Origin of the sequence: Streptomyces sp. NPDC001852, assembly GCF_042891825.1 — a bacterium.
Classification (GTDB): Bacteria; Actinomycetota; Actinomycetes; order Streptomycetales; family Streptomycetaceae; genus Streptomyces.
The window spans coordinates 1-112,528 of the sequence record NZ_JBIATN010000003.1; the positions used below are offsets into that span (position 1 = coordinate 1).

At 71.6% G+C, this 112,528-nt stretch carries 101 protein-coding genes, 2 tRNA genes, 1 pseudogene and 1 riboswitch (1 of these 105 cut by a window edge); of the genes and pseudogenes, 42 read left to right on the forward strand and 62 right to left on the reverse strand.

Features of this window, described 5'->3' with window-relative positions:
- Window positions 1-88: 88 nt before the first annotated feature.
- Entirely contained in the window at window positions 89-649 is a 561-nt protein-coding gene (locus tag ACFYZB_RS05310; protein WP_388754592.1) for an acyl-CoA thioesterase, read from the reverse strand.
- Between the two features lie 119 nt (window positions 650-768).
- Here ACFYZB_RS05310 and ACFYZB_RS05315 point away from each other — a divergent pair, with 119 nt between their 5' ends.
- Window positions 769-2,091 carry an LCP family protein gene (locus ACFYZB_RS05315; protein ID WP_388754595.1) on the forward strand — a complete coding sequence of 441 codons (1,323 nt, stop codon included), beginning with the start codon at window positions 769-771 and terminating at the stop codon, window positions 2,089-2,091.
- A 55-nt stretch (window positions 2,092-2,146) separates the two neighbouring features.
- Here the strand turns inward: ACFYZB_RS05315 and ACFYZB_RS05320 are convergent, their stop codons facing one another.
- On the reverse strand, window positions 2,147-2,509 hold the full coding sequence (locus ACFYZB_RS05320; RefSeq protein WP_388754598.1) for a four-helix bundle copper-binding protein: 363 nt from the start codon (window positions 2,507-2,509) through the stop codon (window positions 2,147-2,149).
- 160 nt (window positions 2,510-2,669) lie between these two features.
- Window positions 2,670-3,827, reverse strand: coding sequence for an acyl-CoA dehydrogenase family protein (locus tag ACFYZB_RS05325; RefSeq protein WP_351205832.1), 1,158 nt, complete (start codon window positions 3,825-3,827; stop codon window positions 2,670-2,672).
- 179 nt (window positions 3,828-4,006) lie between these two features.
- Between ACFYZB_RS05325 and ACFYZB_RS05330 the strand changes: the two genes are divergently transcribed.
- Entirely contained in the window at window positions 4,007-5,350 is a 1,344-nt protein-coding gene (locus ACFYZB_RS05330) for a UDP-glucose dehydrogenase family protein (protein WP_388754602.1), read from the forward strand.
- A gap of 108 nt (window positions 5,351-5,458) precedes the next feature.
- On the opposite strand, the gene ACFYZB_RS05335 is transcribed toward ACFYZB_RS05330, so the two are convergent.
- Window positions 5,459-5,968 carry a CGNR zinc finger domain-containing protein gene (locus ACFYZB_RS05335; protein ID WP_388754604.1) on the reverse strand — a complete coding sequence of 170 codons (510 nt, stop codon included), beginning with the start codon at window positions 5,966-5,968 and terminating at the stop codon, window positions 5,459-5,461.
- A gap of 107 nt (window positions 5,969-6,075) precedes the next feature.
- On the opposite strand from ACFYZB_RS05335, the gene ACFYZB_RS05340 reads away from it, so the two are divergent.
- Together ACFYZB_RS05340 and ACFYZB_RS05345 are read left to right on the forward strand one after the other, a co-directional pair.
- Complete coding sequence (locus ACFYZB_RS05340) at window positions 6,076-6,447, forward strand: VOC family protein (RefSeq protein ID WP_351205838.1); 372 nt, start codon at window positions 6,076-6,078, stop codon at window positions 6,445-6,447.
- A gap of 40 nt (window positions 6,448-6,487) precedes the next feature.
- The gene (locus ACFYZB_RS05345) at window positions 6,488-6,880 is read left to right on the forward strand and encodes a VOC family protein (protein ID WP_388754607.1); all 393 of its coding nucleotides are present in this window, start codon (window positions 6,488-6,490) and stop codon (window positions 6,878-6,880) included.
- A gap of 10 nt (window positions 6,881-6,890) precedes the next feature.
- Here the strand turns inward: ACFYZB_RS05345 and ACFYZB_RS05350 are convergent, their stop codons facing one another.
- The 4 genes from ACFYZB_RS05350 to ACFYZB_RS05365 all read right to left on the reverse strand — a co-directional run bounded on the left by ACFYZB_RS05350 (window position 6,891) and on the right by ACFYZB_RS05365 (window position 11,157).
- Entirely contained in the window at window positions 6,891-7,985 is a 1,095-nt protein-coding gene (locus ACFYZB_RS05350) for a dipeptidase (protein ID WP_388754609.1), read from the reverse strand.
- Between the two features lie 329 nt (window positions 7,986-8,314).
- The gene (locus tag ACFYZB_RS05355; RefSeq protein ID WP_388754611.1) at window positions 8,315-9,493 is read right to left on the reverse strand and encodes a dipeptidase; all 1,179 of its coding nucleotides are present in this window, start codon (window positions 9,491-9,493) and stop codon (window positions 8,315-8,317) included.
- 6 nt (window positions 9,494-9,499) lie between these two features.
- Entirely contained in the window at window positions 9,500-10,021 is a 522-nt protein-coding gene (gene purE, locus ACFYZB_RS05360; RefSeq protein ID WP_079048792.1) for a 5-(carboxyamino)imidazole ribonucleotide mutase, read from the reverse strand.
- The gene (locus ACFYZB_RS05365; RefSeq protein ID WP_388754614.1) at window positions 10,018-11,157 is read right to left on the reverse strand and encodes a 5-(carboxyamino)imidazole ribonucleotide synthase; all 1,140 of its coding nucleotides are present in this window, start codon (window positions 11,155-11,157) and stop codon (window positions 10,018-10,020) included. Before ACFYZB_RS05365 ends, purE begins: the two co-directional genes overlap by 4 nt.
- 182 nt (window positions 11,158-11,339) lie before the next feature.
- Between ACFYZB_RS05365 and ACFYZB_RS05370 the strand changes: the two genes are divergently transcribed.
- A complete protein-coding gene (locus tag ACFYZB_RS05370; protein WP_351205849.1) occupies window positions 11,340-11,840 on the forward strand; it encodes a GtrA family protein in 501 nt (166 codons plus the stop codon).
- A 6-nt stretch (window positions 11,841-11,846) separates the two neighbouring features.
- Here ACFYZB_RS05370 and ACFYZB_RS05375 read toward each other — a convergent pair whose 3' ends face one another.
- On the reverse strand, window positions 11,847-13,118 hold the full coding sequence (locus ACFYZB_RS05375) for an ATP-binding protein (RefSeq protein WP_388754617.1): 1,272 nt from the start codon (window positions 13,116-13,118) through the stop codon (window positions 11,847-11,849).
- 55 nt (window positions 13,119-13,173) lie between these two features.
- A complete protein-coding gene (locus ACFYZB_RS05380) occupies window positions 13,174-13,851 on the reverse strand; it encodes a response regulator transcription factor (protein WP_020940464.1) in 678 nt (225 codons plus the stop codon).
- 507 nt (window positions 13,852-14,358) lie between these two features.
- Here ACFYZB_RS05380 and ACFYZB_RS05385 point away from each other — a divergent pair.
- Window positions 14,359-15,864, forward strand: a complete 1,506-nt coding sequence (locus tag ACFYZB_RS05385) for a peptide MFS transporter (protein WP_388754619.1) — start codon at window positions 14,359-14,361, stop codon at window positions 15,862-15,864.
- Between the two features lie 65 nt (window positions 15,865-15,929).
- Here the strand turns inward: ACFYZB_RS05385 and ACFYZB_RS05390 are convergent, their stop codons facing one another.
- The 7 genes from ACFYZB_RS05390 to ACFYZB_RS05420 all read right to left on the reverse strand — a co-directional run bounded on the left by ACFYZB_RS05390 (window position 15,930) and on the right by ACFYZB_RS05420 (window position 23,133).
- Window positions 15,930-17,210 (reverse strand): hypothetical protein, encoded by a 1,281-nt coding sequence (locus tag ACFYZB_RS05390; RefSeq protein WP_388754621.1) that lies wholly within the window; start codon window positions 17,208-17,210, stop codon window positions 15,930-15,932.
- Window positions 17,207-18,295 carry a hypothetical protein gene (locus ACFYZB_RS05395; RefSeq protein WP_388754623.1) on the reverse strand — a complete coding sequence of 363 codons (1,089 nt, stop codon included), beginning with the start codon at window positions 18,293-18,295 and terminating at the stop codon, window positions 17,207-17,209. The genes ACFYZB_RS05390 and ACFYZB_RS05395 overlap by 4 nt, the downstream gene beginning before the upstream one ends.
- Window positions 18,292-19,296 carry a hypothetical protein gene (locus ACFYZB_RS05400; protein ID WP_388754625.1) on the reverse strand — a complete coding sequence of 335 codons (1,005 nt, stop codon included), beginning with the start codon at window positions 19,294-19,296 and terminating at the stop codon, window positions 18,292-18,294. The genes ACFYZB_RS05395 and ACFYZB_RS05400 overlap by 4 nt, the downstream gene beginning before the upstream one ends.
- Before the next feature lie 117 nt (window positions 19,297-19,413).
- A complete protein-coding gene (locus ACFYZB_RS05405; protein WP_388754627.1) occupies window positions 19,414-20,097 on the reverse strand; it encodes an LPXTG cell wall anchor domain-containing protein in 684 nt (227 codons plus the stop codon).
- Window positions 20,098-20,261: 164 nt separating this feature from the next.
- On the reverse strand, window positions 20,262-21,545 hold the full coding sequence (gene serS / locus ACFYZB_RS05410; protein WP_388754630.1) for a serine--tRNA ligase: 1,284 nt from the start codon (window positions 21,543-21,545) through the stop codon (window positions 20,262-20,264).
- Between the two features lie 332 nt (window positions 21,546-21,877).
- Window positions 21,878-22,447, reverse strand: coding sequence for an ATP-binding protein (locus tag ACFYZB_RS05415; RefSeq protein ID WP_351205866.1), 570 nt, complete (start codon window positions 22,445-22,447; stop codon window positions 21,878-21,880).
- Window positions 22,448-22,755: 308 nt separating this feature from the next.
- Window positions 22,756-23,133 (reverse strand): STAS domain-containing protein, encoded by a 378-nt coding sequence (locus ACFYZB_RS05420; protein WP_225822271.1) that lies wholly within the window; start codon window positions 23,131-23,133, stop codon window positions 22,756-22,758.
- A gap of 246 nt (window positions 23,134-23,379) precedes the next feature.
- On the opposite strand from ACFYZB_RS05420, the gene ACFYZB_RS05425 reads away from it, so the two are divergent.
- Window positions 23,380-24,276: an RNA polymerase sigma factor SigF gene (locus tag ACFYZB_RS05425; protein ID WP_351205869.1), complete on the forward strand. Its 897-nt coding sequence runs from the start codon at window positions 23,380-23,382 to the stop codon at window positions 24,274-24,276.
- Window positions 24,277-24,589: 313 nt separating this feature from the next.
- Window positions 24,590-26,167 carry a ricin-type beta-trefoil lectin domain protein gene (locus ACFYZB_RS05430; protein ID WP_388754634.1) on the forward strand — a complete coding sequence of 526 codons (1,578 nt, stop codon included), beginning with the start codon at window positions 24,590-24,592 and terminating at the stop codon, window positions 26,165-26,167.
- Window positions 26,168-26,178: 11 nt separating this feature from the next.
- Here ACFYZB_RS05430 and ACFYZB_RS05435 read toward each other — a convergent pair whose 3' ends face one another.
- From ACFYZB_RS05435 to ACFYZB_RS05445, 3 genes are all read right to left on the reverse strand, one after another.
- A complete protein-coding gene (locus ACFYZB_RS05435) occupies window positions 26,179-26,550 on the reverse strand; it encodes a hypothetical protein (RefSeq protein WP_388754637.1) in 372 nt (123 codons plus the stop codon).
- The gene (locus tag ACFYZB_RS05440; protein ID WP_388754640.1) at window positions 26,547-26,810 is read right to left on the reverse strand and encodes a hypothetical protein; all 264 of its coding nucleotides are present in this window, start codon (window positions 26,808-26,810) and stop codon (window positions 26,547-26,549) included. Before ACFYZB_RS05440 ends, ACFYZB_RS05435 begins: the two co-directional genes overlap by 4 nt.
- A gap of 171 nt (window positions 26,811-26,981) precedes the next feature.
- Window positions 26,982-27,203: a hypothetical protein gene (locus ACFYZB_RS05445; RefSeq protein WP_388754643.1), complete on the reverse strand. Its 222-nt coding sequence runs from the start codon at window positions 27,201-27,203 to the stop codon at window positions 26,982-26,984.
- Window positions 27,204-27,320: 117 nt separating this feature from the next.
- Between ACFYZB_RS05445 and ACFYZB_RS05450 the strand changes: the two genes are divergently transcribed.
- Complete coding sequence (locus ACFYZB_RS05450; protein ID WP_388754646.1) at window positions 27,321-28,988, forward strand: hypothetical protein; 1,668 nt, start codon at window positions 27,321-27,323, stop codon at window positions 28,986-28,988.
- A 6-nt stretch (window positions 28,989-28,994) separates the two neighbouring features.
- On the opposite strand, the gene hutI is transcribed toward ACFYZB_RS05450, so the two are convergent.
- From hutI to hutU, 4 genes are read right to left on the reverse strand one after another with little or no spacing between them, the layout of a single operon-like run.
- The gene (gene hutI / locus ACFYZB_RS05455; RefSeq protein ID WP_388754649.1) at window positions 28,995-30,170 is read right to left on the reverse strand and encodes an imidazolonepropionase; all 1,176 of its coding nucleotides are present in this window, start codon (window positions 30,168-30,170) and stop codon (window positions 28,995-28,997) included.
- Between the two features lie 20 nt (window positions 30,171-30,190).
- Window positions 30,191-31,534: a formimidoylglutamate deiminase gene (locus tag ACFYZB_RS05460; protein ID WP_351206390.1), complete on the reverse strand. Its 1,344-nt coding sequence runs from the start codon at window positions 31,532-31,534 to the stop codon at window positions 30,191-30,193.
- Window positions 31,525-32,742, reverse strand: coding sequence for an allantoate amidohydrolase (locus ACFYZB_RS05465; RefSeq protein WP_388754652.1), 1,218 nt, complete (start codon window positions 32,740-32,742; stop codon window positions 31,525-31,527). Before ACFYZB_RS05465 ends, ACFYZB_RS05460 begins: the two co-directional genes overlap by 10 nt.
- Window positions 32,739-34,403, reverse strand: coding sequence for a urocanate hydratase (gene hutU / locus ACFYZB_RS05470; RefSeq protein ID WP_351205877.1), 1,665 nt, complete (start codon window positions 34,401-34,403; stop codon window positions 32,739-32,741). The genes ACFYZB_RS05465 and hutU overlap by 4 nt, the downstream gene beginning before the upstream one ends.
- Before the next feature lie 134 nt (window positions 34,404-34,537).
- On the opposite strand from hutU, the gene ACFYZB_RS05475 reads away from it, so the two are divergent.
- From ACFYZB_RS05475 to ACFYZB_RS05495, 5 genes are all read left to right on the forward strand, one after another.
- Complete coding sequence (locus ACFYZB_RS05475; RefSeq protein WP_388754654.1) at window positions 34,538-35,911, forward strand: diaminopimelate decarboxylase; 1,374 nt, start codon at window positions 34,538-34,540, stop codon at window positions 35,909-35,911.
- Window positions 35,912-36,090: 179 nt separating this feature from the next.
- The gene (locus ACFYZB_RS05480) at window positions 36,091-36,474 is read left to right on the forward strand and encodes a hypothetical protein (RefSeq protein ID WP_351205881.1); all 384 of its coding nucleotides are present in this window, start codon (window positions 36,091-36,093) and stop codon (window positions 36,472-36,474) included.
- Window positions 36,471-37,292 (forward strand): transcriptional regulator, encoded by an 822-nt coding sequence (locus tag ACFYZB_RS05485; protein ID WP_388754657.1) that lies wholly within the window; start codon window positions 36,471-36,473, stop codon window positions 37,290-37,292. Before ACFYZB_RS05480 ends, ACFYZB_RS05485 begins: the two co-directional genes overlap by 4 nt.
- 31 nt (window positions 37,293-37,323) lie before the next feature.
- Window positions 37,324-37,872, forward strand: a complete 549-nt coding sequence (locus ACFYZB_RS05490; RefSeq protein WP_388754659.1) for a roadblock/LC7 domain-containing protein — start codon at window positions 37,324-37,326, stop codon at window positions 37,870-37,872.
- Between the two features lie 20 nt (window positions 37,873-37,892).
- The gene (locus ACFYZB_RS05495) at window positions 37,893-38,267 is read left to right on the forward strand and encodes a hypothetical protein (protein WP_388754662.1); all 375 of its coding nucleotides are present in this window, start codon (window positions 37,893-37,895) and stop codon (window positions 38,265-38,267) included.
- Window positions 38,268-38,280: 13 nt separating this feature from the next.
- Here ACFYZB_RS05495 and ACFYZB_RS05500 read toward each other — a convergent pair whose 3' ends face one another.
- The 3 genes from ACFYZB_RS05500 to ACFYZB_RS05510 form a co-directional block, all read right to left on the reverse strand.
- The gene (locus ACFYZB_RS05500; protein ID WP_388754665.1) at window positions 38,281-38,865 is read right to left on the reverse strand and encodes a hypothetical protein; all 585 of its coding nucleotides are present in this window, start codon (window positions 38,863-38,865) and stop codon (window positions 38,281-38,283) included.
- A gap of 91 nt (window positions 38,866-38,956) precedes the next feature.
- Window positions 38,957-39,829, reverse strand: coding sequence for a MurR/RpiR family transcriptional regulator (locus ACFYZB_RS05505; protein WP_388754668.1), 873 nt, complete (start codon window positions 39,827-39,829; stop codon window positions 38,957-38,959).
- Window positions 39,826-41,343 (reverse strand): aromatic amino acid ammonia-lyase, encoded by a 1,518-nt coding sequence (locus ACFYZB_RS05510; RefSeq protein ID WP_388754671.1) that lies wholly within the window; start codon window positions 41,341-41,343, stop codon window positions 39,826-39,828. The genes ACFYZB_RS05505 and ACFYZB_RS05510 overlap by 4 nt, the downstream gene beginning before the upstream one ends.
- 192 nt (window positions 41,344-41,535) lie before the next feature.
- Between ACFYZB_RS05510 and ACFYZB_RS05515 the strand changes: the two genes are divergently transcribed.
- Complete coding sequence (locus ACFYZB_RS05515; RefSeq protein ID WP_388754674.1) at window positions 41,536-41,979, forward strand: hypothetical protein; 444 nt, start codon at window positions 41,536-41,538, stop codon at window positions 41,977-41,979.
- A gap of 7 nt (window positions 41,980-41,986) precedes the next feature.
- On the opposite strand, the gene ACFYZB_RS05520 is transcribed toward ACFYZB_RS05515, so the two are convergent.
- On the reverse strand, window positions 41,987-42,748 hold the full coding sequence (locus ACFYZB_RS05520; protein ID WP_388754677.1) for an SDR family oxidoreductase: 762 nt from the start codon (window positions 42,746-42,748) through the stop codon (window positions 41,987-41,989).
- Between the two features lie 162 nt (window positions 42,749-42,910).
- Here ACFYZB_RS05520 and ACFYZB_RS05525 point away from each other — a divergent pair, with 162 nt between their 5' ends.
- Window positions 42,911-43,747: a helix-turn-helix transcriptional regulator gene (locus tag ACFYZB_RS05525; RefSeq protein ID WP_388755626.1), complete on the forward strand. Its 837-nt coding sequence runs from the start codon at window positions 42,911-42,913 to the stop codon at window positions 43,745-43,747.
- A 327-nt stretch (window positions 43,748-44,074) separates the two neighbouring features.
- Here ACFYZB_RS05525 and ACFYZB_RS05530 read toward each other — a convergent pair whose 3' ends face one another.
- Window positions 44,075-45,466 carry a cystathionine beta-synthase gene (locus ACFYZB_RS05530; RefSeq protein ID WP_388754680.1) on the reverse strand — a complete coding sequence of 464 codons (1,392 nt, stop codon included), beginning with the start codon at window positions 45,464-45,466 and terminating at the stop codon, window positions 44,075-44,077.
- A 159-nt stretch (window positions 45,467-45,625) separates the two neighbouring features.
- On the opposite strand from ACFYZB_RS05530, the gene ACFYZB_RS05535 reads away from it, so the two are divergent.
- The 3 genes from ACFYZB_RS05535 (at window position 45,626) to ACFYZB_RS05545 (ending at window position 49,106) form a co-directional block, all read left to right on the forward strand.
- Window positions 45,626-46,651 carry an SGNH/GDSL hydrolase family protein gene (locus ACFYZB_RS05535; RefSeq protein WP_388754682.1) on the forward strand — a complete coding sequence of 342 codons (1,026 nt, stop codon included), beginning with the start codon at window positions 45,626-45,628 and terminating at the stop codon, window positions 46,649-46,651.
- Between the two features lie 171 nt (window positions 46,652-46,822).
- Window positions 46,823-48,040: an acetyl-CoA C-acetyltransferase gene (locus tag ACFYZB_RS05540; RefSeq protein ID WP_351205903.1), complete on the forward strand. Its 1,218-nt coding sequence runs from the start codon at window positions 46,823-46,825 to the stop codon at window positions 48,038-48,040.
- Window positions 48,041-48,323: 283 nt separating this feature from the next.
- Window positions 48,324-49,106: a hypothetical protein gene (locus tag ACFYZB_RS05545; RefSeq protein WP_351205905.1), complete on the forward strand. Its 783-nt coding sequence runs from the start codon at window positions 48,324-48,326 to the stop codon at window positions 49,104-49,106.
- Between the two features lie 15 nt (window positions 49,107-49,121).
- Here ACFYZB_RS05545 and ACFYZB_RS05550 read toward each other — a convergent pair whose 3' ends face one another.
- The gene (locus ACFYZB_RS05550; RefSeq protein WP_351206394.1) at window positions 49,122-49,403 is read right to left on the reverse strand and encodes a hypothetical protein; all 282 of its coding nucleotides are present in this window, start codon (window positions 49,401-49,403) and stop codon (window positions 49,122-49,124) included.
- A gap of 129 nt (window positions 49,404-49,532) precedes the next feature.
- Between ACFYZB_RS05550 and ACFYZB_RS05555 the strand changes: the two genes are divergently transcribed.
- Complete coding sequence (locus ACFYZB_RS05555) at window positions 49,533-49,763, forward strand: DUF4287 domain-containing protein (RefSeq protein WP_020940491.1); 231 nt, start codon at window positions 49,533-49,535, stop codon at window positions 49,761-49,763.
- A 57-nt stretch (window positions 49,764-49,820) separates the two neighbouring features.
- Here ACFYZB_RS05555 and ACFYZB_RS05560 read toward each other — a convergent pair whose 3' ends face one another.
- The 6 genes from ACFYZB_RS05560 to ACFYZB_RS05585 form a co-directional block, all read right to left on the reverse strand.
- The gene (locus ACFYZB_RS05560; RefSeq protein ID WP_351205908.1) at window positions 49,821-50,681 is read right to left on the reverse strand and encodes a Bax inhibitor-1/YccA family protein; all 861 of its coding nucleotides are present in this window, start codon (window positions 50,679-50,681) and stop codon (window positions 49,821-49,823) included.
- 186 nt (window positions 50,682-50,867) lie between these two features.
- Window positions 50,868-52,043 (reverse strand): 4-hydroxybenzoate 3-monooxygenase, encoded by a 1,176-nt coding sequence (locus tag ACFYZB_RS05565; protein ID WP_388754687.1) that lies wholly within the window; start codon window positions 52,041-52,043, stop codon window positions 50,868-50,870.
- A gap of 145 nt (window positions 52,044-52,188) precedes the next feature.
- Window positions 52,189-52,863, reverse strand: a complete 675-nt coding sequence (locus tag ACFYZB_RS05570) for a hypothetical protein (RefSeq protein WP_388754689.1) — start codon at window positions 52,861-52,863, stop codon at window positions 52,189-52,191.
- 235 nt (window positions 52,864-53,098) lie between these two features.
- Window positions 53,099-55,021, reverse strand: a complete 1,923-nt coding sequence (locus ACFYZB_RS05575; RefSeq protein WP_388754691.1) for a hypothetical protein — start codon at window positions 55,019-55,021, stop codon at window positions 53,099-53,101.
- A 210-nt stretch (window positions 55,022-55,231) separates the two neighbouring features.
- On the reverse strand, window positions 55,232-55,450 hold the full coding sequence (locus ACFYZB_RS05580; RefSeq protein WP_351205916.1) for a hypothetical protein: 219 nt from the start codon (window positions 55,448-55,450) through the stop codon (window positions 55,232-55,234).
- 43 nt (window positions 55,451-55,493) lie between these two features.
- Window positions 55,494-55,709, reverse strand: a complete 216-nt coding sequence (locus tag ACFYZB_RS05585) for a hypothetical protein (protein ID WP_388754694.1) — start codon at window positions 55,707-55,709, stop codon at window positions 55,494-55,496.
- A gap of 232 nt (window positions 55,710-55,941) precedes the next feature.
- On the opposite strand from ACFYZB_RS05585, the gene ACFYZB_RS05590 reads away from it, so the two are divergent.
- Window positions 55,942-56,349 (forward strand): helix-turn-helix transcriptional regulator, encoded by a 408-nt coding sequence (locus ACFYZB_RS05590; RefSeq protein ID WP_351205920.1) that lies wholly within the window; start codon window positions 55,942-55,944, stop codon window positions 56,347-56,349.
- 142 nt (window positions 56,350-56,491) lie between these two features.
- Window positions 56,492-56,743, forward strand: a complete 252-nt coding sequence (locus tag ACFYZB_RS05595) for a hypothetical protein (RefSeq protein WP_388754697.1) — start codon at window positions 56,492-56,494, stop codon at window positions 56,741-56,743.
- Between the two features lie 35 nt (window positions 56,744-56,778).
- Here the strand turns inward: ACFYZB_RS05595 and ACFYZB_RS05600 are convergent.
- Window positions 56,779-56,865: transfer RNA gene (locus tag ACFYZB_RS05600), tRNA-Leu, on the reverse strand.
- 424 nt (window positions 56,866-57,289) lie between these two features.
- Between ACFYZB_RS05600 and ACFYZB_RS05605 the strand changes: the two genes are divergently transcribed.
- Together ACFYZB_RS05605 and ACFYZB_RS05610 are read left to right on the forward strand one after the other, a co-directional pair.
- Complete coding sequence (locus tag ACFYZB_RS05605) at window positions 57,290-58,060, forward strand: ABC transporter ATP-binding protein (RefSeq protein ID WP_351205924.1); 771 nt, start codon at window positions 57,290-57,292, stop codon at window positions 58,058-58,060.
- Entirely contained in the window at window positions 58,060-60,588 is a 2,529-nt protein-coding gene (locus ACFYZB_RS05610; protein WP_388754702.1) for an ABC transporter permease, read from the forward strand. The genes ACFYZB_RS05605 and ACFYZB_RS05610 overlap by 1 nt, the downstream gene beginning before the upstream one ends.
- A gap of 54 nt (window positions 60,589-60,642) precedes the next feature.
- On the opposite strand, the gene ACFYZB_RS05615 is transcribed toward ACFYZB_RS05610, so the two are convergent.
- Window positions 60,643-61,935, reverse strand: a complete 1,293-nt coding sequence (locus ACFYZB_RS05615; protein WP_388754703.1) for a class I SAM-dependent methyltransferase — start codon at window positions 61,933-61,935, stop codon at window positions 60,643-60,645.
- A gap of 254 nt (window positions 61,936-62,189) precedes the next feature.
- Between ACFYZB_RS05615 and ACFYZB_RS05620 the strand changes: the two genes are divergently transcribed.
- The gene (locus ACFYZB_RS05620; protein WP_388754706.1) at window positions 62,190-62,786 is read left to right on the forward strand and encodes a hypothetical protein; all 597 of its coding nucleotides are present in this window, start codon (window positions 62,190-62,192) and stop codon (window positions 62,784-62,786) included.
- Between the two features lie 83 nt (window positions 62,787-62,869).
- On the opposite strand, the gene ACFYZB_RS05625 is transcribed toward ACFYZB_RS05620, so the two are convergent.
- The gene (locus ACFYZB_RS05625; RefSeq protein WP_351205932.1) at window positions 62,870-64,249 is read right to left on the reverse strand and encodes an NAD(P)/FAD-dependent oxidoreductase; all 1,380 of its coding nucleotides are present in this window, start codon (window positions 64,247-64,249) and stop codon (window positions 62,870-62,872) included.
- A 559-nt stretch (window positions 64,250-64,808) separates the two neighbouring features.
- On the opposite strand from ACFYZB_RS05625, the gene ACFYZB_RS05630 reads away from it, so the two are divergent.
- The gene (locus tag ACFYZB_RS05630) at window positions 64,809-65,081 is read left to right on the forward strand and encodes a hypothetical protein (protein WP_351205934.1); all 273 of its coding nucleotides are present in this window, start codon (window positions 64,809-64,811) and stop codon (window positions 65,079-65,081) included.
- A gap of 67 nt (window positions 65,082-65,148) precedes the next feature.
- Here ACFYZB_RS05630 and ACFYZB_RS05635 read toward each other — a convergent pair whose 3' ends face one another.
- From ACFYZB_RS05635 to ACFYZB_RS05660, 6 genes and pseudogenes are all read right to left on the reverse strand, one after another.
- A complete protein-coding gene (locus ACFYZB_RS05635) occupies window positions 65,149-66,144 on the reverse strand; it encodes an exopolyphosphatase (RefSeq protein WP_388755629.1) in 996 nt (331 codons plus the stop codon).
- Window positions 66,145-66,348: 204 nt separating this feature from the next.
- Window positions 66,349-66,846: pseudogene (locus tag ACFYZB_RS05640) on the reverse strand (DUF501 domain-containing protein); the annotation flags it as partial.
- Window positions 66,803-67,282, reverse strand: coding sequence for a septum formation initiator family protein (locus ACFYZB_RS05645; protein ID WP_388754709.1), 480 nt, complete (start codon window positions 67,280-67,282; stop codon window positions 66,803-66,805). The pseudogene ACFYZB_RS05640 and the gene ACFYZB_RS05645, both read right to left, overlap by 44 nt.
- Window positions 67,283-67,387: 105 nt before the next feature.
- The gene (gene eno / locus ACFYZB_RS05650; protein WP_351205938.1) at window positions 67,388-68,674 is read right to left on the reverse strand and encodes a phosphopyruvate hydratase; all 1,287 of its coding nucleotides are present in this window, start codon (window positions 68,672-68,674) and stop codon (window positions 67,388-67,390) included.
- Between the two features lie 354 nt (window positions 68,675-69,028).
- Entirely contained in the window at window positions 69,029-69,715 is a 687-nt protein-coding gene (locus ACFYZB_RS05655; protein ID WP_388754712.1) for a transglycosylase family protein, read from the reverse strand.
- Between the two features lie 4 nt (window positions 69,716-69,719).
- Window positions 69,720-69,892, reverse strand: a riboswitch (cyclic di-AMP (ydaO/yuaA leader).
- A gap of 183 nt (window positions 69,893-70,075) precedes the next feature.
- Entirely contained in the window at window positions 70,076-71,155 is a 1,080-nt protein-coding gene (locus ACFYZB_RS05660; protein ID WP_388754715.1) for a transglycosylase family protein, read from the reverse strand.
- Window positions 71,156-71,446: 291 nt separating this feature from the next.
- Here ACFYZB_RS05660 and ACFYZB_RS05665 point away from each other — a divergent pair, with 291 nt between their 5' ends.
- On the forward strand, window positions 71,447-72,130 hold the full coding sequence (locus ACFYZB_RS05665) for a DUF899 family protein (RefSeq protein WP_388754717.1): 684 nt from the start codon (window positions 71,447-71,449) through the stop codon (window positions 72,128-72,130).
- Here ACFYZB_RS05665 and ACFYZB_RS05670 read toward each other — a convergent pair.
- From ACFYZB_RS05670 to ACFYZB_RS05700, 7 genes are all read right to left on the reverse strand, one after another.
- Window positions 72,124-73,500 (reverse strand): cytochrome P450, encoded by a 1,377-nt coding sequence (locus tag ACFYZB_RS05670; protein ID WP_388754720.1) that lies wholly within the window; start codon window positions 73,498-73,500, stop codon window positions 72,124-72,126. The two genes, ACFYZB_RS05665 and ACFYZB_RS05670, sit on opposite strands and share 7 nt — an antisense overlap.
- 381 nt (window positions 73,501-73,881) lie before the next feature.
- Entirely contained in the window at window positions 73,882-74,946 is a 1,065-nt protein-coding gene (locus ACFYZB_RS05675) for a nucleoside triphosphate pyrophosphohydrolase (protein ID WP_388754722.1), read from the reverse strand.
- A gap of 128 nt (window positions 74,947-75,074) precedes the next feature.
- Window positions 75,075-75,728, reverse strand: a complete 654-nt coding sequence (locus tag ACFYZB_RS05680; RefSeq protein WP_388755632.1) for a SurA N-terminal domain-containing protein — start codon at window positions 75,726-75,728, stop codon at window positions 75,075-75,077.
- Window positions 75,729-75,874: 146 nt separating this feature from the next.
- The gene (locus ACFYZB_RS05685; RefSeq protein WP_388754725.1) at window positions 75,875-76,702 is read right to left on the reverse strand and encodes a glycoside hydrolase domain-containing protein; all 828 of its coding nucleotides are present in this window, start codon (window positions 76,700-76,702) and stop codon (window positions 75,875-75,877) included.
- Window positions 76,703-76,763: 61 nt separating this feature from the next.
- On the reverse strand, window positions 76,764-78,257 hold the full coding sequence (locus ACFYZB_RS05690) for a serine/threonine-protein kinase (protein WP_351206402.1): 1,494 nt from the start codon (window positions 78,255-78,257) through the stop codon (window positions 76,764-76,766).
- A 38-nt stretch (window positions 78,258-78,295) separates the two neighbouring features.
- On the reverse strand, window positions 78,296-78,949 hold the full coding sequence (locus ACFYZB_RS05695; RefSeq protein ID WP_388754727.1) for a hypothetical protein: 654 nt from the start codon (window positions 78,947-78,949) through the stop codon (window positions 78,296-78,298).
- 170 nt (window positions 78,950-79,119) lie between these two features.
- Complete coding sequence (locus tag ACFYZB_RS05700; protein ID WP_388754730.1) at window positions 79,120-81,642, reverse strand: N-6 DNA methylase; 2,523 nt, start codon at window positions 81,640-81,642, stop codon at window positions 79,120-79,122.
- A 184-nt stretch (window positions 81,643-81,826) separates the two neighbouring features.
- Here ACFYZB_RS05700 and ACFYZB_RS05705 point away from each other — a divergent pair, with 184 nt between their 5' ends.
- The gene (locus ACFYZB_RS05705; protein WP_388754732.1) at window positions 81,827-82,495 is read left to right on the forward strand and encodes a hypothetical protein; all 669 of its coding nucleotides are present in this window, start codon (window positions 81,827-81,829) and stop codon (window positions 82,493-82,495) included.
- A 221-nt stretch (window positions 82,496-82,716) separates the two neighbouring features.
- Window positions 82,717-83,436 (forward strand): hypothetical protein, encoded by a 720-nt coding sequence (locus ACFYZB_RS05710; RefSeq protein WP_388754734.1) that lies wholly within the window; start codon window positions 82,717-82,719, stop codon window positions 83,434-83,436.
- A 25-nt stretch (window positions 83,437-83,461) separates the two neighbouring features.
- Here the strand turns inward: ACFYZB_RS05710 and ACFYZB_RS05715 are convergent, their stop codons facing one another.
- The 5 genes from ACFYZB_RS05715 to ACFYZB_RS05735 form a co-directional block, all read right to left on the reverse strand.
- Window positions 83,462-84,205, reverse strand: a complete 744-nt coding sequence (locus ACFYZB_RS05715) for an N-acetyltransferase (protein WP_388754736.1) — start codon at window positions 84,203-84,205, stop codon at window positions 83,462-83,464.
- A gap of 55 nt (window positions 84,206-84,260) precedes the next feature.
- Window positions 84,261-84,977, reverse strand: a complete 717-nt coding sequence (locus ACFYZB_RS05720) for an HNH endonuclease family protein (RefSeq protein WP_388754738.1) — start codon at window positions 84,975-84,977, stop codon at window positions 84,261-84,263.
- A 261-nt stretch (window positions 84,978-85,238) separates the two neighbouring features.
- The gene (gene mfd, locus ACFYZB_RS05725) at window positions 85,239-88,784 is read right to left on the reverse strand and encodes a transcription-repair coupling factor (RefSeq protein WP_388754739.1); all 3,546 of its coding nucleotides are present in this window, start codon (window positions 88,782-88,784) and stop codon (window positions 85,239-85,241) included.
- A gap of 311 nt (window positions 88,785-89,095) precedes the next feature.
- Window positions 89,096-91,678: an ABC transporter permease gene (locus ACFYZB_RS05730; RefSeq protein WP_388754741.1), complete on the reverse strand. Its 2,583-nt coding sequence runs from the start codon at window positions 91,676-91,678 to the stop codon at window positions 89,096-89,098.
- Entirely contained in the window at window positions 91,675-92,463 is a 789-nt protein-coding gene (locus ACFYZB_RS05735) for an ABC transporter ATP-binding protein (RefSeq protein ID WP_351205966.1), read from the reverse strand. Before ACFYZB_RS05735 ends, ACFYZB_RS05730 begins: the two co-directional genes overlap by 4 nt.
- 408 nt (window positions 92,464-92,871) lie before the next feature.
- Between ACFYZB_RS05735 and ACFYZB_RS05740 the strand changes: the two genes are divergently transcribed.
- The 3 genes from ACFYZB_RS05740 to ACFYZB_RS05750 all read left to right on the forward strand — a co-directional run bounded on the left by ACFYZB_RS05740 (window position 92,872) and on the right by ACFYZB_RS05750 (window position 96,729).
- Window positions 92,872-94,386 carry an MFS transporter gene (locus tag ACFYZB_RS05740; RefSeq protein WP_388754744.1) on the forward strand — a complete coding sequence of 505 codons (1,515 nt, stop codon included), beginning with the start codon at window positions 92,872-92,874 and terminating at the stop codon, window positions 94,384-94,386.
- Between the two features lie 235 nt (window positions 94,387-94,621).
- A complete protein-coding gene (locus ACFYZB_RS05745) occupies window positions 94,622-95,089 on the forward strand; it encodes a DUF485 domain-containing protein (RefSeq protein WP_388754747.1) in 468 nt (155 codons plus the stop codon).
- Entirely contained in the window at window positions 95,086-96,729 is a 1,644-nt protein-coding gene (locus ACFYZB_RS05750; RefSeq protein ID WP_388754750.1) for a cation acetate symporter, read from the forward strand. Before ACFYZB_RS05745 ends, ACFYZB_RS05750 begins: the two co-directional genes overlap by 4 nt.
- Before the next feature lie 28 nt (window positions 96,730-96,757).
- Here the strand turns inward: ACFYZB_RS05750 and ACFYZB_RS05755 are convergent, their stop codons facing one another.
- The 3 genes from ACFYZB_RS05755 to ACFYZB_RS05765 form a co-directional block, all read right to left on the reverse strand.
- The gene (locus tag ACFYZB_RS05755) at window positions 96,758-97,630 is read right to left on the reverse strand and encodes a DivIVA domain-containing protein (protein ID WP_388755635.1); all 873 of its coding nucleotides are present in this window, start codon (window positions 97,628-97,630) and stop codon (window positions 96,758-96,760) included.
- Between the two features lie 635 nt (window positions 97,631-98,265).
- Window positions 98,266-101,199: an SUKH-4 family immunity protein gene (locus tag ACFYZB_RS05760; RefSeq protein WP_388754752.1), complete on the reverse strand. Its 2,934-nt coding sequence runs from the start codon at window positions 101,197-101,199 to the stop codon at window positions 98,266-98,268.
- 10 nt (window positions 101,200-101,209) lie between these two features.
- Window positions 101,210-102,205, reverse strand: a complete 996-nt coding sequence (locus tag ACFYZB_RS05765) for an SMI1/KNR4 family protein (RefSeq protein WP_388754755.1) — start codon at window positions 102,203-102,205, stop codon at window positions 101,210-101,212.
- Between the two features lie 298 nt (window positions 102,206-102,503).
- Between ACFYZB_RS05765 and ACFYZB_RS05770 the strand changes: the two genes are divergently transcribed.
- Together ACFYZB_RS05770 and ACFYZB_RS05775 are read left to right on the forward strand one after the other, a co-directional pair.
- Complete coding sequence (locus tag ACFYZB_RS05770) at window positions 102,504-103,019, forward strand: YwqJ-related putative deaminase (RefSeq protein WP_388754758.1); 516 nt, start codon at window positions 102,504-102,506, stop codon at window positions 103,017-103,019.
- A 52-nt stretch (window positions 103,020-103,071) separates the two neighbouring features.
- Window positions 103,072-103,602 (forward strand): SUKH-3 domain-containing protein, encoded by a 531-nt coding sequence (locus ACFYZB_RS05775; protein ID WP_388754761.1) that lies wholly within the window; start codon window positions 103,072-103,074, stop codon window positions 103,600-103,602.
- A 16-nt stretch (window positions 103,603-103,618) separates the two neighbouring features.
- On the opposite strand, the gene ACFYZB_RS05780 is transcribed toward ACFYZB_RS05775, so the two are convergent.
- A complete protein-coding gene (locus ACFYZB_RS05780) occupies window positions 103,619-104,920 on the reverse strand; it encodes a sensor histidine kinase (RefSeq protein ID WP_388754764.1) in 1,302 nt (433 codons plus the stop codon).
- Window positions 104,921-105,080: 160 nt separating this feature from the next.
- On the opposite strand from ACFYZB_RS05780, the gene ACFYZB_RS05785 reads away from it, so the two are divergent.
- From ACFYZB_RS05785 to ACFYZB_RS05820, 8 genes are all read left to right on the forward strand, one after another.
- Window positions 105,081-105,959 (forward strand): hypothetical protein, encoded by an 879-nt coding sequence (locus tag ACFYZB_RS05785; protein ID WP_388754766.1) that lies wholly within the window; start codon window positions 105,081-105,083, stop codon window positions 105,957-105,959.
- A 6-nt stretch (window positions 105,960-105,965) separates the two neighbouring features.
- Window positions 105,966-106,036, forward strand: a tRNA-Gln gene (locus tag ACFYZB_RS05790).
- 124 nt (window positions 106,037-106,160) lie between these two features.
- A complete protein-coding gene (gene glmU, locus ACFYZB_RS05795) occupies window positions 106,161-107,609 on the forward strand; it encodes a bifunctional UDP-N-acetylglucosamine diphosphorylase/glucosamine-1-phosphate N-acetyltransferase GlmU (RefSeq protein ID WP_388754769.1) in 1,449 nt (482 codons plus the stop codon).
- Window positions 107,610-107,764: 155 nt separating this feature from the next.
- Window positions 107,765-108,745: a ribose-phosphate diphosphokinase gene (locus tag ACFYZB_RS05800; RefSeq protein ID WP_388754772.1), complete on the forward strand. Its 981-nt coding sequence runs from the start codon at window positions 107,765-107,767 to the stop codon at window positions 108,743-108,745.
- A gap of 200 nt (window positions 108,746-108,945) precedes the next feature.
- On the forward strand, window positions 108,946-109,542 hold the full coding sequence (locus tag ACFYZB_RS05805) for a 50S ribosomal protein L25/general stress protein Ctc (RefSeq protein ID WP_388754775.1): 597 nt from the start codon (window positions 108,946-108,948) through the stop codon (window positions 109,540-109,542).
- Between the two features lie 75 nt (window positions 109,543-109,617).
- Window positions 109,618-110,223 (forward strand): aminoacyl-tRNA hydrolase, encoded by a 606-nt coding sequence (pth, locus tag ACFYZB_RS05810; protein WP_388754777.1) that lies wholly within the window; start codon window positions 109,618-109,620, stop codon window positions 110,221-110,223.
- 52 nt (window positions 110,224-110,275) lie between these two features.
- Window positions 110,276-110,791 (forward strand): hypothetical protein, encoded by a 516-nt coding sequence (locus ACFYZB_RS05815; protein ID WP_388754780.1) that lies wholly within the window; start codon window positions 110,276-110,278, stop codon window positions 110,789-110,791.
- A gap of 126 nt (window positions 110,792-110,917) precedes the next feature.
- The gene (locus tag ACFYZB_RS05820) at window positions 110,918-111,628 is read left to right on the forward strand and encodes a hypothetical protein (protein WP_388754782.1); all 711 of its coding nucleotides are present in this window, start codon (window positions 110,918-110,920) and stop codon (window positions 111,626-111,628) included.
- A gap of 71 nt (window positions 111,629-111,699) precedes the next feature.
- Here the strand turns inward: ACFYZB_RS05820 and ppc are convergent, their stop codons facing one another.
- A protein-coding gene (gene ppc / locus ACFYZB_RS05825; RefSeq protein WP_388754785.1) for a phosphoenolpyruvate carboxylase crosses the window boundary here: on the reverse strand, window positions 111,700-112,528 show its end. It continues 1,904 nt past the right edge of the window; 829 of the gene's 2,733 nt are visible here — the last part of the coding sequence; the start codon falls outside the window, past its right edge; its stop codon occupies window positions 111,700-111,702.

The following is a 112,528-nucleotide window of genomic DNA, read 5'->3' on the forward strand; positions in this document are numbered from 1 at the left end:
CTCGTACTGGACGTACTTGGGTCTGGGGCCGGTGCGGCGAGAGTGCGTGCATGGCGTCGCGCGGCAGACGGGAATTGTCAGACAGGCCCTAGTCCTCGAAGCCTTCGGCCGCCCTCTTCTCCCGCAGCTCGCGAATGGCCCGGCGGCGCGCCAAGCGGTGGGTACGGCGGATCTGGGCCTCCTGACAGCGGCGCCTGTCGCGCTCGGTCTCCGGTATCACCGGCGGCACCCGGCGCGGCTTGCCGTCGGCGTCGACGGCGGCGAAGACCAGGTAGGCCGAGCCGACCTGGGTGGGCGGGGCCGACTCGTTCCAGCGCTCGGCGAGGACCCGGACGCCGACCTCCATCGAGGTCCGGCCGGTCCAGTTCACCTGTGCCTTCACATGGACCAGGTCACCGACGCGCACCGGCTCCAGGAACGCCATCTCGTCCATCGACGCGGTGACGGCGGGACCGCCGGAGTGCCGGCCCGCCACGGCGCCCGCCGCGTCGTCGACCAGCTTCATGATCACACCGCCGTGCACCGTCCCCAGCAGGTTGGTGTCGTTGTGGGTCATGATGTGGCTGAGGGTGGTGCGCGAGGCGGACGTCGGCTTGCCGGGGATGTCCGGTTCCGTGTCCCGTTCCACGTCCGTGGCCTGGTCTGTCATGCCCTCCACCTTATGCCGAAGTGACATTCGCGGAATTTGTGTCAGCTTCGCAACAGCGCCGCCCTTATTTTCCGACAGCCCTTGTAAGCCTCACACCGACGCCCTGCACACTGGGGCGCATGAATGACTGGCCCGAGGGATGGTCCGACGACAACCGCGGCCCGCGCTACGGACGCGGCAGTGCCGGCGCGCAGCCGGAGAACGCCCGCGTGATGCGTCAGGTGCGGCGCGGCCCGGCGGTACCGCCCGGGCAGCGCTCCTACGGCGACCCCGGCCCGGCGGCGCCGCCGTACGGGGCCGGAGTCCCGCAGCAGCCGTCGTACGTCGACGGCCAGGGATACGACGACGGCGCCGGTTACGACAGCGGCTACAACACCGGGCAGGTGTACGGCGGCGGGCGGGGCGGCGGCGGCTTCGTGCCCAACGACAACGACCCGGACCCGGAGCTCGACCGCTACCGGCCGCGCCCGAACTGGCGGCGCCGGCTGAAGTGGACCGCGCTCACCCTGGTGACCGTGCTGGTCGTCACGTCCGTCGCGACATACTTCTGGGCCGACTCCAAGCTGCGCCGCGAGGTCGACCTGTCCAAGGTCATCGACCGGCCGGCGTCGGGCTCCGGCACCAACTACCTGATCGTCGGCTCGGACAGCCGCGAGGGCATGTCCAAGGCGGACGAGCAGAAGCTGCACACCGGCTCCGCCCAGGGCAAGCGCACCGACTCGATGATGATCCTGCACGTCGGCGACAACGGCGACACGCTGATCTCGCTGCCGCGCGACTCGAACGTGACGATCCCCTCGTTCCAGGGCTCCACGTCCGGCAAGATCCGCCCCGCCATGGGCCAGAACAAGCTGAACGCGGCGTACGCCTACGACGGTCCGACGCTGCTGGTGCGCACGATCGAGTACAACACCGGTCTGCACATCGACCACTACGTGGAGATCGGCTTCGAGGGCTTCGCCAAGATCGTGGACGCGGTCGGCGGTGTCACCATCAACATCGACAAGGGCTTCAAGGACTCCTACTCCGGCGCCGACTTCAAGGCGGGCACGCAGACGCTGAACGGCGCGCAGGCCCTCGCCTTCGTCCGCACCCGGCACGCCTTCGCGGCCTCCGACCTGCAGCGCACCAAGAACCAGCAGAAGTTCCTGTCGGCGCTGGCCCACCAGGTGGCCACTCCGTCCACGGTCCTCAACCCGTTCAAGTTCTACCCGACCATGGGCGCGGGCCTGGACTCCCTGATCGTCGACAAGGACATGTCCCTGTGGGACCTGGCCTCGATGTTCTGGGCGATGAAGGGCGTCCAGGGCGGTGACGGCACGTCCATGAACATGCCGATATCGGGTTCCGTCGGCGGCAACCTCGTCTGGGACAAGGCGAAGGTGAAGACGCTGGTGAACGAACTGAACAACGACCAGAAGGTCACCGTCTCCGGCAACTAGGGAAACCAGGTCGAGGGCACCCGCGCGGGTGCCCTCGACCTGGTTCGGGCGGACCTCACATCTTGGCGCCCGCCATGGCGCGGCACATCTCCGCCGCGCGGCGACACGCCTCCGCACAGCGCATCATCTGCGGGTCGTCCGGCATCGCCATACACGCCTCGGCACACATCTCGCACGCCTTGGCACACATCGAGCACATGTCGCCCGACATGGGCGAGCGGCGCATCATCATGTCGGCGCACATACGCGTCGTCTCGGAGCAGTCCATGAGCGCGCGCATGACCTGCATCTGGGCCTGACCGCCCATCTGCATGCAGGAGCTCATGGTCTCCTCGCACATGGTGTGCGCGGCCATGCAGGCGTTCACGCAGTCCTGCATCTGCTGGGTCATGGGCGTCATCGTTCCGGGCTGCGTCATGGCTCCTCCTCGGAGACGGGGACCCGGGACGGGTCCCGTGTTCTTCCGTCCTACGTCCCCGCGGCCCTCCCCGCATGTGACCGACCGGTCGGCAGGTGTGCCCGGACAGCAGAAAGGCGCCCCGGAGGGCGCCTTCCCGAAGAGCCGAAGGCCCTTGTCCCTACGGCAGGTTGCGGGCCATCACGATCCGCTGGACCTGGTTGGTGCCCTCATAAATCTGCGTGATCTTGGCGTCGCGCATCATGCGCTCCACCGGGTAGTCGCGGGTGTAGCCGTAGCCGCCGAGGAGCTGGACGGCGTCCGTGGTGACCTCCATCGCCACGTCCGAGGCGAAGCACTTGGCGGCGGCACCCAGGTAGGTGAGGTCGGCGTCGCCGCGCTCGGAGGCCGCGGCGGCCTGGTAGGTGAGGGCGCGGGCCGCCGAGATCTTCATCGACATGTCGGCGAGCATGAACTGGATGCCCTGGAAGTCGGCGATCGCCTTGCCGAACTGCTTGCGCTCCTGGACATAGCCCTTGGCGTAGTCGAAGGCGCCCTGCGCGACACCGAGGGCCTGGGCGGCGATGGTGATGCGGGTGTGGTCCAGGGTCTTCATGGCCGTCATGAAGCCCGTGCCCTCCTCGCCGATCATGCGGTCGGCGGGGATGCGGACGTTGTCGAAGTAGACCTCGCGGGTCGGGGAGCCCTTGATGCCGAGCTTCTTCTCCGGGGCGCCGAAGGAGACGCCCTCGTCCGACTTCTCGACGACGAAGGCCGAGATGCCCTTGGAGCGCTTGGCGGGGTCGGTCACGGCCATGACCGTGTAGTACTCGCTCACGCCGGCGTTGGTGATCCAGCGCTTCACGCCGTTGAGGATCCAGTGGTCGCCGTCGCGGACCGCCTTGGTCTTCATGCCGGCCGCGTCCGAGCCCGCCTCCGGCTCGGAGAGGCAGTACGAGAACATCGCGTCGCCCTTGGCGAGCGGGGTCAGGTACTTCTTCTTCAGCTCCTCGCCGCCGGAGAGGATCACCGGGAGCGAGCCGAGCTTGTTCACCGCGGGGATGAGGGAGGAGGAGACGCAGGCGCGGGCGACCTCCTCGATCACGATCACCGTGGCGAGCGCGTCGGCGCCGGCGCCGCCGTACTCCTCGGGGACGTGCACCGCGTGCAGGTCGTTGGCGACGAGGGCGTCGAGGGCCTCCTGCGGGAAGCGGGCCTCCTCGTCCACCGCCGCGGCGTGCGGCGCGATCTTCGCCTCGACCAGGGAGCGGACGGCATCGCGGAGCATGTCGTGCTCCTCGGACGGGCGGTACAGGTCGAAGTCAGCCGATCCGGCCACGGTCTCTCACGCTCCAAAGACGCAGTGATACTGACGCTAATTACCGTTAAGTAACTCAAATTTTAGAGGGCTGCCCGTGGGACGCCTACGTGAGGTACACGACAGCGGGGAAATTGCCCGGTGGACCGCCCGGCTATGCTCGGGCACCGCATCACGAGTCCCCGAGCTGGAGCGCACCCATGAGCCTGAAGATCACCGTGATCGGCACCGGCTATCTCGGCGCCACGCACGCCGCGGCCATGGCCGAGCTCGGCTTCGAGGTGCTGGGGCTCGATGTCGTACCCGAGAAGATCGCCATGCTGGAGCGCGGCGAGACCCCCATGTACGAGCCGGGGCTGGAGGAGCTGCTGCGCAGGCACGTGGCGGGCTTCGAGGGCTCCACCGGTCGGCTCCGGTTCACCACCGACTGGGCCGAGGTCGGCGCCTTCGGCGATGTGCACTTCGTGTGCGTCAACACCCCGCAGCGCCATGGGGAGTACGCGGCCGACATGTCGTACGTCGACTCCGCCATCTCCTCGCTCGCCCCGCATCTGCACGGTCCGGCCCTGGTCGTCGGCAAGTCGACCGTGCCGGTGGGCTCGGCCGACCGGCTGGCCGGCTACCTCGCCGAGCACGCCCCGGCGGGCGGGGACGCGGAGCTGGCCTGGAACCCGGAGTTCCTGCGCGAGGGCTTCGCCGTCCAGGACACCCTGCACCCGGACCGGATCGTGGCGGGTGTGCGCAGCGAGCGGGCCGAGAAGCTGCTGCGGGAGGTGTACGCGACCCCGATCGGCGAGGGCACGCCGTTCGTGGCGACCGACTTCCCGACCGCGGAACTGGTGAAGACGGCCGCGAACTCCTTCCTCGCCACCAAGATCTCCTTCATCAACGCGATGGCGGAGGTGTGCGAGGCCGCGGGCGGTGACGTGGCGAAGCTGGCGGAGGCCATCGGGCACGACGACCGGATCGGGGCGAAGTTCCTGCGCGCCGGGATCGGCTTCGGCGGCGGCTGTCTGCCGAAGGACATCCGCGCGTTCATGGCGCGGGCCGGCGAACTGGGCGCGGACCAGGCGCTGACGTTCCTGCGCGAGATCGACTCCATCAACATGCGCCGGCGCGGTCAGATGGTCGAGATGACCCGGGAGGCGCTCGGCGGCGGTTCCTTCCTCGGCAAGCGGGTCGCGGTGCTCGGCGCCACGTTCAAGCCCGACTCCGACGACGTCCGCGACTCGCCCGCGCTGAACGTGGCGGGCCAGATCCATCTGCAGGGCGGTCAGGTCACCGTGTACGACCCGAAGGGCATGGACAACGCCCGCAAGGTCTTCCCCACCCTGGGCTATGCCGGCTCCGCGCTGGAGGCGGCGCGGTCCGCCGACGTCGTCCTGCACCTCACCGAGTGGCGGGAGTTCCGCGAGCTGGACCCGGCGGCGCTCGGCGAGGTCGCGGCGGCACGGGTGATCCTGGACGGCCGCAACACGCTCGACCCGGAGCTGTGGCGGCGGGCGGGCTGGACGTACCGGGCGATGGGCCGGCCCACCGCATAACCCACGGGACAGGTGACGCCGGTTCGGCCGAGGCTCAGTCGGCCGAACCGGCGTCTTTCGGTATTCTGCACCACCGGACACATACGTGGCCGATGAACTCCCTGTGTGTTACCCCTCTTTGGCCCGGTAGCGGCGCATCTTCGCCCTCGCCCCGCACACCTGCATCGAGCACCAGCGACCGCGTCCGGCCGGGCTGCGGTCGTAGTACGCCCAGTGGCAGTCGGGGGCCTCGCAGGCCTTCAGGCGCATCCAGGTGCCGTCCGCCAGGCCCTCGGCGACGGCGGCGGCGACACGGGAGAGCAGCGGGGCGTCCGGGGCGGGGACGAAGGTCGCGGAGCCGTCGCGCTCGTCCACGGCGACGTACAGCGGCGCGCGGGACAGCAGTTCGCCGAGCGGGGTCACCTCGCGGTGCGGCGGATGCCCGGCGTGCGCGAGCAGCGCGGCCCGCAGCGACTCCCGCAGCTCCCGCGCCTCCTCCACCGCGTCCTCGGCGATCCCGAAGTGCCCCCGGCCCTCCGCCGAGTCCAGCATGTCGGCGCCGGTCTCGATGTCCAGGAGCGTGTTGACCAGGGACTCGACCAGCGCCAGGGATCCGGGAGCGGCCGGTCTCTCATTCATGCTTGCAACGTTACCCCCAATGCGGGAGCATGCAGTAACCGTTACCGGTTGCCCGCCTCTATGGGTAACGCCAGGGGTAACGCCGTCTGTGACACAAGGAGGTAGTCATGGCTCTCGCCAAGCTCGGTGTCGTGGTGCTGGACTGTCCCGATCCCCGTGCGCTGGCCGGCTTCTACGCCGCGGTGCTGGGCGGGACGGTGGAGGCGAACTCCGACGACAGCGGCGAGTGGGTGGACCTGAAGGTGCCCGGGGGGCCGGCGCTGGCCTTCCAGGAGGCGCCGGAGTACGTGCCGCCGAAGTGGCCCGCGCCGGACGCCTCGCAGCAGTTCCATCTGGACCTGGTGGTGGAGGACCTGGACGCGGCGGAGAAGGGGGTGCTGGAGCTGGGGGCGCGGCCACTGGACGCCGAGGACCGCGAGCGGACCTTCCGTGTGTACGCCGACCCTGCTGGGCACCCGTTCTGCCTGTGCGCCTGCTGAAGCGTCCGTGCGCCTGCCGAGCCGCCCGAAGGAGGACATCATGACGTCCGTCGCCCGTTTCCGTTCCGTCGTGCTGGACTGCCCCGATCCGCATGCGCTGGCCGCCTTCTACGCGGCGGTGGCCGGGGGCACCCCGGATCCCGAGGACGACGACTGGGTCGTGCTGAAGGTGCCGGACGGGCCGCGGCTGGCCTTCCAGCGGGCCGAGGGGTACGCCCCGCCGGAGTGGCCGCGTGCGGACCGCAACGGCCAGCAGTTCCACCTCGACTTCGACGCGGGGAGGACCTGGGCGGAGATCGACGCGGCCCATGAACGGGTGCTGGCGCTGGGCGCGCGGCCACTGGACCTTCAGGACCGGGAGAAGAAGGACTTCCAGGTGTACGCCGACCCGGCCGGGCATCCGTTCTGCCTGTGCCGGATCGATCACCCGTGACCCGGGGGGTCTAGGGGACGTCCAGCTCCCCGATCCTCGCGTTCGATGCTTCCCGGCGGTGCTGTGCGGCCCTCGCCGTGAAGTCCGCGCTGCGCAGCACCCGTTGGACGTTGCCCCAGGTCAGCAGGGCCAGTTCGGCCTCGGACCAGCCGCGCCGGAGCAGTTCGGCGATCAGGTGGGGGTAGCGGGAGGCGTCGGCGAGGTCGCGGGGGTGGGCGGCGCCGGAGTCGTAGGTCCCGGACAGCCCGACGCAGTCCGGGCCGGCCACGTCGCGGACGTGGTCGAGGTGGTCGGCGACGTCCTGGACCGTCGGCCCGGTCTGCTCGGCGGCCAGCGGCACCATGCACAGGCCCTTCGCCTCGCCCAGCGAGGTGAGCAGCTCGTCGGGCAGGTTGGCCGGGTGCGGGCGCAGGGCGCGGGCGGCGGAGCGGGTGCACAGCACCGGGGTCTTGGACAGCGCGAGGGCACGTTCGGCGGTGGCCCGGGTGGCGCCGGTGACATCGGCGAGCACGCCGAGCCGGTTCATCTCGCGCACCACCTCCTCGCCGAACCGGGTCAGCCCCCGCTCCCCCGCCCAGACGGTGCCGTCGAGCGTGAGCACGCGCAGGCCGAGGGCGTGCAGGACGCGCAGGATGCCGAGGGAGTCGTCGAGCGCGGCGGCGTGGGCGGGGCCCAGCACCATGGCGATACGGCCGCAGTGGTGGGCGTCGATGATCTGTCCGGCGGTGCGCACCAGGCGCAGCCCCTCCGGGTGGGCGTCGACCACCGAGCGCGCCTGGTCCAGTTGTTCCAGGGTCGCGGCCGTCGCACGGTCGCCGCCGGGGCCCTCGGGCAGGTGCAGTGACCAGAACAGCGCGCCCACGTGCCCCTCGCGCATCCGGGGTATGTCGGTGTCGAGGGCCGCCTCGCCCAGCTCCAGGTCGTACCAGGGCAGATGGCGCAGGGCCCGGGGCAGTCCGCTGTAGCCGTCGGCGACCGGGTGGGCGGCGAGCAGGGCGTGAGCCTGCCGCAGGGACGTGGGCTCCGCGGGGAAGGGGTCGTCCGGCAGGCCGTCGTCCTCGCCGACCTCGGTCGGCATGGGGATGTCGTCCTCGAGGTCGGCCATGGCGGGCTCCGTACGTCGTCGTTGCCTACGTCGGTCGTGAGCTACGTCGGGCTGGGGCGTCATCGCCACGGTCGCACGGAGGGAACGATGCCTTCCTGGTGAGTGGGGCGTTCGGGGGTACGGCCGGTCGGGCCCCGGGCCGTGCGGATGACCTCGTCCAGGGTCTGAGGGCTTCAGTCGGTGTAGTGGTAGCTCCTCACTCGTCCCCCGTGAGCGCCTGCAACTCGTCCAGGGTCTTGGTGAGGTGCGCGGCACCCGCCCCGTCCCTGGCAACCGCCTCCATGAGCCGCCGGGCGTTCGCCGGGGAACGCAGCCACGAGAGGGGCTGCTCAGCCGTCCAGCGACTCGATGGTGGCGTTGGACGGGGCGCGGGTGGCCTGGAGGTCGCGGGCCACGTCCTCCGCCGCGCCGAGGACCCGTACCGCGTTCTGCCAGGTCAGCTTGGCCAGGTCGGAGGTGGACCAGCCGCGGTCCAGCAGCTCGGCGAGCAGGTTCGGGTAGCCGGAGACGTCGCCGAGGCCGTCCGGGGTGAAGGCGGTGCCGTCGTAGTCGCCGCCGATGCCCAGGTGGTCGATGCCGGCGACCTCGCGCATGTGGTCAAGGTGGTCCGCGACCGTCGACACCGTGGCGACAGGGCGCGGGTTGCGCTCCTCGAAGGCGGCGTGGATCTTCATCGCCTCGGGGCCGGCGTCGAGGTGGTGCAGGCCGTGGGCGCGCATGTTGTCGTCGGCCGCCGCGGTCCAGTCGACGGCCGCCTGGAGCACGAACTTCGGCACGAACGTCACCATGGCCACACCGCCGTTGGCCGGCAGGCGCTCCAGGACGTCGTCGGGGATGTTGCGCGGGTGGTCGCACACGGCCCGCGCGGAGGAGTGCGAGAAGATCACCGGCGCGGACGTGGTGTCCAGCGCGGCCCGCATGGTCGTGGGGGCCACGTGGGAGAGGTCGACCAGCATGCCCAGGCGGTTCATCTCGCGGACCACCTCGCGGCCGAACGCGGACAGGCCGCCGACCCTGGGCTCGTCCGTGGCGGAGTCCGCCCAGTCGTTGTTGTCGTTGTGGGTGAGCGTCATGTAGCGCACCCCCAGCTCGTACAGGCCGCGCAGGGTGCCGAGGGAGTTGTCGATCGAGTGACCGCCCTCCGCGCCCATGAGGGAGGCGATACGGCCCTCCGCGCGCGCCGCCTCCATGTCGGCGGCGGTCAGCGCGGCCCGCAGATCGCCGGGGTTCCGGGCGATGAGCTGGCGTACGCAGTCGATCTGTTCGAGGGTCGCCGGCACCGCCCCGGGCAGGTCCGAGCGCACATAGACCGACCAGTACTGCGCCCCGACCCCGCCCGCGCGCAGCCGCGGGATGTCGGTGTGCAGATGGGCGTCCTGCCGTACGGCGATGTCGCGGGCGGCGAGGTCGTAGCGGACCTGTTGGCGCAGCGCCCACGGCAGGTCGTTGTGGCCGTCGACGACCGGGAACTCGCGCAGCAGGGACCGTGCTTCGTCCAGTGAGGTCATTGCCTGTTACTTCCCGAAGCCGAAGCCGCTCGACCCCTCGACCTTGGAGCGCAGCCGCTTGCCCTTCTCGGTGGCCTGGTCGTTCAGGTCCTGCTGGAAGTCGCGCATCTTGTGCAGCAGGTCCTCGTCGTGCGCGGCGAGGATGCGGGCCGCGAGGAGACCGGCGTTGCGGGCACCGGCGACGGAGACCGTGGCGACGGGCACGCCGGCCGGCATCTGCACGATGGACAGCAGCGAGTCCATGCCGTCGAGGTACTTCAGCGGCACCGGTACGCCGATGACCGGCAGCGGGGTGACGGAGGCGAGCATGCCGGGCAGGTGGGCGGCGCCGCCCGCGCCGGCGATGATCACCTTCAGGCCGCGGTCGGCGGCCTGCTCGCCGTAGGTGATCATCTCGCGGGGCATGCGGTGCGCGGAGACCACGTCGACCTCGTAGGCGATCTCGAACTCGTCCAGGGCCTTGGCGGCGGCCTCCATGACGGGCCAGTCGGAGTCCGACCCCATGACGATGCCAACAACAGGGCTCATTCGGTGATCGTGCCTCTCAGGTAGCCGGCTGCGTGACGGGCGCGCTCCAGCACGTCGTCCAGGTCGTCGCCGTAGGTGTTGACGTGCCCGACCTTGCGGCCGGGCTTCACGTCCTTGCCGTACATGTGGATCTTGAGCTTGGGGTCGCGGGCCATGCAGTGCAAGTACGCGGAGTACATGTCGGGGTAGTCGCCGCCCAGGACGTTGACCATCACCGTCCACCGGGCACGCGGGCGGGGGTCGCCGAGCGGGAGGTCGAGGACCGCGCGGACGTGGTTGGCGAACTGCGAGGTGATCGCGCCGTCCTGGGTCCAGTGGCCGGAGTTGTGCGGGCGCATCGCCAGCTCGTTGACGAGGATGCGGCCGTCGCGGGTCTGGAACAGCTCGACCGCGAGGTGACCGACGACGCCGAGTTCCTTGGCGATGGTCAGGGCCATCTGCTCGGCCTTGAGCGCCAGGGCCTCGTCGAGGTCGGGGGCCGGGGCTATGACGGTGTCGCACACGCCGCCCACCTGCTGCGACTCCACCACCGGGTAGGCGACGGCCTGGCCGTGCGGGGAGCGTACGACGTTGGCCGCGAGCTCGCGGACGTAGTCGACCTTCTCCTCGGCGAGCACCGGGACGCCCGCCCGGAACGGGTCCATGGCCTCCTCGGCGGACTCCACGACCCACACGCCCTTGCCGTCGTAGCCGCCGCGCACGGTCTTCAGGACGACCGGGAAGCCGTCCCCCTCCGCCGCGAACCGGACCACGTCCTCCGGATCGGTGACGATCCGGTGCCTCGGGCACGGGATGCCGATCAGATCGAGCTTCGCGCGCATCACACCCTTGTCCTGGGCGTGCACCAGCGCGTCGGGCCCCGGACGCACGGGGATGCCGTCCGCCTCCAGGGCCCTGAGGTGCTCGGTGGGTACATGTTCGTGATCGAAGGTGATCACATCGCAACCGCGCGCGAACTCGCGCAGCGTGTCCAGGTCGCGGTAGTCGCCGATGACGACATCGCTCACGACCTGCGCCGCGGAATCCTGAGGGGTGTCACTGAGAAGCTTGAACCTGATGCCCAACGGGATGCCCGCCTCGTGCGTCATACGCGCGAGCTGCCCCCCGCCGACCATGCCGACTACCGGGAACGTCACACCCCTAGCGTATCGGCCACGCCGGGGCGACCGGATCGCGTCCCTCCCGCGATCTCTTACCAGTCACTTTCCGCCCTCTTTCCGATCTGTTTCCCGGTCTTGGTCTTGTGCACGGGCGTCGGCGGGTTCACCCGGATAGCATGGCGTGGCTGACGAAACCTACCGACGGGAGCTGCACAGCCATGGAACCTCGTTCCTCGGGGCTGCAACGGCTCGTACGCGAGGTGGCCAAGTTCGGCACCGTCGGCGTCGCGGGCATCTTTGTGAACCTCGGCGTCTTCAACCTCGTCCGGCACGTCTCCGACCTGCCGGTGGTACGCGCCAGCATCATCGCGACCGTGGTCGCCATCGCCTTCAACTACGTCGGGTTCCGTTACTGGACGTACCGGGACCGCGACAGGGGCGGCCGCACCAAAGAACTCACGCTCTTCCTCTTCTTCAGCGCGATCGGCCTGGTGATCGAGAACGGCGTGCTCTACGCGGCGACCTACGGGTTCGGCTGGGACAGCCCGCTGCAGAGCAACGTCTTCAAGTTCGTCGGCATCGGCGTCGCGACGCTGTTCCGCTTCTGGTCGTACCGCACCTGGGTGTTCCGCGTGCAGCCGTCCAAGGAGGCGGAGTCGATCCTGGTGGCCGAGTCGAAGCTGCCGCACCCGGAGCCGAAGTCGCAGCGGGTTCCGTAACCCGGTTCAGCGCACCGTCGGCCGGTCCTCCTCCGTCTTGCGGGCCGGCGGCGTGCGCGAGAGGAACAGCCCGAACACCGGCGGCTGGGCCTGGAGCAACTCCAGCCGCCCGCCGTCGGCCTCCGCCAGGTCGCGGGCGACGGCCAGACCGATCCCCGTGGAGTTCCGCCCGCTGATCGTCCGCTCGAAGATCCGCGCGCCGAGGTCGGCGGGCACCCCGGGGCCCTCGTCGGTGACCTCGACCACGGCCTGGTTGCCGGTGACCCGGGTGCGCAGGGCGACCGTGCCGCCACCGTGCATCAGCGAGTTCTCGATCAGCGCCGCCAGCACCTGGGCGACCGCCCCCGGCGTGCCGACGGCCTGCAGATGCCGCTTGCCGGAGCTGACGATGGCCCGGCCGGCGCTGCGGTAGGCGGGCCGCCACTCGGCGAGCTGCTGCTGGATGACCTCGTCCAGGTCGAAGGTGACGGCGGAGCCGGTGCGGGGGTCGCGGGAGTTCGTCAGCAGGCGTTCCACCACGTCCGTCAGCCGCTCCACCTGGGTGAGCGCGACGTTCGCCTCTTCCTTCACGATGTCCGGGTCGTCCGTGAGGGTGATCTCCTCGAGCCGCATGGACAGCGCGGTCAGCGGGGTGCGCAGCTGGTGCGAGGCGTCGGCGGCCAGGCGCCGCTCGGCCGTCAGCATGCGCCCGATCCGCTCGGCGGAGGAGTCCAGCACATCGGCGACCCGGTCCAGCTCGGGGACGCCGTACCGCTTGTGCCGCGGGCGCGGGTCGCCGGAGCCGAGCCGCTCGGCGGTCTCCGCGAGGTCGGTCAGCGGGGAGGCGAGCCGGTTGGCCTGCCGTACGGCGAGCAGTACGGCGGCGACCACCGCGAGCAGCGCCACCAGGCCGATGATCAGCAGGGTCCGGCCGACCTCGCGGGTCACCGCGGAGCGCGGCTCCTGCACCGTGACGGTCTCGCCCTCCTCGCCCTGCTGGGTGGCGTGGATGACATCGCCCCGCGGCTTGGTGCCGATCTCTATCGGCGCCTGCCCGGGCATGCGGATGACCGCGTACTGTTCCTTGCTGACCGGGTTGCGCAGCACGTCCGCGTTGACGTTCTCCGCGGCGAGGATCCTGCTGTCCACGATGCTGGCCAGCCGGATCGCCTCGGAGTCCACCCGCTCCTGGGCGCTGTTGCTGATCGTCCGCGACTCGACGATCACCAGGGAGATGCCGAAGACGGCGATCACCACGAGGACGACGGCGAGGGTGGACTGGATGAGACGTCGACGCATGTTCCGTTACCTGAGGTGATCGCTGGGTCCCGGGGAGGGGTCCCCGGGGAGGGGCTCAGCTCTTCTCGAAGCGGAAGCCCACTCCACGCACCGTGGCGATGTAGCGGGGGTTCGCCGCGTCGTCGCCGAGCTTCTTGCGCAGCCAGGAGATGTGCATGTCGAGGGTCTTGGTGGAGGACCACCACGTGGTGTCCCAGACCTCGCGCATCAGCTGGTCGCGCGTGACGACCCGGCCTGCGTCCCGCACCAGCACCCGCAGCAGGTCGAACTCCTTGGCGGTGAGCTGGAGTTCCTCGTCGCCCATCCACGCCCGGTGCGACTCGACGTCGATCCGTACCCCGTGCGTGGCCGGCGGCTGCTGCGGCTCGGCGGCACCGCGCCGCAGCAGGGCCCGTACCCGGGCGAGCAGTTCGGCGAGCCGGAAGGGCTTGGTGACGTAGTCGTCGGCGCCCGCGTCCAGGCCGACGACGGTGTCCACCTCGTCGGCCCGCGCGGTCAGGATGAGGATCGGCACGGTGTGGCCGTCGGCCCGCAGCCGGCGCGCGACCTCCAGGCCGTCCATACCCGGCAGGCCCAGGTCCAGTACGACCAGGTCGACGCCGCCCTGCATTCCGGCGTCGAGCGCGGTGGGGCCGTCCTCGCGCACCTCGACCTCGTAACCTTCCCGGCGCAGGGCACGGGCCAGCGGCTCCGAGATGGACGCGTCGTCCTCGGCGAGCAGTACACGGGTCATGAGGTGATGGTAGACCGCCCGCGTGCGGTGCTGGGGTGTGATCGCTTCCAGGAACTCTTACCTTGTGACGCCACTGGTACGAACCATGGCTCTGGTGATGCGATCGTAGGAGAGACCTTCGATTCCGGTCCTGTGGTTCCTCCGACACCTGTGATCCGCGTCTCAAGTCCTTCCATATCCGGCACTGTCCTGCCTTACAGTGACCTGAACGCCTGTAGTACACCGGGGACCTTTGGCGGGCAGATGACGCTGAAGGTCTCTTTTGTGTGCGGGTTGACCAAGATCACCCTTGGTCGGCCTTGAAAGGAATGACCTCTGGCCGGGCTCCGCAGCGCATCGACGCGCGACGGGGCGTGGATCCCGGTGGTCGCCGTCCACCGCTGCCGAGACCCGGACGCGGACTCCCCTCGGGCGTTGGGGTCGGACGACCGACCGTGCCGGTGCCGGCCGCACCCCCACCGGGCGCGCAACGCTCGAGAAGCGCGTCCCGACCAGCAAGGAACGACCATGGCGTCCAGCCTGACGAAGGACTCGGTCCGCCCGGGCACCCCCGGGTCCGAGAAGACCTTCTTCGGCCACCCCCGCGGCCTGGCCACTCTCTTCATGACCGAGATGTGGGAGCGTTTCTCCTACTACGGCATGAGGGCTCTGCTCCCGCTGTACCTGGTGGCCCCGGGCGGCCTGCACATGAGCGCGGGCACGGCGACCGCGATCTACTCGGTGTACGTGTCGCTCGTGTACCTGCTCGCCCTGCCCGGCGGCTGGTTCGCCGACCGTGTGCTCGGCCCTCGCAAGACGGTCGCCGTCTCGGGTCTGATCATCATGCTGGGCCACCTGTGCCTCGCGCTGCCCGTGGCCGCGAGCTTCTTCGTCGGCCTGGGTCTCGTCGCCATCGGCTCGGGTCTGCTGAAGGCCAACATCTCCACGATGGTCGGCCACCTCTACAAGGGCCCGGACGACGCGCGCCGCGACGGTGGCTTCACCCTCTTCTACATCGGCATCAACCTCGGTGCCTTCGCCGCCCCGCTGGTCATCGGCACCGTCGGTGAGAACGTCAACTGGCACTTCGGCTTCGCGCTGGCCGCGCTCGGCATGGCGCTGGGTCTCGCCCAGTACCTGCTCGGCGGCCGCCACCTGAGCCCGAAGAGCAGCGAGGTCCCCACCCCGCTCACGCCCGCGGAGAAGTCCGCGACCCTGCGCAAGGGCCTGACCTGGCTGGCCATCGCGGCCGTCTTCTACGGCGTCGTCGGCGGCACCGGTCACTACACCCTGAACTGGGCGCTGATCCCGCTCACGATCATCGGCCTGATCGTGCCGATCCTGGTCATCGCCCGCATGCTGCGCGACAAGGACCTGGACTCGGGCGAGAAGTCGAAGGTGCGCGCGTACATCTGGTTCTTCGCCGCCGCCGCCGTCTTCTGGATGATCTACGACCAGGGTGGTTCGACCCTGTCCCTGTTCGCGGACAGCTCGGCCAAGAACTCGATCGCCGGCTGGACGTTCCCGGTCTCCTGGTACCAGTCGGTCAACCCGGTCATGATCATGGCGCTGGCCCCGGTCTTCGCCTGGGCGTGGCTGTGGCTGAACCGCCGCGGCAAGGAGCCGAGCACGATCGTGAAGTTCGCCTCCGGCCTGGTGCTGATCGGTGCGTCCTTCTTCCTCTTCCTCGCCCCGCTGTCGATCGCCGAGGGCGGTCACAAGGCCGCGGCGATGTGGCTGGTCGCGATCTACTTCGTGCAGACCGTCGGTGAGCTGACGCTGTCGCCGGTGGGCCTGTCGGTGACGACGAAGATGGCGCCGAAGAAGTACGCCTCGCAGATGATGGGCGTCTGGTTCCTCGCGGTCACCGCCGGTGACTCGATCACCGCGCTGATGTCGAACCCGGCCGTCGGCGGGGTCAACCTCGACAAGATGGGCTTCGTCGCCCTGGAGGCCGTGCTCGCCGTGCTCGCCGGTGGCGCGGTGTGGATGTACCGCAGGAAGGTCAACCAGCTCATGGGCGACGTTCACTAGTCGTCCGGACGTGGCCGACGGAGGGCCATCACATCCTCGGGATGTGATGGCCCTCCGTGCATGCGTTACCGGCGTGCCCTGCGGCCCGGCATGAACGTGAACACCGCGCCGCCGAGCAGGATCGCCGTGCCCGCCACCAGGCCCAGGGCCTTGAGGGCACCGTGGTCGTCGGCGCCGGTCTGCGCGAGGCCTCCGGAGCCGGTGCTGCCGGTGCTGCCGCCGCTCGTGGAGCCGCCGGAGGTGGACGTGCCTCCGGACGCGCCGCCCGGCTGCCCGCTGGTGTCCAGGGTCAGCGAGACCTGCGTCTTCGTCGGTGTGCACGTCGTGGTCGTACCGAGCGCCTTGACCGTGAGGACGCCCGGGGACAGCGTCGAGGTGCCGCTCGCGCCGGGCTTGTAGGTGCCGGTGAGGTCGGGGATCTCGATCGGGTCGCCGGACTTGATGTCCTTGGCGTTCACCGGCCCCTCCACATGCACCGTGCCCTTGTCGGCGCCGCCCAGCACCACCTCCATGGACGGCTTCACGGAGCCCTTCGGGATGTCGGCGGGGCTGTTCATCACCGACTTCTTGAACTGCACGGTGAGGTCGAAGTTCCCGCCGTTCTTCTTCGCGTCGATCTGCACCGGCGAGGTCGCGTTCTTGTCACCGATCGGGGTCTTGCAGGCGTAGGGGATCTGCACCTCCTTGCCGGTGAAGTCGGTCTGCCCGCTGCCGCCGGACGAGGTCGCCGTGGGACTGGCCGACCGGGTGGGAGTGCCGGACGGCGTCGGTGTCGTCGACTGCGTCGGCGTGCCGGTGCCCCCGCCGCCCCCACCTGTCACCTGGATGGTCGCCGCCTTCTGCACGGTCTCCTTGGGCGTGCACTTGGTGTCCGTCGACATCGCGTTGACGGTGTACGCGTCGGGCGTCAGCGTCACCTCGCCTGCCGTCGTCAGCTTGATGCTGCCCTTCATGTCGGACAGCACCATGGCGGCGCCCTTGGGAATCGCGGGGTTCGTGCGGGTTCCCTGCATCGCGATGTCGGCGACCTGCGCCCCGGCCGCCGTCAGCACGCCGGACGGCTGGACCGAGTTGGCGGGCAGGTCGATGATGTCGGGGTTCTTGGACGCGGCCTGGACGAACTTCCACACGACGTCCACCGTGTCACCGACCTTCGCCGTCGCCGGCGCGTCGATCTCGACCTTCGTGGTGCCGTCGATCGGGCTGATGCCCGCGGGCGGCACGCAGTGGGTGGCGTACGACACCTCGGCCGCCTGCGCGGGGCTCGCGGCGAGGCCCAGCAGGACGCCCGCACCGGTCAGCGCCAGCGCGGCGCCCGCGGCCGTACCTCTCCTTCGGATGCTCACGTCGGTCCTTTCGTGGTGGGAGTCGTGGGACTCGTCGGGCTGTCGGAGTGCGGTGCGGAGAGCCGGCCGGCCGGGTCGCCCGGGACGGAGTCCGGGGCGAACCACGGCAGGGTCGGGTTCGTGGGGGACGGTTCGGTGCCGCGGCCGGCGGCGCGGAGCAGCCGGGGCAGGCGCAGGGTGCGGGTGAGGCGGGCGGCACCCGGGCGGCGCGGCCGTACCCGGTCCACGACGGCCATGCCGATGCGGAACAGCGCGGCGGGCACCACCAGGCCGAGCAGGATCCAGAACAGCGTCACGCCCCAGGGACGGCCCACGCCCCACGGCTGTTCGGCCAGCACCCTGCCGTCGTACTTCAGGGAGACGGTGTAGTCGCCGTGCGCCCCGGCGGACAGCTCGACCGGCAGCCTGACCTCGGCCTTCCCGCCCGGCGCGAGGGTGCCGTGCCACTGCTGGTCGTCCCACTGCGGGGCGAAGACGCCGTGCGCGCTGCCGACCTGGAAGACGGGGTCCTTGATCGCGCCGGTACCGGTGTTGCCGACGGTGAGGACGAGGGTGCGGCTCGGTGGGGCGCCGAACCAGGTCAGCAGCCCGCCGGCACCGGTCAGCCGGACGTCGGACAGGACGGACAGACGGCCGTCGGACGGTGCGGCGGGCAGGGGGGCGACCGGATGCCCGGCGACCTGGAGGACGGCGTCCGCCTCCGCCTCGGCGCCGGTGACCGTGGCCACGTGCACCACGCAGGGGCAGGGCACGGGTGGTTCGGCGACCGGGAGGTTCCGGCTGAAGCTGCCCCGGGCGTCGGTGGTCACGGCCCGGCCGTCGCCGTTCGCGCAGGAGTTGGTGCCGCCGATGACACCTCGGGCCGGTGTGGCCCGCCCACACACGAGCACCATCAGCAACGTGTGCGACCTCCAGCCGCTGCCCCTGACGGTGACGGAACCGCCGGCACCGGCCTGCGTCGCCGACAACGTCACGACCGGCCCGTCCACCGCGCCCGCCGAGCCGGCGAGCGGCACGAGCAGCAGCGCGAGCACCGCCGCCAACGCCGTCGCCGCCGACCGCAGATTCCGTACCCGTACGCTCACTTCACCGCGCCTTCCGTCAATGCACCGCCCGCACACGGGACTTCGGCACCTACGGCGCCCCGCACCCCGCCGGCCGCCGGGACGCCGGCCGCCCGGCCGCCGTCGGACGTACGGCGTCGGCGCCGGCGTACGACGAGCAGCGCGCCCGTCCCCAGCAGCAGCGCGCCGCCCGTGGCCGCCACCGTCGGCCACGGCACGAACCGGGCCGAGGCGGTCGCCGTGTCATGGGCTCCGCCCGGCGCCGTGACCGTCAGCCGTACGTCGACCGCGTCCAGCGCGGGCCGGTCGGGCCAGGGCTCGGTGAGCCGCACACGGGCGCCGGGGCGCAGCCGGACACCGAGGGTGCGCGGCGCACGGTCCAGGACCCGGCCCAGGACGCCCTCGGCGCGCACCGCGAGCCGCGGCACGAGGACGGTCGTACCGCGGTTGACCAGTTCGTACGTGATGCTGTCGGCGTGCACGGCGAGGTGCTCGACGGTCAGCGCGGCGAGCGCCGGGCCACCGACGCGCAGCCGGATCGGGACGGTCGCCGTACGCCCCCGCGTGTCCCGCGCGACGACGGCACCGGAACGGTCGCCGGGCGCGGCCCCGGCCGGCACGGTCACCGTGAAGGGCACCTCGGCCCGGGTCCGGGCCGGCACGCGTATCCCGTTCCCGGCCTTCTGGGCGAAGACCGTGCGCAGGCCGGTTCCGGACAGCCGTACGAGGACCGGCGCCCGCCCGGGATTGGTGACGGCCACCGTGTCCTGCAGGACCGTCCCCGGCGGACCCTCGGCGTAGAAGGACGGGCGACCACCGCCCGCGGGCGCGACGGACCACTGCACGGGCGCCGCTGAGGCACCGGGCGCGGCGGAGGATCCGGGCGCGGCGGAGGCGCCGGCTGCGGCGCCCAGCACGGCGCACAGGCACAGGGCCGCGGGCAGGGCGGCGCGGGCCGGAAGCGATGCGTGGGTCCGGGGCGGGCACCGACGGCGGGTCAGGGCACGGGCGGCGGACGGCATGGGCGGCTCCGGCGGTTGGCCTGGGGTTCGGCGGGGCTCGGCTTCGGCGGCCGGTCTGGCGGTCGGCTGTGGCACGGTCCGACGGCCGGCCCGGGGTTGGGCCGTCGTCGGCGCGGGTCAGCGGCGGGACGGCTGGTTTCGGCGGGTCAGCCAGAGGGCGCCTGCCGCGCCGGTGAGGACCACCGTGCCGCCGAGGGTGCCGAGGGCGACGACGGAGTCCTCCGGGCCGGTCTGGGGGAGCGCTCCGCCGGAGGAGGAGCCGCCGGAGGACGAGGTCGACGACGAACCGCCCGCCGCGGTCACGTCCAGCGTGAGCCCCGGCTTGGGGCTGTTGGTCGGCGTGCACGTCGTCGTCGTGCCGAGTGCCTTGATGATGAGCGTGCCCGGCGTGAAGGTGACCTTGCCGGTCTTCTTCGGCGTATAGGTGCCGGTCAGGTCGCTGATCTTGATCGGGGTGTTGGCGGGGATCGCGGCCGCGTTGGCGGGTCCGCTGACCGGCAGCGTGCCGCTGTCGGCGCCGCCCAGCTCGATGCTCGCGCTCGGCGTCATCGCGCCCTTGCCCAGTTCGACGGGGCTGGAGGACACCCCCTTCTGCCAGGACATGGTGATCTTGTAGCCGCTGCCGCTCCTGACGCCCGTCATGTCGATGGGCGAGACGGCGCTCTTGACGCCGATCGGGGTCTGACAGCGGTAGTCGACGTCGACCACGTCGGCGTGGGCGGCCGGCGCGGACAGCAGCACCGCCGAGCCGGCCAGGGCCGCGGCGGACGCGAGCGCGGCGGTTCGTTTCGGGTACGACACGATCGGTCCACCCCAATCCCTTGCGACGACATTTCCTGACGACGTATCAGATTCGGCCGTCAAGGTACGCCCGGCGTCGCGAGGAGGGAAGACGCATCACACGCCGGAGTTGTGACGATCCGGCGTGTGCGGCGCGTTGCCGGAGTGGAGGGTGGGCCGCGGTCTCACGGCCTGCGCAGCACCTCCGGCAGGCCCCAGCGCCGGAGCACCTCGGGTACGGCGACCGTGCCGTCGGGCCGCTGGTGCTGTTCCAGGAGGGCCGGCACCAGACGGCTGGTGGCCAGGCCCGAGGCGTTGAGCGTGTGGACGTACGCCGCCCTGCCGCCTCCGGCCGGGCGGTACCGGATGCCGCCACGCCGGGCCTGGTAGTCACGGGCGTTCGACACCGAACTGACCTCGACGTACATGCCGAGGCTGGGCAGCCAGACCTCGACGTCGTAGGTACTGGCCTGGGCGGCGCTGGTGTCCCCGGCGGCGAGCCGGGTGACCCGGTGGTGCAGGCCGAGCCCGGCCACCAGCTCCTCGGCCCGCGCCAGCAGTTCGAGCTGGGCGGCGTCCGAGTCGGCGGGCCGGGTGAGCTGGAACAACTCGACCTTGTTGAACTGGTGGCCGCGCAGGGTACCCCGGTCGGCGGTGCGGTGGCCGCCGGCCTCCTTGCGGTAACAGGGCGTGTACGCCACGTACTTGAGCGGCAGCTCGCTCTCGTCGAGGGTCTCGCCGTGGTGCAGGCCGGCGAGCGCGGTCTCGGCGGTGGGCAGCAGGAACCGCTCGGGGCGGCCGTCGGGGGCGCGGTCCGTGACGAAGACGTCGTCCGCGAACTTCGGGAACTGGCCCGCGGCGTACCCGGCCTGCCAGGTGAGCAGGTGGGGCGGCAGTACGAAGGTGTAGCCCGCCCGGCGGTGGCCGTCCAGGAAGTGGTTGAGCAGCGCCCACTCCAGCGCGGCGCCCTCGCCCCGGTAGATCCAGTGCCCGCTCCCGGCGAGCGCGGCGCCGCGCCGGTGGTCGACCAGTCCGAGGTCCTCGGTGAGCCGCACGTGGTCGCGGGGCGGGAAACCGAACTCCGGGCGGGCGCCCCCGGTGCGGACGACCTCGTTGTGCTCCTTGCCGCCCGCGGGCACGTCCGGATCGGGGAGGTTCGGCAGGCCGTCGAGGAAGGCGCGGTGTTCGCTCTCCAGCCGGCCGTGCGCGGCGGTCGCCTCCGCGACGTCGTCGGCCAGGTGCGCGGCCCGGTCGAGGAGTTCGTCCGCCGGTTCGCCGGTCCGGCGGCGGGCCGCGATGTCCGCCGAGACGCGGCGCCGTTCGCCGCGCAGCCGCTCCAGGGCCGTACGGGCCTTGCGCAGCCGCTCGTCGAGCGCGAGGAAGGCGTCGAGGTCCACCTCCAGGCCGCGTTTGGCGAGGCCTTCGCGGACGCGTCGGGGGTGCTGTCGGATGAGGGTGACGTCAAGCATGGTGCTGCCCAACTGGTCGGCGGGGCGGCACGGTCCGCCCCGGGTCGGTTCCCTCGGGGCGTGGGCGAGAGGGTGCTCGCGGTGCCACCACGCCTTCGCCGTCGTACGACAGTCCGGGTACGACGGCCTCGTGGGGCCCGGTGACGGGGGCCGGCCGGCGGGGCATTTCCTCCCCGCACTCGGGAGGGGATTCACACCGGGGGGCGAGGCCGCCTTCACAGCGGGTGGCGGCTCTCTCGGCTCGCTGGGTCCCGGGCTACTCGTCTCCGTCAGCGCGTTGCGCCCAGCGTAGGCGGTGCCGTACCCGGCGCAAACCGAATTGTCCCGCTGCCCTACGCCGGGGCGCCCAGCTCCGCCCACACCCTCTTGCCCGGCCGGCCCGCGGCGCGGACGACGCCCCAGTCCAGGCACAGCCGCTGCACGATGAACATGCCGTGGCCGCCGGGGCGGCCGGCGCGGTGCGGGGTGCGCGGGGCCGGCTGGCCGGTGCCGCGGTCGGCGACCTCGATCCGGATCACCTTGTTGTCGCAGGCCAGGAGCAGTTCCTCGGGGCCCTCGGCGTGCAGGCAGGCGTTGGTGACCAGTTCGGAGACGACGAGCAGCACGTCCTCGGCGGCGGCCCGCTGGTCCGCGCCGGCCGCGGGCAGCCAGCCCCAGGCGTACAGCGCCTGGCGGGTGAAGTCGCGGGCGAGCGGGACGACCCCGCTCTCACCCTGCAGGCCGATCCTGCGGACCTGCGGCCCGCCGATGCCCTGAGTGCCGTCGGCGGACCCGGGCGGCACGGACGGCGCGGCTGCCCCCGTGGGCGCGCCTGCCGTCGGCGCACCCCCCTCGGACGCCCCGGAAGCGCCGCTGGGCTCCGGGCCGCGGTCGCCCGGCGAGCAAGGCCGGGTGGTGCTCATCAGCGCTTCACCTCACCGATTCACCAGTTCACGATTCAAAGGGCCGGCACTGCTCCGTGCCGGCCGGTCCGTACGTCGTCCGCCCGCTGTCGGCGCGGGGGTGTCCTGCTCGCCCGTCCGTCGCACGTACGTCCCGTCCGGTCGTTGCGCCGGTCCCGGGGCGGTCCGGGCCGGCGGTCGTCAGGGGCTGCCCCGCCTTCTCCTGCCCTCTCCTGCCCGGCCGATCCGGCACAACACCCCTGATTTCGGCGTACCGGCCGCGGGGCGTCCACGGCCGGCGTCGCGCGGGAGGGCGGGGGGCGGCGGACTCAGTCGGCGCCGTCGGCCAGAGCGGCCTCCACGGAGTCGTGCACGGTGAAGACCGCCTCGGCCCCGGTGATCTCGAACACCCGGGCGACCACCGGCTGCATCCCCGCCAGATGGACCCCGCCACCGGCGGCCTCGGCCTTCAGGCGGGCGCCGAGCAGCACGTTCAGGCCCGTGGAGTCGCAGAACTCCAGGCGCGTGCAGTCCACGACGAGGCGCGAGAAGCCCTTGGCCAGGAGGTCGTCGAGGGGCTCACGCAACAGATCGGCGGTGTGGTGATCGAGCTCACCCGCCGGTGTCACAACGGCGCTGGAGCCCTCTTCCCGCACCTCCACCAGAAGCCGGCCCGACTGTGCGCTGCCGACCGTCCCGTGGTCCATGCCGTCTCTCTCCCGAGGTCGTGGACGCTGACTGCTCTCGAACATTACGCCCTCCATGCACACTCCGGCACCCGAAGAACCTCACAGAATCGGACATACCGCAACAGAACGCACTTGCGATCGCCTCGGTGAACCGGGTAGGGCTAGTAAGGACACGTACCCCTACACGTGGCTTTGGAGGCGCCGCACACCGCAGTGCACGCACCGGCTTCGGCAGCCATATGCCGAGAACGATGGAGGACACCCATGTCACCCCGGCTCGACGCATCGCATACCCCGATCGCGACGTCGACACCCCCACCGGAACAACTGGATCATCCCATCGACGCCCTCGACGCCTTCGAGGGACTCCCGGAGATCCCCCCGTACGACGAGATCGGCCCGGTCGACGCGCGGGCCCTGTCCAAGACCCTCTTCGAGCGCCTGGAGTCGCTGGAGGAAGGGACGCACGAGTACTCGTACGTCCGCAACACCCTCGTCGAGCTCAACCTCGCGCTCGTGAAGTTCGCCGCCTCCCGTTTCCGCTCCCGCAGCGAGCCGATGGAGGACATCATCCAGGTCGGCACCATCGGCCTGATCAAGGCGATCGACCGCTTCGAACTCTCCCGCGGGGTGGAATTCCCCACTTTCGCGATGCCGACCATCATCGGCGAGATCAAGCGGTTCTTCCGCGACACCTCGTGGTCCGTGCGCGTTCCGCGCCGGCTGCAGGAGCTGCGCCTGGACCTGGCCAAGGCCGGGGACGAGCTGGCCCAGCGGCTGGACCGGGCACCGACCGTCCCGGAGCTGGCCGAGAAGCTCGGCATCTCCAACGACGAGGTCGTCGAGGGCATGGCCGCCTCGAACGCGTACACCGCCTCGTCGCTGGACGCCCAGCCCGAGGAGGACGAGACCGAGGGCGCGCTCGCGGACCGCATCGGGTACGAGGACCACGGGCTGGAGGGCATCGAGTACGTGGAGTCCCTCAAGCCGCTGATCGCCGAGCTCCCGTCCCGGGACCGGAAGATCCTCTCCCTGCGGTTCGTGGCGAACATGACCCAGTCGGAGATCGGCGAGGAACTCGGCATCTCCCAGATGCACGTGTCCCGCCTGCTGGCGCGCACGCTGGTGCGGCTGCGCAAGGGTCTGACGATCGAGGAGTGACCTCCGCGTCCGCCGCGGTGACGCCTCCGCAGTGGCCCGGCCGCCGGTGCCGGGCCGCTGCGGCGTCTCCGCCGCCGGCCCACCCCTCCGGTTCGCGCGGGTATCCACGAATCCGCCCGTCATTCCCGGTTCTTGACCGTCCTGGCGCCCAACTGGCCCCACGGTCCCAACCGTTATCCGGTTACTCAGGGTAACCCCTTTTCCCGGCCCTTCTCCTCGACCACTATGGCCCCCCGAACCGGCTACTGGCCGGTATGTGAGACCCAGGGGCCGCAACGACGCGGCGCTCCGGTGGTGCGAGGAGGCTGGACACATGGCTGAGGGGGACGGGGCCGGCACGGGCGGAACCGGGGCGGGCGACACCGGGACGGGCGGGGAGTACGAGGACGCACCGGACGCCCGGCTGACCGAACTGCTCCGCTCCCCCACGGCGACGGCGTACCCCGCCCTGCAGGAACTGCGCCGCCGGCACCACCCGGCGGTCCTGGCCTACGCCCGGCTGTGCGCCGCGGGCGAGTCCGCCGCCCGCCGGCTGGCGACGGAGGTGTTCACCGCGGCGGCCCGCGAGACGGCCCGGGGCGTCGACCCGGCCGTCCCGCTGCGCCACCGGCTGCTGCTGCTCACCGCACGGCTGGCGGCCGGCTGGGCGCGCGACGAGCGCTCCGCCGGCGTCGACCCCGGACTGCTGCTCGTCCTGAACGCGTCCGGCCTGCCCGAGGGCCCCACCCCGCCCCTGCTCCCGGCGTTCCGCTCGCTGCCCTCCCGTACCCAGGGCCTGATCTGGTACGGCGTGCTGGAGACAGAGCCGCAGCAGCGCACCGCCGCCTTCCTCGGCCTCAGCGGCGTCGACGTGGCCTACGGCACCCCGCAGGCCCTCAAGGCACTGGCTCAGGCCTGCCTCCGCGACCGGCTCGCCGCCTCGGAGGACCCGCACTGCGCCGACTTCCGCCGGCTGATCGAGGAGGCGGTACGGCCGGACGGCCCGCGCCACAGCGCCGACCTGGACGCCCACATGGCCCGCTGCCCGCACTGCACGGCCGCGTTCGAGGACCTGCGGGCCCTGCGGGACACGCCCCGGCAGACCCTGGCCGAGGGCCTGCTGCCGTGGAGCGGAACGGCGTACCTGCGCGCCGACGATCCTCCGGCCGCCCCCCGCCCTGCCGCCGTACGTCCGTCGTCCTGGCCGCCCGGACGCCGCATCCTGCTGGCCTCGGCGGCCCTGGGCGTGGCCCTGACCCCGCTCCTGGTGTTCGCCCTCACCCCGGCACACCCCGACGACCAGCAGCCGACGGCCGCGACGCCCACGCCCACGCCCCCACCGGTGACGGTGACGGCGACGGTCTCCGTCACCCCGCCCCCCTCGCCCTCCCCCACGAAGTCCCCGTCCCCCGGGCCGACTTCGGCCACGCCGAGCCCGAGCCGCCCGGCCACGCACCCGCCCCGCACCCAGCAGCCGACTCCCGCGCCGACGCCCTCGTTCGCACCGCCCGGCACCTCCTTCGCCCAGGTGGTGAACCTCGCGACCGGCCGCTGCCTGGACATCCGCGACGGCGACCTGTCGCAGGGCAACGACGTCATCACGGCCCCCTGCTCCTCCTCCGACACCCAGCGCTGGAGGTTCGACACCTACCTGGGCGTCCTGCGCTCCGGCGCCGACGACAACTTCTGCCTGGACAGCCGCGGCTCGACCGACCGCGGCGTGGGCATCTGGACGTGCGACTCGGTCTACGGCGACAACGGCGACAACCTCCGCTTCACCATCGACCCCGACGGCACGATCCGCCCGAACATCGCCATCGAGACCGCGGTCACCCCGGACGGCCGCCACGGCGTCTCCCTGCAGCCCCTGGACGGCGGACGGGAGCAGCGGTGGGGGGCGGGGGCGCGTTGAACGCTGCAGTGTCAGGGCTTGCCGATGTCCACGACCCAGACGCCCGTCCCGTCATAGGCCTCGGGTGTCGCGGTCAGCACCTGTCCTTCGACCGTGTCCACCGCGGCCGCGTAGACCGCGTGTCCCAGGGGCCAGTCGAGCCCATCGGACACCAGCTGTTCGACCGCCGCCGCTCCGGCGAAGTCGAGTGGCAGGAACTCAAGCCCGGGCAGAGCACCGACGTGCGCCGCCACTCCCGGACGCTCAAGGCTTGCGGCGACAAGGCACAGCGCCGGCACGTGAGCACGCTGGACCGGATCGTCGACCTCGACCACGGCCAGCCCCGAGAGCAGCCGGTGGCCGCGGCACAGCGCGAGGACCGCCGTGTGGTCCAAAATAATCACCGACGGCTCCCCACTTGCCTGGCGGAGATCGCCGCCCGCCACTGCTGCGCATCTCGCACGTCGTCCTCGGCGAAATCCTCCCGCAGGTGCGCCTTCACATAGGCGACGGCCCGGGCCGTTCGCTCGGCCCGCTCGGCCTCGGTGGGGGTCGCGGCGACCACGCGCTCGACATACGCCCGCGTGCTCATACCGCGCTCTTCCGCCAGCGTGCGCAGACGGTCCCTCGTCGACTCGCTGATCTTGATCGTGGTGTCGGCCATGAAGTGAGAATACAACTGAATACCACGATGCCCGCCTTCACGATCGTCGGCAACCACCTCGCCCAACAACGGCATCGGCGTCCAAATCCAGTTACTGCCGGACAAGACCGAAGCGACCGGCAATGACGGCGAGGCAGGCGAGGGACAGGCGCCCTGAGCGCCCTGCGCCGCTCACTGATTCCGGCTGGCGATGAGCGCTGTGCGGGTCCATGCCGCCAACTGCCGCAGGATCACCGTGGAACGCGCGCTGTGCCTTGGGAGAAACGGAAGAATGACGAGTGCCGGCGTGCACGCGAGGGTCACGACAAGCAGTGGCATGAGGGCGATGAGGACGACGAGAACGCGCTGCAGCCAGCGGCTGCCCGCGGCCACGGCGCCCCAGGACGGTGTCATGGTTCGACGGCTCCATTCCGTGGGAGGGACCTATCGGAACAGCACCGTTCCCGAACCGAGCCGGTTGCGACAGCCGCACCGGTTGCCGGTTCCAGGGCAATACGGAGGGGCACGCCGGTGACCGATGGGACGCCTGCGAACAGGGGCTCTGCAGGGCTGGAACGGGGAGAGGTCCCCGAAGTTGTCGCGCTCGGCAACGCGTTGACGACCCTTTTCAACACCCTGGGGGTGTCTCAGAGCGCCTACGCCGTCCGCGTCTCACTCGACAAGTCGGCGGTGTCGCGTGCGCTGCGCGGCCGACGGGTGGCCACCCAGGACTTCATCGACCGGCTGGTGAGGGAGGTGGAGTCGACCCGAGGCGCGCCGGTGCAGCCGGAAGTACGCTCCAATTTGCGCCAGTTACGCCTGAACGCACTGCACGTGTGTGACCCGGCTGCGTATGAGCTGGAGTCGTTACGGGGTGAGATGGAGCGCACACAGCGCAAGGTCGAGGTCCTGGTCAGACACCAGGAGGCCCTGCACGACTTGCTGGAGAAGAAGGAGCAGCAGGTCGAACAGCTACGTGCCGAGCTGCACCAGGTGCGCCAGGACTGGATCGCCGACCAGGCCGTCGCCACGGACGCGGAAGTGGCGGTGCAGACGGAGCCCGTTGCTGACGAGCACGATCTGGCGGAAGAAGTCGCCCGCCTCCAGGCCGAGCTGGCCGATGTCGCCGCGGCCCGCGCCGAAGCGGAGGCGAGGTGCGCGGAGCTGGAGTCACGGGTGAGGGAGATGGAGGAGGAAGTGGCCGCGCGGTCCGGCGAGGCGGGCAGTGTGATGCTCCCGCTCGGAATCGTGCAGGACCAGCTGACCGCCCACTGGGAATCGGGCCGGACCATCGAAGCCGCCCGCGATCTCACCGAAGCCGCACTGACCCGGCAGGTGGACGAGCTGTCCGACCTGGTCAACTGGCTGGACGAGCGCGGAACCCGGACACACGCCGACCACGTGGTGCGCGAAGTGGCCCGCATCCGTGGCGTCGAGGACGTGGCCGCGTTCGGCAGGCGGACCCTGGATCTGCAGTGGAGGCCGTCGTCCGCTCATCGGGCCGCCGAGCGGGCCGGGCTCCTCGCCGCCGAGGCGTGCCTGGTGATGACCCCACAGGACATCGCGGCACTGCATCTGCTCTGGCCAAACCAGTGGGATCCGGGACCGGATCGGGTTCTCCTGCTACGGGGGCAGGGACCGCACAGCATCCTGGCCGCGCTGCTCGAGTCCCCGCGCGGTCTGGATGACATCGCTCAGGTCATGGCTCATTTGCCCGTCGATGACGAGGCAGCGGTCAGAAACCTGCGTTCAGCAGCGGCCTTGGGAGACGAACACAAACTCGCCCTGCTTCCGCTGGCGAAGGAATTCGAATGGCGTGAACTCTTCTCGCTCCTCTTCATTGACTTCTCGAAGGACGTCAAAGCGGACCACATCTGGCTGGCGCTCGGGACAACGCGGCTCAGTCGGATGACGGACCAGCAGTGGCGCGCCCTGACAGGTACGCTCCTGGAGAATCTGTCGCTGGTGCACTTCTCACGCGTCTTCTGCGGTGCCTGTGAGGTGTACAAGGACTTCCTCACCCCGGAAGGCCTTCGTCATACCTTCCTGGCCGTGATGCTGCAGGAACTCGACGACCGGGGCCTGTTGCGCGACTTCAGCAAGATCGCCGGAAGCAGACCGGCTCTTCTGCCCAAACGTCGCAAGGAGCGCGCCCTGGCCAGGGGAGCCCTGATCGCCTGGCACAGGAGTCGGTCCTGAGGTCGCTCAGACCACCCTCACCCCGCGCCGCCACACCCCGCTGACCAGGGGTACGCCCGGGCGGTAGGCGAGGTGGACGTGGCTGGGGGCGTCCAGGAGGGTGAGGTCGGCTCGGGCGCCGGGGGTGAGACGGCCGATGTCGGTGCGGCGCAGGGCCGCCGCGCCGCCCGCCGTTGCCGACCAGACCGCCTCGTCCGGGGTCATCCGCATGTCGCGGACGGCCAGGGCGATGCAGAAGGGGACGGAGGAGGTGAAGGACGACCCCGGGTTGCAGTCGGTGGAGAGGGCGACCGTGACGCCCGCGTCCAGCAGACGGCGGGCGTCCGGCCACTCGGCGCGGGTGGAGAACTCGGCGCCGGGCAGGAGGGTGGCCACCGTACGACTGTTGGCCAGGGCGTCGACGTCCTCGTCCGTGAGGTGGGTGCAGTGGTCGGCGCTGGCCGCGTCCAGTTCGACGGCCAGTCGGACGCCGGGGCCGTAGGAGAGCTGGTTGGCGTGGATGCGGGGGTGCAGGCCCTTCGCCCTGCCCGCGGTGAGGATGGCGCGGGCCTGGTCGCCGTCGAAGGCGCCCTTCTCGCAGAACACGTCGATCCAGCGGGCGTACGGCGCGCAGGCGTCCAGCATCTCGCCGGTGACCAGGGCGACATACGCGGCCGGGTCGTCGGCGTAGTCCGGGGAGACGATGTGTGCGCCGAGGTACGTCACCTCGTCGGTGTGCTTCGCGGCGAGGCGCAGGGCGCGGGACTCGTCCTCGACGGTCAGTCCGTAGCCCGACTTGGTCTCGAACGTCGTCGTGCCCTGGCGCAGGGCCTCGTCGAGGTAGCGGGTGAGGTTGGCCTCCAGGTCCGCGTCGCTCGCCGCCCGGGTGGCCGCGACGGTGGTGCGGATGCCGCCCGCCGTGTAGGAGCGGCCGGACATGCGGGCGTTGAACTCCTGCGTGCGGTCCCCGGCGAAGACCAGGTGCGAGTGGGAGTCCACGAAGCCCGGCAGCACCGCCCGGCCGCCCGCGTCGACCCGATTGTCAGTGGCGGGTGCTTTGCTGGATTCACCGGTCCACGCGACGCGGTCGCCGTCGATGACGACGGCCGCGTCCTGGATCAGACCGAGGGGGGAGCCGTCACCGAGGGAGGGGTCGTTGGTGACCAGCGTGGCGATGTTGGTGATGACGGTGCTGCTGCTCATGGTGTCCTCGTGGGTGGTGGTCAGGAGCGGAGGGCTTCGGCTGCCCGCGCGAGGGCCTGCGGCACGTCGGGTACGAGCGTGTGCGCCCCGTCGCGTACGACATGCCGTCCGCCCACGACCGTGTGCCGTACGTCCGCCGCGGTCGCCGCGAATACGGCCGTCTCGGCGCCGAGCCGGGGCAGCGGGCCCGCTGTCCTGACCGAGTCCAGGGCGATCGTCGTGAAGTCGGCGAGGGCGCCGGCTTCGAGGGTGCCGGCCTCCTCCCAGCCGAGGGCGGCGTGGCCGTCGGCGGTGGCGGCCCGCAGCAGGGCGTCCGCCGTCCAGTGTCCCCGGGTGCGGGTGCGCAGCCGCTCGTTCAGCTCCATCGCGCGCGCCTCTTCGAGCAGGTCGATGACGGCGTGGCTGTCGGAGCCGAGGGAGAGCGAGGAGCCGGCCCGCTGCAGGGCGACGGCCGGGCCGATGCCGTCGGCCAGGTCGCGCTCGGTGGTCGGGCACATGCAGGTGCCGGTGCCGGAGCCGCCGAGCAGGGCGATGTCCTCCTCGGTGAGGTGGGTGTTGTGCACACCCGTGGTGCGCTGCCCGAGGACGCCGTGGTCGGCGAGCAGCCGGGTGGGCGTGCAGCCGTGCGCGGCGAGGCAGGCGTCGTTCTCGGCGGTCTGCTCCGACAGGTGCACATGAAGCGGGGCCCGCCGCTGCTCGGCCCACCCCGCCACGGTCGCCAGCTGCCCGGCCGGCACGGCCCGTACGGAGTGAACCGCCGCCCCGATCCGTGCGTGATCCCGCTCCTTGAGAACTGCACAGCGTTCGGCCCAGGCCTCCGCGCTGCCGTCGGAGAACCGCAGCTGGTGGGTGTTGGGCGCCTGTCCGAAGCCGGAGGAGAGGTAGGCGGTGTCGAGGAGGGTGATGCGGATACCGGCTTCGGCGGCGGCCGCGATGAGTGCCTCGCCCATGGCGTTGGGGTCGGCGTAGGGGGTGCCGCCGGGTGCGTGGTGGACGTAGTGGAACTCGCCGACGCAGGTGATGCCGGCCAGGGCCATCTCGGCGTACACCGCGCGCGCCAGGGCGTGGTAGGTGTCCGGGGTCAGGTGGTCGGCGACGGAGTACATCACCTCGCGCCAGGTCCAGAAGGTGCCGGAGCCGACCTGGACGGTGCCGCGCAGCGCCCGGTGGAAGGCGTGGCTGTGGGCGTTGGCGAGCCCCGGCAGGGTGAGCCCGCGCAGCACCTCGGCGCCGGGCGGCGGGGTGGGGACACCGGTACGGACGGCGCCGATCCGCCCGTCCTCGATCTCGAGCACGACGCCCGGCTCGACGCATCGGCCGAGCCAGGCGTGCTCCAACCAGTAGGTCCGCTCGGTCACCTGCAGGCCAGCCCTTCCAGTACGTCGGCGAGCGCGCGCACCCCGGCCACGCAGTCGTCCTCGGCGGCGAACTCGGCCGGGGAGTGCGAGACACCGGTGGGGTTGCGCACGAACAGCATGGCGGTCGGAATGCTCCCGGAGAGGATTCCGGCGTCGTGTCCGGCCCCGGTCCCGAGGACGGGCACCGTCAGGCCGGTGTCCTTGCCGAGGATGCGGCCGAGTTCGTCGCGCAGGGCGTGGTCGAACTCCACCACGGGCGTGAAGGACTCCTGCACGACGTCGAGATCGATGCCGTGGGCGTCCGCGTACTCCCGGGCCGCCTTCTCGACACCGCCGACCACCGTGTCCAGGGTCTCCTGGTCGGCGGCGCGGGAGTCGAGCCAGCCGCGCACGAGGGAGGGGATCGCGTTGACCCCGTTGGGCTCCACCGCGATCTTCCCGAAGGTGGCGACGGCACCGGCGAGTTCGGCCTCGCGGCGGGCGGCGAGCACGGTCTCGGCGTAGGACAGCATCGGGTCGCGGCGGTCGACCAGCCGGGTCGTGCCGGCGTGGTTGGCCTCGCCCCGGAAGTCGAACCTCCAGCGGCCGTGCGGCCAGATGGCACTGGCGATGCCCACCCGGTCCCCGGACAGATCCAGGGCCCGTCCCTGCTCGACGTGCAGCTCGACGAAGGCGCCGATCCGGGCCAGCCGCTCCGGGTCGGCCCCGATGCCCTCGGGGTCGTACCCGGCGGCCTCCATGGCCTGCGGGAGGCTGACCCCGTCCCCGTCGGTGAGCCGGTGGGCCTGCTCGACGGTCAGCTGCCCGGCGGTGAGCCGCGACCCGACACAGGCGAGCCCGAACCGGGCCCCTTCCTCGTCTCCGAAGTTGACGACGGCCAGGGGCTTCGCGAACCGCACTCCCCTCCCGCGCAGCTCGTCCAGCGCGGCGAAGGAGGACACGACCCCGAGGGGCCCGTCGAAGGCACCGCCGTCCGGCACGGAGTCGAGGTGCGACCCGGTGACCACCGCATCCCCGGCCGCCGGGTCCCCGAGCCAGGCCCACTGGTTGCCGTTCCGGTCGACCTCGTACGTCAGCCCGCGAGCCTCCGCCTGCTCCGTGAACCAGGCCCGGCACTCGGCGTCGGCCCCGTTCCAGGCGTAACGCCGGTATCCGCCGGAGGCGGAGCTGCGGCCGATCGGCAGCAGCTCCGCCCACATGCTGTGGAAACTCACGCGTCGTCACCCTCGCGCATGGGCACCCGGACACCGCGCTCCCCGGCCACCGACTCCGCGATGTCGTATCCGGCGTCCACGTGCCGGATGACACCCATACCCGGGTCGTTCGTCAGCACCCGCCGGATCTTCTCCCCACCCAGCTTCGTACCGTCGGCCACGGTCACCTGCCCGGCGTGGATGGAGCGCCCCATGCCCACGCCGCCACCGTGGTGGATGGACACCCACGACGCGCCGGAGGCCACGTTCACCATGGCGTTCAGCAGCGGCCAGTCGGCGATCGCGTCGGACCCGTCGAGCATGGCCTCGGTCTCGCGGTACGGCGAGGCCACCGACCCGCAGTCCAGGTGGTCGCGGCCGATCGCCAGCGGAGCCGCCAGCTCGCCGGAGGCCACCATGTCGTTGAAGCGCTCGCCGGCCTTGTCGCGCTCGCCGTAGCCGAGCCAGCAGATGCGCGCGGGCAGCCCCTGGAAGTGGACGCGCTCGCCGGCCATCTTGATCCAGCGGGCCAGGGACTCGTTCTCCGGGAACAGCTCCAGGATCGCCTTGTCGGTCTTGGCGATGTCGGCGGGGTCGCCGGACAGGGCCGCCCAGCGGAAGGGGCCCTTGCCCTCGCAGAACAGCGGGCGGATGTAGGCGGGGACGAAGCCGGGGAAGGCGAACGCCCGGTCATAGCCCGCCAGTTGGGCCTCGCCACGGATGGAGTTGCCGTAGTCGAAGACCTCGGCGCCGGCGTCCATGAAGCCGACCATGGCCTCCACGTGCCGGGCCATGGACTCCCGGGCGCGGGTGGTGAAGCCCGCCGGGTCCTTCGCCGCCTCGGCGGCCATGTCCTCGAAGGCCACGCCCACCGGAAGGTACGACAGCGGGTCGTGGGCGGAGGTCTGGTCGGTGACGATGTCGATGGGGGCGTTCATCGCGAGCAGCTGCGGGACCAGGTCGGCCGCGTTGCCGAGGACGCCGATGGACAGCGGGCGGCGGGCGTCGCGGGCCTCGGTGGCCAGCTGGAGGGCGTGGTCGAGGGAGTCGGCCCTGACGTCCAGGTACCGGTGCTCGATGCGGCGCTCGATGGCGCGCGGGTCGCAGTCGATACAGATGGCGACACCGTCGTTCATCGTCACGGCGAGGGGCTGGGCGCCGCCCATGCCGCCGAGGCCGGCGGTGAGGGTGATGGTCCCGGCGAGGGTGCCGTTGAACTTCTTCGCGGCGACGGCGGCGAAGGTCTCGTAGGTGCCCTGGAGGATGCCCTGGGTGCCGATGTAGATCCAGGAGCCGGCGGTCATCTGGCCGTACATGGTCAGACCGAGGGCCTCCAGGCGGCGGAACTCCTCCCAGTTGGCCCAGTCGCCGACCAGGTTGGAGTTGGCGATGAGGACCCGCGGGGCCCACTCGTGGGTCTGCATCACGCCGACGGGGCGGCCGGACTGGACCAGCATGGTCTCGTCCTGCTTGAGGGTCTTCAGGGTGCGGACCATGGCGTCGAAGGAGCGCCAGTCACGGGCGGCCTTGCCGGTGCCGCCGTAGACGACGAGCTTGTCGGGGTGCTCCGCGACCTCCGGGTCGAGGTTGTTCTGCAGCATGCGCAGGGCGGCCTCCTGCTGCCATCCCAGGGCGCTCAGTTCCGTGCCGCGCGGTGCTCGTACGGGGCGGGGTCCCGACATCGTCTGCCTCCTCCTGTTACTACGTCTATTCACATCCTGTCGTTCTGAATAGAACTAGTCAATACATCGGGGCGACCCCGTCCGCGCGCCGTCGGTGTTTGGCTGGACGTGAGACGGACACGAGGGGAGAGGCCGTGGAGCAGGACGTCGAAACGGAAGCCCGGGAGCGCTCCGCGCGGCGGGACGAGGCGGTGCGTGCCGCCGTGGAGCAGGGGCTGCTGGGGCCGGACGCGGCCGTGGCCGGGCTGCTGGACGTGACCGGGATCCGGCGGTCCGCGACGGCCCTGCGGGCGGCGTTCGACGCGGTGCTGCCACCGGGGACGCCGGTGCTGCACGCCTTCGCGGTGAAGGCGACCCCGCTGGTGCCCGTGCTCCGGCTGCTGCACGAGGCGGGGATCGGCGCGGAAGTGGCGAGCCCCGGCGAGCTGGCGCTGGCCCGTGCGGCCGGGGTGCCGGCGGCCCGGACCGTGCTGGACTCGCCCGCCAAGACCCCGGCGGAGCTGCGCGAGGCACTGGCCCTGGGCATCGCGGTGAACGCCGACAACCCGCAGGAGCTGGACCGCCTGGACGCCCTGGTGCGGTCCGCCCCGACCAGGTCCCCGCTCGGCCTCCGGATCAACCCGCAGGTCGGCGGCGGCACGATCGGGGCGACCTCGACGGCGACGCAGACCTCCAAGTTCGGGGTGGCACTGCGCGACGAGGGGGCGCGCGAGTGGGTCGTACGGGCGTATCTGGACCGGCCCTGGCTGACCCGGCTGCACGCGCACACCGGCTCACAGGGCATCCCGCCGGCGCTGCTGGCGCGGGGCGTGGCGGAGACGTACGCGCTCGCGGAGGAGGTCAACGAGCGGGCGGGGCGGCGGCAGATCGACACGCTGGACATCGGCGGCGGACTGCCGGTGAACTTCGCGGCCGAGGCGACGGCACCCTCGTACGCGTCCTACGCCCGGCTGCTGGCCGAGCGGGTGCCGGGGCTGTTCGACGGGCGGTACGGGCTGGTGACCGAGTTCGGGCGGTCGCTGCTGGCCAAGCACGGGACGGTGGTGGCCCGGGTGGAGTACGCCAAGAGCGCGGGCGGGCGGCGGATCGCGGTGACGCACGCGGGCGTGCAGGTGGCGACGCGGACCGTGTACGCGCCGGGGGCGTGGCCGCTGAGGATCGCGGCGTACGACGCCAAGGGGCGGCCGAAGCCGGGGCCGGAGGTGGTGCAGGACGTGGCCGGGCCGGCCTGTTTCTCGGGCGACCTGCTGGCGGAGGGGCGCGCACTGCCCCTGCTGGAGCAGGGCGACTACGCGGCCGCGCTGGACACGGGCGCGTACTACTTCGCCCATCACTACGCCTACAACTCCCTCGCCCGGCCGGGCATCCACGGCTTCGCGCCGGACGGCTCGGGAGGCATCGCCTTCGCGACCGTACGGGAACCCCAGACCGTCGCCGAGGTGGTGGCGGAGTCCGGCGGGGCGCACGCGGACGCCCTCACCACCCTCCGGGCACCGGGAAGCCGTTGACGCGCCCCCGGCACCCTCGAACAAATGGATCAACTCGCCGGGCACAGCGGACAGTTGGCCCACACTAGTACGCCGGAAGCACGTTCCACTGGAAAATGCCAAAGGCTCCACCTTCCCCGCGCACGGTGCGTAGTGTCGCTGTCACTCAGCCGGAGACCCAGGCGGGAGGGGAGCCACCGGTGCCCGGAATCGACGAGTGCCTGCTGGAAGCGATGCGATTGCCCGGTGCCCGGGGAGCGGCACTGGTGGACTGGACGAGCGGACTGGCCCTCGGCACGGTCGGCGAGGCGCCCGGCGGCGATCACGAGACGACCGCCGCCGAGGCCGCCGAACTGGCCCGGATGGCCGCCGAGCACGGCGCCTTCGCGGTCCACGGCGAGGGGCACCCTCCGGTCGAGGACCTGATCGTCAGCAACCGCGACAGCTACCACCTGCTGCGGTTCGTGGACACGTCCTTCGACAGCAGCGTCTTCCTCCACCTGTGGCTCGGCCGCGAGGAGGGCAACCTCGCGCTCGCCCGGATCCGGCTCGGCGAGATGGCGGCCCGGCTGGTGCTGGGATGACCGTGGCCCAGATACCTCCGCCGCCCCTGCCGGTGCGGGACAAGTCGGCCACGCGGGCACTGTCGCCGATGCTGACCCGGCTCGCCGAGGAGCGGGCCACCGGCGTCCTGGTCCGCGAGCACGGCACCCTGTATCTCGCCGAGGGCCGGGTGGTGCACGCCGAGAGCCCCTTCGCCCCCGGTCTCGACGTGCTCCTCACGGCCCACGGCACCCTCGCGACGACAGCCTGGCGACGGGCCGCCGAGCGGACCTCCGGCCCGCTGCACACCGCGGAACTCCTGCTGGAGTCCGGGCTGTTACCCACCGGCGCGCTGGAGCTGTGCCATCTGGACGCCCTGTACGACGCCGGGTACTTCGCGCTGGCCCCGAGCAGCACCCCGGGCCGCTTCCGCTACGACCGCGCGCCCCGGATCGGCCCGCTGCCCTCGGTCCCGGTCGTCGCCCTGGAGCGCGAGACGCTGCGCCGCCGGCTGCTGCTGCACCGGCTGTGGCCCGACCCGGCCGCCGACAGCGCCCCGCTGATCCGCGCGGACCCAGCCTCCCCACCGGCCTCACCCACCTCCGCGCCGGTCACGCCCCGGCAGCGGGCGGTCCTGGACCGCGTGGACGGCGTCCGCACGGCCACCGGGATCGCCCGGAACCTCGGCCGCCAGGCCTTCCACACCCTGGTCGACGTACGCCGGCTCACGGCGGCCGGCCATGTCGCGCCCCGGGCGCCCGCCGCCGCGGACCCCGCACCGCCGCCGCCCCCACCCCCGGTCACCGACCCCGACATCGCGCTGCTGAAGAGGCTCAGAGATGCGCTGGAGGCGCTTTGAACGGCACCGCCCCGCCGAGAGGAGAGAGCTGATGGTGTCCGAGGAGGATCTCCAGGCCGTCCTGGCCGAGCTGCACCGGCTGCGCAACCGGGTACCGCAGCTCACCGGCGCCCTGGCGGCCGGTGTCGACGGTCTCGTCGTCGCCCACGACACCCCCGGAGTCGACCCCGAGGGCCTCGCGGCACTCACCGCCGCCGCGCTCGGCGTCGCCGTACGGGTCGCCGACGCCACCGGCAACGGCGGCTTCCGGGAGCTTCTGGTGCGCGGCGAGCACGGCCATGTCGCCACCTACGCGGCCGGCCGCACCGCCGTACTGACCCTGCTCGCCGAGGACCGGGTCAACGTCGGCCGGCTGCATCTGGAGGGCCGCCGCTCCGGAGCCCGCATCGGGGAGCTGCTCGACGCCGCCGACACCGCGGCCCGGCAGGCCCGGCGGTCCGGGCGGGCCGAGCGGACCCAGGACGCCGTCGACCCCGCACCCCCGACCCGTACCCGCACGACCCGCACGCCCCGCACGACCGGCGCCACCGGCGCCGATACGCGCACCGCACGCAATACGCCCGCCGCAACCGACAGTTGAACCCTTCGAGAGGATCCACCATGGCCAACACCGAGACCGCGCTGAAGGAAGCCCTCACCTCCATCGAGGGCGCCACCGGCGTCGCGCTCGTCGACTACACCAGCGGAATGGCGCTGGGCACGATGGGCGGCAGCAAGAGCTTCGACCTGAACGTGGCCGCCGCGGGAAACACCGACGTGGTCCGCGCCAAGATGCGCACGATGGAGATGCTGGGCCTCAAGGGCGACATCGAGGACATCCTCATCACACTGACGGACCAGTACCACATGGTCCGCCTGCTCAAGAGCCGCGGCGGCAACGGCCTGTTCCTCTACCTGGTCCTCGACGCGTCCCGGGCCAACCTGGCGATGGCCCGGCACCAGCTGAAGAAGATCGAGCAGGAACTGGAGGTCTGAGCCCCGGCGAGAGCTAGACCAGCGCCGCGGTGCGGCGGCGGGACCCGCCAGGGGCCGCGTCGCCGGCCGCGATGCCCGTACCGCGCAGGCCCTTCACGGCGTTGCCCGCCGGGCTCCCGCCGCGCCGGTCGAGCCAGTCGACGCGCACCCACAGCAGCGTCTCCTCGGCGCGTTCGCGGCGCCCGATCCAGGCGGCCTTCAGCCGCAGCCCGGTGCCGAACCCGGCCAGCAGCAGGCCGCCGGCCGCGGGCACCGCGAAGGCGGAGCCCAGCGCGACGGCGCAGGCCAGCAGCAGCCACCAGCGGTGGCCCCGGCGCCAGTTGCGCACGGTCACCGCACGGTCCTGCAGTACGTCGTACTTGCCCGCGCGGGCCGCGCCGCGGGCGAGTGCGCCGTACCGGCCCCGCCGCACCAGTGCCACGACCGCCGCGCCGACGACGAACAGCGCGGCTCCGGCGAGCGCCCCGATCCCTCGTCCCGTCAGCCCCTCCGGTACCGCGCCGATCGCCGCGGCGACCACGCCGAACCACCACAACGGTGCGGCCCCCGCCCGTACGACGACGGCCACCCGGGCCAGCCCCTGTCCTCCGCGCGCCACGTCAGCCTCCCGTGTCACGTGTCCGCAAAACGCCTGTGTCTCACCGGGACGCTAGTGGCCGAACGTGAGACGAATCTGAGAGCGCGAAGGCCTATTCGACGAAGAGCCCCCGGGCCGCGGCCTTGGCGTCGAACTCCTCCAGCCGGGCCTGCGCCTGAGGCAGGTCGTCGCAGACGGCCTCCAGCAGCACCCGTCCGAGCAGCATCGGCGCGCACGCGGTGTCGAAGGCGAGCCCGGTGCCGACGGCGGCGGGCAGCAGCAGGTCGGAGTACTTGGCGACCGGAGCGAACGCGGAGTCGGCGACCGTGACCGTCGTCAGGCCGACGTCCTTGGCGTAGGCGAGGGTGTCGACGACCTCGCGCGGATGCCGGGGCAGCGCGAAGCACAGCAGGGCGGTGGCGCCGGCGCGGACGGCCGCGTCGATCCGGTCCTGGATCATGGTGCCGCCCTCGTTGAGCAGCCGGACGTCCGGGTGGACCTTGGCGGCGAAGTAGGCGAAGCCGTACGCCTGCGAGGCTGCGGCGCGCAGGCCGAGCACCGGCAGCGGGCGGGAGGCGGCCAGGATGCGGCCGGCCCGCTGCACCGGGCGGGGGTCGGCGAGCAGGTCGGCGAGGTGCCTGAGGTTCTCGATCTCGGCCTCGACGGCCTGCTGGTACTCGTTGAAGGCGCCCGCCTCGGCGGCCGGTTCGGCGGGGACGACCTCGCGCAGGTACTTGCGCAGCGCCGGATAGCCGTCGAAGCCGAGGGCGACGGCGAACCGGGTCACCGACGGCTGGCTGACCCCGGCCAGCTCGGCCAGCTCCACACTGGACAGGAAGGGCACGTCGGCGGCCCGCCGGACCATGCTGTGCGCGATCCGGCGCTGGGTCGGCGTGAGCCGGTGGCCCTCGAAGAGCGTCTGCAGGCGGTTCGCCGGACTGTCCGACGCACCGGGCGTCCCCCCGGTACTGCTGTCCACGCTCATGACGCGCTCCCCCTCCAGATGTCCGTGAACCGGTCGAGCAGTGCGGCCGCCTGCGTGACGTCGTCCGTGAGCGGCCGGTCGGCCGGGTCGGCGTCGAGGACCGACTCGGCGAGCGCGAATGCCCGCCCGGCCGGCAGCCCGGGGTCGGGCCGCAGGTCGCGCTGGCGCAGAGCGCGGACGGCGGCGACGAGCTCGCAGCCGACCACCAGACGATACGCACCGCACGCGCGCAGGGTCTGCCGCGCGGCGAGCGAGGCGAAACTCGCCTGTTCCTCGACGCCCCGGGAGAGTACAGCGTGGCCCAGGGACGCGGGCGCCGAGAAGGCCCGCAGGTCACCGAGGGCCGCTCCGGCCGCGTACTCCAGGATCATCACGCCGGAGGAGGCCGGCTCGTGGTCGGCGAGGAAGGGGCGCAGCCGGGTGTGGGCGGGCTCGTTGAGCGTGGACAGGCGGGACGTGGACAGCCGGGCCACCTGGGTCAGCGCGAGCCTGAAGTGGTCGAGGGCAAGGGCCAGTTGGGCCTGGTAGAAGCCGCCGTGGTGGTAGGCGGCGAGGTCCTCGGGGGCGATGAGGGGGTTCTCGGCGGCCGCGTTGATCTCCACGGTGAGGACCTGCTCCAGGGCGTCGGCCGCGTCATGGGCGGGGCCGTGGATCTGGGGCAGGCAGCGGAAGCCGTAGGGGTCCTGGATCCGGCCGAGCGGCGGGCTCGGCCGGTCGGCGGCGCCGATCAGCTCCCGCATCCGCCGGGCCACCTCGGTGCTGCCCCGGTGCGGGCGGGCGGCGTGCACGGGGGCGGCGTACGCCTCGTGGGAGCCGTCGACGGCGAGCAGGGACAGGGCGGCGACGACCTGGGTGGCGCCGATCAGCCCGCGCAGTTCGTGCAGGGCGAGCGCCGCCTGGCCGAGGGTGAGGGCGTTGCTGCTGATCAGGGCGAGGGCGTCGTTGTTGTCGAGGGGCTGCGGGGCGGGGGCGGCGGCGCCGCGCCAGGGGTGTTCCCCGGCGAGCGCGAGCCCGGCCTGGGCCAGGGCCGCGATGTCGCCGGTGCCGACCGAACCGAACTCGTTGACCACCGGGTACGCGCCGCTCCCCAGGGCCTCGCACAGCGCGGTGACCACGCCGGGCCTGAGGCCCGCGCCGCCGGCCAGCAGCTGGTTGGCGCGGACGGCGAGCATGGCGCGCACCTGGCGGGCGGGGAGCTCCTCGCCGATGGCGCCGGCGTGGCTGCGCAGCAGGCGCAGGCCGTGGCCTGCGGCGGCCTCGGTGGGCACGTCCTCGTTCCGGTTGGCGCCGACGCCGGTGGAGCGGCCGTAGACGCGCCCGGTGGCGGCGATCTGCCGGGCGGCGTTCCAGGAGTGCTCCGCGCGCCGCATCGCGTCGGCCCCGGGGACGGGATGCACGGCGCCGTCGGCGAGCCGTACGACGTCCTCGACGCCGAGTCCGGACCCGTCCAGGACCACGGTCGCGGAGCGCGCGGACGGCACGGACGGCGGCGCGCCCACGGTGCGAGACGACATCGAGCCCACACTCCCATCGCCGAGCCGCTGCCAAACTATTCACACATCGAGAACTCTGCATGACCTTATGCAGTCAGGCAAGGGCCGTCTCGGGACCCCCTTCGGGCGCGCGCTGCCGACCGCCCGCCGGGGGCGCCAAGAGGGGGGTTGTCCCCAGTGCGCGGGGCGTGGGCGGTCCCTAGGGTTGGGCCCATGAGCGCACTGGACTCGCGGGACAGCGGCCTGAAGAAGGATCCGGACCTGCGGAAGGAACTCGACGCCACCCTGCAGACCCGCCGGGAGCTGGGCGAGGAGTACGAGACGGCACTGGTCGACTCCTTCCTGGAGCAGGTCGAGCAGCGGATCGACGACACGGTGGACCGCCGGGTACGGCGGCACCTGGCCGAGCAGCAGATGGCGACCGCGCGCGGTGCCCGGCGCCCGAAGGACGCCGACACCTGGCCGGAGCGCTTCGGGCTCGCGATCATCTCGCTCGTCCTGGCGATCCCGCTGACCGCCGTGGCCGGCGGCGTCGCCGGGACGGCCGGGACGGTGGCCGCCTGGGTCGGCATCGTCGGCGTCAACTTCGCCCAGGCGGTACGGCTCAACCCGGAGCTGCTCACCGGCCGCCGCGACCGCTCCGACCGGCAGGACTGAGCCCGGCTCAGGCCTGCCGGGTCGGCAGGACCACGATCTGGCGGAGGTTGACGTGCCGGGGCCGGCTGGTGGCGTAGGCGACGACGTCCGCGACCTCGGCCGCCGAGAGGGCACCGATCGCCTCCAGCATGCCGTCCAGCTGCCCGGACAGCTCGGCGCTGTCGACATGGTCCTTCAGCTCGGTCTCCGTCAGTCCCGGCTCGATGTTCGTCACCCGCACGTCCTGCGGTCCGAACTCGGTGCGCAGGGACTGCGAGAGACAGGTGACGGCGGCCTTCGTGGCGCCGTACACCGCGTAGTTGGGGAAGGGGATGTGGGCGCCGATGGAGGAGACGTTCACCAGGTCGGCGGTGCGGCCCGTGCCGGCGGCGCCCACCAGGTCGGCGCCGAAGGCGCGGATGACCCGCAGCACTCCGGTGACATTGGTGTCGAGCATCCGCTGCCACTCGTCGAGCCGGCCGTCGGCCACGGGGTTCGGGAGCATGACTCCGGCGTTGTTCACGACGAGGTCGACGGCGCCGAAGGTCTCGTGCGCCAGGTCCCGGGCGGCCGCCACGGACGCGTCGTCGGTGACGTCGGCGGCCACGGCGAGCGCCTCGCCCCCGTTGGCCCGGATCTTCTCCACCAGCGTCTGAAGCCGGTCCGCGCGCCGGGCGAGCAGCGCCACCCGGGCGCCCTCGGCGGCCAGCTGCCGGGCGACGGCCTCGCCGATGCCGCTGGCGGCTCCGGTGACGACGGCGGTGCGGCCGGACAGGTTCTCGTACGACATGAGTCTTCCCCCAGGATGTGGGCGCCGGGGCGGCTCCCCGGCGGCTGGCACCAGCCTCGCCCGGTCCGGCGGCCGTACCCAGGGATGCGGTTTTCCTGGGTCTGCCAGTACCAGGTTGGCGTCCGGCGGCTCCCCTACGATCGGGGTATGGACGGGGACTGGCTGGAAGGGGAAGTCGGCGACTTCCTGCGCTCGCGACGTGCACGGATCCAGCCCGAGGAGGTGGGACTGCCCGGCCACGGGCGGCGCCGCGTACCGGGCCTGCGCCGGGAGGAGGTGGCCCAGCTCGCCGGGGTCAGCGTCGACTACTACGTCCGGCTGGAGCAGGGCCGGGGCACGAGCGTCAGCGACGCCGTGCTGGACGCGATCGCCCGGGTGCTGCGGCTGGACGAGACCGAGCAGGCGTATCTGCGGACGGTGGCGCGGCCGCGCCGGCAGCGGGGGCGGCGGCAGCGGCCGGAGGCGCCCCGCATCCGCCCCGGAATCCAGATCCTGCTGGACGGCATGGAGCGCAGCCCAGCGTTCGTGCTGAACCCCCGCATGGACGTGATCGCGTGGAACGCACTCGGCGACGCGCTGAACGGCTTCAGCCGTGTGACGGCGGCGGAGCGGAACATCCCCCGGCAGGTCTTCCTCGAGTCCGCCGGCCGCGACCTCTACCCGGAGTGGCACGCGGTCGCCGCCCAGACGGTGGCCCACCTGCGCGTCAACGCGGGCCGGTACGCCGACGACGCCGAGCTGTGCGCGCTGGTCGGCGAACTCTCGCTGAAGAGCGAGGACTTCCGCCGGCTGTGGGCGGACCACGAGGTCAGGGAGTGCGCGTACGGCGTGAAGAAGGTACGGCACCCGGTGGCGGGCCTGCTGACCCTGCCGTACGAGACCCTCACGATCCCGGCGGCCCCGGACCAGGTGATCGTGGTGTACACCCCGGAACCGGGGTCGGAGACCGCCGAGCGGCTTGCCCTGCTGGGGAGTTGGGCGTCCAGCGCCGCGCGCTGAACCCTCGGGGAAAGTCGTGCGCGGGGACCGCCGCACCCCCGTTGCCGGGGGGCGGGACGACGGCGGTCCCCGCGAGGGACGCGGGCCGGGTCAGGGCCGGCATCTCGCGTCCGTGGCGTCCATGGAGGTCCGGGAGCCGCTCCGGAGGTCCTAGGCGCCGTTCGGCGCCGGCCGGGGCGGGGAGCCGCTCCCGCCCTGCCGGCACCGACTAATCTGCCGGACGCGTGTTAAGCGGGTGCTGCGCGCACGTGACACGCTCGTACCACTTCCGCGAACCCCGCCTCACCTCAGGTCGAGCGAGTGAACCCGCAGTTCACCGGGTGTTCGCTACTGCTTTCCGCCCTTGGCCAGGAAGGCCAGCAGGTCCTGCCGGCTGACCACGCCGGTGGGCTTGCCCTCGACCAGGACGATCGCCGCGTCGGCCGTGCCGAGCACGGACATCAGGTCGCCGACCGGCTCGCCGGAGCCGACCTGGGGCAGTGGGGCGGACATGTGCTTCTCCAGCGGGTCGTCGAGGGAGGCGCGCTTGTTGAACAGGGCGTCCAGCAGCTCGCGTTCGACGACCGACCCGACGACCTCGGCGGCCATCACGTCCGGGTGGCCGGCGCCCGGCTTGACGACCGGCATCTGCGAGACGCCGTACTCGCGCAGCACCTCGATGGCCTGGCCGACGGTCTCCTCCGGGTGCATGTGCACCAGGGAGGGAATGGTGCCGCCCGCCTTGTCGCTCAGGACGTCGCCGACGCGGGCGCTCGGGCCCTCGTCCTCCAGGAAGCCGTAGTCGGCCATCCACTCGTCGTTGAAGATCTTGCTGAGGTAGCCACGACCGCTGTCCGGGAGCAGGACGACCACGACATCGTCCGGACCGAGCCGCTCGGCGACCCGCAGCGCCGCCACGACGGCCATACCGCAGGAGCCGCCCACCAGCAGGCCCTCCTCCTTGGCCAGCCGGCGGGTCATCTGGAAGGAGTCCTTGTCGGACACGGCGACGATCTCGTCCGCGACGGTGCGGTCGTAGGCGGTCGGCCAGAAGTCCTCGCCCACGCCCTCGACCAGGTAGGGGCGCCCCGAGCCGCCGGAGTACACGGACCCCTCCGGGTCGGCGCCGACGACCTTGACGCGACCGTCACTGACGTCCTTCAGGTACCGGCCGGTGCCGGAGATGGTCCCGCCCGTACCCACGCCCGCCACGAAGTGGGTGATCTTCCCCTCGGTCTGCTCCCACAGCTCGGGACCGGTCGAGTGGTAGTGCGAGAGCGGGTTGTTGGGGTTGGAGTACTGGTCGGGCTTCCACGCGCCCGGGGTCTCGCGGACGAGCCGGTCGGAGACGTTGTAGTAGGAGTCCGGGTGCTCCGGAGCGACGGCGGTCGGGCACACGACGACCTCGGCCCCGTACGCCCGCAGCACGTTGATCTTGTCGGTGGAGACCTTGTCGGGGCACACGAAGATGCACTTGTACCCCTTCTGCTGGGCCACGATGGCAAGGCCCACACCTGTGTTTCCGCTGGTCGGCTCGACGATCGTCCCGCCCGGCTTGAGCTCGCCGCTCTGCTCGGCGGCCTCGATCATGCGCAGGGCGATGCGGTCCTTCACGGAGCCGCCCGGGTTGAAGTACTCCACCTTGGCCAGAACGGTCGCCTGGATGCCCTGGGTCACGCTGTTGAGCCGCACCAGCGGGGTGTTGCCGACGAGGCTGATCATCGAGTCGTGGAATTGCACCGTTGTCTCCGGTTGCTGCAAAAGATGTGGTCTTAGTGGTGTCGCCAGCCTAAGGCCAGGCGTGCGGCTGGGGCGGCCGTTCACTCCCCGTTGAGATTGACGCACGGTCGGTACGGGGCAAGGAGTGGGTGTACGGCTACGAGGAGGTGGCGGCGACGCATGACGAGCATGTCGAGGGCGAGAGTGGCCCGGCGCATCGCGGCCGGAGCGGCGTACGGCGGTGGCGGGGTCGGCCTGGTCGGCGCGGCCGCGGTCGGTCTGCTGCTCGCGGAGGTACGGCTGGCCCGGCGCCACGTGGGCCATCACGGCGGCGGCCGCGTCCCGGTGGCCGACGGCGTGTACGGCCACGCGTACGACGTCCCCGGAGCCGGGGAACCGCCCCTCCGCCTGACCATGCTCGGCGACTCCACGGCGGCCGGTCAGGGCGTGCACCGGGCGGGACAGACCCCGGGCGCGCTGCTGGCGTCGGGCCTGGCGGCGGTGGCGGAACGCCCGGTGGAACTGCGGAACGTGGCGCTGCCGGGCGCCCAGTCCGACGACCTGGACCGCCAGGTGGCGTCGGTGCTGTCGGGAGTGGCGCCCGTCCCCGACATCTGCGTGATCATGATCGGTGCGAACGACGTCACCCACCGGATGCCGCCGACCCGTTCGGTACGGCACCTGTCGGCGGCGGTACGACGGCTGCGCACGGCCGGTGCGGAGGTGGTGGTCGGCACCTGCCCCGATCTCGGCACCATCGAGCCGGTGCAGCAGCCGCTGCGCTGGCTGGCCCGGCGGGCCTCGCGGCAGCTGGCGGCGGCGCAGACGATCGGGGTGGTGGAGCAGGGGGGCCGGACCGTGTCCCTCGGCGATCTGCTGGGCCCGGAGTTCGAGGCGAACCCGCGGGAGCTCTTCGGCCCCGACAACTACCACCCCTCGGCGGAGGGGTACGCGACGGCGGCGATGGCGGTGCTGCCGACGGTGTGCGCGGCGCTGGGACTGTGGCCGGCGGAGGAGGAGCGGCCGGACGTGTCGCGGCGCGAGGGGTTCCTGCCGGTGGCGCGGGCCGCCGCGGAAGCCGCGTCGGAGGCGGGCACCGAGGTCACGCCCGCGATGCCCACGGGGCCGCGTGGACCGTGGGCCCTGCTGAAGCGGAGGCGGCGGCGCCGGGTACCGGAGGCGGAGCCGGCGACTCCGTCGGTCTGACCGGCCTTTCCCACCCACCCGTCCCGGTCGGCCGAGCCGCGCGAGGCCAAGCAAGCGCTTAGTAAATTGCGGTCAGTGTCACACACCAATACCGGTGACCTGGACCATACGTAGCGGTAACTTCCCAACCGGCCCTGCCCGAAAAGCAACCCCCGTTCAGATGGAGCCGTGATGCCCGAAGCCGTCATCGTCTCGACCGCCCGCTCCCCCATCGGCCGCGCCGTCAAGGGCTCCCTGAAGGACCTGCGCCCCGACGACCTGACCGCCACGATCATCCAGGCCGCGCTGGCCAAGGTCCCCGAGCTGGACCCCAAGGACATCGACGACCTGATGCTCGGCTGCGGTCTCCCCGGCGGCCAGCAGGGCCACAACCTCGGCCGGATCGTCGCCGTACAGATGGGCATGGACCACCTGCCGGGCTGCACCATCACCCGGTACTGCTCCTCCTCCCTGCAGACCTCCCGCATGGCCCTGCACGCCATCAAGGCCGGTGAGGGCGACGTCTTCATCTCGGCCGGTGTCGAGATGGTCTCCAGCTACGCCCACGGCAGCTCCGACATGCCGGGCACCTACAACCCGCTGTTCGCCGAGGCGCAGGCCCGCACCGAGGCCGTCGCCCAGCAGGAGGGCACGACCTGGCACGACCCGCGCGAGGACGGCCTGCTGCCCGACCCGTACATCGCGATGGGCCAGACCGCCGAGAACCTGGCCCGCGCCAAGGGCATCACCCGCCAGGAGATGGACGAGTTCGGCGTCCGCTCGCAGAATCTCGCCGAGCAGGCCATCAAGAACGGCTTCTGGGAGCGCGAGATCACCCCGGTGACGCTCCCGGACGGCACGGTCGTCAGCAAGGACGACGGCCCGCGCCCCGGCGTCACCCTGGAGGGCGTCGCGGGCCTGAAGCCGGTCTTCCGCCCGGACGGACTCGTCACCGCCGGCAACTGCTGCCCGCTCAACGACGGTGCCGCCGCCGTCGTCATCATGAGCGACACCAAGGCCCGCGAGCTGGGCCTGACCCCGCTCGCCCGGATCGTGTCCACCGGCGTCTCCGGCCTCTCCCCCGAGATCATGGGCCTCGGGCCCGTCGAGGCGAGCAAGCAGGCGCTGCAGCGCGCCGGTCTCACCATCGGCGACATCGACCTGGTCGAGATCAACGAGGCGTTCGCCGCCCAGGTGATCCCCTCCTACCAGGACCTCGGCATCGACATCGACAGGCTGAACGTCAACGGCGGCGCCATCGCCGTCGGGCACCCCTTCGGCATGACCGGCGCCCGTATCACCGGCACCCTCATCAACTCCCTGCAGTGGCACGACAAGCAGTTCGGCCTGGAGACGATGTGCGTCGGCGGCGGCCAGGGCATGGCGATGGTCATCGAGCGCCTCAGCTGATCCACCGTCCGTAGCGGCACAGGCACATCACGTCGGGAAAGGGCCCGGAACCGGGGAAACTCCAAGGTTCTGGGCCTTTTCGTGATCCAATTTCTCCCAGGATGTGACCTATCTCGCTCCCCGGACGCATCGGTGCAGGTCAGCGCAGGTCAGCGCGGTGCACGGCGAGACCACGAACCCAAAGTCCTGTCCGTTTCGTGACGTTACGCACTGACAGCTGGATAGTCCGCCCTTCAAGCTGATGTAGGAAGTCGGGGGTCGACTTTGAACCGGGAGTACGTCAGTGAGCGCCATGCCGATCGCTCTGCTGCTCACCACGGCAGCCACCGGCGCCGTGGGCGTCGCCGTCCTGCGCACCGTTCTGAAGCTGCGCCGCCAGCTGGCGGAGCTGCAGACCCAGCTCGCCGAGAACCAGTCGGCCGCCATGCGTGCGCTGCTGCCGCACGCCCGCACCGGCACGGACGCCGACCAGATACGCGCCGCCGTGGCCGAGGCGCTCGCCGAGGAGAGGGAGCGCGAGCTGGCGGAGGCGCGCGCCTTCTGGGCCGCACAGGAGGCCCGTGACGCCTCCGACGCGCCGACCCTGCTGGGCCTGCCCGAAACCGAGCTGTTCCTGCCCCGGCAGACCGACTTCGCCGGCCTGGAGCCGGTGTCCGAGCCGACCGCCGACACCGACGAGTTCGCCGGGGAGTCCCCGGAACTGGCCGCGGCCCGCCGCCGTCACCCCTCGCACCCCGACTTCGTCCCGGTGCAGTCGCCGGCGGTGAACGACCACGAGCGCACCGTGACCACGCTGGAGCAGCTGTCCGCCGAACGCGTCGAGCTCTCCGACGTCCGCCCGGGCCCGCTCGGTACCCTCGACGTCTACGTCTTCGCCGACGGCACCACCCTGTGCATGACCCCGGGCCACCGCGAGACCGCCGAGCGTCTGGCGACGGCGGTGGAGGCGGGCGAGGCGCCCTACCTCCTGGGCGGCTCCGGCATCTCCGGCGCCTACACCCTGACCTTCGCCTGCGGCGAGGACACGGTCTACATCCTGGCGGACAGGGTCATAGCGTCGCTCTGAGAGACCCAGCCGGCCTCAGACCCCCGCCCTCTGACGCGCCTCCTCGACCACCCGCACCGCTTCGGCGACCTGCTCGTCACTCTCCAGCACCACCGCCAAGTCATGCGCGGCCACGAGGATCTGGTCAGCCGCGGCGAACATCCCCGCATCCGGCATCTCCCGGGGCTCGCTCCCCGGCTCCTCGACAGCCTGCGCCCGCCGGGCCAACTCCCTGGCCAGCGCCAGTGCCTCCGCGGCAGCGCCCCGTTGGAGCCGGCTCTGCGGCGCCGCGCGCAACCGGTCGGCGAAGTGATCCACTGCTCGGTTCAAGGGCGTCGTATCAACCACGCGCCGAGCGTAACGTGCCGCACTGTTGCCAATACGCGAACGCTCAGGCACGGTGACGTGAAGGACCGGCTTACATCCCCTTTGCGTTCGGAGGCGCCGATGTCCCAGCTCTTCTCGGAGGAGACCCACCGCAATCTGCTCGCCCGCATCCCCCACTGCACCGGTCGCGAAGTTTCCGACTGGCTGCGCACCGTTGAAGAAGGCCCCGCCCTGTTCCGCTTCGAGGAGAAGGTCAGCTGGCTCCGGCACGAGTACGACCTCGCGTACGGCCACGCGAAGGCGATCGTCCACGAGTACGACCTGAGGAGGGCAGCGCGCAAGCTGCTCTGAAGACGGCGGAGGGCCCCGGGTCGGAACCCGGGGCTCTCCGCATGACCGGCGCGGGCGCTAGTCGTTGTTGGTGAAGATCGCCACCAGCCGCAGCATCTCCAGGTAGATCCACACCAGATGCACGGTGAGACCGAACGCGGCGTGCCAGGACTCGTTGCGCGGGGCGCCGTAGGCGATGCCGTCCTCGATCTCCTTGAAGTCGAGGGTCAGGAAGAACGCGCCGAGCAGGATCGCGACGATGCCGACGAGCGCGCCCAGCGGACCGAAGCTGCGCAGCCCGCCGTTCTGGGCGACACCGAGGACGACCAGCAGCAGGTTGACCGCCATGACCACCATGAAGGCCATGGCGATGGCGATGCCGACACGGGCGTAGCGAGCGGTGACGCGGATCCAGCCGGCCTTGTAGACGAGCAGGGTCGCACCCGCGACCGCCATGGTGCCGAGCACCGCCTGGAAAGGCGCGCCCTGCCAGCGGCTGTTGTACATCTCGCTGACGACGCCGAGGAAGACGCCCTCGAAGGCGGCGTACCCGAGGATCAGCGCGGGCGACGGGGTGCGCTTGAAGCTCTGGACCATCGCCAGGACGAACGCGACCAGCCCGGCGCCGAAGGCGAGGCCGAAGCTGGTCGCCGTGACCGGCAGCAACGCCCAGGCGAGGACGGCGCCGACGGCGACGGTGCCGAGCGTGATGGCCGAGCGGACGACGACGTCGTCCATGGTCATCCGGTCGGTGGTGGCGGGGGCCTGGGGCGGCGCGCCGTACTGCAGGCCCTGTTGGGCGTACGGGTTCTGGGCGTAGGGGTTCTGCGCGTACGGGTTGCCCTGTGCGTACCCGGCCTGCGGTGCGGTGTTGAAGCCTGCGTAGCCGTTGTCGCGGCTGAACCCCCGTCGCGAGAAGACCGGGTTACTGCTCCTCATTTCACTCCTCCATGGCTGCCGTGCGCAGCCTTGGCTCAAAGCGTAATGGATTGGCAAAGGATCGACATGATACTTGAGGAGGATCTTTCCCCTGCCGTGCTGCCCAACACGCTACGCGTACCGGTGATTCCCGGCCATGGGTGATCGCGTTCCATGACGAACCTGCTACCACACCGAGACGTGCCGCTAACCCAGCGGGAACCCGGTGTACGCCTCGGCCAGGTCGGTCCCGGCCGCGCGGGAGGAGGCGATCCGCGCCAGCCGGGCCTGCTGCAGGCGGGCGTCGAAGGGCGTGGCGTCCGGGGCCGGATGGAGCATCGTCGTCATGTCGTAGGAGAACCGTTCGGCCTGCCAGACGCGGCGCAGGCAGGTCGCGGAGTAGGCGTCGAGGAGTTCCGCGGAGCCGGTCTCCTTCTCGTGCGCGAGGGCGCGGGCGAGGGTGACGACGTCCCCGACGGCGAGGTTCAGCCCTTTGGCTCCGGTCGGCGGCACGATGTGGGCGGCGTCACCGGCGAGGAAGAGCCGGCCGTGGCGCATCGGCTCGTGGACGAAGGAGCGCATCGGAGTGACCGACTTCTGGGTGATGGGGCCGCGTTCCAGCCGCCAGCCGTCCTCGGTCTCGAAGCGGTGTTCCAGCTCCGACCAGATCTCGTCGTCGGTCCACTGCTCGGCGTCGGTGCCGGCGGGCACCTGGAGGTAGAGACGGGAGACGGACGGGGAGCGCATCGAGAGGAGGGCGAAGCCGCGTTCGTGGCGGGCGTAGACGAGTTCGTCGTGGGAGGGCGCGACGTCGGCGAGGATGCCGAGCCAGGCGTAGGGGTACGTCCGCTCGAACACGCGGGACAGGGCGGCGGGGAAGGCCTTGCGGGACACGCCCCAGAAACCGTCGCAGCCGACGACGTACTCGCACTCCAGCACGTCCTCGCGCTCGTGGTGCCGGAACCGGATGCGCGGCCGGTCGCCGTCCGCGCCGTCCACCGCCAGCGCCTCCGCCCCGAACAGCAGCGGTCCGCCCTCCTTCAGCTGAAGGGCGATCAGGTCCTTGCAGACCTCGGTCTGGGCGTACACCATCACCGACCGGCCGCCGGTCAGGCCGGGGAAGTCGACGCGGTGGCGGCGCCGGTCGAAGCGCAGCTCGATGCCGTCGTGGCGCAGGCCCTCGGCGTCCATCCGCTCCCCGGCGCCGGCCGCGCGCAGCACGTCGACCGTGCCCTGCTCCAGGATCCCGGCGCGCTGCCGATGTTCGACGTAGGCGCGGTCGCGGCTCTCCAGGACGACCGAGTCGATGCCGGCGCGGTGCAGCAGCCGCGCGAGCAGCAGTCCGGCCGGTCCGGCTCCGATGATCCCGACGGTGGTGCGCATCGGTTCGTCCCTTCGGGTCGACTCCACGCGTGTGCGTGTTCGCTCAGTGAAATTTCCTTCACTGAGCTCGCGCCGAGTCTGCGCCGGGGAGAATCCGATGTCAATGGTGGGGCGCGGCGTGGCCGGCCACGCCGCGCCCCCGCGGTCAGTGGCCCGGCCAGCCGTCCAGGTGCCGGTGCAGGGTGACGGTGGGCTGAGCGTCCGCCTTCGGCGCGTGGGCGACCGCGTCCCGCAGGACCGCGCTCACCTCGCCGGCCAGGCCGTCGACCCGCGTCTTCAGCTCGGCGGCGGGCAGCGTGGAGCGGGTCAGCGCGTCCAGGCGGCGGTGGATGTCGGCGAGCCGCTGCCGGGCGCCGGCGTCGAGGGTGAGCGGCCCCGGCGTGGAGACGACGAACTGGTAGGCACCGGCGAGGGTCTGGCAGCCGGTGCACTCCTTGTTGACCGCGTCGCTGAGGTTCACGGCGTTCAGGTGCGTGTGTTCGCCCGCGATGGTGACGATCTGGAAGGACAGCGCGACCGACCGGCAGTGGTCGTCGGCCGAGCAGCCGGCGGAGACGGCGTTGGCCTGGTTGCGCACACCTGCGGCGTTGACGGTGCCGAACTGACGGATGGTGAAGGAGTCCCGGGCCTCGGTGTGATGGGCCCGGTCGGTGTGGCTGAAGACGTGGTCGGAGGCGAAGGCCGCGTGCGCCGCGCCGGTGGCCGCCTGGGCCGGTACGGCGGCGGCCGCACCGGCGACTCCGGCCGCGAACAGTCCCACGCTCAGGGCGCGGCGGGCGAGGGGATGGGCGCTGGAGCGTGCCTTGCGATGGCTGCTCATGAGATCTCCTGTGGATACATGACGGTGCGTGTCAGGTCGACGCCGGGGCGGGTGGGCCGCCGGACGGCGCGGGCGTGGGGCTCTGGGTCGGCGACGCCGGAACGCTCTCCGACGGGGTCGGCGAGGTCGGCGGCCCCGGATCCGGACTGGTGGGCGGCGGCGGACTCGTGGCGGAACCGGAACCAGAGGACCGCGGCCGGTGGGACCGCGAGCCGGCCGACGCCGACGGTGCGTGTCAGGTCGACGCCGGGGCGGGTGAGCCGCCGGACGGCGCGGGCGTGGGGCTCAGGGTCGGCGAAGCGGGAACGCTCTCCGACGGGGTCGGCGAGGTCGGCGGCCCCGGATCCGGACTGGTGGGCGGCGGCAGACTCGTAGCGGAACCGGAACCGGAGGACTGCGGCTGGTGAGAGCGCGAGCCGGTCGCCGTGCCCGGGGCCGGGTCCGACGTCGAGGGCTTCGGCGCGGAGGCGGTCGCGGTCCCCGAGGCGTCCGGTGACGGCCCGTCCCCCGGCGTCGGCGCGGAGGTTCCCGGCACCGCGGACGGCGACAGGGAGGCCGCGCCCCTTCTGCCGTGCCCGCCGTGTCCGCCGTGGTCCGGGGTCGAGGCGTCCCGCGGCGAGGGCTCCTCGGTCGGCACCCCGGGCTGCAGGATCGGTGCGATCGGGGGCTTCTTCGGCAGCGGCTTCGGGGTCACCCCGGACACCCAGGCGTAGGACAGCCCGGTCAGTCCGGCGAGGACGAGCACGCACAGGGCGAGGCGCAGCCGGGGGCGGCCGGCGGTGGAGCGGTTCGCGGCCCGCAGGAGCCGGCCGCCGATCTTCACGGAGAGATAGACGACACCGGCCATCGGGCAGAGCAGCATCACGCTGCCGATCACCCCGACGAGCCCGGCGGCGATCTGCCCGTGCGCGAACGCGCCGCCCGTGCCGAGGAGTTGCTCGGTCAGCGAGCGGACCATCGTGCTGAGGATCCTGGGCAGGTTCCACAGCGCGTAGCCCATCTCGCCGGCGATCAGCGGCACCATGGTCAGCACCCAGGAGGCCACGACGGTGCGCGCGGACTTCTTCAGCCCGGCGACCTCCGCCCGCGCCGTCCGCCCCTTCGCGCCCGGCACGAGCGAGAGCAGGATCGGCTTGATCCTGCCGTACAGATCCGGCACCCCGGCGAGGTCGCCGAGGATGTAGTAGCCGTCCAGGCGGACGGCCGGCATCAGCTGTTCCAGGATCTCGAAGTGCCCGAGATAGACGGCGGCAAGGAAGAACTGTGCCCCGGTGGCGAAGTAGGCCCCGGCCATGGCCAGCATGAAGACGACGTTGAAGTACACCCCGCCCAGGTCCGTGCGCAGCCGGCCGGCCCGGGAGATCCGGTAGACGTCGGTGACGTCGGTGTACATCGACGGCCAGATGAGGAAGAGCCCGCAGCCGATGCAGCCGGGCCGGGCGCCGCCGTACCGGCAGGCGGAGGCGTGGCCGAACTCGTGGAAGACGAGGGAGGCCACGGTGAGGCCGAAGACGATGAGGATCAGCACCGGCTGGTCCAGGACCTCCAGCACCGGTTCGATCGCGCCGAAGAAGCCGAACAGCCAGACGTCCAGGGCAACGGCCGAGAGCAGCACGGCGGCGACCACGGCCGGGCGGTGCAGCCAGGCCAGGGCCCGCGCGATCCTGCCGGTACGGCGCTCGTCGAAGATGACCCGGTGGCCCTTGAGGGCGAGCAGCAGGTCGGAGCGCGGGGCGTCGACCTCGTCGTCCTCCTGCCCCTCGGGCACGCACACGCCGAGCGGTTCGAGCTTGTTCTCGACCAGGTAGCGGATGTTGTCGCCGCTGACCTCGCGGCCGTAGCGGGCGCTGACCCGGTGGGCGATCGTGTCGACGTCGCGCATGCCGTCGACGGACGACGCCACCAGGTACAGCAGCCTGGACAGCTGGACGACCTGCCCGTCCCCCCGACGGGCGATGTACTTCGGTTCGGTGAAGCCCGAGCCCTGGTACTCGCCGTGCAGCCGCAGCCCCGCGCTGAGCCGCGGTACCGGACCGGCCGGCGTTCCGACGGCCGGCAGGCTGCCGGTCGTCACCTGCTCGTACGTCACCGGCCAGCCCCCGGGCCCGGGCACCGGGCCGGTGTCGTAGAGCGCGGGCCCGTCCCCGAGCACCGTCATATGTGGTCTCCCCCCACGTACTGCCGTTTCCCCCCGGCAAGACCGAGGGGGCGGACCGCCCCGCACGCCCGTACTTTCCTTGCCCTCCGGGGCGCTCAGTGCCGGTGTCGAGAGCCCGATCGTGCTCAGCGCTGCGCGCCTCCGCGCGTTCGAGCTCTCGACACCGGCGCGCCCCTTTGGGCGTGCGGCCCGCCCCCCGCAGCCGTCGTGCTACTGCTTGACGGTGATCGTCTGCTGGGCCGAGGACTCGGCGTCCGACCACGCGGAGTGGTCGTTCACGGCGGCCGACTCGTTGTGGGCGTTGATGTTCGCGACGTGCTTGGTGACGTTGACGGTCTTGCCGAAGCTGAACTTCAGCCGGCCCAGGGCCTCACGGCCCGGCAGCAGCTCCGCGGACTCGCCGTCCAGCTCGCGCATGTCCATGCTCATGGTGGTGGTTCCTTTCGTGGTTCGGTCGGGTGGAGCGCGAGGGTTACTGGCTGACGCTGATGCTCTGGCAGGCGCCGGAGTCGGCCACCGACCACGCGGAGTGGTCGTTCAGGGCGGCCGACTCGTTGTGGGCGTCGATGTTCGCGACGTGCTTGGTGACGTTGACCGTCTTGCCGAAGCTGAACTTCAGCCGGCCCAGGGCCTCACGGCCCGGCAGCAGCTCCGCGGACTCGGCGTCGAGCTCATGGGCGTTCAACATGATCGATTCCCCCTCGGGAAACAGGCGGTTCCGGTCGGAGAGAGTCAGGTTCCCCCCGGACCCTGTCCAACTTGGTCGGACGAGCTGTCCAACGAGATTGGACACTAGGGCCTCGCGGCACCCGTGCGCAACCCGTTCCGTGAATCACCCTTTCGGCGGCCCGGTCAACCGACCGTAGAATCGGCGCCGACAGGGACGGTCCGGTCGAGCGGCGAGCAGGAAGTGGACTTCGGTGGCCAACGCACTGCAGCAGTTGATCCGTGAACGTCTCGACCGCAAGGGCTGGTCCTACGGCGACGTGGCGCGGCGCGGCGGTGTGCCCCGCTCCACCGTCCACCACCTGGCCACCACCGACCGGGTCGTCCGCATGCCCCAGTCCACCACCCTGGAAGGCCTGGCCAAGGGCCTCGAGCTGCCGCTCGACACCGTGCGCCGCGCCGCCGCCGAGGCCTGCGGCATCCACGTCTACGGGACCCCGGCCGACCAGGACGCCGACGGTACGGCCGCCCGGACCACCGACCCCGAGGTGGACCTGCTCATCGCCAGCGTGCAGCAGCTGTCGGCCGAGGACCGCCGGCATGTCGCCGCCCTGGTCGAGTCCCTGCTGGGCCGCTCCGCACAGCCGGCACCGGAGCAGTGAGCCGGCGGTCCGCTCGCGGACCCCGCCGGAAAAATCATGCAACTACGCCCGAATGGGCCTTCATCCCCCGCTAGTCTCTCGTCCTGCCCGAGGAGCGAGAGCCGTACGACCACCCGGGCTCTTTGGGGGGAACGTGTTGTTCGTGCATGGCGGGCCGACCACCGCGGTGGTCCGCGGCCCCGCCGGTGAATCGGTCGTCCTGCTCTCCGGCGAGCTGCCCCAGGTGCTCACCGAGGACGCGATGACCGAGCTGCTGGACCTGGCCGCCGCGATCCTGGACGCGGACGAGCTGGGGCTGTTCCACACCTGCCTGCGCACCCTGCGCACGGACGGCCTCCGGGCGGGCCGCCGCATCGAGGTGGACGGAGCGGTACTGACGGTGTACGAGGGGTGAGGAGCCGCGAGATCCGCCCCGGGAAAGGGGCGCGGTGGTGCCCGGAGCCGGACTTGAACCGGCACGCCCGCGAAGGGGCAGCGAGGTTTAAGCTCGCCGTGTCTGCATTCCACCATCCGGGCAGGCCATGGGGCTCCGCTACGAGGTTCGAGCCTATCGGGACGCATCCCCCGAACAGCGGAAGGGCGGACCGATGTTGTCTTATTTTATTGACGTCTGAGGGTGCATCAGCCCGCGGTACGGGCCATCCGCACTTGCCAACAGCGTGGCGGGACGTGGGTACGCCCGTACGTGGAATGACGGAATTTCACCGTCCGAACGAGGGTGTTCCACCCGTTCTCGACAACGTTCGACCGAGGTTCGACGACGATCACGCGGTGCCGCCCTCAGGGTCCTCCGTCCTCCCCAGGTATGACACGGCACCTTTCCGTCCGACCGGAGTCGCCCTCCGGAACCGGAACAGCGACTGACTCCACGCGCTCTCGGCGCCGGGACGATGGAACGGTCCCCATGGAACCCACGTCGTCCTGACAGGAGCACCGTCCCGTGACCACCACACCCACCGCCGGCCGGACCACCGCCGTGGCCGCACGCGCCACGGAGCTGTCGAAGATCTACGGGCAGGGTGAGACCCGGGTGGTCGCCCTGGACCAGGTCTCCGTCGACTTCCGGCAGGCCGAGTTCACCGCGATCATGGGCCCGTCCGGTTCCGGCAAGTCCACGCTGATGCACTGCGTGGCCGGCCTCGACACCTTCTCCTCCGGCTCCGTGCGGATCGGCGAGACCGAGCTGGGCTCCCTGAAGGACAAGCAGCTCACCAAGCTCCGCCGGGACAAGATCGGCTTCATCTTCCAGGCGTTCAACCTGCTGCCGACGCTGACCGCCCTGGAGAACATCACCCTGCCGATGGACATCGCCGGACGGAAGCCGGACAAGGCCTGGCTGGACCAGGTGATCGCGATGGTCGGCCTGTCCGGGCGGCTCAGCCACCGGCCCGCGCAGCTCTCCGGCGGCCAGCAGCAGCGCGTGGCCGTCGCCCGCGCCCTGGCCTCCAAGCCCGAGATCATCTTCGGTGACGAGCCGACCGGAAACCTCGACTCCCGCTCCGGCGCCGAGGTCCTGGGCTTCCTGCGCAACTCCGTGCGCGAACTGGGCCAGACCGTCGTCATGGTGACGCACGACCCGGTGGCGGCGGCGTACGCGGACCGCGTGGTCTTCCTGGCCGACGGCCGGATCGTCGACGAGATGTACGGCCCCACCGCCGACTCCGTCCTCGACCTCATGAAGCAGTTCGACGCGAAGGGCCGTACCTCCTGATGTTCCGCACCGCCCTGCGCAACGTCCTCGCGCACAAGGCCCGGCTGCTGATGACCGTGCTCGCCGTGATGCTCGGCGTGGCCTTCGTCGCCGGGACGCTCGTCTTCACCAACACCATCTCCGACGCCTACCAGAAGAGCTCAGCCAAGGGCTTCGACCAGGTCGACGTCGCCGTACAGCCCAAGTACCAGGAGTCCCGGGGCGACAAGGTCGGCAAGCTGTCCGACCTCACGCAGGCCACGCTGGACAAGGCCGCGAAGGTCCCCGGCGCCGCCTCCGCGACCGGTGTCGTCAGCGGCTTCACCGCCGTCGCCGACCAGCACGGCAAACTGGCCGGCGGCGACTGGCAGTCCAACGGCGGCAACTACTGGGGCACCAAGGACGCCCGGTACCCGCTGGTCAGCGGCCACGCCCCGCACGGCGCGGGCGAGGTGCTGCTCGACTCCAAGACCGCCGAGCGCGCCGGCTACCAGGTCGGCGACACCGTGCGCCTGTCGGTGAACGGCCCGGTCCTCACCCCGACCCTCACCGGCATCTTCACCACCGACGACGGCAACGTCTCCGCCGGCGGCAGCCTCGCCCTGTTCGACACGCCGACCGCGCAGAAGCTGTTCGGCAAGCAGGGCACCTACGACGAGATCGACGTCAAGGCCGCGGCCGGCACCAGCCAGACCGCGCTGAAGGCCGAGCTGGACAAGGCCCTGCCGTCCCACCTGGTGGAGACCACCACCGGCAAGACGCTCGCCGACGGCCAGGCCAAGCAGATCGCCGACTCGATGAGCGGCCTGAAGCAGGCGCTGCTGGTGTTCGCCGGTATCGCGCTGTTCGTCGGCACGTTCATCATCGCCAACACCTTCACCATGCTGGTCGCCCAGCGCACCCGCGAACTGGCCCTGCTGCGCGCGGTCGGCGCCTCCCGCCGCCAGGTGACCCGCTCGGTGCTGATCGAGGCGTTCGCGGTCGGCGCGGTCGCCGGTGTGGCGGGGCTCGCCGCCGGCGTCGGCATCGGCGCGGGCCTGCGCTCGCTGCTGGGCTCCTTCGGTGCGAGCGTGCCCGACGGGCCGCTGGTGATCAGCCCCGGCACCGTGGTGGCCGCCCTCGCGGTCGGCGTCCTCGTCACCATGCTGGCCGCCTGGCTGCCCGGCCGCCGGGCCGCGAAGATCCCGCCGGTGGCGGCGATGAGCAGCGTGCACGCCAAGGCCACCACCAAGTCGCTGGTGCTCCGCAACACGCTCGGCGCGCTGTTCGCGGCGGCCGGTGTCGCGGTGGTCCTCGCGGCCACCTCGATGGACGCCGACTCCGCGCAGGGCCCGATGGGCATCGGCGCGGTCCTGCTGATCATCGGCGTGTTCATCCTGACCCCGCTGCTGTCCCGCCCGCTGATCGCGGCCGCCGCCCCGCTGCTGCGCGCCTTCGGTGTCTCGGGCAAGCTGGCCCGCCAGAACTCGGTGCGCAACCCGCGCCGCACGGCGGCCACCGCATCCGCGCTGATGATCGGCCTCACCCTGATCACCGGCATGACGGTGACGGCGGGCAGCCTGCAGACCGCCATCGACAAGATGGCCTCCTCGGCGATCCGCGCGGACTACGTCGTCTCGATGGCCAACCGCTCCCCGCTCTCCCCGGACGTGGCGACCAGGCTGGCCGCCGCCGACGGCGTCACCGCCAGCAGCCCGCTGCGCAACGCCGAGTCCCGCATCGACGGCAAGACGGAGTTCCTGACCGGGGTCGACGGTTCGTCCATCGGGAAGCTGACGGACCTGAAGGTGGACAACGGCACCTTCGCGGTGAGCGGCACGCAGGTCGTCGTCGACAAGGACCGGGCCAAGGAGTACGGCTGGACGCCCGGCTCGCACTTCACCGCGCACTTCGAGGACGGCAAGGCCAAGACTCTCACGGTCGCCGGTGTCTACGAGGGCAACGACATGATCAACGGGATCATGCTCGACGACAAGGTCCTCACCCCGCACCTGAAGGACCCGGCCGACATGCAGGTCATGGTCAAGACCGCGAACGGCGCCTCCGACGCGACGAAGGCCGAGCTGACGAAGGTCCTCGGCACCAACCCGGCGATCAAGATCCAGGACAAGCAGGACATCTCCAACGGCATCGCGCAGATCTTCACCACGATGCTGAACATGCTCTACGGCCTGCTCGGCATGGCGGTGATCGTCGCGGTCCTCGGCGTCATCAACACCCTGGCCATGTCCGTCTTCGAACGCGCCCAGGAGATCGGCATGCTCCGCGCGATCGGCCTGGACCGCAAGGCGGTCAAGCGGATGGTCCGCCTGGAGTCCCTGGTGATCTCCCTGTTCGGCGGGGTCCTCGGCATCGGCCTCGGCGTGTTCTTCGGCTGGGCGGCCGGTCAGCTGCTGGGCACCAAGATGCCGACGTACGAACTGGTCCTGCCCTGGGGCCGGATGGCGGTCTTCCTGCTGCTGGCGGGCATGGTCGGCGTCCTCGCCGCGCTGTGGCCGGCCCGGCGCGCGGCCAGGCTGAACATGCTGGCGGCGATCAAGGCCGAGTAGCCGTGCGACGGTCAGGGCCCGCGTTCCGGTCGCGGAACGGGGGCCCTTGCCGTGTCAGCCGTGCCAGGTGCGTGGGCGCAGCGACAGCCCGGACGCGCCCGACTCGGGGGTGCGGACCGCCAGGACCTGGTTGACGCCGATCCGGTTGCGTTCGAAGGCGAGGGCCGAGGCGGCCATGTACAGCCGCCAGACGCGGGCCCGGCCGGGGCTGGTGAGGCGGACGGCGCGGCCCCACTCCCCCTCCAGGTTGACGACCCACCGGCGCAGGGTGCGGGCGTAGTGCTCGCGGATGGACTCCACGTCCCGCACCTCGAACCCGGCACGCTCCAGCTGGGTCACGGTGGTGCCGATGGGAGCGAGTTCGCCGTCCGGGAAGACGTAGGCGTCGATGAACTCGTCCACGGCGTACGCCGACTCGTCGTGCTGCGGGCGGCGGGCGATCTGGTGGTTGAGCAGCCGCCCGCCGGGCCCCAGCAGGCCGTACAGCCGGCGGGCGTACTCCAGATAGCGATCGGCGCCGACGTGCTCCGCCATGCCGATGGAGGAGATGGCGTCGAAGGGCCCGTCCGTCACGTCCCGGTAGTCCTGGACCCTGATCTCCACCCGGTCGGTCAGCCCCTCGTCGGCGACGCGCTTGCGGGCGTACGCCGCCTGCTCCTGCGACAGGGTGATCCCCACGACGCTCACGCCGTGCTCCCGGGCCGCGTGGATGGCCATCGAGCCCCATCCGCAGCCGACGTCCAGCAGCCGCTGACCGGGCGTCAGGCCCAGTTTGGCGCAGACGAGTTCGAGCTTGTCCCGCTGGGCCCCCTCCAGGTTTCCGGCCTCCTCCCAGTAGGCGCAGGAGTACACCATGGACGGGCCGAGGACGAGCTCGTAGAAGTCGTTGCCGACGTCGTAGTGGTGGCTGATCGCCCGCCTGTCGGTGCGCCGGGTGTGCAGGTGCCGGCGCGGTCTGCGGACCTCCTCCCGCGGCGGGGCGGGCGGGAGCGGCGGCCCGGCGAGCTTCAGCAGCTCGCGGACGGCGGTCCGTACGGCGGGGTCGCGCAGGGCCTGGAGGGGACCGGGGGCGTCCTCGGCGCGCTCCCAGACGAGGCCCGCCAGTGCCTCGAGCGCGGCGTACAGATCGCCCTCGATGTCCAGGTCCCCGGAGACCCAGGCGCGGACGAGGCCCAGCTCGCCCGGTTTGAACAGCATGCGGCGCAGGGCGCGGCGGTTGTGAAGGACCAGCGCGGGTGCGTCCGGCGGCCCGGCCTGCGATCCGTCCCAGGCCCGTACCCGCACCGGGAGCGGGGCTCCCAGCACCTGCTCGGCAAGACTCCTCAGCCGCGACGCGGCGTCGGCCATGGCGCACACCTCCAAGACGAGATCCCGGATGCCGGTAACCACGTAAACACCGTCGGTCGTCCCGCGCAGTCCCGCAAAGGAGTTACAACTGGGCAAAACAGCTGTTCCGGCCATGCGGACGGCGTAGCGGCGGAGTGTGCGCGAGAGCCCGCCACCGGTCAAGTCACGACTTGCAGGGGCATGACGGGCATCCGGGGCCGGGCCGTAATGGATGACGTACCGAGATCCCCTCTCCTCATCGGATGTGCATCACCATGACTCGTCTCTCCACGTCCCGGCGTCTCGCCCTGCTCGCCGCCTCGACGGCGGTGCTCACCGGAGGCGCGCTGGCGCACGGCTCCGCGTTCGCCGCCGCGCAGTGGAACAAGATCACCGACGCTCCGAGCGGCATCAGCGTCCAGCTCCCCGGAAAGCCCCAGGTGCACAAGACCACCGACAACGGGGTCAACTGCCGTGACTACGTGGCGACCACCGGCTACGGGGCCATGGGATTCTCGGTCTTCGACGAGCCCGGTTCCGATCCGGCCAAACCGTGGGACCTCAAGGGAGGCCTCAAGGGCGCGGTGGACGGCTACAACAGCGCCGATCCCAGCACCGCACTGCGCAGCACCGACGTCCACGACGGCACCGAGCACGGCGACCACTATCTGGAGGCGAAGCTCGTCGGCGCCCACGGCAGGACGGGGCACATCCGCCTTGTCGACCACGGCAGGCAGGCGATCATGGTCATGAACGTCGGCACCGGCGACCAGCGGCGCACCGTCGACCGGGACTACCGGCAGGTGCTCCACAGCATCCACGCCCCGGACCACGGCACCCCACAGCGCGGGGCACCCGCCGTGGCCACCTGAGCGGTGGCGCCGGAACACGCCGAAGGGGCCGCCCGCACCACGGATGGCAGGCGGCCCCTTCGGGCGTGTTCGGCTGACCGGGGTCAGGAGGCCTTGGCCTTCTCCTCGGTCTTGGCGGCGGCGACCGGCGCCGGCTTCGCGGCCTCGTAGAACTCCTCGCGCGGGTTCTCCATGGCGCCCAGGGAGACGACCTCGCGCTTGAGGAACATGCCGAGCGTCCAGTCGGCGAAGACGCGGATCTTGCGGTTCCAGGTCGGCATCGCCATGCCGTGGTAGCCACGGTGCATGTACCAGGCGAGGCGGCCCTTGAGCTTGATCTTCATCTTGCCCATGACGATCATCGCCACGCCCTTGTGCAGGCCGAGACCGGCGACCGCACCCTTGTTGGCGTGCTCGTAGTCCTTCTGCGGGAAGCCCCGCATGCCGGAGACCACGTTGTCGCCGAGGACACGGGCCTGGCGCAGCGCGTGCTGGGCGTTGGGCGGGCACCAGGCGTTCTCGTTGCCCGCCTTGCGGCCGACGAGGTCCGGGACCTGTGCGTTGTCACCGGCGGCCCAGATGTAGTCCGTGCCCTTGACCTGGAGGGTCGGCTCGCAGTCGACGTGGCCGCGCGGGCCGAGCGGCAGACCGAAGCGGGCCAGGGCCGGGTTCGGCTTGACGCCGGCGGTCCACACGATCGTGTTGGAGTCGACCTCGAGGCCGTTCTTCAGCACGACGTGGCCGTCGACGCAGGAGTCCATGGAGGTGGAGAGGTAGATCTCCACGCCGCGGCCCTCGAGGTGCTCCTTGCCGTACTGGCCGAGCTTCGGGCCGACCTCCGGCAGGATCTTGTCGGCGGCGTCGACGAGGATGAAGCGCATGTCCTCACGGGACACGTTCTTGTAGTACTTGGCCGCGTCCCGGGCCATGTCCTCGACCTCGCCGATGGTCTCCGCGCCCGCGAAGCCACCGCCGATGAAGACGAAGGTGAGCGCCTTGCGGCGGATCTCCTCGTCGGTCGTGGAGTCGGCCTTGTCCAGCTGCTCGAGGACGTGGTTGCGCAGGCCGATGGACTCCTCGATGCCCTTCATGCCGATGCCCTGCTCGGCGAGGCCGGGGATCGGGAAGGTGCGGGAGACCGCGCCCATCGCGATGACGAGGTAGTCGAAGGGCAGCTCGTACGCCTCGCCCACCAGCGGGGCGATCGTGGCGACCTTGCGGTCCTGGTCGATGGTGGTGACCCGGCCGGTGAGGACCTCCGCCTTCGGCAGCACGCGCCGCAGCGGGACGACGACGTGGCGAGGGGAGATGTTGCCGGCGGCGGCTTCGGGGAGGAAGGGCTGGTAGGTCATGTACGACCGGGGGTCGACGACCGTGACGGTCGCCTCTCCGTAGCGCATCTTCTTGAGAATGCGCCGAGCTGCGTACAGGCCTACGTACCCACCGCCTACTACGAGGATCCTGGGACGCTCCGTGGTGCTCATGCCATCGAGTATCCACCCGCTACTGGGGGGCTGCTCGTGCGCCCCTTCACAAGGTTCGACAGGGCCTGTGCTACACTCCGCGGCCCGCGTGACACAGATCATGACGGGCGAGGGGAACCGCAGTACCCCCACAGCCGTTGTGAATGCCGCGTGAGCTGCCTCTCTCGGTGGCGGGCGAGGAGGTGAGCCGCCCGAAACACCCCCGTCGGCACGCGATCCGAAGGCGGCGCACGACCCCCATCTGAACATGTTCAAAGGGCTCTTCACCCCCTGAAAGGGCCAACCGGGGGACTTCCGTACGCCGACCGGCCCGAAATCCTTGTGAAGAACTTCACGAAGTTTTCCGACGCCGTGTCATCGAAGGGCCCCGGGGAGCCCGGCAGGCCACCCGGAAGCCGCTCAAACGTTATCCGACCTGCTCAGCAGTTGGCTACCCGTGGGTAACAAAAGAGACCCGGGCAACAGGGCTTCACCCGGCCGGACCGCTGCACGGACCGCTGTTCACCCGGTCAGCCACACACCGCGCGATATCGGACAGAGCGCCCCATAGCGTGCCTGCATGAGCACTTCACAGACGGCCTCCAAGAAGGCCATCTCGCGAATAGGCATGGTCAGCGCGGTCCTGGGCATCGCCCTCGCGGCGGGGACGGCGACAGCCGCCTCCGCCGTGGCGGCGACCCCCGCCACTCACCTCACCGCCAAGGCGGCCCCGGCCGGCGGCGGCCACGGCGAGGACGGCCGCGGCCACGACGAGCACGGGAAGGGCGGCGGCCACGACGAGGACGACGAGGACGGGGGGTGCAACGGCCTCATCGTCCTGCTCTGCAACTGACGACCGGCCCGCTCGGGCCGGGGCGACGGCCCCGGTTCCTCCTCAGGGGGACCGGGGCCACTCCACGTCATCGCGGGCCGGCGGCCCCCTGGCCCGATGCCGCCGCCCCGGCCGCACCGAAGGCGATGCCGTCGAGGATGTCGTGCTCGCTCACCACGACCTCCTCGGCACCGATCCGTTCCATGATCGCGAGCAGCACGAGGGAGCCCGCGCCGATCACGTCGACCCGGCCCGGGTGCATGGACGGGATCGCGGCGCGCTCGGCGTGCGTGGAGCGCAGCAGCCACTCGGTGATCTCACGGACCCGGTCGCGGGAGACGCGGGAGTGGTGGATGCGCGCGGAGTCGTACTCGGGCAGTTCCTGCGCGATGGCCGAGACGGTGGTGACGGACCCGGCGAGGCCCACCAGGGTGTGCGCCTCGCGCAGCGGCACCGTCTCCTCGGCGAGGTCCAGGGCCGCCTCGATGTCGGCCCGCATGGCGGCGATCTGCTGCTCGGTGGGCGGGTCGGAGACCTTGCCGCCGTGCACCAGGTGACGTTCCGTCATCCGTACGCAGCCCACGTCCACGGACCGCGCCGCCCGCACCCGGTCGTCGCCGACGACGAACTCGGTGGAGCCGCCGCCGATGTCCACCACCAGGTAGGGCCTGGTCAGGTCGTCCCGGCCGGTCAGCTCCTTGGTGGCGCCGGTGAAGGAGAACTCGGCCTCCTGCTCGCCGCTGATCACCTCCGGCTCGACGCCGAGGATGTCCAGCACCCCGCGCACGAAGTCGTCCCGGTTCTCGGCGTCGCGGGAGGCGGAGGTGGCGACGAACCGCACCCTGGCTGCGCCGAGTTCACGGATCACCCCGGCGTACTCCCGGCATGCGGCGAAGGTCCGCTCCAGCGCCTCGGGCGCCAGCCGGCCGGTGCGGTCCACGTCCTGGCCGAGCCGCACGATCGTCATGCGGCGGTCCAGCTCCAGCAGCTCACCGGTGGCGGGGTTCACGTCGGCGACGAGCAGCCGGATGGAGTTCGTGCCGCAGTCGACGGCGGCGACCCGGGAGAAGCCCTCCGGGACCATGGGCTTCTCGGCGAAGAAGCCGCTGCGGACCTCGGCGGGGTCGAAGACCGCGCCCTCCTCACCGGGGTGCTCGTCCGCCGGGTCGGGCGCCTCGAGGGGCTGCACGCACGGCCCCTTGCGCCACCACTCGGGCAGCATCGCGATCGCCTCGTCGCCGAGCGGGTTCACCCCGGGTCCGGCGGCCAGCGAGTGCGCGACCAGGACGTGCAGGCACTTCACGCGGTCCGGCATGCCACCCGCGCTGGGGAAGCCCTTCAGGACCTCGATGGCGTCCCGGCGCGCGATGTAGTCCTCGTGCGCGGCACGGTAGGCCGCGGCCAGCTCGGGGTCGCTCTGCAGGCGTTCGGTCATCTCCTTCATGACGCCGTTCGCCTCCAGCGTGCCGATCGCCGAGGCGGCGCGCGGGCACGTCAGGTAGTACGTCGTCGGGAAGGGCGTGCCGTCGGGCAGCCGGGGTGCCGTCTCCACGACGTCCGGCTGACCGCACGGGCAGCGGTGCGCGATGGCCCGCAGGCCCCGCGGCGGGCGGCCCAGCTGCTGCTTGAAGGCCTCGACGTCCGCGTCGGTGGGCTCGGTGCGCGGGGTGGGCGGCGGGGGCGTTTCCATGACTGCTTTCGGATTGGCTTTCTGTCGGTCACTGCGTCGATGACTGCATCGACTACTGGTCGGAGGCGTCGGACTTGTCCAGGCCGTCCCAGACATTGGCGTACCAGGGCCGCCGGGCGGCCTTGAGGTCGGATCGGGACTGCCGGGCCGTGCCGCCGGGGTCGACGACCACGTACCCGGTCTCGCCGGGCATCACGTAGTGCAGCCGGCGCCGGATCTGCTGCTCGGCGTAGGAGTCGTCCTGCCAGCGCGCCTTGAGGTCGCGCAGCTGCTCCACCCGCTCGCGGGCCTGCTCCCGCTGCCGCTGGAGGTCGGAGATCTGCGCGCGCTGGGAGACGTACTGCCGCATCGGGTAGGCGAGCGCGACGATCATCGAGCACAGCACCAGGGCGAGCAGCGCCGCGCGGCCGGTGAGCCGGGAGCGTCGGGCCTGCCGCCTGCTCTGGGAGCGGTAGACCCGGGCCGCCGTCTGCTCGCCGAGCAGCCGCAGCCTGGTCGCGGTGGAGAAACGGTCCCGGTCCTTCACAGCCATCTGGCTCTCCGCCTCCCCTTTCACACGCGCGTACGTCCCCGCACACGGTACGGGACCGGGTACAGGGACGTACGTACGACTGGCTAAGACTTACTCCAGGTTGGGTCAGCCCTTGAAGCGGGGGAACGCGCTGCGGCCCGCGTACACCGCGGCGTCGTCGAGGATCTCCTCGATGCGCAGCAGCTGGTTGTACTTGGCGACACGCTCGGAGCGGGCCGGGGCGCCGGTCTTGATCTGGCCGCAGTTGGTGGCGACGGCCAGGTCGGCGATGGTGACGTCCTCGGTCTCGCCGGAGCGGTGGGACATCATGCACTTGAAGCCGTTGCGCTGGGCCAGCTCGACGGCGTCCAGGGTCTCGGTCAGCGAGCCGATCTGGTTGACCTTGACCAGCAGGGCGTTGGCGGTGCCCTCCTCGATGCCGCGGGCGAGGCGCTCGGGGTTGGTGACGAACAGGTCGTCGCCGACCAGCTGGACCTTGTCGCCGAGCTTGTCGGTGATGACCTTCCAGCCGGCCCAGTCGTCCTCGAACAGCGGGTCCTCGATGGAGACGAGCGGGTAGGCCGCCACGAGCTCCTCGTAGTACTCCGTCATCTCGGCGGCGGAGCGCTCCTTGCCCTCGAAGAGGTACTTGCCGTCCTTGTAGAACTCGGAGGCGGCCACGTCGAGCGCGAGGGCGATCTGCTCGCCGGGGGCGTAGCCGGCCTCCTTGACGGCCTCGAGGATGAGGTCGAGGGCCTCGCGGTTGGAGCCGAGGTTCGGGGCGAAGCCGCCCTCGTCGCCGAGGCCGGTGGCCAGGCCCTTGCTCTTCAGGACCTTCTTCAGGGTGTGGTAGACCTCGGCGCCCCAGCGCAGGGCCTCGGAGAAGGACTCCGCGCCGATCGGGGCGATCATGAACTCCTGGATGTCCACGTTGGAGTCCGCGTGCGAGCCGCCGTTGAGGATGTTCATCATCGGCACCGGCAGCAGGTGCGCGTTCGGGCCGCCCAGGTAGCGGAAGAGGGGGAGGTCGGACGCCTCGGAGGCGGCGTGGGCGACGGCGAGGGAGACGCCGAGGATGGCGTTGGCGCCGAGGGAGCCCTTGTTGTCGGTGGCGTCCAGGTCGAACATGGCCTGGTCGATCAGGCGCTGCTCGGTGGCGTCGTAGCCGACCAGCTCCGGGCCGATCTGCTCGATGACGGCGAGGACGGCCTTCTCGACACCCTTGCCCAGGTAACGGTTGGGGTCACCGTCGCGCAGCTCGATGGCCTCGAAGGCGCCGGTGGAGGCGCCGGACGGGACGGCGGCACGACCCGTGCTGCCGTCGTCGAGGCCGACCTCGACCTCGACCGTGGGGTTGCCTCGGGAGTCCAGGATTTCCCGGGCTACGACGACGTCGATGGACGGCACGAGCATCTCCTTCTTGGATGTGACGCTGGAAGTACGGGGCTGTGTGCCTTACGGCTGTGCCTTGCGCCTAGAGCCTAACCGTCCCGGGGGCGCCGGCCACCGACCGACCGTCCCGTGGACGGGGAGGGACACGCAGACGGTACCCATTGTTCACCAGCGGAACAAAGGGTGGGTGTACGAGGCACGAAGAAAAGGGGGCGGAGGCCCTCGGGAAAGGGGCAGAAAAAGACCCCGCCCCGGCGCGTACGGGGGAACACGCGCCGGGGCGGGGAGCCCGTGGGGACGGGGGTGGCCCTCACGAGGCCTTCAGTGTGCGGGCCGGGGATGTGAGGGCACTGTGGGTCCGTTCGGAGCCGGGTGTCACTTCAGGTGCAGCTGCTGGCCCGGGTAGATGAGGTTCGCGTCCTGGACGATGTCCTTGTTCAGCTGGAACAGCTTCTGCCAGCCGCCGGCCACGTGGTGCTTCTCGGCGATGGCGCTGAGGGTGTCGCCCGTGACGACCTTGTACTCGCCGTCGCCCTTCTTGACCTTCTTGCCGGTCGGGGTGGTGACGGTCTTGCTCGCCTTCGGGGCCGTGCGCGTGGTGGAGCGGGTGGCGGCCTGCTGGTCGGTGGAGCGGGTGCTCGTGCTCGGCGCGGACTTCGTCGAGGCGGTCGGGGCCGAGCCGCTGTAGGCGGCGGAGGACAGGCCCGTGCCGCAGACCGGCCAGGCGCCCTTGCCCTGACCCGCGAGGACCTTCTCGGCGACGGCTATCTGCTGCGCCTTGGTGGCGAGGTCGGCACGCGCGGCGTAGGCGGTGCCGCCGTACGCGGCCCAGGTGGAGTTGGTGAACTGCAGACCGCCGTAGAAGCCGTTGCCGGTGTTGATGGACCAGTTGCCGCCCGACTCGCACTGGGCGACCGCGTCCCACTCGGAGGCGGTGGCGGCGGAGGCGTTGCCGGCCGCCATCAGCGGGGCGGCGACGGCGGCGCCGGTGACACCGGCGAGCGTGATGGCGCGGACGGCCTTGGACGGACGACGGTGCTTGCCCTTGCCGGAAAACAGCATGGATCGATCCCCTCACCGACGCCTGCGAGGTGAGCTGTCGGGTTCGGGCCGGTTGAGTTGCCCGGCCGCACGCTCGCTCTCGCGAGGCGCGGCTTCACCCCTAGCCGGTCCAGCGTCAACCGCTGGGCCCGGCGCCTACCTTGGGTCCCCCGCTCCTGCCTACGGCGCTTGACGCGACGACTGTTCCCGGGCAACCCGCTGGCAGGATTCGGCGTTGCGAGTCCCGGGGCTCGTGGTGACGAGCGGTCCTGACCGTAGACATGCGATCGACGGAATTTCAAAGACGATCAGGGCTTCTGAGACTCATCCCACACTTTCGCCAAACCGGACATCAGCCGCGAAGTGGGGCGTCAACTCCCGCTAGCCCTCGCCGTTTTCGGCATGGATTTTCAGGGTCTGACCGGCGGTGATGTGGTCGGGGTCGGCGCCGATGACCTTCTTGTTGGCCTCATAGAGCGCGTGCCACCCGCCGTCGACACCAAGGGAGTCGGCGATGGAGGCGAGGGAGTCGCCCTCGTGGACGGTGTAGGTGGCCGGCCCATGAACGGCATGACGGCCGGAAGAGGTGGCGTTCTGACCGTTTGTCACGCTTTCGTCCGCACTGTCGCCGCGGTGGCGTCCGCCACTGCCGAGTGCGCCGGTGTCGATCAGGCTCCAAGAACCGGCACTCTGCTGCTGATTGTCCGAGTTGTCGGTACCGGGTGTCGCCGCGGGAGAGCTACCGCCCCCCTGAGGGCTTCCACTGTCATACGAGCCGGACTTGTCGGTCTTGTCGGACTTGGGGGTGCCGGTTCCGGTGGGGCCGCCGGTCGCAGCGGGGGTCCCGGTGGCGTCCTTGCTCGGGCTCGGGGCCGGCGTGGCGCTCGAGTCCGAGGGGGAGCCGGAGGAGGCCGAACCGGAGGCGGTCTGGGAGCCGGAGTCCGAGCCCGAACTCGAACCGGAGTCGGACGCGGACGAATCCGGCAGACCGGACGAGTCGGAGCCGTCGGCCGAGCCGGACGCACCACTCGACCCGTCGCCGTTGCCGGAGCCGCCGACGCCGGTGTCGACGTCGACCGAGGCGGAGCCGGAGGTCAGCCCGGCGGTCAGCGCGCACATCGCCCACGGCTTGGTGCCCTGGTCCGCGAGGATCTTCTCGGCGACGGCTATCTGCTGGGAGCGGCTGGCCTGGTCGGCGCTCTCGGCGTACTGCGTGCCGCCGTACTTGTCCCAGTCGTCCAGCGAGATCTGCAGACCGCCGTAGTAGCCGTTTCCGGTGTCCGCGCTCCAGGAACCGCCGCTCTCGCACTCGGCGACCTTGTCCCAGGTGGTGCCGTCGGCCGCGCTGGCACTGGCGGCGCCGAGCAGCGGGATGGCGATGGCGGAGCCGGTCACCCCGGCCGCGACGAGGAGGGCAGGAGCCTGACGGGGGCGACGGTGACGACCGTTCCCGGAGAGCATGCGGAAGCCTTTCGTGCGACAGCAGGACCGGCGAGGCGAACTGGTGCCCCTCGCCACGCTGATGGGTGAACGTATCGGCAGACGATCACTTGTCACAAGTTAATGCCGCGCAGATCACGTGAAGATCACGGAGTTGAAGGTTTGTCATCTCCCCCCTGCCTGCACCCGATCCTCCCCTCCTGCCCGCTTTGTCACCCGACGGGAACGGCGGTGCCTCACGCCCGGCGCGCGGCGCGGCCGCAACCATAGGACCCGACATGAACCGGGGGGCTTGACGTCCAGGAGGACACGATGGCGCGCCAGACCCGGCTGCCCGGCGAGTCCGCGGACTACCTCGCCGCACGCGAGGAACTCCGCGACGCCGAGATCGAACTCATGCGCCACCGAGAGAGGGTCGCGGCCCTGCGCAGGGCGCTGCCGCAGGGCGCCGCCGTCGGCGACCACGTCTTCCTCGAAGGCCCCGCCGACCTCGACGCGGGCGACACCCCCGTCCGCGAGGTCAGACTGAGCGAGCTGTTCTCCGGCCCCGGCCGGCCGTTGATCGTCTACCACTTCATGTACGGCAAACGGCAGACCGACCCGTGTCCGATGTGCACCCTGTGGATCGACGGCTTCAACGGCGTCGCCCACCACGTCGCCCAGAACGCCGACCTCGTCGTCCTCGCGGCCGCCGACCCGCCCGTCCTGCGCCGGCACGCCCGAGGCCGCGGCTGGTCCCGGCTGCGCCTGCTCAGTGCCGGGGACAGCACCTTCAAGTACGACCTGGGCAGCGAGGACGAGGACGGAGTGCAGGACTCCACCGTGTCCGTCTTCACCCGGGACCCGGACGGCACGGTCCGCCACTTCTACTCCGCCCACCCGCGCATGGCCGAGGACATCGACCAGCGCGGCATCGACCTCCTCAACCCCGTCTGGCACCTCCTCGACCTGACGCCCGGCGGCCGCGGCGACTGGTTCGCGGGCCTGGACTACTGACCGCCGGCGCCCGCCGGAACCGGCGTGAACTCCACCGGCAGGGTGCGCAGGCCCCGCATGATGAGCCCGCCCCGCCACCTCAGGTCGGCCGGATCGGCGGCGAGCCGCAGGTCGGGCAGGCGGGTGAGCAGGGTGGCGAGCGCGGTCTGGCCCTCCAGCCGGGCGAGCGGCGCGCCGAGGCAGTAGTGGATGCCGTGGCCGTATCCGAGGTGCTGGTTGTCGCGGCGAGCGAGGTCCAGCACGTCCGGATCGGCGAACCGCTGCGGGTCCCGGTCCGCCGCCGCGAGCACCACCAGCACCGGATCCCCCGGCGCGATGTCCTGCCCGCCGATGGTGAGCGGCTCGGTGGCGAACCGCCAGGTGGCCAGCTCCACCGGGCCGTCGTAGCGCAGGAGTTCCTCGACCCCGGTCTCCAGGAGGTCCTTCTCCTTCCTGGCCAGGGAGTCCTGGAGGCGCTCGCGCTGGGCGGGGTGGGTGAGCAGGGCGTAGGTGCCGTTGCCGATCAGGTTCACGGTGGTCTCGAAACCGGCGAAGAGCAGGATGAAGGCCATCGCGGCGGCCTCGTTCTCGGTGAGGTGCTCGCCGTGGTCGGAGGCGCGGATGAGGCCGGAGATGAGGTCCTCGCCGGGCGCGGGCTCGGCGGGCAGGGCCTCGCGCTTCCTGTGGATCAGCTCGGCGAGGTAGCCGCGCATCTTCTTGACCGACCGTGCGACTCCGCCGCGCGGCCCTCCGCCGTGCCGGATCATCATCCCGGCCCAGTCCCGGAAGTCGTCCTGGTCCTCGCGCGGGACGCCGAGCAGGTCGCAGATGGCGTAGATGGGCAGCGGGAAGGCGAACTCGTGGATGAGGTCGGCGGAGCCCTTCGTCGCGAACCGGTCGATGAGGCGGTCGGTCAGCTCCTGCACCCGGGGCGCGAACTCGGCGACCCGGCGCGGCGTGAACGCCTTGCTGACGAGCCGCCGCAGCCGGGTGTGGTCCGGCGGGTCGATGTTCAGCAGATGCGTCATCAGCTCGGCCTTGCGCTCGCCGGGGATGCCGGTCTTTCCCTTGGCGTGCGCGGGCTCGTCGTGATGCGCCGGGTTCTTGCTCAGCCGCTGGTCGGCGAGGGCCTGCCTGGCATCGGCGTACCGCGTGACCAGCCAGGCCTCGACACCGCTGGGCAACCGCGTCCGGTGCACCGGCGCGTGCTCGCGCAGCCAGGCGTAAGCGGGGTAGGGGTCGGTGGCGAACTCCCAGGTGAACAGGTCGGGAGCGGAGGAGGCGGGGTCCGGTGCCGAGCCGGCGACGGGCTCGGGGGCGGAGGAGGCGGGGTCCGGTGCCGAGCCGGCGACGGGCTCGGGGGCGGCCTGCGGGTGGGGCTGGTCGGTCACTCCTCGACGGTATCCGGATCCGGGTAAGCCTCCGCGTCCTGGTGGGCCGTGGGCTGTGGGTATCGCCTGAGGCGCGTCCTGCTCCGCGGGGTCCCGGTGCACCCGGTCGCCGGGAGCCGCGCGTATCGCCTCCGGCGGGTCCTCGTCCGCGGGGTCCGGTGAGCCCGGTCGCCGGGAGCTGTGGGTAGCGCCTCCGGCACGTCCTCCTCCGTGGGGACCCGCGGATCTGGTCACCGGGAGCCGTGCGTACCGCCTGGGGCGCGTCCTCGTCCGCGGGATCCCGGTGGACCCGGCCGCCAGGAACCATGTGCGTACCGCCTCCGGCACGCCATGCTCCGCGGGATCCCGGTGGACCCGGGCGCCGGGAGCCGTGCGTACCGCCTATGGGGCATCCTCTTCCGCCGGGTCGCGGTGGGCCTCCGCGTCCTGGTGGGGGCCGGAGGCCGCGGTCGTCGGCTCGGGGGTGATTCCCTCCGCCTCCCGGATGGCGTCCCGGTAGGCACGGGCCGCCGCGCGCAGGGCCGCCTCGGGGTCCACGCCCTCCGCCTCGGCGCGGGCCGCCAGGGCCAGCAGCCGATAGCCGATGTCCTCGCCCTGCGGGAGCGGCACGTCGAGACCTGCCGTACGCGCGCGGGAGGAGAGCTTGGCGGCGAGGGCCAGGCCGGGCTGGCCGAGCGGCACGCCCTCCGTGACCGACGTGCGCCGCTTCTCCTCGGCCTTGGTGCGCAGCCAGTGTTCCTTGACGTCCTCCGGTGTCTCGGCCTTCTCGTCGCCGAAGACATGCGGGTGCCGGTGGACGAGCTTGGCGACGATGCCGCCGGCCACGTCGTCTATGGAGAACGGCGTGTCCGGGTGCTCCTCGGCGATGCGGGAGTGGAAGACGACTTGGAGCAGGACGTCGCCCAGCTCCTCGCGCAGCTCCTCGCGGTCACCGGCCTCGATCGCCTCGACCAGCTCGTACGCCTCCTCGATGCCGTACTTGGCGAGGCCCTGGTGGGTCTGCCGGGACGACCAGGGGCACTCGGCGCGAATGCGGTCCATGACCTGCACGAGGTCCAGCAGGCGGGCGCCGGGCAGGTCGTAGGAGGCCGGGAGCAGTTCCAGCTCGGGCATGGAGACGCGGCCGGAGCCGGCCAGCCGGGCCAGGCCGTCGGTGAGCGCGGGCTCCCCCTCACCGGTGGCCACGACCACCACCGTCCGCCCGCCGGCGCAGGCGTCGACCAGTTCCTGCGCGGTGGGGGAAGCCGCCTCCACCTCTATCCCGGCCTCCCGCAGATAGGGCAGCTGCGGATGCGCTCCGTCCGCGCACAGCACGGCGTCGGCGGTGCGCAGGGCCTGCCAGGCGGGCCAGGACAGCAGGCCGGGGGCGACCCGGTGGCTGGTGGTGAGCAGGACGATGCGACCGGGGTCGGCGGCGGGGGCGAGGTCGGGGCGGGATGCGTTCACGATCCGAACGTAACCCACGGCGGCAGGGAGCGGATTCGGTTGTCCACAGGCCGCGGGCGATCATGTGATCGTATGACAGCAGCTCGCCATGCTGCCGTACCGCCCCGGCGCCCGGCCCCGCCGTGCCGCTACGCCGTCACCGGCTGTCCGCCCGACGTCGTCGTGACCTCCCGTACCCACGGCGTCTTGGCGTCCACCCGGCTGCTCTTCTGCACGTCCCAGGTGCCGTAGCGCGGGTTGAGGGCGATGTGGAGTTCCTTGGAGGCCTTGGACAGCGCCTTCCAGAAGGCGGGCTGGGAGGTGTCGGTGCCGAGCTGCCCGGCCAGCTTCTGCGCCTCCAGCTGGAGCCGGAGGTTGTCGTCGAGGCGGGCGGGCGCGATGCCGTACTTCTGCAGCCAGGCGGTCTGCAGCCCCTTGGCGCCGCCGGCCTGCTGCTCCAGCCCGGCGCGCATCTGCTCGACCTCCTTGCGGCTGACCGTGATGCCGGCGTCCTGCGCGGCGCGGTGCAGCACCCGGTCGAGGACCATGTTGTGCAGGGTGTCCCGGGTCAGGCTGCTGGTGGAGGCGAGGACCTGCTGGTACTGGGTCTCGTCCGGCACCGCGGCCCGCTGTGCCCTGCGGACCTCGTCGACCCGGCTCTCCAGCTGGGCGACGGTGATCCGCTGCCCTCCGACGACGGCCGCGGCGCCCGGGTGCGCATCGTTTCCGCAGGCGGTCAGCAGGGGTGCCGCGGCGGCGATCGCGGCGGTGAGGACGAGCGCGGTGCGACGGCGGCGGTGCAAGGAAACCTCCAAGGGGAGATTGTGCGACGGTGCACAAAGTCTTGCGGTGATCGATGGTAGGCAGTGGCACTGCTCCGGCCAACCCATTCGACCAACGATTCACCGCCACTTCGGGCACCGCCGCGCCCCCCGGACGGCGTCCGGGGTCAGCCGGTGATCGCCACCGGACCGTCCCACGCGTCACGGTCCACGGTGATCGTGTAGCCGTTGCTCGTCTCCTTGCTGTTGACCAGGTACTGGTGGCCGCGGCTGTGATCGGTGTACTGGGTCGAGCCCCACGGCCAGTCCGCGGTGGTGGTGTTCTGCTTGTCCCACAGCGCGTACCAGAGGTTGCCCGGCAGGTCGGTCCTGTCCTTGGCGGTGGCGATGGCCTTGGCGCTGGAGCTGGTGAAACCGTAGAAGCCGGTGCGGTACGTCTTGGCGTGCAGCCCCTTGTCGAAGGCGCGCACGTACGTCAGCACGGCGTCGTTGCACGCCGCGTTGGTGATGTCGTACGCCTCCATGTCCAGGTACACCGGACTGCCCGCCTTCATGCCGAGCGCGGACGCCTTGGCCACGGCGTCGGCGGCGTCCGAGGCTCCGAGGGAGGCGGCGGTGGAGGCGGTCAGCTTCTCCGGGTTGGAACCGGACTGGCAGGGCGGCTGTGCGCCGACGTAGAGCGGGATCAGCTTCCAGCCCAGGGAACTGACCGACTTCACCCAGGAGGCGGTGAGGTTGGGCTGGGAGCAGCCGCGGTTCTTGCCGCCCACATAGACGGCGGCGGCGCCGTAGAAGCCGGTGTGCCAGGCCTTCATCGCCGACAGCGAGGGCGCGGCGCAGGTGTCGAACGCCCGGCCGGTGAACGTCTTCTGCGCCGGCCAGACGGTGGCGGCCATGGAGGTCTGGGCGGCGATGCCGGCCCCGGCGACCACGGCCGCCCCGGCCACGGCCCACGTGATGTGTCTGTGCTTCTTGGACTGCCGGTGGCCAGCCATGATCCCCACCCCTGTCGTACGTCGCCTTGCTGAGCGAAGCGCAACGTATCAACCGCCCCCGCTAGCCCCGCACCTGCCCCAGCCACTGGAGCGTGCGCCGGATCTCCATGGCCATCGGATGACCGGGGCCGTGCAGCCGCTCCACGTCCATCAGCAGCCGGGCGAGGGTGTCGTGGGCGGACGGCCGGTCGCCGAGGGCGAGCAGCAGATGGCCGATGCGCCGGCGGACGTCGTGGGCGAGCTGCGGGTCGCCGGAGACGTACTGGTTCTCGTAGTACGGCAGCAGCGCGCGGTACTCGGCGAGCGCGGCGGCCGGCTGGCCCAGCTGCTCCAGGCACTGCGCGGCCTCGTAGCGGTAGCGCAGGGACTGCGGGTCGGCCTGGCCGGCCTCGGCGGCGCGTTCGTCGGCGAGGCGGCGCAGCTCGGGCAGCGCGCGCCGGTACTGGCCGTCGTCCATGAGCGTGGCCGCGTACTGCTTGCGCAGGGTGCGTACGACCGGGGAGTGCTCGCCGTGCTGTTCGGCGGCGGCGGGCAGGATCGCGCCCAGGATGTCCACGGCCTGGGTGATGCGCCCCTCCCCCAGCAGGCGCTTGACCTCGTCCACGGCGGCGGCGACGTCGGGCTTCCCGGCCACCGGCGGCGCCGGCGCGACGGGGGCGGGCTGGGGCGCGGGGGTCCGCGCGCGGTCCGGCCAGGGGGCGTGCGGGCGCAGGAAGGGGCGTGTGGGGTCCAAGGGAGCCCCGGTGGGGGTCCCGCGCGCGGGCAGGAGCGCCGCCAGGTCCTCGTACACCTCCTGCGCGGACGCCGGCCGGTGCTGCGGGTCCTTGGCGAGCAGCCGCAGCACGAGCGCCTCCAGCGCCTCGGGGACCTCGGGGCGGATCCGGCGCACCGGCTGCGGGGGCTCGTACAGGTGCCGGTGCAGTACCCCGAGCGCCGTGGAACCCGCGAACGGCACGTCGCCGCTGAGCAGTTCGTGCATCAGCACACCGAGCGCGTACAGGTCGGTGTAAGGGCCGACGGCGCCGCCCATCGCCTGCTCCGGTGCCATGTAGGCGGGCGAGCCGATCGGGGAGCCGGTGTGGGTGAGGCGGGTGGTGTCGGTGTCCATCACCGAGGCCACGCCCAGGTCGAGCACGGTGACCGTGCCGTCCTGCTTCACCATCACGTTGCGCGGCTTGAGGTCGCGGTGCACGATCGGCACGGCGTGCACGGCGCTCAGCACGGCGCACAGTTGCGCGGCCACCGCGACCGCCCACGGCCACGGGTACGGATCGTGCTCGGCGAGGTGGTCGGACAGGTCGGCGCCGTCGACGTACTGCATGACGAGGAACAGCTCCTCGCCCTCGCTGCCCGCGTCGTGCACGGTCACCAGACCGGGGTGGTCCACCTGCGCGGTCACCCGGCACTCGCGCATGAACCGGCGGCGCAACTCGTCCGCCTCCTGCCCCGCGACCTTGTCGGGGCGCAGCAGCTTCACCGCCACGCGCCGGTCGAGCCGCCGGTCGTACGCCGTCCACACCTGGCCCATGCCGCCCTGTCCGATGAGCGTGGACAGTTCGTACCGGCCGGCGACGACACGTCCTGCCGCCACGCTCACCTTCCGCCCTCGTGGCCGTCGTGCCGGCCGTCGTGCTTGCGCAGGTAGTCGCTCAGTTCGTCCAGTTCGGCACGCACCTGGTCGATGTGGCTGGGCGCCGGACGCTGCGGCGGCGGGGTGGTCAGCGGCGGCTGGGGCACGGGCGCGTGGGGCATCGGGGGCGGGGTGTGCGGGGCCGGCGGGAAGGGCGTGTCGCGGCCCGCGTGACCGATCGGCACGGTGGGGACGGTCGCCGCCGTGTACGGGTTGGCGGGACCCGGGTAGGCGTACCCGGCCCGCCCCGCCCGCTGCGCGGCGTACGCCTGCTGCCGCAGCGCGAAGTGGCGGATGTCGGCGGCGAGGTAGTACGCGATCGTGGCGACCAGCGTGCCGAGCAACAGGAACATGCCGAAGTAGCCGGCCGAGGTGTGTACGTCGTCGCCGGACTCGGTGCCGACCAGCACCAGGCTGAGGACGTCCGCGACCAGCGCGGCGGCGAACAGGCACCAGTCCAGCGCCCGCCGTGTGACGATCGCCAGCCGCAGCAGCATCACCCAGGCCAGGAGGCCGATGCTGAAAAACCCGGTCGCCACGAACAGCACACGCAGCAGAACCAGCCACGCGGTGTGCGGCGGCTGCTTCACCGGCTGTCCGTAGCCGAGGCCTTGCATGACTGCTCCTGATGCCTGATGTGGGCGTACGTGTCCGCCCGGCGCCCTCCGTCGGGCGGAGAACGCCGGTCGTGCGATTGTCGCTTCGAGCATATGACCCGACACGGACATGGACACGGGCAAGCGTCCCGGTTGTACCGAACCGTTGTCCTGCCCGCCCACACCTGCGGTCAGCCGGGCGCCACCGTGCCGTCGGTGAGGCCGTCGTACATCCCGCGCACGAGCTGGTCCCCGAGCCGGCTCGCGTGCCGCAGCGCCCGCTCGAACTCGTCGAGTGCGCGGAAACGCGCGCCGTAGCGCCGCTGTTCGTCCAGCGGGAGCCGGGGCAGCTGCAGCCGGCGCACGTCCAGCCGGGTCGCGGTGGAGGCGTAGCTGCTGGCCTGCCGGTTGTTCGCGGTGCCGCGCAGGAACCCGGCGAGGAACCACGGGTCGAGCGCCGTGCGATCGGGGCGCAGCAGTACGAGGTTGCGCCCCAGGGCGGCGCCCCCCGTCGCGTCATCGATCACGCGCGCCACCGAGCCGCCGCCCAGCACCGGTACGACGACGTCGCCCGGCTCGGTCAGCACCGCCTCCTCCTCACTCTCCGGAAGCGTCCCGGAGGGCGCCGTGCCGGCGAGGACGTCGTGGTCGGTGAGCACGGGCACGCGCGCGTGGCCGCCGTTTCCGCCGGTGCGCATCATCAGCGCGCCCCCGCGTGCGAGTTCGCCGACGGTGGTGAGCGGCCAGCGCACGCCCGGCGCGGGGGCGGCGGGCGGCGGAGTCAGCTCGGTGGTCAGGCGCAGGGTGGTGCCGAGGCGCTCGCGCACCGCCGTGAGCTGCTCCGCGCCGTCGGCCACGGCCGCCGGCGGCAGGTGGCGGGCGGGGGCCAGGTCGACGTCGTCGTCGAGGAGTTCGATGACCGGCACGGAACGGGCGAGCCCCGGCCGCTCCGCCGACCGCCCGGCGCGCTCGAAGGCACGCCAGGCGTCCAGGACGGCCTCGCGCACCGCCGGCCAGTCCGGGCCGCCGCGGCCCTCCCCGGCGAACCTCCCGGTGTCCACGAGCAGCACCTCGGGCGCGGCCGGCGTCCGGTCGGGCCGGCGCAGCACCCACACGTGCAGCGGGATGTTGTACGGCGGCGCCGCCCCGACCGGCAGCGCCACCACGGCCCGCAGCGCACCCCGGCGCAGCAGGTCGGCGCGGATCCGGCGCCCGGAACGGCGGGAGGCGGCGGCCGGCGGCATGAGCAGCACGGCGGAGCCGCCGTCGGCCAGCCGGGCCAGCGCGTGCTGCACCCAGGCCAGTTCGGACTCGGTGCGGGCCGGGAAGCCGTACTCCCAGCGGGGGTCGTAGGCGAGTTCGTCGTGGCCCCAGTTGCGCTCGTTGAACGGCGGATGGCACAGCACGGCGTCGGCGCGCAGCTCGGGGTGGGCGTCGGCGCGCAGGGTGTCGCCGACGGCGCCGCGCACACCGGCGCGGGAATGCAGCGCGAGCCGCAGCGCGGTGAGCGCGGCCAGGTCGGGTGCGCTGTCCTGGGCGTACAGCTCCTGGTCGGGGCGGGTGTCGACGGCTCGCAGCAGGGCGCCGGTGCCACAGGCCGGGTCCAGCACGGTGCGGGCGGGGCCGGCGAGCTCGGCCATGAGTCCGGCGAGGTCCGCCGGGGTGAGCGTGTACTGGCGGGGGTTGGCGTCCAGGTGCCGGCCCAACAGGAACTCGAAGGCCTGCCGCGCCCCGATCTCGGCGGCCAGCTCGGCCGCGCCGCGCAGGAGCGGGGCGGAGGGGAGGAGTTGGGGGCCGGTGGGGGGGCGGAGGGCGGGGGTGGGGGCACTCGGGGTGGGGGCGCTCGGGGTGGGGGCGCTCGGGGTGGGGGCACTCGGGGTGGGGGCGCTCGGAGTGGGGGCGCTCGGAGTGGGGGCGCTCGGGGTGGGGGCGCTCGGGGTGGGGGCGCTCGGGGTGGGGGCGCTCGGGGTGGCGGTGCCATGAACGGCGGCGGGGGTGTGAACAGCTGGTGGGGCGTTCACGGGTTGCGAGGTCGGGGAGTTCACAGCGGGGGGCGTGAGCGCCGGGTTCACAGCGGGCGTCTCTGAATCCGCGTTCACGAGGGGCGCCACGGAATCCGAGTTCACATCGGATGCCCGCAAGCCTGCGTTCACAATGGGCGCCCCGTGACCGGCGTTCACACCAGCTGCCCCAACGCCCAAGTTCACACCAGACCCTGTGGACGAGGTGTTCACACCCTCCCCACCGACGGACGCGTTCACAGCCGCCCCCGTTCCCGCCCCCGGAGCCCGACCGCCGCGCCCGGCCCGACCCCGCACGCTGCCGAAACGCGCGGTCAGCACCTCTTCCAGCGCGCCAGGCAGCATCGCCGCGAGGCGCGCGTCGGAGCCGGCACTCGCGTCGAGCCAGACGGTGGACCGCTCGTGGATCAGGAGCAGGACGCAGCCCGCGTGCACCAGGGCGGTCAGCGGCCCCTCGGGATGTCCGACGAGTTGCTGCCAGACGCGTTCCCGCAGTGGGACCTCGGCGAGTTTGCCCTGCTTGCGCAGCCAGGCCTCGACCTCGGCGAGCGCGAAGGACGGGCTGGTCTCGGTGCCGCCGACCGGTTTGGGGAAATCGGCGTGCCGGCGGCGCCAGTTGCTGACGGCGGCCCGGCCCACTCCGGCGAGCCGGGCGATTCCGGCCGCGGTCACCTCTGTCGCATTGTCCTGCACCGGCCGCTCCCCTCGTCCCTGTGTGCGCCGAGCATACCGGCGTACACGTGATCCACGCATTCACGGCGTGTACACATAGGAACATGTGAATCGTGTTGACTCGGTTCACAGGCTCTGCTCTTATTGACCCAGCGAACGAGCGGCCACCGGAGGGGGAGGCCGCCGCTTTGGGGAGGGATTCGCCATGGGCATGAAGGCCAAGGTCTCGCTGAGCGCCGTCGTGGGGGTCGTTGTCATCGCTGCCGTGTCGGCGAACGCCGGCAGCCACGGCAAGGACGGCGGTTCCAGCGGCAGCGGCAAGAGCTCGTCCGCCTCCGCCGAGCACACGCCCGGCGGTACGAAGGACAAGAACAAGGCCGCCATGGCCGGCGACGGCGAGTACCAGGTCGGCTCGGACGTGAAGCCGGGCACGTACCGCACCACCGGCAACACCGACGACCTGTGCTACTGGGAGCGCGCCAAGGACGCCAAGGGCGAGACCGACTCGCTGCTGGCCAACGACAACGTCACCGGCACGAGTTACGTGACCATCAAGGCCACCGACAAGATCTTCAAGTCCCGCGGCTGCAAGGACTGGGAGGCCGTCGACCCCAGGACGAAGGGCACGCCCGCCTCCTCCATGGCCGGCGACGGAGGCATGTACAAGGTCGGCAGGGACATCGCGCCGGGCACGTACAAGTCAACGGGCAACGCCGACGACTCCTGCTACTGGGAGCGCACCAAGGACGCCGAGCACGGGCTGAACTCGATCATCGCCAACAACAACGTGACCGGCACGGCCGTCGTCACCATCAGCCCGAGCGACGCCTACTTCAAGACCACCGGCTGCGGCGACTGGAAGAAGGCGGCCTGAGCCGCGGCCACTTCCCGCCACCACTCGCCGAACACCGCTCACCAACCGCGCACGCCACACCGGCGCACACCACTGCGCAACCCCCATCCCCACACCGCGCACCGAACCCGTCCCACCGGCTCCGGCTGCCCGGGCCCCCACCCCGCGCGGCCGGAGCGGTTCCGGACGCCGTACGGCATGCCGTACCCACATCCCCGTACCACCCAGCTCGAAGGACTGTCATGCGTCTCACCCCCCGTGTCGCCACGCTGCTCGCCGTCGCGGCACTCCCGCTGGCCCTCACCGCCTGCTCGTCCGGTTCCTCCTCCGACGACGGAGGCACCAACGCCAGGCCGGCCAAGGCGAAGGACGTGAACGCCGGTCTCGCCACCGGTACGCAGCTGAAGAAGGCGCTCGCGCCGGCGTCGGCCTTCCCGTCCGGGTTCACGCTCGAGGCCGACGGCGCCTCCGACACCGGCGGCGAGTTCCTCTCCCCGTCCGCCCGGAGCACCGCGAAGCCGGACTGCACCAGGCTGGAGGGCTCGTCCTGGATCCAGGTGACCGGCTTCAAGGGGGGCGTGTCGTTCGCGCAGAACGACTATGCGAACCACGACAAGACGGAGGAAGTGGCCCAGGAGATCGACGCGTTCCAGGGCACCACCGCGAACACGGTGATGAAGCAGTTGCAGGCGGTCGCCGGCGAGTGCGCCACCTTCACGGACACCGAGGCGCACGCCAAGGTGAAGCTCACGGGCGCGTCCACGCCGGGGCTCGGGGACGAGGCCTACACGATGACGCTGACGAGCGGCGCGTGGCAGAACGGCACCACGCTCGTCGCCGCTCGTTCCGGCAACTCCGTGATCACCGTGCTGTCCACGGCGGGCACCGACGACGGAGCCGCCGCCGCGAAGAAGGTGACGACCCTGATCCTGGGCAGCCTGAAGGGCCTGAAGACGGCCTGACCGGCGCGGAAGACGCGGCGCCCGCTCACAGCGGGTGCCGCATCCACACGTTGGGCTCGACGTAGACGGCGTATCCGCGGTCCGGTTCGCAGCGGACCGGGACCAGGGCGCCGGGCACCTCGACGTCCGCGGGGGTGTCGAACGGCAGCCCGGTCCAGCGGCGCCACTCCTCCAGCGAGGCGCCCACGGTCATGGAGGCCGGCGCGACGGAGTCGATGGTGGCCCCGGCGCGTGCGTGGACGCGCAGCCACGGGTCCTCGGGCAGGCCGTCGGGGCGGACCCGGTGGGCGTACTCGGCGATCGGAGTGTGCGGCTCGCGGTGCTTGGCGCTGGGGCGTACGGGGGCGACGACCTCGCGGAAACCGAGCGTGCGGGCGTTGTTCCGCATCGCCGAGAGCATGACGGCGGACAGGCCGTGGCCCTGGGCGTGCGGGGCGACGGTGACCGAGACGGCGCTCACCGTGTCGGGGCGGGTGCCCCGGCGCAGGTCGGCGAAGGCCCAGAGCAGGATCTGGTCCCAGCCGCGCGCGGGCAGGGTGCGCCGGCCGTCGACGTCGAGGGCGAAGGGCACACTGAAGGCGTGCGCGACGATGTCGCCGCGCTCGTCCTCGGCGAACAGCACGTACTCGGGCAGTTCGGTGGGGACACGGCCGTAATGGGCGGTGCCCACGGGGTCGTTGGTCACGAACTCGGGCCATGTGTCGGCCATCTCGAACAACGCCGGCAGCCGGTCGGGCCGCTCGGCGATGCTGCTCACCTTGACGTCCATGACGCTCACGGTAGGGACCGCGCACGGGGCCCTGCCAGCCATTTGACCAGCGGGGTCAGCGCGCCCGGAAGCGCTCCGGCGCCTTGGTGGGGTTGCCGCCCGTGGGGAGTTTCTGGTCCGGGCAGCCGGCGAGGACCTTCTTCATGGCGGCCTTCTCGGCGGCGGTGACCCACAGGCCGTACTTCTTCTTGACGGCTACCTGGGCGGCCACGTAGGTGCAGCGGTACCCGGTGTTGGGCGGGAGCCAGGTGGCCGCGTCGCCGTCGCCCTTGCCGCGGTTGGTGCTCGCGTCGACGGCGATGAGGTTGAGGGGGTCGTTGGCCAGCGCTATGCGCTTGCTCGCGTCCCAGTACTCGGCGCCCTTCTGCCAGGCGTCGGAGAGGGGGACGACGTGGTCGATGTCGACCTGGCTGCTGCCGCGCCGGTAGGTGATGTCCTTGCCGGAGTAGGGGTCCGGTTCGAGCAGGCCGTACGTGACCTTGCAGGTGCCGCCGGTGAACCTCACGGCCTTCAGGTCACGTTTGAGTATGTCGTCGCGGGTGTCGCAGGAGTTGGAGTCCGTGTCCGCCCAGGCGGCACCGAACCGGGCCCGGGAGTAACCGGTCTTCGGTGCCCGGCCCTTGACGGTCAGGGAGTCGACGGCGGCCATGAGCGTGCCTCCGCCTCCGGTCTGCTGCGGCCCGGAGGCCCCCTTGCCCTGCCCGGACCTGCAGCCGGCCACGGCCACCAGCACGACCACGGCGGTGACCGCCCCACCCCTCAGACGCGTCACGGTGCGTCCCCCTCACTCGCACTGGTCCGCCCGTTGGAGGCGGGCGGAATCGTTCCGTCCCTTACGGTAACTGCCGTAAGGCCCCTTGCAGATGGGGACCAGAGCGGTGTTTTCGGGCACCGTGCGGTCGGGTTGGAGCATGGCGGTGCCGTACGGGGGGAGCTCGGCCGACATACGCGTGAGCCCGCTCACAACGGGCCGGGACGACCGTCCCTCACGCCCCCTCTACGACTCCTGCAGCTCACACCGCCCCTACGGCTCCTACGACCCCAGGATCGAGGCGAGGAACTCCCCCACCCAGCCCAGCAGTTCACGGCCGACCAGCGGCTTGCCGCCGACCTTCGCGGTCTTCGGGCGCGGGACCAGCACCTGGTGGACGGCCGGTTTGATGACCGTGCCGGGGTAGAGGCGCTTGACGCGCAGTTCCTGCGACTCGCGCAGCTCCACCGGTGCGAAACGGATGTTGGTGCCCTGGAGGACGATCTCGCCGACGCCGCACGCGCGCGCGAGCATCCGCAGCCCGGCCACCAGCAGCAGGTTCTCCACCGGCTCGGGCAGCTTGCCGTAGCGGTCGGTGAGTTCCTCGCGGACGGCCTTGATGTCCTCCTCCGAGTTGGCGGCGGCGATGGAGCGGTACGCCTGGAGGCGCAGGCGCTCGCCGGGCGCGTAGTCGTGCGGGACGTGCGCGTCGACGGGCAGCTCGATCTTGACCTCGAGCGGCGGCTCCTCCTCGATCTCGCCGGTCTCCAGCTGGCGCCGGTAGTCGGCGACGGCCTCGCCGACCATGCGGACGTACAGGTCGAAGCCGACGCCCGCGATGTGCCCGGACTGTTCGCCGCCGAGCAGGTTGCCGGCGCCGCGGATCTCCAGGTCCTTCATCGCCACGTACATGCCCGCGCCCATCTCGGTGTGCTGGGCGATGGTGGCCAGCCGCTCGTGCGCGGTCTCCGTGAGCGGCTTCTCCGGCGGGTAGAGGAAATAGGCGTAGCCGCGCTCGCGGCCTCGGCCGACGCGGCCGCGCAGCTGGTGCAGCTGGGACAGGCCGAAGGTGTCGCCGCGCTCCACGATGAGGGTGTTGGCGTTGGAGATGTCGATGCCGGACTCGACGATCGTGGTCGAGACGAGGACGTCGAACCTCTTCTCCCAGAAGTCGACGACGACCTGCTCCAGCGCCGACTCCGACATCTGGCCGTGGGCGGTGGCGATGCGTGCCTCGGGGACGATCTCGCGCAGTCTGGCCGCCGCGCGGTCGATGGACTCGACGCGGTTGTGGATGTAGAAGACCTGGCCCTCGCGCAGCAGTTCGCGGCGGATGGCGGCGCCGATCTGCTTCTCCTCGTACGGCCCGACGAAGGTGAGCACCGGGTGGCGCTCCTCGGGGGGCGTGGTGATCGTGGACATCTCGCGGATGCCGGTGACCGCCATCTCCAGGGTGCGCGGGATCGGGGTCGCGGACATGGTCAGCACGTCGACGTTGGCGCGGAGCTTCTTCAGCTGCTCCTTGTGCTCGACGCCGAAGCGCTGCTCCTCGTCGACGATGACCAGGCCGAGGTCCTTGAACTTCGTCTCGGAGGAGAACAGGCGGTGGGTGCCGATCACGACGTCCACCGCGCCCTCGCGCAGGCCTTCCAGGACTGCTTTGGCCTCGGTGTCGGTCTGGAACCGGGAGAGCGCCTTCACGCTCACCGGGAACTGCGCGTACCGCTCGGAGAACGTCCCGAAGTGCTGCTGCACCAGCAGTGTCGTCGGCACGAGGACCGCGACCTGCTTGCCGTCCTGTACGGCCTTGAAGGCGGCCCGCACCGCGATCTCGGTCTTGCCGTAGCCGACGTCGCCGCAGATCAGGCGGTCCATGGGGACGGACTTCTCCATGTCCTCCTTGACCTCGGCGATGGTGGTGAGCTGGTCCGGGGTCTCGGCGTAGGGGAAGGCGTCCTCCAGTTCGCGCTGCCAGGGCGTGTCGGCGCCGAAGGTGTGGCCGGGGGCGGCCATGCGAGCGCTGTAGAGCTTGATCAGGTCGGCGGCGATCTCCTTGACGGCCTTCTTCGCGCGTGCCTTGGTCTTCGTCCAGTCGGCGCCGCCGAGCCGGTGCAGGGTGGGTGCCTCGCCGCCGACGTACTTGGTGATCTGCTCCAGCTGGTCGGTCGGGATGTAGAGGCGGTCGCCGGGCTGGCCGCGCTTGGCGGGCGCGTACTCGACCACCAGGTACTCGCGGGTGGCGCCCTGCACGGTGCGCTGCACCATCTCGATGTAGCGGCCGACGCCGTGCTGTTCGTGGACGATGTAGTCGCCCGATTCCAGGGTGAGCGGGTCGATGGTCTTGCGGCGGCGGGCCGGCATCCGGGCGCCCTCGCGGCCGGTCGCGCGCTGGCCGGACAGGTCGGTCTCGGTGAGCACGGCGAACTTGAGGGCCGGGTCCACGAAGCCGTACTCGATCGAGCCGCAGGAGACGTGCACCACGGAGGGGCTCAGCTCGCCGAGGTCACCCGTTTTTGCATCGGACAGGCGGGCGGCGATGCCCTCGTTGCCGAGCACCTCCACCGTGCGGGCGGCCGGGCCGTGGCCCTCGGTGACGAAGACCACGCGCCAGCCGTCGACGAGCCAGCCCTTGGTGTCGGCGAGGGCCCGCGCGGTGTCGCCGCGGTAGGTCTCGGGCGCGTGCATGCCGAGCTTGAGGGTGTCGGCGTCGAGTTCGAGATCGGCGGCGAACGGCGACACCGACCACCACATCATGTCCAGCTCGCGGGCGCGGTCGCGGACGTCGGCGATGGACCACAGGGATGCGGCGCCGACGTCGATCGGGGCCTCGCCGCCGCCGGCGGTGGCCGCCCAGGATGCCTGGAGGAACTCCTGGGAGGTGGCCACGAGGTCGGCGGCACGCGTGCGGACCCGCTCCGGGTCGCAGACGACGGCCATCGCGCCCTTGGGCAGGACGTCGAGGAGCAGTTCCATGTCGTCCACCAGGACGGGGGCCAGGGACTCCATGCCCTCGACCGCGATGCCCTCGGCGATCTTGTTGAGCAGTTCGCCCAGCTCCGGGTGCTCCTCGGCGAGGGCACGCGCGCGTGCGCGGACGTCGTCGGTGAGCAGCAGCTCGCGGCACGGCGGTGCCCACAGGCCGTGCTCGGCGACTTCGAGGGAGCGCTGGTCGGCGACCTTGAAGTAGCGGATCTCCTCGACGTCGTCGCCCCAGAACTCCACGCGCAGCGGGTGTTCCTCGGTGGGCGGGAACACGTCCAGGATGCCGCCGCGCACGGCGAACTCGCCGCGCTTCTCGACGAGCTCCACGCGCGCGTAGGCGGCGGCCGCGAGGGCTACCACGACCTCGTTCAGGTCGGCGGTCCGGCCCGTCCTCAGGGACACCGGCTCCAGGTCGCCGAGGCCCTTGACCTGCGGCTGCAGCACGGAGCGCACGGGCGCGACCACGACAGAGACGGGGCCGGTCTCGGGGTCGTCGGGGCTGGGGTGGGCCAGGCGCCGCAGGACGGCGAGACGGCGGCCGACGGTGTCGCTGCGGGGGCTGAGCCGCTCGTGCGGAAGGGTCTCCCAGGAGGGGTACTCCACGACGCCCTCGGCGGGCAGCAGGGAGCGCAGGGCCGCCGCCAGGTCCTCGGCCTCGCGGCCGGTCGCCGTGACCGCGAGCACCGGGCGGCCGGCCTCGCGGGCGAGGGCGGCGACCGCGAGGGGGCGGGCCGCCGGGGGGCCGACGAGGTCGATGTGCATGCGGTTGCCGTCCGCGGCAGCCTTGATCGCTTCCGCGAGGGCGGGGTCCTTGACGACGGCGTCGAGCAGACCGTGCAGGCTCATGGGGGCAGTTTCCGTCCGGAGGTGGGCAACGCAAGCAGCCCGGTGCGGTGAGCAGCCGGGGGTGTCCAGCGTACGACTCCGTCGAGGGTGGCGTCGGAGGCTGTGGACAACTCCGGCGTTCGCCGCCCGGTGCCGCAGTGGGCCAACCGGGGGCTCCGCCCCTGGACCACCGGCCTTTGCCCACCCGCCACCCGACTCGGCCGGCTGAAAAGCGGACCGGCAAAAACCCGGTGCCGGGAAGTCCTGGCGACTCCCCGGCACCGGGTTTCCCCCGCAACCCCCGTATGCGGTGGCTGTCGGCCCTGTGGGCGCTAGTCCGTCGCGATCGCGTTCAGTACGTTCATGCGGCCCGCCCGGAACGCCGGGATCAGCGCGGCGAACAGGCCCACGAAGGCCGAGGCGATGAAGACGGTGATGATCGTCGGCCAGGGGATCTGAAGGATCTTCAGGCCCTGCAGCGCGAGGAGCTTCTGGGCGGTCGCGCCCCAGCCCATGCCCAGGCCGAGGCCGAGCAGGGCGCCGAAGACGGCGATCACCACGGACTCCAGGCGGATCATGCGGCGCAGCTGGCGGCGGGAGAGTCCGATGGCCCGCATCAGGCCGATCTCCCGGGTCCGCTCGACCACCGACAGGGCCAGGGTGTTCACGACACCCAGGACCGCGACGATGATCGCGAGCGCCAGCAGGCCGTAGATCATGTTCAGCAGCTGGCCGATCTGGTCCTTCAGGGCCTTCTTGTAGTCGGTCTGGTCGCGCACGGTGAGCTGCGGGTAGTCGTCGTGCAGGGCCGACTTCAGGGCCTTGTAGGCGGCGGCCTGCTGTCCGTCCTGGGCGGTGGCGAAGACCAGCTCGTCGAGCGGCATCTTCGCGGCGGGGACGTACTTGGCGAGCGTGGCGATCGACGTGTACTTGGCGCCCTGGTCGATCACGTCGTCGCTGCTGGTGATCGCCCGGACCGTCAGGTGGGCGGTGGCGCCCTCCTTGAACGCGACGGTGATCTTCGAGCCGAGGTGGATGCCGTGGGCCTTGGCGAACTTCTCGTGGACGGACATCGAGTCGGGCAGGTAGGCGTCCTTGAGGTTCCCGGCGACGGTCTTCTTGCGCAGGTCGGTCGCGTAGGTCGGGTCGGCCGCGGTGATGTCCGTGTCCTTGAGCGTCTGGCCGTCGGGCGTGGTGTAGTCAGCCAGGGTCGGCCGGTACTCGGTGACCCGCGCGAGCCCGGGGGTGTCCTTGATGAGCCGGACCGCCTGTGGCACGACGCGCTGGCCGTTGTCGGCCTGGATGATGAAGTCCGTCCCGACGGTCTTGTCGAGCTGGTCGGTGGCCGAGGCGACCATGGAGGAGCCGACCACCGACAGGCAGGCCACCAGGGCCAGGCCGATCATGAGGGCGGCGCCGGTGGCGCCGGTGCGGCGCGGGTTGCGCAGCGCGTTGCGCTCGGCCATCCGGCCGACGGGGCCGAACATCCGCAGCATGATCGCGCCGAGGATCCGGACCAGTCCGGCGGCCAGCAGCGGGCCGATGACGACGAAGCCGATCAGCGTGGCCACCACGCCCAGGCCCAGCCAGCCCGAGCCGGCCTTGGCCTTGTCGGCGGTCGCGGCGACGTACAGGCTGAAGCCGCCGGCGGCGGTGAGGAGCAGCCCGATCACGGCCCGGACGGTGCCGGCCTTGGCGTCGGCCGGGGCGCCGGCGTCGCGCAGGGCGGCCATGGGTGAGACCTTGCCGGCGCGCCGGGCGGGCAGGTAGGCGGCCAGGACGGTGACCACGACACCGAGGAGCAGGCCGACGGCGGGGGTCGTCCAGGCGACGGTCAGGTCGTCGGTGGACAGATGCATGCCCATCTTGCCCATGAGCTTCATCAGGCCGACCGCGATGCCGACGCCCGCGCCGACGCCGAACACGGAGCCGATCACGCCGAGCAGCAGCGCCTCGATCAGCACGGACCGGTTGACCTGCTTGCGGGAGGAGCCGATGGCGCGCATCAGGCCGATCTCGCGGGTGCGCTGGGCGACCAGCATGGAGAAGGTGTTGATGATCAGGAAGATGCCGACGAGGAAGGCGATCCCGGCGAAGCCGAGCATCGCGTACTTCATGACGTTCAGGAAGCTCTCGACGCTCTTCTGGTTGGCGTCGGCGACCTCCTTGGCGGTCTGCACCTTGTAGGCGTGGCCGAGGGCGGCCGTGACGTTCTTCTTCAGCTGGTCGTCCGTCACGCCCTTGGCGGCGGTGACGTTGACGTTGGTGTACACGCCGGTGCGGCCGACCAGGGTCTGCTGGGCGGTCTTGGTGTCCAGGTAGAAGATCGCCGCGCCGGGGTTGGTCACCTTGAAGGCGGCGATGCCGGACACGCGCGCGTGGTGCGTGCCGACGACGGAGATCATGCCGATGTCGTCGCCGAGCTCGAGGTGGTGCTTGTCGGCGGTGTCCTGGTCGACCATGACCTGGTCCGGGCCCTGGGGCGCCGCACCCTTGGTGATCTTCATGGTGCGGGCGTCGTTGCCGTTCCAGCTGCCGACGATGGTCGGCGCGCCGCTGCTGGGCGAGAGCTTGTCCTTCTTGGCGTCGATGACGGTCACCGAGGTGGAGAACACCGTGCCCTCGGCCTTCGCGACGCCCCGGGCGCCCCGGACCTCGCCGACGACGGAGGCCGGCATGACCGGCGGCCTGCCGGTGCGGTCGGTGGTCTCACCGCTGTCGGAGGAGCCCTTCGCGGCGACCGTCACGTCCGAGGCCGTGGCCTGGAAGAGCTTGTCGAAGGTGGTGTTCATGGTGTCGGTGAAGACAAGGGTTCCGCTGACGAAGGCCACCGACAGCAGGACCGCGATCGCGGAGAGCGCCATACGGCCCTTGTGCGCGAAGAAGTTGCGCAGCGAGGTCTTCAGGACGGTCATGACGTACGCCCCCGGGCGTCGAAGTCCTTCATGCGGTCCAGGACCTGATCGGCCGTCGGCTGGTGCATCTCGTCGACGATCCGGCCGTCGGCGAGGTAGAGCACGCGGTCCGCGTAGGAGGCGGCGACGGGGTCGTGGGTGACCATCACGATGGTCTGGCCGAGTTCGTCCACCGAGCGGCGCAGGAAGCCGAGGACTTCGGCGCCCGCGCGCGAGTCGAGGTTTCCGGTGGGCTCGTCCCCGAAGATGATCTCCGGGCGGGCGGCGAGGGCGCGGGCCACGGCGACGCGCTGCTGCTGGCCGCCGGAGAGCTGGGTGGGCCGGTGCTTGAGCCGTCCGGCGAGTCCGACGGTCTCCACCACGCGGTCCAGCCAGGCCTTGTCGGGCTTGCGGCCGGCGATGTCCATGGGCAGCGTGATGTTCTCGAGGGCGTTCAGCGTCGGCAGCAGGTTGAACGCCTGGAAGATGAAGCCGATCCGGTCCCGGCGCAGTTGGGTGAGCTTCTTGTCCTTCAGGCCGGTGATCTCGGTCTCGTCCAGGTGGATCTGACCGCTGGTCACGGTGTCGAGCCCGGCGAGGCAGTGCATCAGCGTGGACTTGCCGGACCCCGAGGGGCCCATGATCGCGGTGAACTGACCGCGCATGATGTCCACGTCGACGTGATCGAGGGCGACGACACGTGTCTCGCCGGACCCGTACGCCTTCACGACCTGCCGCGCCCGCGCGGCAACGGCCGTCCGCCCTCCAGTGCCCCCGTGCCTGGGAATGGTCACAGCCGATGTCACGGTATGTCTCCTATGTCGGTTGACAGGTCGATGCGGTGCGCCGCTGGTGCGGTGCGTCGTCCTGAGTACGTCGATGAGTCTCGCGGCCGACGGGGCCGTCACGCGCTGGTGCGAAGCCCCGTCCTTCCCGGGGGAAAACCCCACCCCGCCGGTGCGGTCAGCCGCCCCCCAGCGGCGTAAAGCCAGGTTAAGGACCGGGCCCGGCCCCTCTCGTCCTCCGCCGGGACGAACCCTCCCCGAGCCGTAGTACGGAGAGACCCCTAGGGGTGCTCCACCCCCGGGCGGAGGCCCCCTCGGGGTCGTCTCCACCCCTCGGTCCGCAAAGCCTCCACCCTCCCGTCGCGGGAGGGTCAATGGGAAGCTGTCGTACCGGAGACAGGTGCAAGGGGCACGGGGAGGGGACGTCCGGTGGGGAGTACGACACCCGCGATACGCAAGGGGGCCGCGCAGGGCACCGGAACGCACCGGAGGGGCGCGGTCGTCGCCGCGCTGATGCTGGCGATGGCGCTGGCCGCCCTCGACGCCACCATCGTCTCCACGGCCGTACCGCAGATCGTCGGCGACCTCGGCGGGTTCTCCGTCTTCTCCTGGCTCTTCTCCGGCTATCTGCTCGCCGTGACCGTCACGCTCCCCGTCTACGGCAAGCTGTCCGACACCTTCGGCCGCAAGCCGGTGCTGGTGACGGGCGCGGCCGTGTTCCTGCTGGGCTCGCTGCTGTGCGCGGGCGCCTGGAACATGGCGGCGCTGATCGCGTTCCGGATCGTGCAGGGGCTGGGCGGCGGGGCGCTGCAGGGCACCGTGCAGACGCTCGCCGCCGATCTGTATCCGCTGGCGGAACGCCCGAAGATCCAGTCCAGGCTGTCCACGGTGTGGGCGGTGTCGGCGGTGGCGGGGCCGGGCCTCGGCGGGGTGCTCGCCGCGTACGCCGACTGGCGTTGGATCTTCCTGGTCAACCTGCCGATCGGCGCGGCCGCGCTGTGGCTGGTCGTCCGTCATCTGCACGAACCGCAGCGGGAGAAGCCGGAGAGCCCGGAAAACGCCGCGCACGCGCGCGTGGACTGGGCCGGCGCGCTCGCGGTGTTCGCGTGCGGCGGGGTGCTGCTGACCGCGCTGGTGCAGGGCGGGGTCGCCTGGCCGTGGCTGTCGGCGCCGTCGCTCACGCTGTTCGGCACGGGCCTGGCGCTGGTGGCCGTGGTGGTCGTGGTGGAGCGGCGGGCGGCGCAGCCGATCATCCCCGGGTGGGTGTGGCGGCGCCGCACGATCGCGGCCGTCAATCTGGCGCTCGGCGCGCTGGGGCTGCTGATGGTGGCGCCGAGCGTGTTCCTGCCGACGTACGCGCAGTCGGTGCTCGGACTCGCGCCCGTGGCCGCCGGGTTCGTGCTGTCGGTGTGGACGCTCAGCTGGCCGGTGTCGGCGGCGCTCAGCCAGCACGTCTACCGCCGTATCGGCTTCCGCGACACCGCGCTGCTCGGCATCGGCGTGGCCACGCTGGTCCTGTGCGCGTTCCCCCTGCTGCCCTACCCCGGCTCGTGGTGGCAGCCGACGCTGCTCATGCTCCTGCTGGGCGCGGCGCTCGGGCTGTTCCAGCTGCCGCTGATCGTCGGGGTGCAGTCGACGGTGGGCTGGTCGGAGCGGGGCACCACGACCGCGTCGGTGCTGTTCTGCCGGCAGACCGGACAGACCCTGGGCGCCTCGCTGTTCGGCGCCGTCGCCAACGGGGTGCTGGCCGCGCGGCTGGGCGGGGCCGGGGACCTGGACTCCGTCACGCGCGCGCTGGACGCCGGTACGGCCCCGGAGGCGACCCGGCACGCGATCGCCGACGCGGTGCACGCGGTGTACCTCGGCGCGGCGGCCGCGGCGGCCCTGGCCTTTCTGGTGCTGCTGCTGGTGGCGCCGCGGCGGTTCCCGGTACGCGAGGAGTGAGCGTGCCCGCGGCACACGAAGGGCTGGGTTAACGCGGGTAACACCCCAGGCTGGAACGCGTTTTCATGCAGTAAGCGCATACGGATCCGTGTAGTAAGCGCATACCGACCGGCCAGTTCGGTGAAAACGCCGCGCGGCCCGGGAAGCCGCGAGTAGCGTGCGTGGCTCCACACCCCCACCCCCCACCTCCCTGCGGTCCGCCGCCACGGACCCGAGCCGCGCAAGGAGCCCCGGGATGTCCTACGACCCGCCGCACCCGTCGTACCCGTCGTACCCGCCCCAGCCGTCCTCCTCCTACGACACACCTCCCGCCTCCTACGGCCCGCCCCACCTCACCTACCCCTGGCAGCCCGCTCCCCCGCAGCCGCGCCCGGACCGCCGGCCGCCCCGCGAACCCCTCGGCCACCACAGCGACCTGCGGGTGCTGCGCAGCGCCTACCGCTGGCAGCGGCGTACGGCCACGCTCACCGCGCTCGGCTACTTCACGCTGTTCCTGGTGCTGTCCGCGTCCGCGCCCGGCGTGATGACCCGCACGGTCGCCGACGGCATCCCCGCCGGCCTGCTGCTCGCCCTGATCCAGCTCCCGGTCACCTGGCTCGCGATCGCCCTGTACGAGCACACCGCGCGCCGGCACGTCGATCCGCTCGCGGACCGCATCCGCAGGCAGGCCGAACTGGACGCCCGCCGGGGGGCCGTCCGATGACCGCCGCCGGCACTCCGGCCGTGGGAGGCTTCGCAGGTTTCAGCGGCCCGGCCCAGTCCATGTCCCTGGTCGCCTTCTCCACCGTCGCCACGGTGACCCTGCTGCTGTGCGTGATGACCGGCCCCGACCGCGACGACCTCGACGAGTTCTACACCGGCTACGGCTCCCTGTCCCCGCTGCGCAACGGCCTCGCCATCGCCGGGGACTACATCTCCGCGGCCACCGTCCTCGGCACCGGCGGGGTGATCGCCCTGTGCGGCTACGACGGGGTCGTCCTCGCCCTGAGCACCGCGCTGTCACTGATGCTGCTGATGTTCCTGCTGGCCGAACCGCTGCGCAACGCGGGCCGGTTCACCATGGGCGACGCGCTCGCCCGCCGGCTGCCGGGACGCGCCGTGCGCATGACGGCCTGCGCGGTGACGATCGCCGCGCTGCTGCCGCTGATGCTGGTCCAACTCGCCGGAACCGGGCAGCTGATGGCGTTCATCCTGGGCTTCACCGACGAGTCGCTGAAGACCGCGTGCGTCGTCGGGCTGGGCGCCCTGATGATCGCCTATGCGGCGATCGGCGGCATGAAGGGCACCGCGCTCATCCAGATCCTGAAGATCGTGATGCTGGTCGGGTCGGGCGCCGTGGTCGCCGTACTGGTCCTGCGCCACTTCGACTGGGATCCGGGCGCGCTGTTCACCGCGGCCTCGCGGCAGAGCGGCGCCGGACCGGCCTTCCTGCACTCCGGGCTGCAGTTCGGCACGTCGGGCCGGTCCCGTCTGGACATGATCGCCTCGGAGCTGACCGTGGTGCTCGGCGGCGCCTGCCTGCCGCACATCACCATGCGCATGTACACGGCCTCCAGCGCCCGCCAGGTGCGCCGCTCGATGTCCTGGGCGGTCTCGATCGTCGCCCTGTTCGTGCTGGTCATCACGGTGGTCGGGTTCGGCGCCACGGCACTGGTCGGGCGTGCCGTGATCGCCGGGGCCGACCCGCAGGGCAACACCGCGTACCTGCTGGGCTCGCGGGCGGCGTTCGGCGCCGACGTGTCCACGGCCGAGACGTTCCTGTTCACCATGGTGACCACGGCGATCTTCCTGACCCTGCTCGCCTCGGTCGCCGGGATGATCCTCGCCTGCGCCAACTCCCTCGCCCACGACGTGTTCGCGGCCCGCGTGCAGGAGATGCCGGCCCCGCGCGAGATGGCCCTCGCCCGCGTCTCGGCGCTCGCCATAGGGGTGCCGACGATCCTGCTCGCCACGATGGTGCAGCACCACAGCCTGCAGCCCCTGGTGACGCTCTCCTTCTGCCTGGGCGCCTCGGCCATAGCGCCCGCCCTGGTGTACGGGCTGTTCTGGCGCCGCTACACCCGCAGCGGGCTGCTGGCGACGCTCATCGGGGGCACGCTGACCGTGCTGCTGCTCATGCCGGGCACCAACCTGGTCTCCGGCTCCCCCGTCTCGGCCTTCCCGCACGCCGACTTCAACTGGTTCCCGTTCACCACGACCGGCATCGTCTCCATCCCGGCCGGCTTCCTCTTCGGCTGGCTCGGCACGATCGCCTCGGGCCGCGCCAAGGCGGAGCAACAGCGGCACCAGTACGAGGCGGTGGAGGGATGGATCCTGGCGGGGGCGGCGCGGAAGGGGAGCTGAGCGGGCCGCGGGTCCGGCGGCCGCAAGGTCATTCCAGGGCGACCCTGCCGGTCAGCGAGGTCAGCCTGCTGCGCATGTGGTCCATGTGCGCCTGCACGTCGTCCCAGGTCTCGCCGTGCTCGCGCAGCACCTCTTCGGTCGCCCGGGCGATGCGTTCCTCGCGCACGCGCGCGTCGGCGATGATCTCGGCGGCACGCGCGAGTGCCTCCTCCTGGCTGCGGCGCGCGTACTCCTCGGCCTCCCCGAGGGCGCGCTCGGCGGCGGCCAGCGCGGCCTCGGCCCGGCGCACCCGCTCGGCGTGCCGGGCGTCCAGTTCGGCGATCCGCTCGGCCTCCTCGCGCTCGACCTCGGCCCACCGCTCGGCCTGCTCCCGGGCCTGCCCGGCGAGCATGCCGGTGGTGCGCTGCCGTACCTCGCGCAACGCGGTGAGCGCCTCCGAGCGCCCTTCCTTCACTTCGCGCCGGGCGCCGACGCGGATGTCGTAGGCCTCGGTGCGCGCCGCGAGGAGCCGCCGGTGGGCGTGTTCGTCGGCTTCCGCGCGGAGCGCGTCCGCTGCTTCCTGCGCCTCCCGGCGTACGCTCTCGGCGTGCGCTTCGGCCTGCGCGAGGTGCTCGTCCGCTTCACGCCGCGTGCGCTCGCGGAGATCCGCCTCCTCCTCCAGCACGACCTGGAACAACCGCCGTGCGCCCTCCCCGAGCGACTCGTACGTCTGCGGTGGGAGCTCGGCGACGACCTCGCGCATCCGCGCGGCCTCCGCCCCCATGTCCTTGGCGAGCACGGTCAGCCGCGCGGCCCGCTCCCACGCCGCGTCGCGGTCGGACGACAACTGCTCCAGGTAGGCGTCGACCTGATCGGGTCGGTAGCCGCGCCCCCGGACGGTCACGAAGCCGTGCGGCGACATCGATGCGCTGCTCACCCTGGGAACCCCTCTCCACCGGACATACGCGACAGGACGATGTGGCGCACATCTTGATGGATCGGGCTTAAGTATGCATAACGCGACACTCCGCACTGACGTCACGCTCCGCATCCCGCGTCTTCGCGATCGACGGGGCGGACGGGGCGGCTGCGGCAGGCCCTCCTGCAGGGTGATGATCTTGCTGTGGACGAGGGCCCCTCGGCGAGGCGAACGCCGCGCGCAGCTCTTCCGGCAGTCCCACTCCGGCGTCACGACCAGGCAGTACGGCACACCCCGGCGCACCGGCGCCGTCTCCCGGCCGACCGTGCAGCGGCGTGCACCACCCGGCCGTGCCGGCCGAACGCGTCGGGGTCGGCGGGAGTCCCGTACAGGGCGAGGAAACGGCCCGTCGTCGAGCCGCCCTCCCAAGGCGCTCGAGACGGCGGCGGCGCCCACCCGTTCGGCCGAGAGGGAGGAAAACGCGAGGGAACGGTGGCGGGAGGCGGCGTCGTCGTGAACGCGCGCGTACGCCGCGAGCGCCGGAAGCCCACCGGCCCGTCGGCCCGTCATGCCCTCCACGCGCGCGTGGAGGGCATGACGGGCTCACACGGCCGACGTGCCCCGTGTGACCGGCGGGCCTAGAGCAGCCCGTCCCACATCTGCTCCAGCAGCACCGACCACCAGCTCTCCGGCGAACCGAGCGCCGCCGGGTCCAGGGCGGCCAGCTGCGCCTGGAAGTCCACGGTCCAGCGGCCCGCCTGCTCCTGGTTCAGCCCGTACCGCAGGCGCCACATCCGGCCCAGCAGCGCCAGGCAGCGCGTGAACTCCGGCAACCCGGTGTTCACGAACTGCGGCGGCACCGCGGCCCCGCCCGGCCCCGCCTCCACCGGCACGGCCACGATGTTCGCCGTCCCGTACTGCACACACAGCGCCTTGCCGAAGTCGGTACCCATGACGAGGTACGACCCCGCGTCCGCCGCGGGCTGCACCCCGCGCTCGGCCGCCAGCTCCGCCAGCGTCGGCACCGGGCGCCCCGGCTGGGCCTGCGCCCAGAAGAACGGGCCCATGTCCACCGGCAGACCGGCCACGACCAGCGTGTGCGCCACGATCGGCGGCACACCCTGCCGCGACACCGCCTGCTGCTCGAACCGGAAGACCCCCGGCCCGAACGCCGCCGCCAGCTCCTGCGCGATGCCCTCCGGCGGAACGGGCGGCGCGGGCTGGACCGGCGGCAACGGCGCCCGCACCGGCGCGGGCCGCGCGGGCCCGTCGGCCACCTGGTGCAGCTCACCCTGGTGCGCCAGCAGCTGCTGCATGCCCTGCTGCCGGCTCGCGTGATCCGTGCCGTACGGCGCGATGCTCGTGATCCGCGCCTGCGGCCACTGCTCCCGGATCATCCGCGCGCAGTAGGCCCCCGGCAGCTCGCACGACTCCAGCTCCGTGTGCAGCTCCAGCACCTGGTCCGGCGGCACGTTCATCGCCCGCAGCTCGTGGAAGATCTGCCACTCGGGGTGCGGCGTACCCGGCGCCGAACGCCGGATCAGCTGCTGCTCCGAACCGTCCTGCGCGCGATAGCGCAGCACGGCCTGGTAGCCGGGACCGACCGTCGGCTGTCCCTGCTGCGGATACCCGTACGCCGGCGGCTGCCCGGGCGCGCCCGGCGGCATCGGCTGCGGGACACCCGGAGCACCCGGCGGCATGCCGGGGGTGCCCGGCGCACCGAGTGCGCCGGGGGCGGGCGGCGGCGGGGGTGCACCCGGACCGGCCACCGGGGGCGCGGCCAGCACGGTCTCCGCATGGTGCACGGCCCCGCGCCCTCCGCCCGGCGCTCCGGGACCGGCAGGGGCGCTCGGAGGCTGTGGGGCGCCGGGGACTCCGGGCGCCGCGGGGGGACTCGGAGGCTGCGGCGCGCCAGGCGCGGGAGGCATGCCCGGGGTGCCCGGACCACCCTGCGCGCCCGGCATACCCGGAACACCGGGGGCGCCCGGCGGCTGCGGCGCGCCCGCTCCCAACTGGCTGGGGTCGGCCAGCACCGTGGCCGCGTGGTGCACGTTGCCCGGAGGTGCGGCAGGCGGATTGGGGGCGCCCGGAGCATTCGGCGCACCCGGCGCCTGCGCCCCGTCCACACCGCCAGGGCCGGCGGGCGCACCGGGACCGGCGGGACCCTCGGGCCCGTCCGGCCCGAGTGCCGACACCAACTGCGTCCGTACATACCCACCAGCAGGCGCACCCGGCGCGGGAGGCGGCGCCGTACTCCCCGGGCGAGCGCCCGGCGTACCGGGGGCACCCGGCGGCGGGGGCGGCGCACCCACACCACCGCGCCCCTTCTTCGGCGGCGGCGCGGCCTTGCTCGTCGCGGCATCCGCGATGTCCCCGGCGTTCGGCGCGAGCTGACGCGCCGAGGCACCCGCGTCGGCCGGAGGCTGCGGCGCACCCACCGCATCGCCCGGCGCCTGCGGGTAGCCGTAACCGGGAGCGCCCTGCGGAGCGCCGGGACCCTGCGGATAGCCGTAGTTCGGCGCGCCCGGGGGCGGCGGAGGCGTGCTGCCCTGCGGGACACCGGGCACACCGGGGCCGGGGGGCGCGAACGGAGTGCCGGGCGCCTGCGGGTACGCGGGTGCGCCCGGGGCAGGCGTGCCGGGAACCGCCGGCGGCTGCGGGTAGCCGTACGGCGGCGTACCGGGCGGCGGCGGGGGCGTGCTGGCCTGCGGGACGACCGGCGCACCGGGAGCAGCATGCGCCGCGGGTACGCCGGGCGCGCCCGGCGGGAAGCCCTGCGCGCCCGGCGCGTTCGGAGAATCGAGTGCCGGCGCGACCGCCGTCGGCGGCAGCTGGCTGCCCCCCGACATCAACGCCGTCTTCGCGTCCGGCACGCTCACCGGCGGCTTCGGAGCCTCGTCGTCGGAATCGCTCAACGGCGGCGCGAACACCGTCGCGGGCAACGGCACCGAACGGTCGTCCTCACCGGAGTCCGCGTTCGTGTCCGTACCCGCCCACGGCGTGGCCCCCACCGGCACATCCGCGGACGGCGCACCCACCGGAGCGGGCACCCCGGCCTGCGTCTCCGCCGGCCCCGCCCCACCGGACGAAGCCCCACCACCGACACCGGCCCCGGACACCCCGGCACCAGCACCCGCACCGGACGTTCCCGCGCCGGCATCCGGACCCGCCTCGCCCCCCGGCCGCCGGTCCCCGATGCCCAGCTTGTCCGCCGCCTCCTGCAACCACTCCGGAGGAGTCAACAGGAACGACGTCTGATTCAGATCCACCCGCGCAGCAGCCGGCGCCGGAACCGCGTCCTGCGGCCCATCTGCACGGCCGTACTCCTCCTCGTACCGGCGGATCACCTCACCCACCGGCAACCCCGGCCACAGCGTCGCCTCCCCGCTGTCCCGGGCGATCACCAGCCGCTGCGCCCCCGCGTCCGAACGCGGACCCTCCGCCCGGTCCTCGCCCCACACCACGAAACCCAGCTCGAACTCCCGCACCCGCACCTCACGATGCTGGTACGCGGGCACGTCACCGTTGATCCACTCCTCGGCGCGCTCCTGCGCCTGCGCGTAGGTCACCATCGCCTGAAGCTCACTCCCCCACCCGGCCGGAAGACACCGGAACGACACGGGCGAAACCGCCGTCGACCATCAGATTCGCCACCGTCTCCAACTCCGGCGGACTGCCCGCCAGCCGCGACAGAAAGACGTCGAAATCCTCACCGCACGGCAGCAGCAGACGCTCCACCCGCTCCGCCGGCGACCACGACGGATCCACATCACGCACATCGTCGTACGCGCAGAACCACACCGAACCGGGCCGCTCGCCCTTCACCTTCACCGCGAGCAACCCGCCCTGCACGAACGCCACCCCGAGGTAATCCTTCGTCAGATGGTCGCGCAGACACTTGTTGACATACACCAGGTCGTTCACGGCCGCCTCGTCGCGCACCGTGAAGAACGGCTGGTCCACCAACAACCCCAACTCGGCGTCCAGCGCCGTACCCACCGGCGCACACCCGCCCGCCGCCTTCAAGAACGAGCGGTACGCGCCCGGAAGCCGGTAGCCGAGTTCCTCCTCGACCCCCTGCACCTGCGCCTCCGACACCGCCACACCCGACTTCGGCAGCCCGAAATGCGCCGGCCGCGTCTCCTGCAACGGCCGCGTCCCCCGCTTGGCGTGGTCCACCGCCGCCGTCGCCACCCCACCGTGATGCCGCAGCAACGCCTTCACCTCGACCGGAACCAACTCCAGCCGCCGCGTCCCCGCCACGTGATGCCACGTCCAGCCGTGCGGCGTCGCCACATCCGGCACCGTGTCCCACAACTCGTGCCCCTCCGCCGCCAACGCCGCGTTCGCCGACACGAAATCCGTCAGCCGCAACTCGTCGACCCCGAAACCCTCCGGCGGCTCGGCGATCTCCACCGCCACGCGCGCGTACGGAGAGAAATCCGGGTAACCACGCTCATCGACCCGTACCCCTCTCGGGTGACGCGCCGCCCGGACCGGATCCGGAAAATGCACGACCTGCCCGGCATAGGCCGCGTTCGGCGGCGCGGCTTGCTGCCCGAGCCGACCTGTCGTCATGGCGGTAGCCCCCTGCGGCGTTCTCTCTGGCCTCAAAAACGGCGGTGTCGATCGCGGATGCCGACAGCCTATGCGGTACACGAACCCCGGTCACCGGCCCACCACGTCCCGGGAGAACCATCCCCTCCGCATCCCGGAAACCACCCCCCACATCCGTGACCAGCCGTCACCCCACCGTGACGACCACCCCCCGACCCGGGCGTGTCGCACCGCCCCAGCTTCCGCACCGGCCACGGCATTTGGCACCCTGTGTCCTTCGGGGGATGCCGGGGAACACCCGGGGAGGGGAAAAACGATCATGAACACCATGCGAACCGGAGGTACCGACGTGCGGGCCGGCGACCCACGCATCGGCTGGAGCGGCACCGACACACCCCCCGCCCCCACCCTCCACCACCGCCGTGACGGCATCCTGCCCACCGTCGCCGCCGCCCTCTCCGTCCGCGGCGCCACCCTCACCGGCACCGCCGCCCGCAGCGACCAACCCCCACCCCTGCACCCCCTCGTCCAGGACTTCCTCGACACCCTCACCAGCGGCGAACGCGACCGCTTCACCGGCCGCTGCGCCGAAACCATCCTCATCTCCCGGCACCTCACCACCGCCGACGCCGCCCGCAGCAAACGCGCCGCCCGCAAACCCATGACCAACGGCGACGCCCGCAAAGCCCTCAAGAACGCCAAACTCACCGCCCGCCGCATACGCGAGGACGGCGACCCCCTCCACGGCAGCTTCGCCACCCCCTGCCGCGCCTGCACCGCCCTCAGCGCCCACTTCGGCGTCCGCATCGTCGACCCCACGGCAACCGACGGCTGAAAACCACCGTCAACCGAAGTACCACCCCACAGGCACGACGAACGAAGGGCAGATGCACCCCGACCGCACCTCCTCCCCCAGTCTCGACTCCGCTCGACCGGGGGGACCCCCATCCCGCTTCCCCGTACTCGTCGACGCCGCCCTGCGCGCCGCCGGCTGGCAACCCGGACGCTGGGACATAAAGCAGGCGGAAATCTGGGCCGACACCCTGCGCGAACACACCTCACCCGCCGGACACCGGCACACCGTCTTCCCCGCCGCCGTCGAAGCCTGGGCGGAATTCGGCGGCCTGACCATCAACCCCAACGGCCCCGGCCGCCAGATCGCCCCCGCCACCCTCCACCTCGACCCCCTCCACGGCCTCCACCACGCCCGCACCCTCGGCGACCTCGGCCGCGCCCTCGCCACCGAACTCTGCCCCCTCGGCCAGGAGACCGACACCGCCGCCCTCCTCGCCATCGACACCGAAGGCCGCGTCTACACCCTCGACCACACCGGCGACTGGTACGTCGGCCCCGACATCGACCACGCCCTCGCCACCCTCATCACCGGCATCGCACCCGTACGCCTCACCGCCGGCTGACACCACCAGCGCAGACCTACGCCGCCGGAATCACCGCCGACACCCGGAAACCCCCCGCATCCGTCGGCCCCGACACAAACACACCACCCAGCGCCGCAACCCGCTCCCGCATCCCCACCAGACCGTTCCCACCCGACGGCAGCCCCGCCGCCGACGCCGACCCCGGCTCCGGCGGCGGCTCGTTCTCCACCTGCATCGCGATCTCCGACACCCGATGCGCGAGCCGCACATGCGTCTTCGCACCCCCCGCATGCTTGTGGACGTTCGTCAACGCCTCCTGCACCACCCGGTACGCCGTCTGCTCCACCTCCGCCGCATACGACCGCACCTCCCCCTCCACCGACAAATCCACCACCATCCCCGCAGCCGCCGACTGCCCGAGCAACTCCTCCAACTCCGACAGACACGGCCCGTCCTCCACCACAGCCCGCGAAGCCGCAGCCTCAGCCGCCTCCCGCACCGCCACCAACGGCACCCCCGCAGCACGCCGGACCGGATCCTCCCCCGCCCGCAGCACCCCCAGCATCTCCCGCAACTCGGTCAACGCCTGCCGCCCCATGTCCCCCACCAGCGCCGCATTCCGCACCGCCTTCTCAGGATCCTTACGGGCCACCGCCTGAAGCGCCGCAGCATGCACCACCATCAAACTCACCCGATGCGCGACCACGTCATGCATCTCACGAGCGATCCGCGTCCGCTCCTCGTTCCTGGCCCACTCGGCCCGCTCCTCCGCCCGCTCCGCGAGCAACTGAAGCTCCCGCTCCAGACTGGCCGCCCGCTCCCTGAGGCTCTCCATCAACCGCCGCCGCGCCCCCACGTACAAACCCAGCAGCACCGGCGGAGCCGTCAGCCCCAGCGCCGTCGTCACCGCCGCGAACGGCACGAACCAGTCACCCAGCGTCAGATCGCCCCGCGCCATGTCCTGCCGCACCCGCACGAACGTCACGACCGCCGTACCCACCAGCGACATCCCCGCCAGCGCCCCGATGACCCGCCTCGGCACCTCGCACGCGGCCAGCGTGTACAGGCCGACGACCCCCAGCAGGAACCCCATCTGCGCGGGCGTGATCGCGATCGCGACCAGCACGACGGCAATCGGCCACTTCCGCCGCACCAGCAGCACCGACCCGGCGATCACCCCGAAAACGACCCCCACCGCCACCGGAAGCCCCGCGTCCCGAGCGAACGGAACCCCCTCCGCACCACACTCCACGGCGGACACCAGCGCCAGACTCCCGTCGAGCACCGCACTACGCCACCTGGTCCACCACCACGGGCCGGTCAGGCCCTTGGCGTGCTCTTCCCCCGTCATGGTCATACGTCCAGCCTACGGGCGACCGGTGCGCCTTTTCCGGTGACTTTCGCCGACCTCCACACACCACACTCCGTAACCGGCCGACCTCGAAACCCACCGGTTTCACTCGAACTGGTGAACCCCTCCCGTTCGACCCCGGAACGCCTCATTCCGGCCGGACGGTATGCCCACGGCACATTCACACAGCAAATACGTCGACTTTGAGGGCTTGCGGGAACGAGCGGTCGCCCTGCGGCGGGCGGGGCTCAGCCGACGACAGATCCGCGACCGGCTGCACGTCGACAACAACGACATCCTCAACCGCCTCCTGGAGGGCGAGCCGCCTCCCGAGTGGACCAAGCGCCCGAACGCGAAGGACGACCTCCGGGACAGGGCACGGGAGCTACGCCTCCAGGGCTGGACCTACGACCAGATCCAGGCGGAGCTGGGCTGCTCGAAGAGCTCGATCTCGCTATGGGTGCGGGATCTGCCGAAGCCGGAGCGACACGAGCCAACCGGACAGGCGAAGCTGGCGGCCCGCAAGAGGTGGGAGCACGAACTGGCGGTGAGGGACGAGGAGAGGCAGCAGACCAAAGCGGCCGCCGCAAGGGAGATCGGCATGATGAGTACCCGCGAGCTGCTCATCGCCGGCGTCGCCCTCTACTGGGCAGAGGGCACCAAGGACAAGCCCCACGCACGGCGCGAACGAGTCACCCTCGTCAACAGCGACCCGAACGTGATCCGTCTCTCCCTCGCCTGGCTCGACCTACTCCAAGTTGAGCGGGGGCGCATCAGGTTCCACTTGATGATCCACGAGTCGGCCGACATCGAGGCCGCCGAGCGATATTGGGCGGGCGTCGTTCAGGCTGACCCCAGCGCCTTCGGCAAGACCACCGTGAAACGGCACAACCCGAAAACCGTGCGCAAGAACACGGGGGACAACTACCGTGGCTGCCTGGCTCTCACCGTACGACAGAGCGCAGAGCTGTACCGTCGCATCGAAGGCGCCTGGTACGGCATAGTAGGGGCTGTCGCTGCAGCCGATCTAGCAAATCGGACATAGCGGTAATCCCGGGTCGTCTAAGGGCAAGACGTCAGATTTTGGTTCTGATCATGGGGGTTCGAGTCCTCCCCCGGGAGCACACGCTCAGTTCGGGTCCTGACCGGTACCACCCCCGTCAGGGCCCGCTCTCACCTCCCCCAAGTAACACCCCGGTATCCTGCGGCTGTCATCCCCACTCACCCACAGCCGAAGGGCAACCCCGTGAGCGCCATCCGCCCGGCAGCCGTCGTCGTTCTCGCAGCGGGTGAGGGCACCCGTATGAAGTCGGCCACACCGAAGGTCCTCCACGAGATCTGCGGCCGTTCCCTCGTGGGCCATGTGCTGGCCGCCGCCCGTGAGTTGGACCCGCAGAATCTCGTGGTCGTCGTGGGGCACGCCCGGGAGCAGGTCGCCGCGCACCTGAACGAGATCGACCCGGCCACCAGGACCGCCGTGCAGGCGGAGCAGAACGGGACCGGGCATGCCGTGCGCATGGGTCTGGAGGAGCTGGGCGGGGCCGTGGACGGGACCGTCGTGGTGGTGTGCGGGGACACTCCCCTTCTGACCGGGGACACGCTCACGCAGCTCGCCACCACCCACGCCGCCGACGGCAACGCCGTGACCGTTCTCACCGCCGAGGTGCCGGACGCCACCGGGTACGGGCGGATCATCCGTGACGACGCGACCGGTGCCGTGACGGCGATCGTGGAGCACAAGGACGCGACCGAGGTCCAGCGGGCGATCCGGGAGATCAACAGTGGGGTGTTCGCGTTCGACGGGCAGTTGCTGGCGGACGCGCTGAAGAAGGTGCGGACGGACAACAGCCAGGGCGAGGAGTACCTCACCGATGTGCTCGGGATCCTGCGTGAGGCCGGGCATCGGGTCGGGGCCTCCGTGGCCGGCGATCACCGGGAGATCGCGGGGATCAACAACCGGGTGCAGCTGGCCGAGGCGCGCCGGATTCTGAACGACCGGCTGCTGACCCGCGCGATGCTCGACGGGGTCACTGTGGTCGACCCGGCCTCCACCTGGGTCGATGTGACCGTCACGTTCGAGCGGGACGCGGTCGTTCACCCCAACACGCTGCTCTCCGGGTCGACGCACCTCGGTGAGGGTGCGGAGGTGGGGCCGAACAGCCGGCTGAAGGACACGCAGGTGGGTGCCGGGGCGCGGGTGGACAACACGGTGTCGGACGGGGCGGTCGTGGGTCCGCAGGCGAGCGTCGGGCCGTACGCGTACCTCCGTCCCGGTACCCGTCTGGGCCTCAAGGGCAAGATCGGTACCTACGTCGAGACGAAGAACGCCTCGATCGGCGAGGGCACCAAGGTTCCGCATCTGTCCTACGTCGGTGACGCGACGATCGGTGAGTACACGAACATCGGGGCGGCGAGCGTGTTCGTGAACTACGACGGTGAGGAGAAGCACCACACCACGGTCGGGTCGCACTGCAAGACGGGTTCGGACAACATGTTTGTGGCTCCTGTCACGGTCGGGGACGGTGCTTATACCGCCGCCGGGTCTGTGATCACGAAGGATGTGCCGCCCGGTTCGCTGGCCGTGGCCCGTGGCCAGCAGCGGAATATCGAGGGTTGGGTGGCTCGGAAGCGTCCGGGGAGCGCGGCTGCGAGGGCGGCCGAGGCGGCGTCCCGGAGGGGCGAGAGCGAGGACTGACGGGAAACGGGTACGTCAAACACGGCGTACCGTGATAAGTGCACATCCGCACACGTGCACCCGCACCCCTACCAGTTGGTTCGGCCTCTCATGCCCAGACGGGAGGTCGTAGACGCAGCCGGCTGGTCTGAGACGACCTCTGAGGAGACTGTGCTGTGACCGGGATCAAGACGACCGGCGAGAAGAAGTTGATGTTCTTCTCCGGCCGCGCCCACCCCGAGCTTGCCGAGGAGGTCGCCCAGCAGTTGGGTGTCGGGGTTGTCCCGACGAAGGCCTTCGACTTCGCGAACGGTGAGATCTATGTCCGTTACCAGGAGTCGGCGCGTGGTGCGGACTGCTTTGTGATCCAGAGCCACACGGCTCCGATCAATCAGTGGATCATGGAGCAGTTGATCATGATCGACGCGTTGAAGCGTGCGTCGGCTCGTTCGATCACGGTGATTGTGCCGTTCTACGGTTACGCGCGGCAGGACAAGAAGCACCGGGGTCGTGAACCTATTTCGGCGCGTCTGATCGCTGATCTGATGAAGACGGCGGGTGCGGACCGGATCCTGACGGTGGATCTGCACACGGATCAGATCCAGGGTTTCTTCGACGGGCCGGTGGATCACCTGTTCGCGTTGCCGCTGCTTGCCGACTATGTGGGCGAGAAGGTGGACCGGGACAAGCTGACGGTCGTGTCGCCGGATGCCGGGCGGGTGCGGGTGGCGGACCGCTGGTGTGACCGGCTGGGTGCGCCGCTGGCGATCGTGCACAAGCGGCGTGACAAGGACGTGGCGAATCAGGTCACGGTCCACGAGGTCGTGGGTGAGGTCAAGGGCCGGGTGTGTGTCCTGGTCGATGACATGATCGACACGGGTGGGACGATCTGTGCCGCGGCTGATGCGCTGTTCGCGCATGGTGCGGAGGATGTCATCGTGACGGCCACGCACGGTGTGCTGTCGGGTCCGGCTGCTGACCGGTTGAAGAACTCGCGGGTGAGTGAGTTCGTGTTCACGAACACGCTGCCGACGCCGGCGGAGCTGGGGCGGGATCTGGACAAGATCAAGGTGCTGTCGATCGCTCCGACGATCGCGAGTGCGGTGCGTGAGGTGTTCGAGGATGGTTCGGTGACGAGCCTGTTCGACGAGCAGTGAGGTTTCTGCGCCGCCTGCGCTAGCGGCGGCTGAAGATCGTTTTGGGTGCGGCCTCCCCCTCCGAGTAGACTGCTGCAGTTGCTCGGCGAGGGAGGCCGTACTCGTGCAGTACGGCGGTCCGTTATCGACGCGCTCTTCGTAGCAGGCCGTTCGTGGCCGGGTGACCACGTCCGTTCCGAGTTCTACGAGGAGTGATCACTATGTCCGAGGTGAAGCTCGCCGCCGAGACCCGTACCGAGTTCGGCAAGGGTGCGGCCCGTCGCATCCGCCGTGACAGCAAGGTTCCGGTTGTTCTCTACGGCCACGGTTCCGAGCCGCTGCACCTGACCCTGCCGGGTCACGACCTGCTGCTGGCGCTGCGTACGCCGAACGTCCTGATCTCCCTGGACATCGACGGCAAGACCAGCGAGCTGGCGATCCCGAAGGCCGTGCAGCGTGACCCGCTGAAGGGCTTCCTGGAGCACGTGGACCTGCTGCTGGTCAAGCGTGGCGAGAAGGTCACGGTCGAGATCCCGGTGCACACCGAGGGCGAGCTGGCCCCGGGTGGCAACCTGCTGGAGCACGTCCTGAACGCGCTGCCGGTCGAGGCCGAGGCCACGCACATCCCGGAGTCCGTGACCGTGTCCGTCGAGGGTCTGGAGGCCGGTGCGTCCGTCCTCGCGAAGGACATCACCCTTCCGAAGGGCACCACGCTGGCCGTCGAGGAGGACGCTGTCGTCCTGCAGGTCCTGGCCGCGCAGGCCGAGGAGACCGAGGGTGAAGAGGCCGCCGAGGGCGAAGAGGTCGCCGAGGCCTGATCCTCGCTTCGTCATCATCCGGTTCAGCCGCCGTTTCCCTCGCGGGGAGCGGCGGCTGGCGCGTATCAAGGAGTCATGGACGTGACCACCCCCGTCAGCAGTGATCCCTGGCTGATCGTCGGGCTCGGGAATCCCGGGCCGGAGTACGCCATGAACCGGCACAACGTCGGTTTCATGGTGGTGGACCTGCTCGCGGAGCGGTTGGGGGGGAAGTTCAAGCGGGCGGGCAAGGCTCAGGCGCAGGTGCTGGAGGGGCGGATCGGTCCGGTGGGGCCGGCGAGCCGGCGGGTGATCCTGGCGAAGCCGATGTCGTACATGAATCTGTCCGGTGGTCCGGTGAACGCGCTGCGGGACTTCTACAAGGTGCCGGTGGCGAACATCGTGGCCGTGCACGACGAGCTGGACATCGACCATGGCACGCTGCGGCTGAAGCTGGGCGGTGGGGACAACGGGCACAACGGTCTGAAGTCGATGACGAAGGCGATGGGTTCGGACTATCACCGGGTGCGGTTCGGGATCGGGCGGCCTCCGGGTCGTATGCAGGTGGCGGACTTCGTGCTGAAGGACTTCTCGTCGGCGGAGCGCAAGGAGCTGGACTACTTCGTGGACCGTGCGGCGGACGCGGTGGAGTGTCTGGTGATCGAGGGTCTGGAGCGGGCGCAGAGCGCGTACAACTCCTGACATGTGCTTCTTCGGCGGACAGCGAGGTTGACCGCGGTTGCGGGTATGGCCAATGATCCCGGCCATGCCTGCCACAGCCAGTACTGCTCGCCAGGCCTCCGTGACCGCGTTGCGGTTGGGGCGGGTCGCGGCGATGGGTGCGGTCGCCGCGTTGATCCTGTTCGCCGGGGTGTGGGGTTCCTGGGGGACCGCGCAGCACGTGATGCTGTCCAAGGGGCGGGAGCAGGGCACGGTGCGGGTGACCACCTGTGCGAAGGATGTGTGCAGTGGTCCGTTCTCGCCGACGTCGGCGGGGGCGCGGGCTCGTGCGCGGGTGGAGATCTCGCAGCCGGTGGCGGTGCGTGAGGGGCGGACGTACGACGTGGTGCTGAAGCCGGGTACGGCGGACGCGGTGCGGTCGGGCCCGGCGGGGATCCTGTATGCGTGGGTGCCGTTGGGCGGGGCGTTGCTGCTGGCGTCGGTGGTGGTGGCCGGCGGGATGCGGCTGACGCGGGTGGCGTGGGTGCTGGCGGGGTGCGGGCTCGGGTTGCTGACGGGCGCTTTTCTGGCGGTGACCGCGGGTTCGTGAGTCAGGGCGCCGGTGGTGGTCGGTGACCGTTGTGTCTTCGTGATTGACCGCGGGTCAGGCGTGGTTGGAAGCTGGGCCGCCCCCTCCACGTCTTCCCCGTAGGCCACTCGAAGATGGATCAGCCCCATGCGTACCCTCATCCGTACCGGCGCGGTGTCCGCCGGTCTGTCGGCGGCGCTGTTCCTCGCGCCCGCCGCGCATGCCGCTCCGCCCGGTGACTACGGCGATGTGAAGATCCACAAGTCCTCGACGGGCGAGTACGACGAGCGCGATCAGCCGCACGTGTGCTCGTTCTATCTGGATGCGTTCCACTTCGACGGCGGCCAGCAGGTCGACTGGCGCATCGAGGTGTGGGCCCCGACCGGTGGGACGAAGGGCACGACGGTGAAGTCGGGTGCCCTGTCCCTGGACGGCGACGGCCATGGCCGTACCGGGGACATGACGCTGCCCGACGGGCACTACAAGCTGTTCTGGAACTTCGACGGCGAGAAGGGGGCGGCCAAGCACAAGGTGTTCTGGACGGACTGCCAGGGCTCCGGTGGCGGTACGCCGTCGTCGGCTCCGTCGTCCTCCGCGACGTCGAGCGCGTCTCCTGCGCCGTCGGCGTCCGCGTCGTCGTCCGCCTCTGCGTCGTCGTCCGCGCCGGCCCCCGGTTCGTCGCCCTCGTCGTCCGCGTCGGCCCCCGTCGCGTCGTCCTCGCCGTCCGCGCCGGGCGGTGGTGGTGGTCTCGCCGAGACCGGCAACGGCGTTCCGGTGGGTGCGCTGGCGGGTGCGGCGGCCGTGCTGGTCGGTGCGGGCGGCCACCTGGTGGTGCGGCGCCGCAGGGCACGCGGCTGACCTGGGCCGGAAAGGGCGGTGCCCCCGGAGTCGTACGACCTCGGGGGCACCGTCGTGTCGTGTCGTGGCGGTCAGCCGGTGTTGCGCAGGCCTGCCGCCACGCCGTTGACGGTGAGGAGCAGGGCGCGGGAGAGCAGCGGGTCGGGGGTGACGCCGGCCGCCGCCGCGTCGCGCTGGCGCTTGAGCAGGGTGACCTGGAGGTAGGAGATGGGGTCCAGGTAGGCGTCGCGGATGGCGAAGGTCTGCTTGAGGACGGGCTGGGCGTCGAGCAGTTCCTGCTCGCCGGTGACGCGCAGCACCTCGCGGACGGTCAGCTCGTGTTCGGCCTTGATGGTGTCGAAGACGTGCTTGAGGTCGTCGGGGACGAGGGTGTCGACGTAGTGCTGGGCGATCCTGAGGTCGGTCTTGGCGAGGGTCATCTCGACGTTGGAGATGAAGTTCCGGAAGAAGTGCCACTGCTGGTGCATCTCGTCGAGGACGGTGTCCAGGCCGGCCTCGCGCAGGGCCTTCAGTCCGGATCCGACGCCGAACCAGCCGGGCACGATCTGCCGGGACTGGGTCCAGCCGAACACCCACGGGATGGCGCGCAGACCGTCGAGCGAGACGCCCGAGCCGGGGCGGCGGGAGGGCCGCGAGCCCAGGTGCAGCTCGGCGAGCTGGTCCACCGGCGTCGATGCGAGGAAGTACGTCGGCAGGTCCGGGTCCTCGACGAAGCGCCGGTAGGCGGCGTGGGCGGCGTCGGAGACGACGTCCATGGCGGCGTCCCAGCGGGCGAGGGCCTCGTCGGACTGGCGGGGTGCGGTGTGCAGGGCGGATGCCTGGAGGGTGGCGGCGACGGTGAGTTCCAGGTTCTCCCGGGCCAGGGAGGGGATGAGGTACTTGTCGGAGATGACCTCGCCC

Excerpts from the sequence above, each read along its gene's own strand:
- ACFYZB_RS05520 (WP_388754677.1), bottom strand. The coding sequence starts at position 42,748 with ATGTCGTACGAGAACCTGTCCGGCCGCACCGCCGTCGTCACCGGAGCC.
- ACFYZB_RS05445 (WP_388754643.1), bottom strand. The coding sequence starts at position 27,203 with ATGACACCGTCCTGGGGCGCCGTGGCCGCGGGCAGCCGCTGGCTGCAG.
- ACFYZB_RS05645 (WP_388754709.1), bottom strand. The coding sequence starts at position 67,282 with ATGGCTGTGAAGGACCGGGACCGTTTCTCCACCGCGACCAGGCTGCGG.
- ACFYZB_RS05310 (WP_388754592.1), bottom strand. The coding sequence starts at position 649 with ATGACAGACCAGGCCACGGACGTGGAACGGGACACGGAACCGGACATC.
- purE (WP_079048792.1), bottom strand. The coding sequence starts at position 10,021 with ATGAGCCCTGTTGTTGGCATCGTCATGGGGTCGGACTCCGACTGGCCC.
- ACFYZB_RS05540 (WP_351205903.1), top strand. The coding sequence starts at position 46,823 with ATGCCCGAAGCCGTCATCGTCTCGACCGCCCGCTCCCCCATCGGCCGC.
- ACFYZB_RS05340 (WP_351205838.1), top strand. The coding sequence starts at position 6,076 with ATGGCTCTCGCCAAGCTCGGTGTCGTGGTGCTGGACTGTCCCGATCCC.
- ACFYZB_RS05560 (WP_351205908.1), bottom strand. The coding sequence starts at position 50,681 with ATGAGGAGCAGTAACCCGGTCTTCTCGCGACGGGGGTTCAGCCGCGAC.
- ACFYZB_RS05380 (WP_020940464.1), bottom strand. The coding sequence starts at position 13,851 with ATGACCCGTGTACTGCTCGCCGAGGACGACGCGTCCATCTCGGAGCCG.
- ACFYZB_RS05355 (WP_388754611.1), bottom strand. The coding sequence starts at position 9,493 with ATGACCTCACTGGACGAAGCACGGTCCCTGCTGCGCGAGTTCCCGGTC.
- ACFYZB_RS05695 (WP_388754727.1), bottom strand. The coding sequence starts at position 78,949 with ATGCAAGGCCTCGGCTACGGACAGCCGGTGAAGCAGCCGCCGCACACC.
- ACFYZB_RS05685 (WP_388754725.1), bottom strand. The coding sequence starts at position 76,702 with ATGGCTGGCCACCGGCAGTCCAAGAAGCACAGACACATCACGTGGGCC.
- ACFYZB_RS05615 (WP_388754703.1), bottom strand. The coding sequence starts at position 61,935 with ATGGCCGACGCCGCGTCGCGGCTGAGGAGTCTTGCCGAGCAGGTGCTG.
- ACFYZB_RS05715 (WP_388754736.1), bottom strand. The coding sequence starts at position 84,205 with ATGGACGTCAAGGTGAGCAGCATCGCCGAGCGGCCCGACCGGCTGCCG.
- ACFYZB_RS05570 (WP_388754689.1), bottom strand. The coding sequence starts at position 52,863 with ATGAGCAGCCATCGCAAGGCACGCTCCAGCGCCCATCCCCTCGCCCGC.
- ACFYZB_RS05765 (WP_388754755.1), bottom strand. The coding sequence starts at position 102,205 with ATGACGACAGGTCGGCTCGGGCAGCAAGCCGCGCCGCCGAACGCGGCC.
- ACFYZB_RS05535 (WP_388754682.1), top strand. The coding sequence starts at position 45,626 with ATGACGAGCATGTCGAGGGCGAGAGTGGCCCGGCGCATCGCGGCCGGA.
- hutI (WP_388754649.1), bottom strand. The coding sequence starts at position 30,170 with ATGAGCAGCAGCACCGTCATCACCAACATCGCCACGCTGGTCACCAAC.
- ACFYZB_RS05745 (WP_388754747.1), top strand. The coding sequence starts at position 94,622 with ATGTCCTACGACCCGCCGCACCCGTCGTACCCGTCGTACCCGCCCCAG.
- ACFYZB_RS05370 (WP_351205849.1), top strand. The coding sequence starts at position 11,340 with ATGGAACCTCGTTCCTCGGGGCTGCAACGGCTCGTACGCGAGGTGGCC.
- ACFYZB_RS05665 (WP_388754717.1), top strand. The coding sequence starts at position 71,447 with ATGGCGCGCCAGACCCGGCTGCCCGGCGAGTCCGCGGACTACCTCGCC.
- ACFYZB_RS05750 (WP_388754750.1), top strand. The coding sequence starts at position 95,086 with ATGACCGCCGCCGGCACTCCGGCCGTGGGAGGCTTCGCAGGTTTCAGC.
- ACFYZB_RS05780 (WP_388754764.1), bottom strand. The coding sequence starts at position 104,920 with ATGACCATGACGGGGGAAGAGCACGCCAAGGGCCTGACCGGCCCGTGG.
- ACFYZB_RS05815 (WP_388754780.1), top strand. The coding sequence starts at position 110,276 with ATGATCCCGGCCATGCCTGCCACAGCCAGTACTGCTCGCCAGGCCTCC.
- ACFYZB_RS05490 (WP_388754659.1), top strand. The coding sequence starts at position 37,324 with ATGGTGTCCGAGGAGGATCTCCAGGCCGTCCTGGCCGAGCTGCACCGG.
- ACFYZB_RS05755 (WP_388755635.1), bottom strand. The coding sequence starts at position 97,630 with ATGTCGCCGCACGGCTTCGTGACCGTCCGGGGGCGCGGCTACCGACCC.
- serS (WP_388754630.1), bottom strand. The coding sequence starts at position 21,545 with ATGCTTGACGTCACCCTCATCCGACAGCACCCCCGACGCGTCCGCGAA.
- ACFYZB_RS05730 (WP_388754741.1), bottom strand. The coding sequence starts at position 91,678 with ATGACCGTCCTGAAGACCTCGCTGCGCAACTTCTTCGCGCACAAGGGC.
- ACFYZB_RS05345 (WP_388754607.1), top strand. The coding sequence starts at position 6,488 with ATGACGTCCGTCGCCCGTTTCCGTTCCGTCGTGCTGGACTGCCCCGAT.
- ACFYZB_RS05510 (WP_388754671.1), bottom strand. The coding sequence starts at position 41,343 with ATGTCGTCTCGCACCGTGGGCGCGCCGCCGTCCGTGCCGTCCGCGCGC.
- ACFYZB_RS05425 (WP_351205869.1), top strand. The coding sequence starts at position 23,380 with ATGTCACCCCGGCTCGACGCATCGCATACCCCGATCGCGACGTCGACA.
- ACFYZB_RS05580 (WP_351205916.1), bottom strand. The coding sequence starts at position 55,450 with ATGAGCATGGACATGCGCGAGCTGGACGGCGAGTCCGCGGAGCTGCTG.
- ACFYZB_RS05400 (WP_388754625.1), bottom strand. The coding sequence starts at position 19,296 with ATGCCGTCCGCCGCCCGTGCCCTGACCCGCCGTCGGTGCCCGCCCCGG.
- ACFYZB_RS05660 (WP_388754715.1), bottom strand. The coding sequence starts at position 71,155 with ATGCTCTCCGGGAACGGTCGTCACCGTCGCCCCCGTCAGGCTCCTGCC.
- ACFYZB_RS05775 (WP_388754761.1), top strand. The coding sequence starts at position 103,072 with ATGCACCCCGACCGCACCTCCTCCCCCAGTCTCGACTCCGCTCGACCG.
- ACFYZB_RS05440 (WP_388754640.1), bottom strand. The coding sequence starts at position 26,810 with ATGGCCGACACCACGATCAAGATCAGCGAGTCGACGAGGGACCGTCTG.
- ACFYZB_RS05385 (WP_388754619.1), top strand. The coding sequence starts at position 14,359 with ATGGCGTCCAGCCTGACGAAGGACTCGGTCCGCCCGGGCACCCCCGGG.
- ACFYZB_RS05710 (WP_388754734.1), top strand. The coding sequence starts at position 82,717 with ATGCGTCTCACCCCCCGTGTCGCCACGCTGCTCGCCGTCGCGGCACTC.
- ACFYZB_RS05350 (WP_388754609.1), bottom strand. The coding sequence starts at position 7,985 with ATGGCCGACCTCGAGGACGACATCCCCATGCCGACCGAGGTCGGCGAG.
- ACFYZB_RS05820 (WP_388754782.1), top strand. The coding sequence starts at position 110,918 with ATGCGTACCCTCATCCGTACCGGCGCGGTGTCCGCCGGTCTGTCGGCG.
- hutU (WP_351205877.1), bottom strand. The coding sequence starts at position 34,403 with ATGTCGGGACCCCGCCCCGTACGAGCACCGCGCGGCACGGAACTGAGC.
- ACFYZB_RS05565 (WP_388754687.1), bottom strand. The coding sequence starts at position 52,043 with ATGCGCACCACCGTCGGGATCATCGGAGCCGGACCGGCCGGACTGCTG.
- ACFYZB_RS05770 (WP_388754758.1), top strand. The coding sequence starts at position 102,504 with ATGAACACCATGCGAACCGGAGGTACCGACGTGCGGGCCGGCGACCCA.
- ACFYZB_RS05630 (WP_351205934.1), top strand. The coding sequence starts at position 64,809 with ATGAGCACTTCACAGACGGCCTCCAAGAAGGCCATCTCGCGAATAGGC.
- ACFYZB_RS05430 (WP_388754634.1), top strand. The coding sequence starts at position 24,590 with ATGGCTGAGGGGGACGGGGCCGGCACGGGCGGAACCGGGGCGGGCGAC.
- ACFYZB_RS05760 (WP_388754752.1), bottom strand. The coding sequence starts at position 101,199 with ATGGTGACCTACGCGCAGGCGCAGGAGCGCGCCGAGGAGTGGATCAAC.
- ACFYZB_RS05610 (WP_388754702.1), top strand. The coding sequence starts at position 58,060 with ATGTTCCGCACCGCCCTGCGCAACGTCCTCGCGCACAAGGCCCGGCTG.
- ACFYZB_RS05415 (WP_351205866.1), bottom strand. The coding sequence starts at position 22,447 with ATGAGCACCACCCGGCCTTGCTCGCCGGGCGACCGCGGCCCGGAGCCC.
- ACFYZB_RS05575 (WP_388754691.1), bottom strand. The coding sequence starts at position 55,021 with ATGACGGTGCTCGGGGACGGGCCCGCGCTCTACGACACCGGCCCGGTG.
- ACFYZB_RS05505 (WP_388754668.1), bottom strand. The coding sequence starts at position 39,829 with ATGAGCGTGGACAGCAGTACCGGGGGGACGCCCGGTGCGTCGGACAGT.
- ACFYZB_RS05635 (WP_388755629.1), bottom strand. The coding sequence starts at position 66,144 with ATGGTCCCGGAGGGCTTCTCCCGGGTCGCCGCCGTCGACTGCGGCACG.
- ACFYZB_RS05320 (WP_388754598.1), bottom strand. The coding sequence starts at position 2,509 with ATGACGCAGCCCGGAACGATGACGCCCATGACCCAGCAGATGCAGGAC.
- ACFYZB_RS05375 (WP_388754617.1), bottom strand. The coding sequence starts at position 13,118 with ATGCGTCGACGTCTCATCCAGTCCACCCTCGCCGTCGTCCTCGTGGTG.
- ACFYZB_RS05485 (WP_388754657.1), top strand. The coding sequence starts at position 36,471 with ATGACCGTGGCCCAGATACCTCCGCCGCCCCTGCCGGTGCGGGACAAG.
- ACFYZB_RS05785 (WP_388754766.1), top strand. The coding sequence starts at position 105,081 with ATGCCCACGGCACATTCACACAGCAAATACGTCGACTTTGAGGGCTTG.
- eno (WP_351205938.1), bottom strand. The coding sequence starts at position 68,674 with ATGCTCGTGCCGTCCATCGACGTCGTCGTAGCCCGGGAAATCCTGGAC.
- ACFYZB_RS05555 (WP_020940491.1), top strand. The coding sequence starts at position 49,533 with ATGTCCCAGCTCTTCTCGGAGGAGACCCACCGCAATCTGCTCGCCCGC.
- ACFYZB_RS05335 (WP_388754604.1), bottom strand. The coding sequence starts at position 5,968 with ATGAATGAGAGACCGGCCGCTCCCGGATCCCTGGCGCTGGTCGAGTCC.
- ACFYZB_RS05495 (WP_388754662.1), top strand. The coding sequence starts at position 37,893 with ATGGCCAACACCGAGACCGCGCTGAAGGAAGCCCTCACCTCCATCGAG.
- ACFYZB_RS05655 (WP_388754712.1), bottom strand. The coding sequence starts at position 69,715 with ATGCTGTTTTCCGGCAAGGGCAAGCACCGTCGTCCGTCCAAGGCCGTC.
- ACFYZB_RS05625 (WP_351205932.1), bottom strand. The coding sequence starts at position 64,249 with ATGAGCACCACGGAGCGTCCCAGGATCCTCGTAGTAGGCGGTGGGTAC.
- ACFYZB_RS05330 (WP_388754602.1), top strand. The coding sequence starts at position 4,007 with ATGAGCCTGAAGATCACCGTGATCGGCACCGGCTATCTCGGCGCCACG.
- ACFYZB_RS05620 (WP_388754706.1), top strand. The coding sequence starts at position 62,190 with ATGACTCGTCTCTCCACGTCCCGGCGTCTCGCCCTGCTCGCCGCCTCG.
- ACFYZB_RS05705 (WP_388754732.1), top strand. The coding sequence starts at position 81,827 with ATGGGCATGAAGGCCAAGGTCTCGCTGAGCGCCGTCGTGGGGGTCGTT.
- ACFYZB_RS05420 (WP_225822271.1), bottom strand. The coding sequence starts at position 23,133 with ATGGACCACGGGACGGTCGGCAGCGCACAGTCGGGCCGGCTTCTGGTG.
- pth (WP_388754777.1), top strand. The coding sequence starts at position 109,618 with ATGGACGTGACCACCCCCGTCAGCAGTGATCCCTGGCTGATCGTCGGG.
- ACFYZB_RS05805 (WP_388754775.1), top strand. The coding sequence starts at position 108,946 with ATGTCCGAGGTGAAGCTCGCCGCCGAGACCCGTACCGAGTTCGGCAAG.
- ACFYZB_RS05585 (WP_388754694.1), bottom strand. The coding sequence starts at position 55,709 with ATGTTGAACGCCCATGAGCTCGACGCCGAGTCCGCGGAGCTGCTGCCG.
- ACFYZB_RS05515 (WP_388754674.1), top strand. The coding sequence starts at position 41,536 with ATGAGCGCACTGGACTCGCGGGACAGCGGCCTGAAGAAGGATCCGGAC.
- mfd (WP_388754739.1), bottom strand. The coding sequence starts at position 88,784 with ATGAGCCTGCACGGTCTGCTCGACGCCGTCGTCAAGGACCCCGCCCTC.
- ACFYZB_RS05315 (WP_388754595.1), top strand. The coding sequence starts at position 769 with ATGAATGACTGGCCCGAGGGATGGTCCGACGACAACCGCGGCCCGCGC.